At 63.7% G+C, this 111,269-nt stretch carries 109 protein-coding genes, 1 tRNA gene and 1 riboswitch (2 of these 111 cut by a window edge); of the genes, 56 read left to right on the top strand and 54 right to left on the bottom strand.

From position 1 onward, the window contains the following. The 6 genes from clpB to FJ943_RS06205 form a co-directional block, all read right to left on the bottom strand. Nucleotides 1-703 carry the start of an ATP-dependent chaperone ClpB gene (clpB, locus tag FJ943_RS06230; protein ID WP_140713109.1) on the bottom strand. 1,904 nt of this gene lie to the left of the window's left edge, so only the first 703 of its 2,607 coding nucleotides appear in the window; it begins with the start codon at nucleotides 701-703; the stop codon falls past the left edge of the window. Nucleotides 704-921: 218 nt separating this feature from the next. Continuing rightward, nucleotides 922-1,884, bottom strand: a complete 963-nt coding sequence (locus FJ943_RS06225) for a DUF4167 domain-containing protein (RefSeq protein ID WP_140720395.1) — start codon at nucleotides 1,882-1,884, stop codon at nucleotides 922-924. Nucleotides 1,885-2,188: 304 nt separating this feature from the next. Further along, nucleotides 2,189-3,067, bottom strand: a complete 879-nt coding sequence (prmC, locus tag FJ943_RS06220; protein ID WP_140720293.1) for a peptide chain release factor N(5)-glutamine methyltransferase — start codon at nucleotides 3,065-3,067, stop codon at nucleotides 2,189-2,191. Further along, entirely contained in the window at nucleotides 3,060-4,139 is a 1,080-nt protein-coding gene (gene prfA / locus FJ943_RS06215; protein ID WP_015315602.1) for a peptide chain release factor 1, read from the bottom strand. Before prfA ends, prmC begins: the two co-directional genes overlap by 8 nt. A 9-nt stretch (nucleotides 4,140-4,148) precedes the next feature. Further along, on the bottom strand, nucleotides 4,149-6,419 hold the full coding sequence (ptsP, locus tag FJ943_RS06210) for a phosphoenolpyruvate--protein phosphotransferase (protein ID WP_140720292.1): 2,271 nt from the start codon (nucleotides 6,417-6,419) through the stop codon (nucleotides 4,149-4,151). A gap of 81 nt (nucleotides 6,420-6,500) precedes the next feature. Next, a complete protein-coding gene (locus tag FJ943_RS06205) occupies nucleotides 6,501-7,754 on the bottom strand; it encodes an aspartate kinase (RefSeq protein ID WP_015315600.1) in 1,254 nt (417 codons plus the stop codon). A gap of 243 nt (nucleotides 7,755-7,997) precedes the next feature. On the opposite strand from FJ943_RS06205, the gene FJ943_RS06200 reads away from it, so the two are divergent. Both FJ943_RS06200 and ubiG read left to right on the top strand, forming a co-directional pair. After that, nucleotides 7,998-9,836 (top strand): CHASE3 domain-containing protein, encoded by a 1,839-nt coding sequence (locus tag FJ943_RS06200; protein WP_140720290.1) that lies wholly within the window; start codon nucleotides 7,998-8,000, stop codon nucleotides 9,834-9,836. Between the two features lie 203 nt (nucleotides 9,837-10,039). Continuing rightward, nucleotides 10,040-10,789 carry a bifunctional 2-polyprenyl-6-hydroxyphenol methylase/3-demethylubiquinol 3-O-methyltransferase UbiG gene (gene ubiG / locus FJ943_RS06195; protein WP_140720289.1) on the top strand — a complete coding sequence of 250 codons (750 nt, stop codon included), beginning with the start codon at nucleotides 10,040-10,042 and terminating at the stop codon, nucleotides 10,787-10,789. A gap of 75 nt (nucleotides 10,790-10,864) precedes the next feature. Here the strand turns inward: ubiG and FJ943_RS06190 are convergent, their stop codons facing one another. After that, entirely contained in the window at nucleotides 10,865-11,755 is an 891-nt protein-coding gene (locus tag FJ943_RS06190) for a DMT family transporter (protein ID WP_140720287.1), read from the bottom strand. A gap of 100 nt (nucleotides 11,756-11,855) precedes the next feature. On the opposite strand from FJ943_RS06190, the gene FJ943_RS06185 reads away from it, so the two are divergent. Then, nucleotides 11,856-12,341, top strand: coding sequence for a MarR family transcriptional regulator (locus FJ943_RS06185; RefSeq protein WP_015315596.1), 486 nt, complete (start codon nucleotides 11,856-11,858; stop codon nucleotides 12,339-12,341). Nucleotides 12,342-12,345: 4 nt separating this feature from the next. On the opposite strand, the gene FJ943_RS06180 is transcribed toward FJ943_RS06185, so the two are convergent. Genes FJ943_RS06180 through FJ943_RS06165 form a run of 4 tightly spaced genes read right to left on the bottom strand, consistent with a single transcriptional unit; the run spans nucleotide 12,346 to nucleotide 14,765 of the window. Beyond that, nucleotides 12,346-12,771, bottom strand: coding sequence for a DUF1178 family protein (locus tag FJ943_RS06180; protein WP_140720285.1), 426 nt, complete (start codon nucleotides 12,769-12,771; stop codon nucleotides 12,346-12,348). After that, nucleotides 12,768-13,646 (bottom strand): carbon-nitrogen hydrolase family protein, encoded by an 879-nt coding sequence (locus tag FJ943_RS06175; protein ID WP_140616865.1) that lies wholly within the window; start codon nucleotides 13,644-13,646, stop codon nucleotides 12,768-12,770. Before FJ943_RS06175 ends, FJ943_RS06180 begins: the two co-directional genes overlap by 4 nt. 11 nt (nucleotides 13,647-13,657) lie before the next feature. Further along, on the bottom strand, nucleotides 13,658-13,927 hold the full coding sequence (gene grxC, locus FJ943_RS06170; protein WP_127280365.1) for a glutaredoxin 3: 270 nt from the start codon (nucleotides 13,925-13,927) through the stop codon (nucleotides 13,658-13,660). Nucleotides 13,928-13,952: 25 nt separating this feature from the next. Beyond that, nucleotides 13,953-14,765, bottom strand: a complete 813-nt coding sequence (locus FJ943_RS06165) for a ComF family protein (RefSeq protein WP_140720283.1) — start codon at nucleotides 14,763-14,765, stop codon at nucleotides 13,953-13,955. A 65-nt stretch (nucleotides 14,766-14,830) separates the two neighbouring features. Here FJ943_RS06165 and FJ943_RS06160 point away from each other — a divergent pair, with 65 nt between their 5' ends. Next, the gene (locus tag FJ943_RS06160; protein ID WP_140720282.1) at nucleotides 14,831-15,703 is read left to right on the top strand and encodes a methyltransferase domain-containing protein; all 873 of its coding nucleotides are present in this window, start codon (nucleotides 14,831-14,833) and stop codon (nucleotides 15,701-15,703) included. Nucleotides 15,704-15,723: 20 nt separating this feature from the next. Here FJ943_RS06160 and FJ943_RS06155 read toward each other — a convergent pair whose 3' ends face one another. The 5 genes from FJ943_RS06155 to argJ all read right to left on the bottom strand — a co-directional run bounded on the left by FJ943_RS06155 (nucleotide 15,724) and on the right by argJ (nucleotide 18,903). Continuing rightward, nucleotides 15,724-15,903, bottom strand: a complete 180-nt coding sequence (locus tag FJ943_RS06155; RefSeq protein ID WP_140616863.1) for a Flp family type IVb pilin — start codon at nucleotides 15,901-15,903, stop codon at nucleotides 15,724-15,726. Between the two features lie 109 nt (nucleotides 15,904-16,012). Continuing rightward, nucleotides 16,013-16,327: a hypothetical protein gene (locus FJ943_RS06150; protein WP_140713093.1), complete on the bottom strand. Its 315-nt coding sequence runs from the start codon at nucleotides 16,325-16,327 to the stop codon at nucleotides 16,013-16,015. A gap of 121 nt (nucleotides 16,328-16,448) precedes the next feature. After that, the gene (mutT, locus tag FJ943_RS06145) at nucleotides 16,449-16,871 is read right to left on the bottom strand and encodes an 8-oxo-dGTP diphosphatase MutT (RefSeq protein WP_140713091.1); all 423 of its coding nucleotides are present in this window, start codon (nucleotides 16,869-16,871) and stop codon (nucleotides 16,449-16,451) included. A gap of 8 nt (nucleotides 16,872-16,879) precedes the next feature. Beyond that, nucleotides 16,880-17,632: a GNAT family N-acetyltransferase gene (locus FJ943_RS06140; protein WP_140616904.1), complete on the bottom strand. Its 753-nt coding sequence runs from the start codon at nucleotides 17,630-17,632 to the stop codon at nucleotides 16,880-16,882. 29 nt (nucleotides 17,633-17,661) lie between these two features. After that, nucleotides 17,662-18,903, bottom strand: coding sequence for a bifunctional glutamate N-acetyltransferase/amino-acid acetyltransferase ArgJ (gene argJ / locus FJ943_RS06135; protein ID WP_140720280.1), 1,242 nt, complete (start codon nucleotides 18,901-18,903; stop codon nucleotides 17,662-17,664). A gap of 222 nt (nucleotides 18,904-19,125) precedes the next feature. On the opposite strand from argJ, the gene FJ943_RS06130 reads away from it, so the two are divergent. Further along, nucleotides 19,126-19,725 (top strand): TetR/AcrR family transcriptional regulator, encoded by a 600-nt coding sequence (locus tag FJ943_RS06130; RefSeq protein WP_140720278.1) that lies wholly within the window; start codon nucleotides 19,126-19,128, stop codon nucleotides 19,723-19,725. Between the two features lie 61 nt (nucleotides 19,726-19,786). On the opposite strand, the gene FJ943_RS06125 is transcribed toward FJ943_RS06130, so the two are convergent. Beyond that, a complete protein-coding gene (locus FJ943_RS06125) occupies nucleotides 19,787-20,722 on the bottom strand; it encodes a peptidylprolyl isomerase (protein ID WP_140616859.1) in 936 nt (311 codons plus the stop codon). A gap of 261 nt (nucleotides 20,723-20,983) precedes the next feature. Here FJ943_RS06125 and secA point away from each other — a divergent pair, with 261 nt between their 5' ends. After that, entirely contained in the window at nucleotides 20,984-23,716 is a 2,733-nt protein-coding gene (secA, locus tag FJ943_RS06120; RefSeq protein ID WP_140720276.1) for a preprotein translocase subunit SecA, read from the top strand. A gap of 56 nt (nucleotides 23,717-23,772) precedes the next feature. On the opposite strand, the gene FJ943_RS06115 is transcribed toward secA, so the two are convergent. Then, on the bottom strand, nucleotides 23,773-26,358 hold the full coding sequence (locus tag FJ943_RS06115) for an AAA family ATPase (protein ID WP_140720275.1): 2,586 nt from the start codon (nucleotides 26,356-26,358) through the stop codon (nucleotides 23,773-23,775). Between the two features lie 213 nt (nucleotides 26,359-26,571). On the opposite strand from FJ943_RS06115, the gene FJ943_RS06110 reads away from it, so the two are divergent. The 5 genes from FJ943_RS06110 (at nucleotide 26,572) to FJ943_RS06085 (ending at nucleotide 30,872) form a co-directional block, all read left to right on the top strand. Continuing rightward, nucleotides 26,572-26,844: a DUF4242 domain-containing protein gene (locus FJ943_RS06110; protein WP_023770749.1), complete on the top strand. Its 273-nt coding sequence runs from the start codon at nucleotides 26,572-26,574 to the stop codon at nucleotides 26,842-26,844. 427 nt (nucleotides 26,845-27,271) lie between these two features. Further along, nucleotides 27,272-27,769: a hypothetical protein gene (locus FJ943_RS06100; protein ID WP_015315580.1), complete on the top strand. Its 498-nt coding sequence runs from the start codon at nucleotides 27,272-27,274 to the stop codon at nucleotides 27,767-27,769. 61 nt (nucleotides 27,770-27,830) lie between these two features. After that, entirely contained in the window at nucleotides 27,831-28,037 is a 207-nt protein-coding gene (locus FJ943_RS06095; protein ID WP_015315579.1) for a DUF1127 domain-containing protein, read from the top strand. 154 nt (nucleotides 28,038-28,191) lie between these two features. Then, a complete protein-coding gene (locus FJ943_RS06090) occupies nucleotides 28,192-29,592 on the top strand; it encodes a lipopolysaccharide biosynthesis protein (RefSeq protein ID WP_015315578.1) in 1,401 nt (466 codons plus the stop codon). After that, complete coding sequence (locus tag FJ943_RS06085) at nucleotides 29,592-30,872, top strand: GNAT family N-acetyltransferase (RefSeq protein WP_140616852.1); 1,281 nt, start codon at nucleotides 29,592-29,594, stop codon at nucleotides 30,870-30,872. The genes FJ943_RS06090 and FJ943_RS06085 overlap by 1 nt, the downstream gene beginning before the upstream one ends. A 200-nt stretch (nucleotides 30,873-31,072) precedes the next feature. On the opposite strand, the gene FJ943_RS06080 is transcribed toward FJ943_RS06085, so the two are convergent. Then, a complete protein-coding gene (locus FJ943_RS06080) occupies nucleotides 31,073-32,608 on the bottom strand; it encodes an FAD-dependent oxidoreductase (RefSeq protein ID WP_140720271.1) in 1,536 nt (511 codons plus the stop codon). A 47-nt stretch (nucleotides 32,609-32,655) separates the two neighbouring features. On the opposite strand from FJ943_RS06080, the gene FJ943_RS06075 reads away from it, so the two are divergent. Continuing rightward, complete coding sequence (locus FJ943_RS06075) at nucleotides 32,656-33,123, top strand: MarR family transcriptional regulator (RefSeq protein WP_015315575.1); 468 nt, start codon at nucleotides 32,656-32,658, stop codon at nucleotides 33,121-33,123. Nucleotides 33,124-33,335: 212 nt separating this feature from the next. After that, the gene (locus FJ943_RS06070) at nucleotides 33,336-33,572 is read left to right on the top strand and encodes a hypothetical protein (RefSeq protein WP_140720269.1); all 237 of its coding nucleotides are present in this window, start codon (nucleotides 33,336-33,338) and stop codon (nucleotides 33,570-33,572) included. Between the two features lie 21 nt (nucleotides 33,573-33,593). Here FJ943_RS06070 and FJ943_RS06065 read toward each other — a convergent pair. Then, nucleotides 33,594-33,678 (bottom strand) — tRNA-Leu (locus FJ943_RS06065). A gap of 178 nt (nucleotides 33,679-33,856) precedes the next feature. Between FJ943_RS06065 and FJ943_RS06060 the strand changes: the two genes are divergently transcribed. After that, nucleotides 33,857-34,441, top strand: coding sequence for a YqaA family protein (locus tag FJ943_RS06060; RefSeq protein WP_140720267.1), 585 nt, complete (start codon nucleotides 33,857-33,859; stop codon nucleotides 34,439-34,441). 84 nt (nucleotides 34,442-34,525) lie between these two features. Next, nucleotides 34,526-35,044 (top strand): disulfide bond formation protein B, encoded by a 519-nt coding sequence (locus FJ943_RS06055; protein ID WP_140720265.1) that lies wholly within the window; start codon nucleotides 34,526-34,528, stop codon nucleotides 35,042-35,044. Between the two features lie 156 nt (nucleotides 35,045-35,200). Here the strand turns inward: FJ943_RS06055 and FJ943_RS06050 are convergent, their stop codons facing one another. Together FJ943_RS06050 and FJ943_RS06045 are read right to left on the bottom strand one after the other, a co-directional pair. Beyond that, on the bottom strand, nucleotides 35,201-35,758 hold the full coding sequence (locus FJ943_RS06050; protein ID WP_006328497.1) for an HNH endonuclease: 558 nt from the start codon (nucleotides 35,756-35,758) through the stop codon (nucleotides 35,201-35,203). Nucleotides 35,759-35,886: 128 nt separating this feature from the next. Beyond that, nucleotides 35,887-36,528 (bottom strand): DNA-3-methyladenine glycosylase, encoded by a 642-nt coding sequence (locus tag FJ943_RS06045; protein ID WP_015315572.1) that lies wholly within the window; start codon nucleotides 36,526-36,528, stop codon nucleotides 35,887-35,889. Between the two features lie 75 nt (nucleotides 36,529-36,603). Between FJ943_RS06045 and gluQRS the strand changes: the two genes are divergently transcribed. Then, nucleotides 36,604-37,479 carry a tRNA glutamyl-Q(34) synthetase GluQRS gene (gene gluQRS, locus FJ943_RS06040; protein WP_015315571.1) on the top strand — a complete coding sequence of 292 codons (876 nt, stop codon included), beginning with the start codon at nucleotides 36,604-36,606 and terminating at the stop codon, nucleotides 37,477-37,479. 137 nt (nucleotides 37,480-37,616) lie between these two features. Next, the gene (locus tag FJ943_RS06035; RefSeq protein ID WP_015315570.1) at nucleotides 37,617-38,519 is read left to right on the top strand and encodes a DMT family transporter; all 903 of its coding nucleotides are present in this window, start codon (nucleotides 37,617-37,619) and stop codon (nucleotides 38,517-38,519) included. On the opposite strand, the gene FJ943_RS06030 is transcribed toward FJ943_RS06035, so the two are convergent. After that, a complete protein-coding gene (locus tag FJ943_RS06030) occupies nucleotides 38,489-39,340 on the bottom strand; it encodes a YihY/virulence factor BrkB family protein (RefSeq protein WP_015315569.1) in 852 nt (283 codons plus the stop codon). The genes FJ943_RS06035 and FJ943_RS06030 overlap by 31 nt on opposite strands. A 58-nt stretch (nucleotides 39,341-39,398) precedes the next feature. On the opposite strand from FJ943_RS06030, the gene FJ943_RS06025 reads away from it, so the two are divergent. The 7 genes from FJ943_RS06025 to FJ943_RS05995 all read left to right on the top strand — a co-directional run bounded on the left by FJ943_RS06025 (nucleotide 39,399) and on the right by FJ943_RS05995 (nucleotide 44,937). Next, nucleotides 39,399-40,265, top strand: coding sequence for an SDR family oxidoreductase (locus FJ943_RS06025; RefSeq protein ID WP_083882969.1), 867 nt, complete (start codon nucleotides 39,399-39,401; stop codon nucleotides 40,263-40,265). 25 nt (nucleotides 40,266-40,290) lie between these two features. Continuing rightward, on the top strand, nucleotides 40,291-40,482 hold the full coding sequence (locus FJ943_RS06020) for a twin transmembrane helix small protein (protein ID WP_015315567.1): 192 nt from the start codon (nucleotides 40,291-40,293) through the stop codon (nucleotides 40,480-40,482). Between the two features lie 18 nt (nucleotides 40,483-40,500). Beyond that, complete coding sequence (locus FJ943_RS06015; protein WP_140720263.1) at nucleotides 40,501-41,082, top strand: cob(I)yrinic acid a,c-diamide adenosyltransferase; 582 nt, start codon at nucleotides 40,501-40,503, stop codon at nucleotides 41,080-41,082. 32 nt (nucleotides 41,083-41,114) lie between these two features. Beyond that, the gene (locus FJ943_RS06010; protein WP_140720262.1) at nucleotides 41,115-41,915 is read left to right on the top strand and encodes a rhomboid family intramembrane serine protease; all 801 of its coding nucleotides are present in this window, start codon (nucleotides 41,115-41,117) and stop codon (nucleotides 41,913-41,915) included. 234 nt (nucleotides 41,916-42,149) lie between these two features. Beyond that, complete coding sequence (locus tag FJ943_RS06005) at nucleotides 42,150-42,899, top strand: electron transfer flavoprotein subunit beta/FixA family protein (RefSeq protein WP_140720260.1); 750 nt, start codon at nucleotides 42,150-42,152, stop codon at nucleotides 42,897-42,899. 20 nt (nucleotides 42,900-42,919) lie between these two features. Further along, nucleotides 42,920-43,849: an electron transfer flavoprotein subunit alpha/FixB family protein gene (locus tag FJ943_RS06000; RefSeq protein ID WP_140662810.1), complete on the top strand. Its 930-nt coding sequence runs from the start codon at nucleotides 42,920-42,922 to the stop codon at nucleotides 43,847-43,849. Nucleotides 43,850-44,058: 209 nt separating this feature from the next. Beyond that, on the top strand, nucleotides 44,059-44,937 hold the full coding sequence (locus FJ943_RS05995; protein ID WP_015315562.1) for a 3-hydroxybutyryl-CoA dehydrogenase: 879 nt from the start codon (nucleotides 44,059-44,061) through the stop codon (nucleotides 44,935-44,937). Between the two features lie 12 nt (nucleotides 44,938-44,949). Here FJ943_RS05995 and FJ943_RS05990 read toward each other — a convergent pair whose 3' ends face one another. The 3 genes from FJ943_RS05990 to FJ943_RS05980 all read right to left on the bottom strand — a co-directional run bounded on the left by FJ943_RS05990 (nucleotide 44,950) and on the right by FJ943_RS05980 (nucleotide 48,288). Beyond that, entirely contained in the window at nucleotides 44,950-46,932 is a 1,983-nt protein-coding gene (locus tag FJ943_RS05990) for a PAS domain S-box protein (protein ID WP_181174497.1), read from the bottom strand. 164 nt (nucleotides 46,933-47,096) lie between these two features. Then, nucleotides 47,097-47,735 (bottom strand): NrsF family protein, encoded by a 639-nt coding sequence (locus tag FJ943_RS05985; RefSeq protein ID WP_015315560.1) that lies wholly within the window; start codon nucleotides 47,733-47,735, stop codon nucleotides 47,097-47,099. A 1-nt stretch (nucleotide 47,736) separates the two neighbouring features. Then, on the bottom strand, nucleotides 47,737-48,288 hold the full coding sequence (locus tag FJ943_RS05980) for a sigma-70 family RNA polymerase sigma factor (protein ID WP_140720258.1): 552 nt from the start codon (nucleotides 48,286-48,288) through the stop codon (nucleotides 47,737-47,739). A 444-nt stretch (nucleotides 48,289-48,732) separates the two neighbouring features. On the opposite strand from FJ943_RS05980, the gene FJ943_RS05975 reads away from it, so the two are divergent. The 5 genes from FJ943_RS05975 (at nucleotide 48,733) to FJ943_RS05955 (ending at nucleotide 55,104) form a co-directional block, all read left to right on the top strand. After that, a complete protein-coding gene (locus FJ943_RS05975) occupies nucleotides 48,733-49,782 on the top strand; it encodes a hypothetical protein (protein ID WP_140720256.1) in 1,050 nt (349 codons plus the stop codon). Between the two features lie 9 nt (nucleotides 49,783-49,791). Further along, nucleotides 49,792-51,144 carry a hypothetical protein gene (locus FJ943_RS05970; protein ID WP_140720254.1) on the top strand — a complete coding sequence of 451 codons (1,353 nt, stop codon included), beginning with the start codon at nucleotides 49,792-49,794 and terminating at the stop codon, nucleotides 51,142-51,144. A 121-nt stretch (nucleotides 51,145-51,265) separates the two neighbouring features. Then, nucleotides 51,266-52,273: an iron ABC transporter substrate-binding protein gene (locus FJ943_RS05965; RefSeq protein ID WP_015315555.1), complete on the top strand. Its 1,008-nt coding sequence runs from the start codon at nucleotides 51,266-51,268 to the stop codon at nucleotides 52,271-52,273. Nucleotides 52,274-52,444: 171 nt separating this feature from the next. Then, nucleotides 52,445-54,025: an iron ABC transporter permease gene (locus FJ943_RS05960; protein ID WP_181174496.1), complete on the top strand. Its 1,581-nt coding sequence runs from the start codon at nucleotides 52,445-52,447 to the stop codon at nucleotides 54,023-54,025. Continuing rightward, complete coding sequence (locus FJ943_RS05955) at nucleotides 54,022-55,104, top strand: ABC transporter ATP-binding protein (protein ID WP_140720250.1); 1,083 nt, start codon at nucleotides 54,022-54,024, stop codon at nucleotides 55,102-55,104. The genes FJ943_RS05960 and FJ943_RS05955 overlap by 4 nt, the downstream gene beginning before the upstream one ends. A 43-nt stretch (nucleotides 55,105-55,147) precedes the next feature. On the opposite strand, the gene FJ943_RS05950 is transcribed toward FJ943_RS05955, so the two are convergent. From FJ943_RS05950 to FJ943_RS05930, 5 genes are all read right to left on the bottom strand, one after another. Then, the gene (locus tag FJ943_RS05950; RefSeq protein WP_140720248.1) at nucleotides 55,148-55,957 is read right to left on the bottom strand and encodes a phosphodiesterase; all 810 of its coding nucleotides are present in this window, start codon (nucleotides 55,955-55,957) and stop codon (nucleotides 55,148-55,150) included. A 32-nt stretch (nucleotides 55,958-55,989) separates the two neighbouring features. Then, complete coding sequence (locus FJ943_RS05945; protein ID WP_140720246.1) at nucleotides 55,990-57,090, bottom strand: sn-glycerol-3-phosphate import ATP-binding protein UgpC; 1,101 nt, start codon at nucleotides 57,088-57,090, stop codon at nucleotides 55,990-55,992. A gap of 14 nt (nucleotides 57,091-57,104) precedes the next feature. Continuing rightward, a complete protein-coding gene (locus tag FJ943_RS05940) occupies nucleotides 57,105-58,019 on the bottom strand; it encodes an ABC transporter permease subunit (protein WP_140712884.1) in 915 nt (304 codons plus the stop codon). A gap of 7 nt (nucleotides 58,020-58,026) precedes the next feature. After that, a complete protein-coding gene (locus FJ943_RS05935) occupies nucleotides 58,027-58,911 on the bottom strand; it encodes a sugar ABC transporter permease (protein WP_015315549.1) in 885 nt (294 codons plus the stop codon). Between the two features lie 155 nt (nucleotides 58,912-59,066). Continuing rightward, on the bottom strand, nucleotides 59,067-60,419 hold the full coding sequence (locus tag FJ943_RS05930; RefSeq protein ID WP_140720244.1) for an extracellular solute-binding protein: 1,353 nt from the start codon (nucleotides 60,417-60,419) through the stop codon (nucleotides 59,067-59,069). Between the two features lie 236 nt (nucleotides 60,420-60,655). Between FJ943_RS05930 and FJ943_RS05925 the strand changes: the two genes are divergently transcribed. Both FJ943_RS05925 and FJ943_RS05920 read left to right on the top strand, forming a co-directional pair. After that, nucleotides 60,656-61,690: an endonuclease/exonuclease/phosphatase family protein gene (locus FJ943_RS05925; protein ID WP_140720242.1), complete on the top strand. Its 1,035-nt coding sequence runs from the start codon at nucleotides 60,656-60,658 to the stop codon at nucleotides 61,688-61,690. Nucleotides 61,691-61,852: 162 nt separating this feature from the next. Beyond that, the gene (locus FJ943_RS05920; RefSeq protein ID WP_140720240.1) at nucleotides 61,853-64,306 is read left to right on the top strand and encodes an EAL domain-containing protein; all 2,454 of its coding nucleotides are present in this window, start codon (nucleotides 61,853-61,855) and stop codon (nucleotides 64,304-64,306) included. A gap of 65 nt (nucleotides 64,307-64,371) precedes the next feature. Here the strand turns inward: FJ943_RS05920 and FJ943_RS05915 are convergent, their stop codons facing one another. Next, entirely contained in the window at nucleotides 64,372-65,049 is a 678-nt protein-coding gene (locus tag FJ943_RS05915) for a TlpA disulfide reductase family protein (protein ID WP_140720238.1), read from the bottom strand. Between the two features lie 34 nt (nucleotides 65,050-65,083). On the opposite strand from FJ943_RS05915, the gene argH reads away from it, so the two are divergent. From argH to lysA, 3 genes are all read left to right on the top strand, one after another. Beyond that, a complete protein-coding gene (argH, locus tag FJ943_RS05910; protein WP_015315544.1) occupies nucleotides 65,084-66,484 on the top strand; it encodes an argininosuccinate lyase in 1,401 nt (466 codons plus the stop codon). A gap of 94 nt (nucleotides 66,485-66,578) precedes the next feature. Further along, nucleotides 66,579-66,785 carry a lipoprotein gene (locus FJ943_RS05905; RefSeq protein WP_015315543.1) on the top strand — a complete coding sequence of 69 codons (207 nt, stop codon included), beginning with the start codon at nucleotides 66,579-66,581 and terminating at the stop codon, nucleotides 66,783-66,785. A 69-nt stretch (nucleotides 66,786-66,854) separates the two neighbouring features. Beyond that, nucleotides 66,855-68,123, top strand: a complete 1,269-nt coding sequence (lysA, locus tag FJ943_RS05900; protein ID WP_140720236.1) for a diaminopimelate decarboxylase — start codon at nucleotides 66,855-66,857, stop codon at nucleotides 68,121-68,123. Between the two features lie 34 nt (nucleotides 68,124-68,157). On the opposite strand, the gene FJ943_RS05895 is transcribed toward lysA, so the two are convergent. Further along, nucleotides 68,158-68,460: a metalloregulator ArsR/SmtB family transcription factor gene (locus FJ943_RS05895; protein WP_015315541.1), complete on the bottom strand. Its 303-nt coding sequence runs from the start codon at nucleotides 68,458-68,460 to the stop codon at nucleotides 68,158-68,160. Between the two features lie 50 nt (nucleotides 68,461-68,510). On the opposite strand from FJ943_RS05895, the gene FJ943_RS05890 reads away from it, so the two are divergent. Beyond that, a complete protein-coding gene (locus tag FJ943_RS05890) occupies nucleotides 68,511-69,452 on the top strand; it encodes a threonine/serine dehydratase (protein WP_140720234.1) in 942 nt (313 codons plus the stop codon). Nucleotides 69,453-69,663: 211 nt separating this feature from the next. Next, nucleotides 69,664-72,261, top strand: coding sequence for a TIGR02302 family protein (locus FJ943_RS05885; RefSeq protein ID WP_140720232.1), 2,598 nt, complete (start codon nucleotides 69,664-69,666; stop codon nucleotides 72,259-72,261). 40 nt (nucleotides 72,262-72,301) lie between these two features. On the opposite strand, the gene FJ943_RS05880 is transcribed toward FJ943_RS05885, so the two are convergent. After that, complete coding sequence (locus tag FJ943_RS05880) at nucleotides 72,302-73,159, bottom strand: LysR substrate-binding domain-containing protein (RefSeq protein ID WP_015315538.1); 858 nt, start codon at nucleotides 73,157-73,159, stop codon at nucleotides 72,302-72,304. A gap of 219 nt (nucleotides 73,160-73,378) precedes the next feature. Here FJ943_RS05880 and FJ943_RS05875 point away from each other — a divergent pair, with 219 nt between their 5' ends. Continuing rightward, a complete protein-coding gene (locus FJ943_RS05875) occupies nucleotides 73,379-74,326 on the top strand; it encodes a DMT family transporter (protein ID WP_140720230.1) in 948 nt (315 codons plus the stop codon). Here FJ943_RS05875 and FJ943_RS05870 read toward each other — a convergent pair whose 3' ends face one another. The 3 genes from FJ943_RS05870 to FJ943_RS05860 form a co-directional block, all read right to left on the bottom strand. After that, nucleotides 74,327-74,698: a response regulator gene (locus FJ943_RS05870; protein WP_181166417.1), complete on the bottom strand. Its 372-nt coding sequence runs from the start codon at nucleotides 74,696-74,698 to the stop codon at nucleotides 74,327-74,329. 119 nt (nucleotides 74,699-74,817) lie between these two features. Further along, nucleotides 74,818-75,360: a hypoxanthine phosphoribosyltransferase gene (gene hpt / locus FJ943_RS05865; protein ID WP_015315535.1), complete on the bottom strand. Its 543-nt coding sequence runs from the start codon at nucleotides 75,358-75,360 to the stop codon at nucleotides 74,818-74,820. A gap of 175 nt (nucleotides 75,361-75,535) precedes the next feature. After that, a complete protein-coding gene (locus FJ943_RS05860; protein ID WP_140720228.1) occupies nucleotides 75,536-76,180 on the bottom strand; it encodes a hypothetical protein in 645 nt (214 codons plus the stop codon). A gap of 189 nt (nucleotides 76,181-76,369) precedes the next feature. Between FJ943_RS05860 and ftsE the strand changes: the two genes are divergently transcribed. The 3 genes from ftsE (at nucleotide 76,370) to FJ943_RS05845 (ending at nucleotide 78,844) form a co-directional block, all read left to right on the top strand. Beyond that, entirely contained in the window at nucleotides 76,370-77,029 is a 660-nt protein-coding gene (gene ftsE, locus FJ943_RS05855) for a cell division ATP-binding protein FtsE (protein WP_010911739.1), read from the top strand. Then, nucleotides 77,022-78,008, top strand: coding sequence for an ABC transporter permease (locus FJ943_RS05850; RefSeq protein WP_140720226.1), 987 nt, complete (start codon nucleotides 77,022-77,024; stop codon nucleotides 78,006-78,008). The genes ftsE and FJ943_RS05850 overlap by 8 nt, the downstream gene beginning before the upstream one ends. 110 nt (nucleotides 78,009-78,118) lie before the next feature. Then, nucleotides 78,119-78,844 carry a YdcF family protein gene (locus FJ943_RS05845; protein ID WP_140616823.1) on the top strand — a complete coding sequence of 242 codons (726 nt, stop codon included), beginning with the start codon at nucleotides 78,119-78,121 and terminating at the stop codon, nucleotides 78,842-78,844. Between the two features lie 6 nt (nucleotides 78,845-78,850). On the opposite strand, the gene FJ943_RS05840 is transcribed toward FJ943_RS05845, so the two are convergent. Genes FJ943_RS05840 through FJ943_RS05830 form a run of 3 tightly spaced genes read right to left on the bottom strand, consistent with a single transcriptional unit; the run spans nucleotide 78,851 to nucleotide 80,589 of the window. Then, nucleotides 78,851-79,483 (bottom strand): pyridoxamine 5'-phosphate oxidase family protein, encoded by a 633-nt coding sequence (locus FJ943_RS05840; protein WP_015315531.1) that lies wholly within the window; start codon nucleotides 79,481-79,483, stop codon nucleotides 78,851-78,853. Nucleotides 79,484-79,508: 25 nt separating this feature from the next. Continuing rightward, complete coding sequence (locus tag FJ943_RS05835) at nucleotides 79,509-79,979, bottom strand: DUF1348 family protein (RefSeq protein ID WP_015315530.1); 471 nt, start codon at nucleotides 79,977-79,979, stop codon at nucleotides 79,509-79,511. 58 nt (nucleotides 79,980-80,037) lie between these two features. Beyond that, nucleotides 80,038-80,589, bottom strand: coding sequence for a carboxymuconolactone decarboxylase family protein (locus tag FJ943_RS05830; protein WP_140720224.1), 552 nt, complete (start codon nucleotides 80,587-80,589; stop codon nucleotides 80,038-80,040). A gap of 103 nt (nucleotides 80,590-80,692) precedes the next feature. Between FJ943_RS05830 and FJ943_RS05825 the strand changes: the two genes are divergently transcribed. Both FJ943_RS05825 and FJ943_RS05820 read left to right on the top strand, forming a co-directional pair. Next, complete coding sequence (locus tag FJ943_RS05825; protein ID WP_140720222.1) at nucleotides 80,693-81,598, top strand: LysR family transcriptional regulator; 906 nt, start codon at nucleotides 80,693-80,695, stop codon at nucleotides 81,596-81,598. Nucleotides 81,599-81,675: 77 nt separating this feature from the next. Next, nucleotides 81,676-82,464, top strand: a complete 789-nt coding sequence (locus tag FJ943_RS05820; RefSeq protein WP_015315527.1) for a 1-acyl-sn-glycerol-3-phosphate acyltransferase — start codon at nucleotides 81,676-81,678, stop codon at nucleotides 82,462-82,464. Nucleotides 82,465-82,530: 66 nt separating this feature from the next. Here FJ943_RS05820 and FJ943_RS05815 read toward each other — a convergent pair whose 3' ends face one another. Further along, the gene (locus tag FJ943_RS05815; protein WP_015315526.1) at nucleotides 82,531-83,478 is read right to left on the bottom strand and encodes an aldo/keto reductase; all 948 of its coding nucleotides are present in this window, start codon (nucleotides 83,476-83,478) and stop codon (nucleotides 82,531-82,533) included. Nucleotides 83,479-83,601: 123 nt separating this feature from the next. Beyond that, nucleotides 83,602-84,123: a gamma-glutamylcyclotransferase gene (locus FJ943_RS05810; RefSeq protein WP_015315525.1), complete on the bottom strand. Its 522-nt coding sequence runs from the start codon at nucleotides 84,121-84,123 to the stop codon at nucleotides 83,602-83,604. Nucleotides 84,124-84,258: 135 nt separating this feature from the next. Between FJ943_RS05810 and FJ943_RS05805 the strand changes: the two genes are divergently transcribed. Together FJ943_RS05805 and FJ943_RS05800 are read left to right on the top strand one after the other, a co-directional pair. Continuing rightward, nucleotides 84,259-85,257 carry a DUF2125 domain-containing protein gene (locus FJ943_RS05805; RefSeq protein ID WP_140720220.1) on the top strand — a complete coding sequence of 333 codons (999 nt, stop codon included), beginning with the start codon at nucleotides 84,259-84,261 and terminating at the stop codon, nucleotides 85,255-85,257. A gap of 3 nt (nucleotides 85,258-85,260) precedes the next feature. Next, the gene (locus FJ943_RS05800) at nucleotides 85,261-86,193 is read left to right on the top strand and encodes a sugar kinase (protein ID WP_015315523.1); all 933 of its coding nucleotides are present in this window, start codon (nucleotides 85,261-85,263) and stop codon (nucleotides 86,191-86,193) included. Here the strand turns inward: FJ943_RS05800 and FJ943_RS05795 are convergent. Continuing rightward, nucleotides 86,190-87,125 carry a prephenate/arogenate dehydrogenase family protein gene (locus FJ943_RS05795; protein ID WP_181174495.1) on the bottom strand — a complete coding sequence of 312 codons (936 nt, stop codon included), beginning with the start codon at nucleotides 87,123-87,125 and terminating at the stop codon, nucleotides 86,190-86,192. The two genes, FJ943_RS05800 and FJ943_RS05795, sit on opposite strands and share 4 nt — an antisense overlap. Nucleotides 87,126-87,148: 23 nt before the next feature. Continuing rightward, entirely contained in the window at nucleotides 87,149-88,258 is a 1,110-nt protein-coding gene (hisC, locus tag FJ943_RS05790) for a histidinol-phosphate transaminase (RefSeq protein ID WP_140720219.1), read from the bottom strand. 138 nt (nucleotides 88,259-88,396) lie between these two features. Further along, nucleotides 88,397-88,474: riboswitch (SAM riboswitch) on the top strand. 117 nt (nucleotides 88,475-88,591) lie between these two features. Between hisC and FJ943_RS05785 the strand changes: the two genes are divergently transcribed. From FJ943_RS05785 to FJ943_RS05775, 3 genes are all read left to right on the top strand, one after another. Beyond that, entirely contained in the window at nucleotides 88,592-89,761 is a 1,170-nt protein-coding gene (locus FJ943_RS05785) for a homoserine O-acetyltransferase (RefSeq protein ID WP_015315520.1), read from the top strand. Between the two features lie 121 nt (nucleotides 89,762-89,882). Then, nucleotides 89,883-90,497, top strand: a complete 615-nt coding sequence (gene metW / locus FJ943_RS05780) for a methionine biosynthesis protein MetW (RefSeq protein ID WP_015315519.1) — start codon at nucleotides 89,883-89,885, stop codon at nucleotides 90,495-90,497. A gap of 283 nt (nucleotides 90,498-90,780) precedes the next feature. Then, nucleotides 90,781-91,716 (top strand): glycosyltransferase family A protein, encoded by a 936-nt coding sequence (locus tag FJ943_RS05775; RefSeq protein ID WP_140616813.1) that lies wholly within the window; start codon nucleotides 90,781-90,783, stop codon nucleotides 91,714-91,716. Between the two features lie 123 nt (nucleotides 91,717-91,839). Here FJ943_RS05775 and FJ943_RS05770 read toward each other — a convergent pair whose 3' ends face one another. Beyond that, the gene (locus tag FJ943_RS05770) at nucleotides 91,840-93,663 is read right to left on the bottom strand and encodes an ABC transporter ATP-binding protein/permease (RefSeq protein WP_140720217.1); all 1,824 of its coding nucleotides are present in this window, start codon (nucleotides 93,661-93,663) and stop codon (nucleotides 91,840-91,842) included. A 137-nt stretch (nucleotides 93,664-93,800) separates the two neighbouring features. Further along, entirely contained in the window at nucleotides 93,801-94,586 is a 786-nt protein-coding gene (locus tag FJ943_RS05765; protein ID WP_015315516.1) for a methyltransferase domain-containing protein, read from the bottom strand. Nucleotides 94,587-94,774: 188 nt separating this feature from the next. On the opposite strand from FJ943_RS05765, the gene gloB reads away from it, so the two are divergent. Next, entirely contained in the window at nucleotides 94,775-95,542 is a 768-nt protein-coding gene (gene gloB, locus FJ943_RS05760; protein ID WP_140720215.1) for a hydroxyacylglutathione hydrolase, read from the top strand. Between the two features lie 16 nt (nucleotides 95,543-95,558). After that, a complete protein-coding gene (locus FJ943_RS05755) occupies nucleotides 95,559-95,987 on the top strand; it encodes a cupin domain-containing protein (RefSeq protein WP_140720213.1) in 429 nt (142 codons plus the stop codon). On the opposite strand, the gene FJ943_RS05750 is transcribed toward FJ943_RS05755, so the two are convergent. Genes FJ943_RS05750 through FJ943_RS05740 form a run of 3 tightly spaced genes read right to left on the bottom strand, consistent with a single transcriptional unit; the run spans nucleotide 95,984 to nucleotide 98,419 of the window. Beyond that, complete coding sequence (locus FJ943_RS05750) at nucleotides 95,984-96,658, bottom strand: lysoplasmalogenase (protein WP_140720211.1); 675 nt, start codon at nucleotides 96,656-96,658, stop codon at nucleotides 95,984-95,986. The two genes, FJ943_RS05755 and FJ943_RS05750, sit on opposite strands and share 4 nt — an antisense overlap. After that, a complete protein-coding gene (locus FJ943_RS05745) occupies nucleotides 96,655-97,587 on the bottom strand; it encodes an EamA family transporter (RefSeq protein ID WP_140720209.1) in 933 nt (310 codons plus the stop codon). Before FJ943_RS05745 ends, FJ943_RS05750 begins: the two co-directional genes overlap by 4 nt. Nucleotides 97,588-97,630: 43 nt before the next feature. Continuing rightward, nucleotides 97,631-98,419, bottom strand: coding sequence for a DUF3108 domain-containing protein (locus FJ943_RS05740; RefSeq protein WP_140720208.1), 789 nt, complete (start codon nucleotides 98,417-98,419; stop codon nucleotides 97,631-97,633). Nucleotides 98,420-98,676: 257 nt separating this feature from the next. On the opposite strand from FJ943_RS05740, the gene rpmB reads away from it, so the two are divergent. The 3 genes from rpmB (at nucleotide 98,677) to FJ943_RS05725 (ending at nucleotide 100,488) form a co-directional block, all read left to right on the top strand. Further along, nucleotides 98,677-98,973, top strand: coding sequence for a 50S ribosomal protein L28 (gene rpmB, locus FJ943_RS05735; protein WP_010911765.1), 297 nt, complete (start codon nucleotides 98,677-98,679; stop codon nucleotides 98,971-98,973). Nucleotides 98,974-99,130: 157 nt separating this feature from the next. After that, a complete protein-coding gene (locus tag FJ943_RS05730; protein ID WP_140712837.1) occupies nucleotides 99,131-99,814 on the top strand; it encodes a queuosine precursor transporter in 684 nt (227 codons plus the stop codon). Between the two features lie 2 nt (nucleotides 99,815-99,816). After that, nucleotides 99,817-100,488 (top strand): spermidine synthase, encoded by a 672-nt coding sequence (locus FJ943_RS05725; RefSeq protein WP_140720206.1) that lies wholly within the window; start codon nucleotides 99,817-99,819, stop codon nucleotides 100,486-100,488. 147 nt (nucleotides 100,489-100,635) lie between these two features. On the opposite strand, the gene FJ943_RS05720 is transcribed toward FJ943_RS05725, so the two are convergent. From FJ943_RS05720 to FJ943_RS05705, 4 genes are all read right to left on the bottom strand, one after another. Then, complete coding sequence (locus FJ943_RS05720) at nucleotides 100,636-101,658, bottom strand: esterase-like activity of phytase family protein (RefSeq protein ID WP_140720204.1); 1,023 nt, start codon at nucleotides 101,656-101,658, stop codon at nucleotides 100,636-100,638. After that, a complete protein-coding gene (gene cobT, locus FJ943_RS05715; RefSeq protein ID WP_140616805.1) occupies nucleotides 101,655-103,553 on the bottom strand; it encodes a cobaltochelatase subunit CobT in 1,899 nt (632 codons plus the stop codon). The genes FJ943_RS05720 and cobT overlap by 4 nt, the downstream gene beginning before the upstream one ends. Before the next feature lie 11 nt (nucleotides 103,554-103,564). Continuing rightward, nucleotides 103,565-104,551, bottom strand: a complete 987-nt coding sequence (cobS, locus tag FJ943_RS05710) for a cobaltochelatase subunit CobS (protein WP_140616804.1) — start codon at nucleotides 104,549-104,551, stop codon at nucleotides 103,565-103,567. A 123-nt stretch (nucleotides 104,552-104,674) separates the two neighbouring features. Beyond that, on the bottom strand, nucleotides 104,675-105,304 hold the full coding sequence (locus FJ943_RS05705; protein WP_032922426.1) for a J domain-containing protein: 630 nt from the start codon (nucleotides 105,302-105,304) through the stop codon (nucleotides 104,675-104,677). A 179-nt stretch (nucleotides 105,305-105,483) separates the two neighbouring features. On the opposite strand from FJ943_RS05705, the gene FJ943_RS05700 reads away from it, so the two are divergent. After that, entirely contained in the window at nucleotides 105,484-105,786 is a 303-nt protein-coding gene (locus FJ943_RS05700) for a BolA family protein (RefSeq protein WP_140712832.1), read from the top strand. A gap of 40 nt (nucleotides 105,787-105,826) precedes the next feature. Here the strand turns inward: FJ943_RS05700 and FJ943_RS05695 are convergent, their stop codons facing one another. After that, on the bottom strand, nucleotides 105,827-107,380 hold the full coding sequence (locus FJ943_RS05695) for an acetolactate synthase large subunit (protein ID WP_140720202.1): 1,554 nt from the start codon (nucleotides 107,378-107,380) through the stop codon (nucleotides 105,827-105,829). A gap of 288 nt (nucleotides 107,381-107,668) precedes the next feature. Between FJ943_RS05695 and FJ943_RS05690 the strand changes: the two genes are divergently transcribed. The 3 genes in view from FJ943_RS05690 to FJ943_RS05680 are tightly spaced (at most 20 nt apart) and all read left to right on the top strand, a layout consistent with a single transcriptional unit that may run on beyond the window. After that, nucleotides 107,669-109,618 (top strand): PrkA family serine protein kinase, encoded by a 1,950-nt coding sequence (locus FJ943_RS05690; RefSeq protein ID WP_140720200.1) that lies wholly within the window; start codon nucleotides 107,669-107,671, stop codon nucleotides 109,616-109,618. Between the two features lie 20 nt (nucleotides 109,619-109,638). Further along, complete coding sequence (locus FJ943_RS05685; protein ID WP_015315501.1) at nucleotides 109,639-110,952, top strand: YeaH/YhbH family protein; 1,314 nt, start codon at nucleotides 109,639-109,641, stop codon at nucleotides 110,950-110,952. A 9-nt stretch (nucleotides 110,953-110,961) separates the two neighbouring features. Further along, on the top strand, nucleotides 110,962-111,269 hold the 5' end (the start) of the coding sequence (locus tag FJ943_RS05680; protein WP_140720198.1) for a SpoVR family protein. It continues 1,237 nt past the right edge of the window; only the first 308 of its 1,545 coding nucleotides appear in the window; its start codon is at nucleotides 110,962-110,964; its stop codon lies beyond the right edge, outside the window.

The following is a 111,269-nucleotide window of genomic DNA, read 5'->3' as shown; positions in this document are numbered from 1 at the left end:
CCTTAAGCGATTCCGGCACGTCGCCATTGACGATGCGCAGCGCCAGCCCTTCGGCGATCGCCGTCTTGCCGACGCCCGGCTCGCCGATCAGCACCGGGTTGTTCTTGGTGCGGCGCGACAGCACCTGGATGGTGCGTCGAATCTCGTCGTCGCGGCCAATCACGGGGTCGAGCTTGCCCGCGCGTGCGTCCGCGGTGAGGTCGCGTGCGTATTTCTTCAGCGCGTCATAGCCCTGTTCGGCACTCGCCGAATCGGCGGTACGGCCCTTGCGGACGTCGTTGATAACCTGGTTCAGCGCCTGCGCGGTGACACCGGCCTTGGCCAGGATCTCGGCGGTCTTGGCCGATTTCTCCATGGCAAGCGCCTGCAGCAGCCGCTCGACGGTGACAAAGCTGTCACCGGCCTTCTTGGCCAGTTCTTCGGCGGTCGAGAACACCTTGGCCAGCGGCTGCGCCAGATAAAGCTGGCCATTGCCGCCCTCCACCTTGGGCATCGCCTCGAGCGCCGTCTCGACGCCGAGCTTGACATCGCGGACATTACCGCCGGCGCGCTCGATCAACGACGCGGCCAAGCCTTCGTCATCGTCGACGAGGACTTTCAGAATGTGTTCGGGGGTGAATTGCTGGTGGTTGCGCGAGAGCGCCATGGTCTGCGCGGACTGGATAAAGCCGCGCACGCGCTCTGAGTATTTCTCAAGGTTCATATTTGTCTCCTTCCATCACCGGCCCGCTTTGCGGCACCGGATCAGATTGCGGTGACGGACCCGCCCATTCGAGCCGGATCCTGTTCAGGCCAGATATGGTGCATGGACCCTTGCCCCTCAAGATGTCGCAATATGGCAGGCGCATAATATTCCACGTCAGCCCAAACGAAAACGGCGGAGATTTCTCTCCGCCGCTCAGGGCCTTGAATGCCGTTCGCTCAGTTGTCGATGTCGGAAACCACGGGTTCGGCACCGCCGCTGTCGACCGGAGCCGCCGCTGTCTCGGCCGCATCCCCATTTTCGCTTCCGCTCTCGACCTGATTGGCATTGGTGCGCGGACGGCGCGGACGCCGTGGACGGCGGGCAGCACCGCTTTCGGCGGCCGCCTCATTGAGTTCGGCCTGGGCGGCCAGACCTGCCGGTGAAAAATTCTCGAACCGTGGAGCCGGCTCGGCCGCCGCGACCGTCTCGGGGGGCGGAGCGGCCTCTGCCTGGACTTCCGTCTGCCCCGGGGCCTCGTTGCGCTGTTGCTGTCCGCCCTGTTCGGGTGAAGCGTGGTCGCGCTGGCCGTAGCCGCCATTGGGGCGGCGATCGCGATGGCGCCCGCCACCGTTGTCGCGGCCGCCATTGTTGCGACCGTTATTGTCGCGCCCGCTGTTGTCGCGATTGTCGCGACCGTTTTCCCGGTTCAGCGCAACCTCCGCAGGCATGCCCTCGATCACCGGCTGCGGACCTGCGCCATGGTTGATTACGGGAAGCTGTGGATCGGAACCTGCATTGCCGCTGCTATTGCCCGCCCCACTGCCGGCATTGTCGAACTCGTCGCGATCGTCATCGCCGTCCTCGTCGAACTCGTCGCGTGCCTGCTGGACGTTCTGGATCGGCATCTGCGCCTGCGCGGCGGCAATGATGCGATTGTAGTGTTCAGCGTGCTGGAGGTAGTTCTCCGCCATCACCCTGTCGCCGGAGCTGTGCGAGTCACGGGCAAGCGTGGCGTATTTTTCGGCAATCTGCTGAGCCGATCCACGGATTTTCACGTCCGGGCCGTTGCTCTCGTAATTGCGCGTAAGCGGATTCGGCCCCTTGCGGTTGTTGTTATTGTTGTTGTTATTGTTATTGCCACCGCCGCCGCCATTGTTGTTGCGACCGCGCATGCGCCTGTTCTGCTGTTGTGGCCTCATTCGACTCTCTTCATCTTGAAATTTTGAAAAACTCTTCACGAACGGAGGCGCTCATGCAGCCAGCCGTTTCGTTTCTTCACCGGCGTTCGCCCGCATCGATTGCGTTGGCGCCACGTGTCATCCTGTTTCCGGTTACATCACTTGCCGGACGATTCCCGCACGAAGCTTGGGCGTCGTTTGCGCAAGAAGGCAGCTATTTCCAAGGAAAAACCGAATCGCTAAGAGCACTGCCTGCTTCGTCTCATCCGGTTAGGCGACCCTAGCCGCATTCCCCGGTATTGCCAAGCGCTTTTTTTGCACTGCGTCAAGACGTTGCTCGTTGAAAAACAAGAACCCTGTCGTTTCCGCCGAGATCGCTAAAAACCTCGCCAGCCGCGTAACCGGCTGCGCGAAATATATCGTTGACTTCGTTACTTTGCGTGTGGCCGATCTCGACCGCAATCCTGCCTTCGGCTTCCAGAAACCTTGCCGCCTCGGCGGCGATGATCCTGTAGGGGTTCAGCCCATCCACACCGCCATCAAGGGCAAGGCGCGGGTCGAAATCGCGGACTTCGTCCTGCAGATTTCCAATCTCTTGTGTTGGTATATAGGGAGGGTTTGCGGCAATTACATGGTACCGGCCGGAAACTTTTTTAAACCAGTCCGACTGAACCGCCGTGAACCGACCGCCGAGGCCGAATTGCCCGGCATTGCGGGCCGCCGTGGCCAGAGCGCCGGCGGAGATGTCGACACCGGTGGCGGTCGCGGCCGGCACGACGCTTAGCAGCGCCAGGGCGATCGCGCCCGTTCCGGTGCCGAGATCGAGGATGCGGCATGTGCCCTCCCGCGTGGCTATTGCCTTGACGAAGGGCAGCACCGCCTCGACCAGCGTTTCGGTGTCCGGTCGCGGCTCCAGCGTCTCCGGCGACAGCGACAAGCGCAAACCGTAGAACTCGCGATAGCCGAGGATGCGATGCACCGGCTCGCCACGGGCTCGCCGTCTCAAGGCGCCGTCGATCGCGGCGATGGCGTTCCCGTCGATCTTGCACTCCGGGTCGGCGATCGCCTGGGTGCGCGTCGTGCCGGAATAGTGCTCGACGATCAGCCTCGCATCGAGCGCGGGATCATCGATGCCGGCTGCGGCAAGCCGGGTCCGCGCTTCCCGCAGCAGCGACCCCAGCGCCGCGGGCGGATGGTCAGCCATCGATGCCGATATCGGCCAGCAGCTTCGACTGATGATCGGCGATCAGCGCGTCGACGATTTCGTCGAGTTCACCCATCATCACCCGGTCGAGTTTGTAGAGCGTCAGGTTGATGCGATGATCAGTGACCCGGCCCTGCGGAAAATTGTAGGTGCGGATACGCTCGGAGCGGTCGCCGGAACCGACCTGCGACTTGCGCGACTCGGAACGCTCCTCATCCGCCTTGCTGCGCTCCATGTCATAGAGCCGGGCGCGCAGGATCTGCATGGCCTTGGCCCGGTTCTGGTGCTGCGACTTCTCCGCCTGCACCACCATGATGCCGGTCGGCAGATGGGTGATGCGGACCGCGGAATCGGTGGTGTTGACGTGCTGGCCGCCGGAGCCGGAGGCACGCATCGTGTCGATGCGGATGTCCTCGGCCCTGATATCGATGTCGACCTCTTCGGCTTCCGGCAGCACGGCGACTGTGGCGGCTGACGTGTGGATGCGCCCGCTGGCCTCGGTGGCCGGCACGCGCTGGACGCGATGCACCCCGGATTCGAATTTCAGATGGGCGAACACACCTTTACCGGAGATCGTGGCGATGATTTCCTTGAAGCCGCCGGCATCGCCGTCGCTGGCCGATACCGTTTCGAACCGCCAGCCGCGTTCGGCGGCATAGCGCTCATACATGCGAAACAGATCGCCGGCGAAGAGTGCCGCCTCATCGCCGCCCGTGCCGGCGCGGATTTCGAGAATGGCGTTCTTGTCGTCGGCGGCATCCCTGGGCAGGAGCAGGATCTGGATGTCCTTCTGCAGCGTCTCGATGCGCTCCTCGACGCCGGGCAGATCTGCTTCGGCAAGCGCTCGCATCTCAGCGTCGGTGCCCTTGTCGGCGAGCATCGCTTCAAGGTCGGCCTGCTCGTGCTCGGCAGAGCGCAATTCCCTGACCTTGGCCACCATCTCCTGCAACTCGGCATATTCCGATGCCATCCTCACATAGGCATCCGGCGCCGGCCCGGCCGACATCTGCGCTTCGAGCATCTCGAAACGCTTGACGACTTGATCCATACGATCGCGGGGCAAATTGACCATGATGAGGTGCTACAACGGGATCGAGCGGTCGTCGGCGAAGGCCTGCAGCAATGCCCGCATCGGCAGCCCTTGCGCCGGCGCCATCAGATTGTCGTCGAAGAAAGCCTTCAGCTCCTCCAGCGGCAGCTCCGTCAGCATGGCCTTGACCGGACCGATCGAGGCCGGCGACATCGAGATCGAGCGAAAACCGAGGCCGATCAGCGCCATCGCCGAGATCGGCTTGCCGGCGAGTTCACCGCACAGGGTGACGGGCGTGTGATTGCGGGCGCCGGCGTCGGCGATCTGCTTGAGCACGCGCAGGAACGGCGCCGACAACGTATCGAAGCGGTTGGCCAGTTGCGTGTTGCCGCGGTCGACCGCCATGACGAACTGGAACAGGTCGTTCGATCCGACCGAGACGAAGTCGACCGCCTTCATCAGTTCGTCGAGCTGGAACAGAAGCGACGGCACTTCCAGCATGGCGCCCAGCTTGAGACTGGTCGGCAGATGATGCGCGAAGCGTGAGAGATGCCGCACCTCGCGGTCGATGATTTCGCGCGCCTGGGCGATTTCGCCGAGCTCGGTTACCATCGGCAGCATCAGCTTGAGCTCACGCCCGCCGCTGGCCTTGAGCAAGGCGCGGATCTGGGTGCGCAGCAAACCCGGCCGGTCTAGCGTCAGGCGGATCGCCCGCCAGCCGAGCGCCGGATTCTCTTCCTGGATCGCGCCCTTGAAATAAGGCAGCACCTTGTCGCCACCAATGTCGATGGTGCGGAAGGTGACCGGCTTGCCGCGCGCTGCCTCGAGCACGTCGCGGTAGAGTTTTTCCTGGGCTTCGGCGCGCGGAAAGGTCGACGCGACCATGAACTGCAGTTCCGTGCGGAACAGGCCAATGCCGGCGGCGCCCGCTTCGGCAAGTTGCGGCAGGTCGACGGCAAGCCCGGCATTCATCAGCAGGTCGACCTGGACCCCGTCCCGGGTCGTCGACGGCTTCTTGCGCAGTTCGCGGTAGACCTCCTGCCGTCGCGCCCGGAACCGCACCTTCTCGGCATAGGCGGCTTCAAGATCGGATTGCGGCCGCAGATGGATCGCGCCTTCCTCGCCGTCGACGATGATGGCATCGCCGTTTTCCGCCGTGGAAACGGCGCCCTTCATCTGTCCGGCGACGGGAATGCCCATGGCGCGCGCGACGATGACGACATGGCTGGTCGCCGCGCCATCCTCCAGCACCAGCCCGCGCAGCTTGTCGCGAGGATAGTCGAGCAGTTCGGCAGCGCCCATCGAGCGGGCGACGATGATGGCGTCCTTGGGCAGCGAGGCCGCGACATCCTCGGGTCCACGTCCCATCAGCTGGCGCAACAGCCGGTTGGCAAGATCGTCGAAATCGCTCATCCGCTCGCGCAGATAAGGATCGGTCATGTGCAGCATGCGGGCGCGCATGTCGCTCTGAACTTTTTCGACCGCCGCCTCGGCCGTCAGGCCGTTACGGATCGCCTCTTCCAGGCGGCGTACCCAGCCCCGGTCGTTGGCGAACATGCGGTAGGCTTCCAGCACCTGGCGATGCTCGCCCTCGAAGGCGACATCGCGGCGCTCCAGCATGTCGTCGATGGAAAGCCGCAGAGAACCAAGCGAGGCTTCGAGCCGCCGGACCTCTTCCTCGCTGTCCTCGTTGAACAAATTGGTGACGACGATACGCGGCTCGTGCAGCACGACGTGACCGAGCCCGACGCCATCGTTGAAGGACAGGCCGGTGAAGCTGACAGGCCGGCGCAGGTCGAGTTCGAGTCCTGGCCGGGTCAGCCGCGCCAGATCGCCGGTGGCGATCATCTCTGCGATGACCATGGCCGTGGTTTCCAGCGCCTCGACCTCGTCGTCGCGGTAGTGGCGCATGGTCTTGTTCTGGACGACCAGGACGCCCAGCGTGCGCCCTGCCCTGAGCACCGGCACGCCGAGGAAGGAATTGTAGATCTCCTCCCCGGTCTCCGGCAGGTAGGCGAAGGCCGGGTGTTCTTGCGCGTTGGACAGGTTGAGCGGCCTGGCACTCGCGGCAATGGTGCCGACCAGGCCTTGCCCTAGCCGCAGCTGCGCCAGGTGGACGGCGTTCGGGTTCAGACCTTCGGTGGCGTAGAGCTCCAGCACCGAATCGGCGCGCAGCACGTAGAGCGAGCAGACTTCCGCGACCATGTTGGAGGCGATGTCGCGCACAATCCGGTCGAGCCGCTCCTGCGGCTCCAGCGGCTCCTGCATGAGCTCGCGGAGCCGTTTCAGCAAAACGCGCGGGCCAACGGCCGTGTCACGCATCGCGGCTTCTTCTCCAATAGACTTCTTGCCGGGGCAGTTTCCGCCGCGCCCGGCAAGTGCGCAACAGCTGATTCAGTCCTGCTACTGCTTATCCAGACCGTAGACGGAATGCAAAGTGCGAACCGCAAGTTCCGTATAGGGACCGTCGATCAGTATCGAAATCTTGATCTCGGAGGTGGTGATGGCGCGGATGTTGATCGCCTTGTCGGCCAGCGCCTTGAAGGCGGTGGCGGCGACGCCGGCATGGCTCCGCATGCCGATGCCGATGACCGAAACCTTCGACATGCCAGCTTCCGACTGCACGACATCGTAGCCGATCTCGGCTTTCAGCCGGTCGAGCACGGCCAGCGCCTTGTCGACATCGCCCGACGGCACGGTGAAGGTCATGTCGGTCAGCTTGCCGTCCTCGGAAATGTTCTGGACGATCATGTCGACATTGATGTTGGCCTCGGCCAGCGGTCCGAAAATGCCGGCGGCAACGCCCGGCCGGTCGCCGACGCGGCGCAGCGAAATCTGGGCCTCGTCCTTGGCATAGGCAATTCCGGTGACGACCTGCTGTTCCACGATCTCTTCCTCGTCGCAAATAAGCGTTCCCGGAGGATTGAGCAAATCCCCCATTCCAGGCGCATCGGGATCGTCGAAGGACGACCGCACGAAGGTACGCACCCTGTGCACCATGGCAAGCTCGACCGAACGCACCTGCAGAACCTTGGCGCCGAGCGAGGCCATTTCAAGCATTTCCTCGAACGATATCTTGGCCAGCCGCCGCGCTTTGGGCTCGATGCGCGGGTCGGTGGTGTAGACCCCATCGACGTCGGTGTAGATGTCGCAGCGGTCGGCCTTGACCGCGGCGGCGATCGCCACGGCGCTGGTATCGGAGCCGCCACGTCCGAGTGTCGCGATGCGGTTGTCCGGCCCGATGCCCTGGAAACCGGCGATGACAGCCACCTGGCCTTCGCCGAAGCGCTTGACCAGGAAGGCGCCGTCGATGTCGAGGATGCGCGCCGCGCCATGCGCGTTGTCGGTCTTGATCGGAATCTGCCAGCCCTGCCAGGAGCGCGCATGCACGCCCATGTTCTGCAAGGTGATGGCGAGAAGGCCAGCCGTGACCTGTTCGCCGGAAGCGACGACCGCGTCATATTCGCGTGCATCGTGCATCGGTGAGGCCTCGCGGGTCCAGCCGACCAGCTCGTTGGTCTTGCCGGCCATCGCCGAAACTACCACAGCCACCTCGTGACCGGCGTCGACCTCGCGTTTGACGTGACGTGCCACGTTGCGGATGCGAGCGATGTCGGCGACGGAGGTCCCGCCGAATTTCATCACGATACGCGCCATGGAAGCGAAATGCCTTTGACTGGAGCCGGCCCGCGGCCGAAAATGGAAGAACAGCGCCCGGCTGCCGCCGGCCACTGAATGCGCGGCCTCCATAGCCAAATGAGGAAGGTTTCGCAAGGCTGACGGCGGATTGCATAACAGCACGACATATTGCCTTCCGGCCCGGCGCCGCTTACCAAATGCTGCCCGCGGGAAATTGCTTTTGGTTCGGCATAACAGATGATTGCTCGGCTTCGGCGCGCCATGCGATTGCAATCGCTCCCGCTTGTCGCGGGCTTTGCGGTGCTGGCACTGATCGTCGGCACCCGTGCGGTGCTCGTCGAGAGCCAAAGGGCCAATCGTGCCGCCGCACGTGAGACAATCGAGTACCAGGAGCAGCTTTCCGGGCTGCTTTCATTGGCGCAGGAGGCCCAGAGTGGTCAGCGCGGCTACCTGCTGACCGGTGAAAAATCGTATCTGGAGCCTTACCGGAAGGCCGTCGAGGCAATTCCGGGACAATTGGCGCGGGTCGACAGCGCGACCGCTCCCGACGATCAGATCGCCCAGCAGATCGGCCACATCAAGGACGCGCTTTCGCAACAGCAGGCCGACCTGGCCGAAACCATAGCTCTTTACGAGCGAGGCGATGCGGCAAAGGCCCTGCAACTGGTCCGCAGTGGCCAGGGCAAGGCCGCCATGGACGAGATGCGGGCCAGCATGGACATAATCCGACGCATCGGCGCCGCCGCGGTGGCCGCGCGCGACGAGCGTACCGACCGGGTCGAGGCCTGGCTGCGGATCGGCTCACTGGCCGCGTTGCTGGCGATTTTCCTGCTTGCCGCCTACACCATACGTCAATCCCGTCGCCGCTTCCACGAGGTGGTCGTCGCCCAGCAAGAGCTGATGCGCAAGAACATCGAACTCGGCAACGAGATCCAGACGCGTGAAAAGGCCGAATCCCAGATACGCCAGATGCAAAAGATGGAGGCTGTCGGACAGCTGACAGGCGGCATCGCCCACGACTTCAACAACATGCTGGCGGTGATCCTCAGCGCCATGAACCTTGCCCAGCGCAAGCTGAAGCGGGGCGAGCATGACATCGAAAAACTCGTCGAGGCCGCGACCGACGCGGCCAGCCGTGCCGCCAACCTGACCTCCCGCCTGCTTGCCTTCTCCCGCCTGCAGCCTCTGGCGCCGCAGGTTGTCGACATCAACGGGCTGTTGACCGGCATGTCCGATCTTCTGCGCCGCACCTTGGGTGAAGGCATCCGCATCGAGACAGTATTAGCGGGCGGCCTGTGGAAAACCCACGCCGATCCCAGCCAGATCGAGAACGCGATCCTCAATCTGGCCGTCAATTCCCGCGACGCCATGGACAATGAAGGCAAGCTGACCATTGAGACTGTCAACAGCCACCTCGACGACGGCTATGCATCGACGCACGCCGAAGTCACGCCTGGCCAATATGTGATGATCGCGGTAACCGACACCGGCGCGGGCATGTCGCCCGAGACCATCGCCAGGGCCTTCGAACCCTTCTTCACGACCAAGCCGGTCAACAAGGGCACGGGACTTGGGCTGAGCCAAGTGTTCGGCTTCGTCAAACAATCGGGCGGCCACGTCAAGATCTACTCCGAGCCCGGCGAAGGCACGACGATCAAGATCTACCTGCCCCGGTTTTTCGGAGCCGAGGAGCCGGCAGCGCCCGTCGGGCGCGATAAGAGCGCCGCCAAGGTCACCGAGACGATCCTCGTCGTCGAGGATGACCCCCGCGTGCGGGCCTCCACGACGGATGTCATGCGCGAACTCGGCTACATCGTCATCCATGCGGGAAGCGGACTGGAGGCCCTTCAGAAGCTCGCCGCGACACCAGGCATCGCCCTGCTTTTCACCGACATCGTCATGCCGGTGATGAACGGCCGCAAGCTCGCCGAGGAAGCGCTCGCGCGCCAGCCCGAGCTGAAAGTGGTCTTCACCACCGGCTTCACCAGGAATGCCGTGGTCCACAACGGCATGCTCGATCATGACGTGCACTTCCTGGCCAAGCCGTTCACCATCGAGCAGCTGGCGGCCAAGCTGCGTGATGTTCTGGACACGAAATAAGCCGGGCCTTTGATCGCCCAGCCGCTTTGTCAGCAGAGGAAAATGTTGCCTTGACATTCGATGCCTCACGCCCGACTTCCTAGCGCATGACCCCGAAATCGACTTCGATTTCGGAAAGGGATCATGCGCAGAATCAAAGTGCTACAGCGTCCTTTGCGCGTCCGAAGGACGCGCGGCGCTGTAGCGTCCGAGGAGACCAACCGATGCCTGAGCCCCGACGATCGACGATCGATGCCGGAGAGGTGGAACGCTTTTCCGCCCTTGCCGCCGAATGGTGGAACCCGAACGGCAAGTTTCGTCCGCTGCACAAATTCAATCCGGTCCGGCTTTCCTATATCCGCGACCAGATCGCGGCGCGCTTCGGCCGCGATCCACGGGCGGCGCGGCCGTTCGAGGGCCTGCGCATCCTCGACATCGGCTGCGGTGGTGGCCTTTTGTGCGAGCCGATGGCGCGGCTCGGTGCCGAGGTGGTCGGAGCGGACGCGTCCGAAACAAACATCGAAGTGGCGAAACTGCATGCCGCCGAGGGCAACGTCAGCGTCGACTATCGTGCCACGACGGCGGAAGATCTCGCCGACGCCGGCGAAAAATTCGATGTCATCCTCAACATGGAAGTGGTCGAACATGTCGCCGATATCGACCTGTTCGTCGCCAAATGCGGCGAGATGGTCAGACCCGGCGGCATCATGTTCGTGGCCACTATCAACCGCACGCTCAAGGCGCTCGGCCTCGCCATCATCGGCGCCGAATATGTGTTGCGCTGGCTGCCGCGCGGCACCCACCAATTCGGCAAGCTGGTGCGCCCGGAAGAGCTGGAAAAGGCGCTGCGCGGCGCCGGCCTGACCATCATCGACCGCACCGGCGTCACCTACAATCCGCTTGCCGACCGCTGGGCGCGGTCGAAGGACATGGACGTCAACTACATGGTGCTGGCGGAAAAGGAATCGGTCTGACAGCCAATCCTCGGCCAGCCTAGGCCGGAGCCCGGCGGTGACGCTGACGGCAGTGCGACGTGAGCCTCGAAGCGCTCAGGCTTTCTGGCTCTGCGCCTTGGTGGTGATGAACACGCCCGCGGTGATGATGACGGCGCCGACCCAGGTCAGCAGTTGATAGTGTTCACCAAGGAAGATCGTGCCGGCAAACAGCCCGACCGCTGCCGCGACATAGCCGATCTGGCTGAGATAGACCGGACCGCCAACCGCCTGCAGCCGGAAGAAGAAAGCAAACATCGCCGATGCCGAGGCCATCTGCGCCACGACGATGAGCGGCACGGCGCCAAGCTGGACGAAGGCCTTGCCTCCGAGCAAGGTCAGGATGCCGACGAGCAGCATCGCCGCGGACGCCAGATGGCTGCCGACCGCGAGTTCGATGGGACCGGTTCCTTCCGGCCAGTCGATGGTGCGGTAGATGTTGCCGGCGGCAAGGCTGACCGGGATCAGCAGCCCCGTCACCACCCAGAACAGATCGGCCGGCTGGCCAGCCTCGCCGCGCGTCACCGCCACCATGACGGCGCCGACGAAGCCGACGGCGATGCCTGATACGCCCAGCATGTTGGGGCGCCGGACGCCGAGCAGGATCGAAAACACCAATGTGATCACCGGCGACAGCGTGAACATGATGCCGGTGTAGCCGGCGCCCAGATGCGGAATGGCCGAAAACATCAGGAGATTGGGGACGGCATAGGACACTGCCGCGGTGACGAAGAAATAGCGCAGTTTGTGCGGGGTGAGCCGGATGCGCTGACCACGCGCCAGGAGCACGCCCAAAAGCACGCCGCCAGCGCCGAGCGAGATGACAAAGGCCCAGACCATGGCTGGCACGCCGGCCGCCGTGGCGAGCTTGCCGAAGGGCAGCGTCAGGCCCAGCAGGCCGCCGGTGACAACCAGCAGGCCGAGCGCCGAATCCCAGAGATATTTCATGATGGAACCCTATGGGTGGCACAGCCTCTTGGCCGGCGTTGAATATTGAGATAAGATAATGGAAAGATTCTTAACGTCAAGATACACTATGGTGAGATAGATGGACCGCGCTGGGAAAGCCATCGAGCAATGGCAGCGGGAACGGCCGGACCTGGATGTATCGCCGATGGCCGTGATCGGGCGTCTGAATGAGGTCTCCTCGCTGATAGCACGCGATCGCCTCGCCCCGCTGTTCGCCCGTTTCGGACTGCAGGCGGGAGAGTTCGATGTATTGGCGACGCTGCGCCGCTCCGGCTCGCCTTACGCGCTGACGCCGACCGCTCTCTATGAAGCGACGATGGTGACATCAGGCGCCATGACCAACCGGCTCGACCGGTTGGAAAAGGCCGGATTGATCCTGCGTGCACCGCACCCCAACGATCGGCGCGGCATCGTCGTGCGGCTGACCGAAAAGGGGCTCGCCTTGATCGACGAGGCCGTTGCAGCCCATGTGGCGAACGAGCATCAGATCCTATCCGGTCTGACACAGACCGAACGGGAAACGCTTTCGCACCTGCTGGAAAAATTGATCGGCAGCGTGAGCTGATCGCTCAGTTCCGGTCATCCGGAAACACCGGGATCGGCATGAACTCGACGCCATCCTCGGCCAGGCTCTTGGCCTCTTCCAGCGTCGCCTCGCCATAGATGCCGCGCGCATCGGCTTCGCCGAAATGGATCTTGCGCGCTTCCTCGGCGAACTTGTCGCCGACATAGTCGGCGTTTTCGCGCACCTTCTCGGCCATCGCCTTCAGCTGCGCCAGCGCCTGCTTCTGCGCCTCGCCCATGGCAAGCGCTATGGTTTCCTGCTTGCGGGCCGTGGAAACGGCCGGGGCCATCAGCGCCTTCTCGACCTTGTGCGAGCCGCAGCTGGGGCAATCGACAAAACCGCGCTTCTTCTGCGTGTCGAAATCGTCATTGCTGCGAAACCAACCCTCGAACTCATGCTCGTTTTCGCAGATCAGGGAAAAGCGGATCAAGATGCGGCGCCCCTGAGACGCGGCCCCTCGCCGGTATTGATGGTGAAATCCCGCGCATTCCTGAGATTGGGGATCTTCTTGCGCGCGGCAAGCGACTGCGCCGGGTCGATCTCCGCGACAATCACCGCTGGCTCGTCATGCGCGGCTTCGGCGATGATGCGGCCCCACGGATCGACGATCAGCGAATGCCCATAGGTCTCGCGGCCGTCCTCGTGCAGGCCGCCTTGCGCGGCGGCGACGACATAGGCGCCGTTCTCAATGGCGCGTGCCCTGAGCAGCACATGCCAATGCGCTTCGCCGGTCTGGCGGGTGAAGGCCGCGGGCACGGTCAGCACCTCGGCGCCGGCCATCGCTTCGGCACGGAACAATTGCGGAAAACGCAGGTCGTAGCAGACGGCAAAGCCTAGTTTCGCATCGTTGATCGGAATAACGACGGCTTCGGTCCCCGGCTCATAGGCGGCGGATTCGCGCCAGCTTTCGCCGTTATCGAGGTCGACGTCGAACATGTGGATCTTGTCGTAGGTGGCGAGCGTCGCGCCATCGGGTCCGAACAGGAGCGCGCGGTTGGCGAGCTTGCCGTCGGCGCGCAGTATGGCGGTCGAGCCAACGTGCAGGAAGATGCCAAGCTCACTGGCGAGCTTCCGCGCGGTTGCGACAACGATGTCCTTGTCCTGCGAGGTGAAGGAGGCGGCACGCGCTTCCTTGTCGCGGATCAGTGCACCGGTCATCTCCGGCGTCTGGATATAGGTCGCGCCCTGGCCCGCGGCCTCGCGCACCAGCCGCTCCATATCGGCCGCATTGCGCTCGGGGCTCTCGCCTGAACGCATCTGCACTGCCGCCGCCTTGAAAACACCCGCCGTCTTGAAAACACCCATTGTCATACCCCTCAAATCGACGAGCCGTTGGCGAGCAGTTTGTCCAGTCGGCCTTCTGCCTCCAGATCATGGAGGTCGTCGCAGCCACCGACATGTGTGTCACCTATGAAAATCTGCGGAAAGGTCGTGCGCCCGTGAGCTCGCGACATCATCTCCTGGCGCAGTTCCGGGGAGAAGGAAGCGTCGTGCTCGGTATAGGCGACGCCTTTGCGCTCCAGCAACCGCTTGGCCGCCGTGCAGTAGCCGCACATCATGCGCGTATAGATCGTGACATCGACCATGACGAATTCCGCTTCCGTTGCCGACTTATATAGTCACGGACTCGTCCGCCCGGAAGTCCCCCGGCAACACACGGGCAAAGGTCAGCACGTCGACGGCGGCCGCACCTCCCCTTTTCAGCGCCTTGGTGGCGGCACGCACGGTGGCGCCGGTGGTGTAGACATCGTCGATCAGAAGCACCCTGCGGCCGGCAATCTCGATCTCGGCCTCTGCCGGCACGCGAAAGGCGGCGCGTACGTTTTCCTCGCGCTCCTGCCGCTCCAGTCCGACCTGCTGGCGGGTGAGTTTCACGCGCCGCATGGCGGAGGGCGAGAAAGGCAGCCCGCTGAGCTCGCAAACCGCGCGCGCCAGTTCCGCCGATTGATTGAACCGCCGCCTGAAAAAACGGCGCCAATGCAGCGGCACCGGTATCACCACATCCGCGTCGGCGATGAGCTCGGCGCCCACACGAACCATCCAGCGCGCCATCCAGGGTGCGAGATCCGTGCGGTCCTGGTATTTCAGCCCTTGCACCATCTGGCGGGCAACGCCGGAGTAGACGACCGCGGCCCGTGCCCGTTCGAAGGGCGGCGGATCCGCGATCGCCTCCGCCGACAGAAAACCATCGCCCATGTGATGGGTGAACGGCGTGCCCATCACCGGACACCAGGGCCGCTCCAGCAGCCGCAGCTTCGGCCAGCAGCCGCCGCACAACACACCGGGCTGCGAGACCTGCCGGCGGCAGCCGGCGCAGACCGGCGGAAACAGGATGCGCGCCGGCCAGCCCAGAGCCGACCGGGCAGCAGACCCGGCTAGCTTACCGATCTCGACGGACTTGATCTTGGGCATCGGATCGGCCACGTGATTGGTTGCTCGGCACCACCATACCAACCATATCAGGGCGCCGACATACAAGGATCAATCCCTTGCAGCCTATAATGGACACCTCTCTGTGGCTGGCGCACAAGCGGCGCGCGCTCATCCATCCGGTTGACGGCGCCGACTTCCTCATGCGCCGTGCCGCCGAGGATCTCGCCGACCGGCTGGGCGCCGTCGAGCGAAAGTTCGCCAAGGCAGCGGTGCTGTTTTGCCAGACATCGGCCGCGGCCGATGTCCTTGCGCGGAGCGGCAAGGTGGCGGATCTCGCCCGTGTCGAGACGGCCGCGGCTTTCCTGAACGGTGCCGCCGGCCTGATTGCGCCGCCGGAGACCGTCCCGTTCGAGCCGCAAAGTCTTGATCTGGTGGTATCGCTTTTGTCGCTGCAGGCGATGAACGACATCCCGGGCATGTTGATCCAGATCCGTCGCGCGCTGCGGCCGGACGGACTTTTTCTCGGCGCTTTCGCAGGCGCCGGCACGCTTGCGGAACTGCGCGAAAGCCTGCTTGCCGCCGAGACAGAGCTCTACGGCGGCGTCAGCCCTCGCGTCATCCCCTTCACCGACGTACGCGATGCCGGTGCGTTGCTGCAGCGCGCCGGTTTCGCGCTGCCGGTCGCCGACGTCGAGACGGTGACGGTGCGCTATGCCAACCCGTTTGCCCTGATGGCGGATCTGCGTGCCATGGGCGAAACCAGCGCCCTGGCCGATCGCAGCCGGCGGCCGGGCACGCGCCAGCTGTTTGCCCGCGCCGCGGAAATCTACGCCGAACGCTTTTCCGACCCCGACGGTCGTATCAGGGCAAGCTTCTCGACGGTCTGGATGTCCGGCTGGGCGCCCGATGCATCGCAGCAAAAGCCGCTGAAACCCGGTTCAGCCAAGGTTTCGCTGAAGACTATACTGGAGGGACCTGATGGGCATTGACCTGTTCGCAGGCACCAGCCTCATTGCGCAAAGGCGTTGGCAAGCCTGCTGGAGTTGTCGCTGAACAGCCAGGTCAGCGAGTTGAAGACCTGGCCGATACCGCCGATGATCGTCAGCGACAGCACGGCGATAATCAGACCATATTCGACGACCGTGGCGCCGTTTTCGTCCTCCAGAAAACGCAGCAGCACTGTTTTCATGACCTCGATCCCCGTTGCGGAAACTTTACCGCGGACCTGTTAAGAAAGGTTAACGGCAAAGGCTTAACAGGCGGTGAAGTCGCCGACCGTCGGAAATGTCCTGGCCTTGTCAGCAGTCGCCACTGCTTTTGCCATCGGAACGGATAATGCAGACGCCTCCCGGATCGGCCTGCAGCACGCTGCGGCGTACCGTATAGGTGCTGCGATGGCTGATCGAACCGGTAGCCGTCATGTCCAGGCCGGGGAAACCGTCGCGGGCCGTTTGCGAACGCGCCTGGCTGTCGAGGAAAGGGGTCGCGATCAACGCCAGCGCCACGGCGGCCGATCCGAACAGCAGCGTGAGGCGCAGGACGCCCATGCCCGCATCAGCGACACGAAAGCTGCGCTCGGGCCGGATCGAATCCCAATCCCTGTCCAGGCTCATTCTATCGCTCCCCAGCGAAATGACGGCGGCCGCACGAAAAAACGGCCGTGCATCAATTTTTCATGATGAGATAAATCTTCCATTAACGCTGGCTGATATGGACGGTGGTCCAATCAAATCCTCAAAGGAGATCGATCAGGAAGGGGATCAATGGCGCATCGGCCGGCGGCATCGGATAGTCGCGCATCTGTTTGGGCCGCACCCATTTCAGCGTCTGCCCTTCCCTCGGCTGGGCGATGCCGCGGAAGCGGCGGCAGACAAAAAGCGGCATCAGCAAGTGGAAGTCGTCATAGGAATGGCTGGCGAAGGTCAACGGCGCCAGGCATGGGATATCGGTCTCGATACCGATCTCCTCCTGCAGTTCACGGATAAGGCATTGTTCCGGCGTCTCGCCGGCCTCGACCTTGCCGCCGGGAAACTCCCACAGGCCTGCGAGTTGCTTGCCTTGCGGCCGCTGCGCCAGCAGCACCCGACCATCGGCATCGACCAGCGCGCAAGCGGCGACCAGAAGCAGGCGCTTGCCGCTGGATTGCACATCATTCATGCCCGATTTCACCCATGAACAGCGGGCCGGCGGTAGTGGTAGCGATAGACTTCCTCGAAGCCGAGCGCGCGGTAGAGCGCCAGCGCCGGCGCGTTGCCAGCCTCGACCTGCAGCCAGGCTTCCCGTGCGCCGCGCAGCCTCGCCCATTTCAGCGCCGACAGGATCAGGTTGCGGCCGTGGCCCTTGTTGCGCGCCGCCTTGTCGGTAGCGACCTCGAACAGGCCGGCCAGATCGCCGTCATGCACGCAGATCAGCGTCGCCAGCGGCTCCGTCCCATCCTCGAGTGCGAACAGCCCGGCTTCAGGCTGGATAGCGCCGATGATCTCCGACAGGCCCGGCCGCAGCGACACGTCCGAGCCGCTGACCTTGAGCAATGCGCCGATGAAGCGGCTGATGTCCTTGAGCGGGATCTGGTCCATGGCGGCGTCGAGCTGCGCGTCGGCCAGCGGCAGCCGCATGACCAGCGATTCGTCGAACCGACTCCAGCCCTCCTTGTCGAGATGACTGGCAAGATCGGGACCCGACAATGGCGACATGCGGAACGTCAGCGGCCGGCCGTACGCGTCGAAACGGCGGCTCGCGCGGCCGATGCGGTCGGCGATGTGCTGGATGTCGCCGGGATCGAGCGGATTGACCGAGTTCAGCCGCTTGGCCGGATGACCGGCGGTCAGGCGCACCACCCAGGTGCCGTCATAGTGGACGGCGGCCGCGGGCCAGGCGCGAAAGCCGGCCGCCTCATAGCGGCGCACGGTCGCGAGCATGCTTGCGGGATGACGCGAAACCAAGGCGATCAGCTCCGGTAGTCGCCATTGATGGCGACATATTCCTTGGTGAGATCGCAGGTCCACACTGTCGCCTTGCCGCGGCCGATGCCGATATCGGCGCGGATGCGGATGTCGTCGCGCTTCATATAGGCCGAGGTCTTTTCTTCCGAATAGCTGGGGTCGCGCTCACCCTCATGCGCCAGCCTGTTGTCGCCGAACCAGATCGACAGCCGGTCGCGATCCGCGGGCTCGCCGGCCTTGCCGACGGCCATGACGACGCGGCCCCAATTGGCGTCCTCGCCGGCGACCGCCGTCTTGACCAGCGGCGAATTGGCGATCGACAGCGCGATGCGTTTGGCCGAGCGGGCCGACTTGGCCCCGGTGACGGTGACCTCGACCTGCTTGCGGGCGCCCTCGCCGTCGCGCACCACCTGCAACGCCAGCGACTTCAGCACCTTGCCGAGCGCCCGGCGGAACTGACCAAGGCGGGCGTCCCTGGGATCGGTGATCTCGGGCGCGCCGCGCCTTGCCGCCTTGCCGGTGGCAAACAACAGCAGCGTGTCGCTGGTCGAGGTATCGCTGTCGACGGTGACAGCATTGAACGTCTTGGCCGTCCCGCGCGACAACAGGTCCTGCAGGACAGGAGCCGCGATCGGCGCGTCGGTGGCGATGAAGGACAGCATCGTCGCCATGTCGGGCGCGATCATGCCGGCACCCTTGGAAATGCCATTGATGGTCACATCGGCGTCGCCGAGCTTGACCGTCGCCGTCGCCACTTTCGGATACGTATCCGTGGTCATGATGGCCTTTGCCGCCTCTGTCCACAGGTCCGGTTTGCCGTCGCTGACCAGCCCGGCGAGCAGATGGCTGAACTTGGTCGTGTCGAGCGGTTCGCCGATGACGCCGGTCGAGGCCAGGAAAACCTCGCCTGCCGTGCAGCCCGCGGCCTTCGCCGCCGCTTCGCCCGTCAGAGCGGTGGATTCGCGGCCCTTCTGCCCGGTGAAGGCGTTGGCGTTGCCGGAATTGACGACCAGCACCCGCGCCTTGCCCGAGCCAAGGTTCTGGCGGCAGAAATCAACCGGCGCCGAGGGACATTTCGACCTGGTGAACACGCCGGCGACCGCGGTGCCTGCATCGAATACCATGGCCAGCAGGTCGGTGCGGCCCTTGTACTTTATCCCTGCTTCGGCGGTGGCGATGCGCACCCCTTCGATTTCTGGCATTTTGGGGTATTTCTTCGGCGCAAGCGGGGAAATCGTCGTGGACATTCAGACCTCGGGCGGGAAAATCGCAAGGGAAGGCCGGTTTGCCCGATACGGCGAGCCGGTGCAAGCGCGTTTTCGTCGCTCCCGCGGAGGGCAAACCCGTTCAGGATCAAGCTTGCATTTCAAATCTGTTGGCGTCGCCGGGGTCCGTGGCGCTATGATCTTCCACATTGGGCAGGCGGGATCACTTATCATTACCAGCGAATTGAAACGAGGACGAAAGGCATGGCCGAGGAGGCGGATACGGCGCGCAGATCGATCGGTGCGCGGCGCAATCCCGACAGCGCGGACGCCATTCTGGAGGCGGCCGAGGCAGTGCTGGTCGAAGACGGCTATGCCGGCTTCTCGATCGAGGCCGTGGCGCGCCGCGCGCGCGCCGGCAAGCCGACCATCTATCGCTGGTGGCCAAGCAAGGCGGCATTGCTGCTCGAAGTCTATCAGCGCCAGAAACGCGTCGACATCCCAGACAGCGGAAGCTTGGAAGAAGACCTCGTCGGCTTCCTGAAAAACCTGTTCGCGCATTGGCGCGACACGCCTTCGGGCAGCGTGTACAGGTCGCTGATTGCCGAGGCGCAATCGGACGAGACCGCCGGCGCGGCGCTCGCCGGCTATGCCACGGGGCGCCGGACTCACAACAGCCAGATCGTGGACCGCGCCAAGGCAAGGGGTGAGATTGCCGACGATATCGATTCAGAGGTGGTCGCCGATCTGATCGGGTCCTTCGCCTGGAAGCATCTTTTGACCAACCGTCTCGACGTGGATGAAGCCACGATACGAACCGCTGTTGGCTATGTCACGCGAGGCATCGTCACGCCCAAGCGCTAAAGAACGGCAAAAAATAGGCGCGGCGAGCTATCACTCGCCGCGCCGTTCCTGATTGCGTGTGTTACTTGGCGCTTTCCAGCGTGTCGACGGCCTTCTTCAGATTGGCGTCGGGAATCTCGACCTTGGCGCCGGCGCGAAGCGACTTGACCAGCGCGAAATACTTGTCGCGGATGACCGCCTGCTTGGCCTGGTCCTTGACGTCGTCGAAGGCCGGCGGCTGCTTGGCGCGCTTGTCCTCGAGCTTTATGACATGCCAGCCGAACTGCGTCTGCACCGGCTCCTTGGTGTATTTGCCGACCTCGAGCGCGAAGGCCGCCTTGTCGAACTCCGGCACCATCTGGCCAGGTCCGAACCAGCCGAGATCGCCGCCATTGGACTTGCCCGAGGGATCGCTGGTGTGCTCGTTGGCGAGCTTCTGGAAATCGCCGCCGCCGTCGAGCTGCTTGATGATCGCCTCGGCCTCTTCCTTCGTCTTCACGAGGATGTGACGGGCATGCAGCTCGTTGACCGGCGGCGTGTTGGCGATTTCCTGGTCGTAGCGGGCGCGAACCTCGGCGTCGGTGACCTTGTCGACCACACCCTTCTCGACCATCTCGCCATGCAGCGCGCGCTGCTGCAGGAAAGCCATGCGGCGCTGGAAGTCAGGATCCTTGTCGAGACCGTCGGTGACCGCCTTGGCTGCCATGACGCGGATTTCGATGGCCGCCGAAAGTGCCGCGGCGCGGCGCTGCTCGGGCGGCAACTGCGCGAACTGCTGCGACAGCTCGCCTTCGGCAAGCACCAGATCCGCTTCGGTCAAGGGCTGGCCGTTGACGGTGGCGATCACCGTATTCGGGTCGACCGGCGCTGCGGCCGGGGCAGCCGCATCCGCCGGCGCGGCGGGGGCGGCCGGAGCGGGAGCGGTCTCCTGCGCCGTGACAGGCGACAAGCAAAGAGCCGACAGGCCGAGGGCCAGGCCAAGGCTGGCAAGCGACGCACGGCTGAACAACAAGGACATAAGGATGACTCCGGTCAGGGATTGTAGGGAGGGTGGCTTCCAGATCAGCCAGATTGTGGCGGAATTTGGCGCGACCGGCAGGGCCAGCGCGGCGTTGACATCAGTTGAGCCCCCTCTTATCTGTCCATCGACTTGGCGTCCAGAACCGTTTTCCGGGCGCTTTTTGTGTTTGCCCGTATTCAGGCGGTGCGTTCACGTGGATGTGATGGGGCCGGCCGGCGCCTGTCTCAAGATTGAGAATTCTATCGAAAGGACCATTGGATGGTCAGTCTCGGCGGTCTCGCCCGTAAGGTTTTCGGTTCCTCCAACGACCGTCGGGTCAAATCGACCCGCCCCCGTGTCGAGGCGATCAACGCCATGGAAAACGAGATGCGGGCGCTCTCCGATGCCGAGCTTGCCGGCCGCACGGAAAAATTTCGCCAGGATATCGCCAACGGCGCCAGCCTCGACGATCTGCTGATCCCAGCCTTCGCAACCGCCCGCGAGGCCGCGCGCCGCGTGCTTGGCATGCGCCCCTTCGACGTCCAGCTGATCGGCGGCATGGTGCTGCACAATGGCGGCATCGCCGAGATGCGCACCGGCGAGGGCAAGACCCTGGTCGCGACGCTGCCGGTCTATCTCAACGCGCTCGCCGGCAACGGCGTCCATGTCGTTACCGTCAACGACTACCTCGCCACCCGCGACTCCGAATGGATGGGCCGCGTCTACAAATTCCTCGGCCTCTCGGTCGGCGTTATCGTCCACGGCCTGTCGGACGAGGAGCGTCGCGTCGCCTACGCCTCCGATGTCACCTACGCCACCAACAACGAGCTCGGCTTCGACTATCTGCGCGACAACATGAAGTACGAGCGCGCCCAGATGGTGCAGCGCGGTCACAATTACGCGATCGTCGACGAGGTCGATTCCATTCTGGTCGACGAAGCGCGCACGCCGCTGATCATTTCCGGTCCGCTCGAGGACCGTTCGGAAATGTACAACACCATCGACACCTTCATCATCCAGCTGCAGCCGCAGGATTATGAGATCGACGAGAAGCAGAAGACCTCGATCTTCACCGAGGAAGGCACCGAGAAGCTGGAGAACATGCTGCGCGATGCCGACCTGCTCAAGGGCGAGTCGCTCTACGACGTCGAGAACGTCGCCATCGTCCACCACGTCAACAACGCGCTGAAGGCGCACCGGCTGTTCCAGCGCGACAAGGACTACATCGTGCGCAACGGCGAGATCGTCATCATCGACGAGTTCACCGGCCGCATGATGCCCGGCCGCCGCTATTCGGAAGGCCTGCACCAGGCGCTTGAAGCCAAGGAACACGTGGCGATCCAGCCGGAGAACCAGACGCTTGCTTCCGTCACCTTCCAGAACTACTTCCGCCTCTACAAGAAGCTTTCCGGCATGACCGGCACGGCGCTGACCGAAGCCGAGGAATTCGGCAACATCTACGGTCTCGAAGTCACCGAGATCCCGACCAACCTGCCGGTCATCCGCAAGGACGAGGACGACGAGGTCTACCGGACGGTCGAGGAGAAGTACAAGGCGATCGTCAGGGAGATCCGCGAAGCCAGCGCCAAGGGCCAGCCGACACTGGTCGGCACGACCTCGATCGAAAAGTCCGAGCAGTTGGCCGAGCGCCTGCGCAAGGAAGGCTTCACGGATTTCGAGGTTCTGAACGCCCGCCATCACGAGCGGGAAGCGGCAATTGTCGCCCAGGCGGGCAAGCCCGGCGCCATCACCATAGCCACCAACATGGCCGGCCGCGGCACCGACATCAAGCTCGGCGGCAATGCCGAGATGCGCATTGCCGAGGAGCTGGGCGACATGCCGGAAGGCCCCGAACGCGAAGCGCGCGAAAAGGAAATCAATGCCGACGTCGAGCGCCTGAAGGAAAAGGCGCTGGCCGCCGGCGGCCTCTACGTGCTCGCCACCGAGCGCCACGAGTCACGCCGTATCGACAATCAGCTCAGAGGCCGCTCTGGCCGCCAGGGCGACCCCGGCCGATCGAAATTCTTCCTGTCGCTGCAGGACGATCTGATGCGCATCTTCGGCTCCGAGCGCATGGACGGCATGCTGCAGAAGCTCGGTCTCAAGGAAGACGAGGCCATCATCCATCCCTGGATCAACAAGGCGCTGGAAAAGGCGCAGAAGAAGGTCGAGGCGCGCAACTTCGACATCCGCAAGAACCTGTTGAAATATGACGACGTCTCCAACGACCAGCGCAAGGTGGTGTTCGAGCAGCGCATCGAGCTGATGGACGGCGAGGGCCTTTCGGAGACCATCGGCGAGATGCGCGCGGGCGTCATCGACGAGATCGTCGCCAAGGCCATTCCCGAAAACGCCTATGCCGAACAGTGGGACGTCGCCGGCCTGAAGGCCGAGGTCGCCGAATTCCTCAATCTAGACCTGCCGATCGAGGATTGGGTGAAGGAAGAAGGCATCGCCGAGGACGACATCCGCGAGCGCATCTCTCAAGCCGCCGACGCCGCGGCACAAGAACGCGCAGACCGTTTCGGTCCCGAGGTGATGAACTATGTCGAGCGCTCCGTGGTGCTGCAGACGCTCGACCATCTGTGGCGCGAACACATCGTCAATCTCGACCATCTGCGTTCGGTCGTCGGCTTCCGCGGCTACGCCCAGCGCGATCCGCTGCAGGAATACAAGAGCGAGGCGTTCGAGCTGTTCCAGGCGATGCTCGGCAATCTGCGCCAGGCCGTCACCGCGCAGCTGATGCGCGTCGAACTGGTCCGCCAGGCCGCCGAAGCGCCGCCGCCTGAAGCGCCCGACATGTTCGGCACGCATATTGACGGCACCACCGGCGAGAATGATTTCGAAGGCGGCGAAACGGCCCTTCTGGTACGCCAGGAAAGCACCGCCATCGTCGCTCCCGAGGACCGCGACCCTAACAACCCCGCAACCTGGGGCAAGGTCGGCCGCAACGAAGCCTGCCCCTGCGGCTCCGGCAAGAAATACAAGCACTGCCACGGGACTTTCGCGTAAAGACCTGCAGGATCGGTGTTCCCCGGACTTCTGATCCGGGGGCGGCTCCCATATTGTCAGATCAGCCCGGAATCGCGCGCCGCGGCGGTTGCCTCGCCGCGCGAAACGGCGTCCAGCTTGCCCAGCACCGCTGAGACATGATGATCGACGGTCTTCGGTGAGATGGTTAGGTGCTCGGCGATTCTCTTGTTGGAGAAACCGCGCTCGATCAGGTGCAGAACCTCCATTTGGCGAAGCGTCAGGCCAGCGTGATTGGCGCGTGTGCTCTGCCGCGGTCCCCTGGCGATGTTATGGACGCCATTCTGCCGCATGACGGCGCGGACGTGCTGGGCCACCGGCCGGGCACCGAGCCCTTCGAATATGTCCAGGGCCAGGCGCAGCGCCGGCTCGTCGCCGTACAACAGGGCGAGCGCCCGTTCGAACGGAGCGCCCAGCCGGGCCCACAGCATCGCGGCACCACGCCAGTCGCCGGTGAGCAGCAGGCGATAGGGCTCCGCCATGCCGGTCGTGTCGCCAGGACTGCTTTCAGGTGACAAGAGCAGCCGCCAGACGGCCAACTCGGCGAACATCGCCCTCGTCGGCGACAGGCTTTCGGCCAGATCGATCAGGCGAAGTGCCTCTTCGGTGTCGCCTTGCCCGAGCCATGCCAGTTCGGCCATCGACGCCGTGTAGGGGACCAGCCGCTGCAGCTCCATTCCTTTGTCTAGGAACCGCTTCATTTCGTCCAGCAACGGCGCGGCCGGATCGCCTCGTCTTATGCGCAATTTCGCCAGCGCGACCAAGGATGGGTAACGCACCAGGGCCGTGGTCGCACTATCGTCGATGACGTCGTGAGCCATCGCGGCCGCATCGTCCCAAAGGCCGCGTCGCAAAAGCAATTGCGCCTGCACGCCCCGCATATAGTCGCGCCAGGTCGCGAGGTCATTCTCGACGCAATAGGCAATGCCCCGGTCGAGAAAGGATTGCGCCCGGACAAGGTCGAGCTGGTTCATTTCGGCGCAGGCGCAATTGGTGAAGCCGCGTGCGGCGTGCTCCTGGAAATTCTGCCCGAGCGCGATGTCAAGGCTGCGGGCGAGATGCAGACGGCCCTTGGCCAGGTCAAGCCACTGCTCGGCGGAGCCAAGATTGTTGAGCGCATGACAGACTATCTCCGGCTTGTTCAACCGTTCGGCCAAACCGACTGCCTTGCAGCCGAGCAGCAGCGTCTCGTCGAGCTTCTCGGCCAGCATCGCCAGCTGCGAGAGATTGGAATAGGCCATGGCAAGCTCCGGACTGGCCGGCGCCTGTTCCAGCAATTCCACCGCCTGTGCCCCGAACAGGTCCGCCTGTTCTCGGTCACCCACCAGATAGGCGAAGCGCGACAGGCATCTGAGGCTGTCGCCCTCCCTGAGCGTGTCGCCCAACGCCTGCTGCAACCGCCGCGCCTGGCCCTGCGCCTCGATGGCCATATCGATGCGGCCGATCAGATGGCATTCAAAGGCATAGCCTTCGTAAAGCCTCGCCCGGTCGCCCATAGGCAGGCTGTCGGCGTGCCGCAGGGCGACCTCGTAATAGCCGGCCGCATCGCGATGCGCGCCGACGCGGGAAGCCTCGCGCGCCGCAAGCGGGGCAAGCTCGCGCACCGCTTCCAAATTCTGGGCCTCCACCGCATGGTGGACAAGTCTTGCCGTAGCCACCTCGGCGTTTTCCTGCAGTGCGGAAAGCGCGCGCTGGTTGAATTCGCGCCGATGGCTTGGCGTCAGCGCCATCTCGACGGCGCGACGGGCGATCTCGTGGCGGAAGGCATAGCCATCGCCGAGATCGTCGAGCAGGCCGTTCGAGACACATTCCGCCAGTTGGCCTGCGCTGGCGACACCACAGAGGCCGCGCAGCGCCCAGACATCGGCGCGGCGTGGAAACACCGACACCGCGTCGAGCATAGAGCGCCCGCCCGGCGACAGGCGCTCGGCACGCGCCAGCACAGCGTCGCGGACGCTGGCCGGCGGGATCATCTCGCTTTCGGCAGCCAGCAACTCGGTGACGAAGAAGGCGTTGCCCGCGGTGGCGCGATAGATTGCGCTGCCGTCGCGGTTGGCGGCTTCGGCAAGCGACAACACCGCCGCTTCGCTAAGCAGCGGCACTTCGATACGCTGGACGTTGGCGGCCGGAATTTCACCGAGCACCCGACGCGCGCGCATCTGCCCTTCGCTGCGGTCGGTGCGTGCCGTGAACAGCACCAGCATATGCGTGTTGGCGATGCGTCGGCCCAGGAAACGGACGAAATCCAGGGTCGCGTCGTCGGCCCAGTGCATATCCTCGATGACCAGCAGGCCCGGCCGAGACCTCGCCTCGAAAACCTCGAGAGCGTCTGAAAACAGGGGCAGCCGCTGGCCTTGCCGGTCATCGATCGCCCGGGGCAGTGCCCACTGCGCATCCCGGGCCAGATCGTAGAGCGGTCCCAGCGGATCGGGGATCGACAGATCCTCGCAGGCGCTGCGGAATATGGAAACGTGCTGCCCAACACCGCTTACGAACGCCTCGACGAGTGCCGTCTTGCCGGCGCCGGCCTCGCCCAGCAATGCCGCCACGCGGCCGCGACCGCGCGCCGCCGCCGCGAGCAGTTCCTCCAACTGATCAAGTTGCGCCTGCCGCTCCAGAAGCATCGTTACTGGCCCATGAGTATCGTCGTCTGCCCCATCCCCCAGGATACCCACGCTTCGGTATCCGCAGTGTGGCTCCAAGATCGAACGTCGAAAACATAGGGAATCGTCCCGCGAAATATGGGGAAAGGCTCCGATGCGCGCTTTCGAAGGCCATGGTTTTTCTCCGACCGCGCTCATTTCGAGCGTGAATCAATCGTAAAAGGAAGCCATTCCATGCCTCGCTATCTGATCGAACGGACATTCCCCGACGGACTCAACCTGCCGATGAACGACATCGGCGCAACGGCGCTTGGCGGCATCATCATGCGCAATGCCGAGAAGGGGGTCACCTGGGTGCAGTCCTTCGTCTCGCCCGACAAGAGCAAGAGTTTCTGCATCTACGACGCCCCCTCGCCGGAGGCCATCCGCAGCACGGCGCAGAAGAATTCCCTGCCGGTGGACAAGATCACGGAGGTGAGGGTCCTGGACCCCTACTTTTATCGCTGATCCAATGGAGCAAGGATGGAGCCATGAGCGTGAAATTGTCCTGGGCAATGATAGCGGGCGGTTTTCCCTGTTGTTCCCTCCCGAAACGGCCGCCGGCATGGCGTTCGACCCTGCACCCCACCGGCGCGGTCTCGCATCGCGGATTGTCTCCGCGCTGCTATCGCCATTGCGAGGCCGGCGCGGGCGCCTGCCTCCGCAAGACGATTATTTGAGACGGGACGTCGGTCTGCCGGAGCACGAGATGCGGCGGGACTACTGGGAATATTGGTGGTGGCACCAATGAGACCGCGGTCCGGTTAGACGGGATGGACGAGGATCGAACCCGTCCCGTACTGCCAATCCCATGCCGCGGGCGTCTGCAGCCAGGCCTGGCCTTGCTGGCCGGCCTGGGCGCCTGCCGGATCATCAACAATCAATGGAGAACAAAATGAACGTCAATTTCTGGCGCCTTGCCGCGCTGTTCATCACGTCGATCGCCTCCACCGCCGCATCGGCGGGGAAGGACAATCCGCTTGCCGACGAGGTGCGGGCGGCCAACAGCCGCTTCGTGAACGTCGCGGCGGCCACCGCCGAGGGCTATGCGCCGATTCCTTGCGCCAGTGGCATCACTGGCGGCGCCATGGGCATTCATTACGTCAATGGCGCCTATCTGAAGGACGATGCGATCGACCTCGCCAAGCCGGAGGCCGTGATGTACGAGCCGATGTCCGATGGCACGCTGAAGCTGGTGGCCGTCGAATACATCACCGCGAAGGGTCCGGCCTCGCTCGGAGGCCAGTTGTTCAACTTCAACAGCGCTCCCAACCGCTATGGCCTCGGCCCTTTCTACGAACTTCATGTCTGGGCCTGGAAGCAAAACCCGACCGGCGCCTTCGCCGACATGAACCCGAACGTCTCGTGCGACGCCATGAAAAAGGCCGACTGACGGCACCCGGCCTGCCGGTCCAGTCCCGGCAGGCCTTTCGCGCGCATCGCGAGGAGAAATCATGCCCGAAATCGATGTCGTCCTGGCGAGGCCGCGCACCCGGCCTTCGCGCCTGATGGCCGTTACCGCTTGGCTTGCACACGGATGGCACCTGCGGCATGGCCGGCGTCGCTTGGAGGCCATGCCCGGTTTCATGCTGAAGGACATCGGTATCAGCCGTTGCGCGATCGACCATGTCGCAACGCGCGGAGAGGCGCGCCGCCGGTAGATCCGACTGGGCGACAAACGGCGCCGCGCCTGTGCGGCACCTTCACCGTTCGTCGACCCTCAGCCATTACGCACGCCCTCCCCACCCACGCTTTCTTAAGGTGTCTTCGCTACACCAAAGCCTGAAAAGAGGCGGAAAACGGAGAGAAATCGGGGTGCGCTTTTCCGCGGCCACGACTGCCGGGCGGTTCTTGCCGCAGCGTTTGGCGCTGCGCGTGGAGCCTTTGCTTGGCCGCCTCGACGCCGTGCTGTTCACCGCCGACGAACGCGGCGAGGCCGGCCGCATGTCGGTCATCGCCTTCTCCATCCGCATCGTCAGTGCCGTCATCGCCTTCATCAGCCAGGTGCTGATGGCGCGTTGGATGGGTTCCTTCGAATACGGCATCTTCGTGCTGGTCTGGGTGACGATGGTCATCGTCGGCAACCTCGCCTGCCTCGGCTTCCACACATCGGTCATCCGCTTCATCCCCGAATACCGCGAGCGCGGCCTGATGGATGAATTGCGCGGCATCGTCGTTGCGAGCCGCCTGTTCGTGCTGATCGCCTCGACGGTCATCGCCGGGCTCGGCGCCCTCGGCGTCTGGCTGGCCGCGCCCTGGATCGAAAACTACTACGTGATACCGTTCATCCTCGGCGTCATCTGCCTGCCGATGATCGCGCTGTCGGATTTGCTGCAAGGGCTGGCGCGCGCCAATTCATGGGCATTGTTCGCGCTGTCGCCGACCTACCTGATCCGGCCGGTGCTGATCCTGCTGTTCATGGCGCTGATGCTTTGGGCGGGCTACGCCGCCGACGCGCGGACGGCGATCTTCGCCTCGATCGCCGCTACCTACGCCACCACGCTGACCCAGCTCATCGGGGTCACCCAGCGCATGGAAAGGCAAATTCCGGCCGGCCCGATGAAAGTGCATTTCGCGCAATGGTTCGTCGTCTCGCTGCCGATCTTCCTGGTCGAGAGCTTCTTCTTCCTGCTCACCAACGCCGATGTGCTGATGGTCGGCGCCTATATGGATCCCAATGACGTCGCCGTCTATTTCGCCACGGTCAAGACGCTGGCGCTGGTGCATTTCGTCTATTTCGCGGTCAAGGCCGGCGTTGCCCAGCGCTACGCGCAGTTCACCCATGGCGAGCCGCAAAAGCTTGCCGCCTTCGCCCGCGAGACGGTATCGTGGACCTTCTGGCCCTCGCTGCTGATGGCTTTCCTGGTGCTGGCGCTGGGCGAACCGATGCTGGTGCTGTTCGGCCCCGAATTCACATCGGGCTATCCGCTTCTGTTCCTGCTCGTCTTCGGCGTCGTGGCGCGCGCCGCCGTTGGCCCCTGCGAAAGCCTGCTCACCATGAGCGGCAACCAGAATGTCTGCGCCGCCGTCTATGCCATGACACTGGCCTTCAACATCGGGCTCAACGTGGTGCTGATCCCGCTTTTCGGCCTTTGGGGCGCGGCCATGGCCACCGCCTTTGCCATGATCTTCGAGGCCGGCGCGCTGTCCTTCACGGTCTGGCGCAAGCTCGGCATCGTCATGGCGATCTTCGTGCCAGCCAAAGGAGCCGCCTGATGGCCGCCATCCCTCTGCTCGAGGAAACCAGCGGCGGTCCCGCCGGCGCCATGGTGTCCGGCCTTGCCGGGCTGGCGCGCGACGCCGATCCCGCCCATATCGAGATCCTCGCCAACAACCGGCCCGAGCGCAAGCTCGCCATCTACCCGGCGTCGGCCGGCTTCGACCTGGTCGAGGAACTGGACTATCTCTGCGCCCGCACGATCGAGCCGAACGTCTTCTTCAACCCGCGTTTCCTGGCGCCGGCCATGCCCCGGCTGGAAGATCGCGAGGTGCGCCTTGCCGTGATCCGCGACGGCGATGAGTACCGCAACCGGCTGCGGCTGCTGGTGCCGATCTCGGTGGAACGGCCGGTGGTGCCGCTCGGCGTGCCGGTCATGCGCACCTGGTCGAGCCCATTCGGCCCGCTCGGCACGCCGCTGATCGACCGCGACGATCCGGTCGGCGTGGTCGAGGACTTCTTCTCGATGCTGTCGCGCCCGCATCTCAAGCTGCCGAAAGTCCTGGTCCTGCCCGACATCAGGCTCGACGGTCCGGTGTCGAGCCTGGTCGCCACCGTGGCCGAGACGCGTGGCCTGGCGCTGGTCACCACGGGCCAGACTTCACGCCCCGTGCTGGAGAGCGAACTCGACGGCGACGATTATCTCAAGGCTTCGCTGCGCGCGCACCACTATCGCGAATTCCGCCGCCTGAAGCGGCGCCTCGGCGATCTCGGCAAGCTCGAACATGTCGTGGCACGCGGCCCCGAGGAAATCCGCCACGCCATCGAGCACTTCCTGACGCTGGAGGCGTCCGGCTGGAAAGGCCGCGAGCGCACCGCCATGGCGATCGACCGCTTCCGCGCCGCCTTCGCCCGCGAGGCGGTGCACCGGCTCGCCGAACAGGACATGTGCCGCATCCATTCGCTGACGCTCGACGGCCGCACCATCGCTTGCCTGATCGTCTTCGTCGAGGCTGGCGTCGCCTACACCTGGAAGACGGCCTATGACGAGACGCTGGCCGCCTATTCGCCGGGCACGCTGCTGATGATCGAGGTCACGAGGCAGCATCTCGACGATCCCAACATCATGATGACCGATTCCTGCGCCGTGCCCGACCACCCGGTGATGAGCCGGCTGTGGAGCGAGCGCAAGCCGGTCGGCACACTGGTGATCGGGTTGACTCGCGACGCCGACCGCCTCGCCCGCCAGGCCGCCTCGCAGCTGCATCTCTACCGCGAAACCCGCAACATGGCGCGCCTGCTGCGCAACCGGATGAAGAGTTTGCTCAGACGGCGCTAGACCTGCGCGGGGTGGGTGATGCAAAACCGTAGATTGGCGACAACCTGCCCGGTGGGTCGCGCTACTGGTAGGCCTTGCAATCCCATTCAGAAATGTCCTCTGGCATGGCGGGCCTAGGACAGTCGAACGGCCGACATGCGTTCCAGCGGCTGTCGTGTCCGGGGACGGCCTCCGCAGGCCGTCCTGATCTCGCAAGTCCGTCATGTTGGTGCAACGTCGACCCTCCCGTTTGACTGAGAGCAGGCGTTCTCGGAAGGAAGTACCTTCGCCAGATAGTCACCGACCAGGGTGGAACTCGCGGCATCGAAAGTGGCGCCAACATAGCCGTCCGGCCGGATGAGCAGGCAGCCGCCCTCGGCCAAGCTGAGCTGATTGGAGGGGTCGCGCAGTTCCGCGCCTTCGCCCACCGTGACCACTCGCAGGCCCGCGCGCGCAGCCACGATCGGCCAGTAGTCAGGGCTCGATAGAAGCAGAGTCCAGTGCATGCCGGTCATCACGTCGAACAGACGGCGGGGCTGTCCAGCGGCGCCAGTTAGGGTCGCATCCGGCATGCGCTCACCGGCCCGCGGGCCAATCGTCCGACCACCTCCGTCGTGAGAAAGTGATGAGTGGGGATAGCCGATGTCGAGCTGATGTGTGTCGCGGCCGCGCCGCATGCCGCCTTGTTCGCGCTGACGGTCGAGCAACTGGGTCGAAAGCCCCAGGACATCCGCCGCAACGGCGCGTCGCTCCTCCTCATAGGTGTCTAGCAGCGCTTCGGGGGCGCCAGCCAAGACTGCGGCCAATTTCCAACCGAGATTGTAGGCGTCCTGAACGCTGGTGTTGAGGCCCTGTCCGCCCGTTGGCGGATGGATATGCGCGGCGTCCCCGGTTAGCAAAACCCGTCCGACCCGGTAGCGGTCAGCCAGACGCGCGTTCATCGCGTAGGCGGATGCCCAGGCCACGGACTGAACATCGATGTCGCTACGGCCAGTCCGCTCGGCGATCATCCGCGTCAATCCATCCGCGGAAAGGTCAGGCTCGCCGTCCAGCGGGATCGGCGCCTGCACCTGGAACAGGTCCGTGCCGGCGAGCGGGCAGATCATGACGAGCCGCTCCATGTCGCCGTCATTGAACTGGTGCCAGGCAGCGCGGTCCAGTCCGCTCAGATGGGCATCCGCTACGATTGCGCGGACACCCAGCGTCTTGCCGGGAAAGTCAATGCCGAGCGCACTGCGGATCGAGCTGCGGCCACCGTCAGCACCAACCAGATAGCGCGTATGGACCCGCTCCTCGCCGCCGGGCGACTTGAGGCGGGCGCCGACGCCATCATCGTCCTGCTCGAAGTCGATCAATGCGGTGCCGAACTCGACACGATGGCCCAGCTCCGCGAGGCGCTCGCGCATCACGCCCTCTGTAAGGAACTGCGGGATCATGAGCGCGATGAAATAGGGGACGTCGGGCGAGGGTTCGGGCGCCTCGAAAATTGCCTTTTCGTCATAGCAGCCGTCGTTGCGATACTCCCTCATTGGCGGATAGACACCGCCGGCTGCCATGATGCGGTCGATTATGCCCAGATCCTCGAACACCTCCTGCGTGCGTGGCTGCAAGCCCTTGCCGCGCGAGCCGGCGAAGGGACGTTCCATCTGCTCAACGATGCGGAACAACACGCCTCGCCTCGCCAAGTCGATTGCCAGCGTCAGCCCGGCCGCTCCCGCGCCGCAGATCAGGACGTCAATTTCAGCTCGCTCTTCCATTTTAAGCTCCAATGTGTATAATGCACATATTAAAGGGAGCCAAGCTGGTGTCAATAAAGAAAGTGCATAACGCACATATTAAAGTGTTGTTGCCCGAGCTGCATCGCTCGCTGATTGACATCGTCACCATCATGAACCGACCCGAGCGGGACGTGGAATTGCTCACCAAGGCGGGCCTCACGCTCGAGCGCGCCCTCTTCCCGCTGCTCGTTCTTGTCGAGAGACTTGGCCCCATCGGCGTTGTCGATCTGGCTGGCCGCGTCGGTCGCGATTACACGACCGTCAGTCGACAGGTGTCACGACTGGAGGAGCTGGGACTGGTCACGCGGCGCTTGAGCGCCGCTGACAAGAGGGTTCGCGAGGCCGTTGTCACACCGCAGGGAAAAGCGGCGACAGACGCGCTGGATGCGGCGCGGGAGCAAATAGCCGTTGCCAAATTCGCCGACTGGGACCGCAAGGACTTCGACGATCTAGTCCGCTTGATGCGAATGCTCGTCGATACGATGAAGGATTAGACCATAACCCAACAGCAAGTGTCGCACGTTGCAAGGAACGACCTGCGCCCTCACTCAGTAATATGTGTCTTATACACGCGTTTGATGAAAAGTGCAGCAGGCGCGACATGTCTGCTTACGCTGCACTTTCTCGACAGAAGCGAGCGGCTGAAACCGGCGCGCGCCTTGTTGTCGCCCATCACAGCGTGCCGAACGGAACGGCGAAGCGCTGGTTGGCGCGTTCGTCCGCCTTCGCCGACCGCGCCGGCGTCGATCGGGGAAAGGCCGCGGCCTGGGCAGAAATGGCCGGCCGTTTGCCGCTGCTTCCCGGCGCCGAAGAGGATCTGGTTTGCGAGACCGGATTCTCGGATGTCGAGCTTCTTCCATGCCGCCTTCTCGTTCCGTGGCTAAGTGGCGGCGGCAAGCATGGCCTGAGCGCCTCCCGCGATAACTGCCCCCAAAATGGCTAAGCTTTGCTCTGATTTGAAGGATGGTGCCCCTAGCCGGGATCGAACCAGCACTCCTTGCGGAACTCGATTTTGAGTCGAGCGCGTCTACCAATTCCGCCATAGGGGCTCAGGCCGGGCGGCCTGGATGGGCGCGGACTATACGGTCGGAGGCCTGTTCGTCAACAGGCCAATTCCAAACCAGCCTCTGCCGCGACCAGACGGCACCTTTCCAATTTGTAAGACCGCAGCCATTGTGCAGCGCGAAAAACCTTTCTAGACAGACGGGCCGTTCCATAGGAGAGCCGATGCTTCGCGGACTGTACGACTGGACCCTGTCGCTGGCGGCGCGCAAATCCGCCGAATGGTGGCTGGCCTTCATCGCTTTCGTCGAGAGCTCGGTGTTCTTCATACCGGCAGACGTTCTGTTCCTGCCCATGGCGCTGGCGCGCCCCGAACGCGCCTATCGCTATGCGCTGACCGCCACCGTTGCGTCCGTGCTGGGCGGCATCGCCGGCTGGCTGATCGGCTACTATGCCTACGACACAATAGCACGGCCGATCCTGGAGCACTTCGGCGGCCTTGCCACGTTCGAGAAGTGGCAGTCTTCCGGCACCGGGCTAATGCTGGTGCTGCTCGTCACATCCGGCGTTGCGCACCTGCCGCCGATCAAGGTGGTCACTATTCTGGCCGGCGCGCTCCACATCAACCTTGTTGTCTTCATCGTCTCGGCCATCATCGCGCGCGGCGCCCGCTTCCTGCTGTTGGCGTGGCTTTTGCGCCGCTATGGCGAGCCGATCCGCGAATTCATCGAAAAGCGTCTGGGCCTGATCGTCGGCGCTGCCTCGGTCGCCCTGATTTTGCTCTATATCCTGATCAAATACGCCTTCTGAGGTTTGATGCTTAAACCGCGCAACGGTTTTGGCAGCGCGGCGAGCAGACCTTGCGGACGGCGAACACAACGGACGAAAGACGCCATGACAGCGACCATGAATGCCGATACCGGCCGCCAGCGGACACGCGCGGCCCTGTTTCTCGCCGTCGCGATGGCAGCGACCGTTGGCTCGGCGCTCGGCTTCCAGCATATTGGCGGCTACATCCCCTGCCACCTCTGCCTGGAACAGCGCACGCCGTATTACATCGGCGTGCCGTTGATGGTGCTGGCGGCGATAGCGTCGATGCTGCGCGCACCGGCATGGCTGACGCGGGGCCTGTTGGCCATTGGCGGCCTCTTGATGCTGTACGGGCTCTATCTCGGCGTCTATCACTCCGGCGTAGAATGGGCATGGTGGCAGGGCCCGGCCGATTGCACCGCGGGCGCCGGCCCGGTCGACACCGGCGGCAAGGGCGTCCTCGACGCGCTTGACAAATTCGTGCCGCCCTCCTGCGACAAGGCCGCCTTGCGCATTCTCGGCCTGTCGCTGGCCGGCTGGAACGCCATTGCCAGCCTTATCCTCGCCGCCGTCGCCTTCCGTGGCGCGCTGGCCCGCGATTGAGCTACAGAGCCGACGCGAGATCGTTCAAAGAATTCGGCAGGCTGAGTCGCATGGAGTGACTGTCGAGAACCGAAACGCAGCGGACATTTGGTCCGTGAACATCGGAAGCACAGACAATTGCTCCAGACGGCCAACCTCCCGAAATCTCGAACGAACTCAAGGCTCCAGTTCGACATCCCAGTAGAGATAATCCATCCAGCTTTCATGCAGATGGTTGGGCGGGAACAGGCGGCCGTTATTGTGCAGATCATGCACCGTCGGCTGAAACGGCTTCTGCAGCGGCCACATCTTGGCGTGAGCCGGCATCATGCCGCCCTTCCTCAGATTGCAGGGCGAACAGGCGGCGACGACATTCTCCCATGTCGTGGCGCCGCCACGGTGACGCGGGATGACATGGTCGAAGGTCAGGTCCTCGGGGGTACCGCAATACTGGCACTGGAAACGGTCGCGCAGGAAGACATTGAAGCGGGTGAAGGCCGGATGCCTGGAAGGCTTCACATAGGCCTTCAGGCTGACCACGCTCGGCAGCTTCATCGAGAAGGTCGGCGAGGATACGGCGTGCTCGTATTCGGCCACGATGTTCACCCTGTCGAGGAACACCGCCTTGATGGCGTCCTGCCAGGACCAGAGCGACAAGGGGTAATAGCTGAGCGGACGGTAATCCGCATTCAGCACCAGCGCTGGAAGCCCATCCGGAGATACGGCAACCGTCACCTTGTTGACCTCCTAGTTCTAGAACCGTTCGGCGTGGATACTGTAAGCCCGACATGACAGGGATGTGAAGCGGATTGTCGCTGGCACGAAGCGCCAAAAACACATGATTTTTAGGCTTTGTTGCGGATTCAGGCCGGCGGCGCGGCGTCCCGGCCCCTGGTTTCGCGATAATAGGACCAGAAAAGCCGCGATGCGACACCTCGCCACGGGCTCCATGATTCGGCCAGCGCGATCAGTGTTTTCTCCGCTGGACGCGGGTCGATGCCGAGGGCATGGCCGACAGCGCTCTGCAGGGCGACGTCGCGCGCCGGGAAAATGTCGGGATGCCCGGCGGCAAACAATAGATACACTTCCGCCGTCCAGGGACCGATTCCGGACACCGCCGTCATCCTGGCGATCGCCTCCACGGCATCGAGCGAACAGAGGTGATGCAGGTCGAGCCCATCGGCCACGGCCTGCGCAACCGCGATCAGGCCGCGCTGCTTGGGCCGCGACAGGCCGGCCTCGCGAAACATGTCCTCGCCGGCGGCAAGGATCGCCTGCGGCGTCAGCGGATCGACGAGTTTCGTCAGCCGGCCGAAGATCGCATCGGCGCTCGCCCGTGACACCTGCTGCGAGACGATGATCGAGGCCAGGCTCCTGAAGCCCGGCTCCGAAAGCCTGAGCGGCACCTCGCCGGCCATGCCGCGCACTTTTTCCAGGCGCGGGTCGATGAGGCAAAGCGCGTCCAGCCCCCGCTCAACGTCGTCCAGTGTCGCGATGCGCTGCATGGTATCCTTGTCCGAAGATGTGCAGCAAGGTAGCAACCGCCAAAACCACAGCACAACCCGATTGCCGCCTGAGACATGACGCTCCTGACATTCCGCTTCGCGCCCAGCCCCAACGGCGAACTGCATCTGGGCCACGCCTATTCGGCGCTGCTCAACCAGAAGCTCGCAAATATCAGCGGCGGCCGCTTGCTGCTGCGCATCGAGGACATCGACACCACGCGCTGCACGCCGGAGTTCGAGGCGGGCATGATCGCCGATCTGAAATGGCTGGGCCTCGACTGGGAAAAGCCCGTGCGCCGCCAGTCCGAGCATTTTGCAGAATATGGAACGGTGCTCGAGCGCCTGATCCGCGAGGAACTCGTCTATCCCGCCTTCATGAGCCGCGGCGAGATACGCGCCTTCATCGCCGACGGCGAAAAGCGCGGGCGCGACTGGCCGCGCGATCCCGACGGTGTGCCGCTCTATCCCCCGGCCGACAAGGCGCTTTCGATGAAGGAACGCAAGCGGCGGATTGCCGAGAATGCGCCCTTCGCCTGGCGGCTGGACGTCGGCGCCGCCATGGCGCGTGCCGGCAGGGACCTGGCATGGGCCGAATTCAGCGACGGGACGCTGTCCACGACGCGCTCCGTCGAGGCGCGTCCCCAGGATTGGGGCGACGTTATCGTGGCGCGCCGCGACATCCCGACCAGCTACCACCTCGCCGTAGTCATCGACGATGCCCTGCAAGGCGTCAGCCATGTCGTGCGCGGACAGGACCTGTTTTCCGCGACCGGGGTGCAACGCCTGCTGCAGGAGATTCTGGGATTGCAGCCACCCGCCTATTTCCATCATCGGCTGATCCTCGGGCCGGATGGGCGAAAACTGTCGAAGAGCTTCAGGGATACGGGCCTTGCCGCCTTGCGCGACGCAGGCGCCTCGCCGGAGGAAGTCAGAAGGATGATTGGGCTCTGACAGGAGAAACGCTCTCCGGACACGCCACCCGTTCAACCTCCTTGACGCATGGATCAATCGTTTCGTTTTGCGCGCGGGGTTGAACAGGACTAGAGCATCCTCACGGTCAATTCTCACCAGCGCGGCGATCCCGGAAAATGTCCAGCATCAAGCGGTTCATCCCCGCCACCTTCGTTGTCCTGTGGGCGACCGGCTTCATCGGCGCGCGTTACGCCATGCCATGGGCGGAGCCGTTCACCTTCCTCGCCGCGCGTTTCGTGCTCGCCGCCATCCTGCTGGCCGTGCTGATGCTGGTGCTGGGCTCGAAACGAGCCACCCGCGAGGAGGCTCTGCATGCCACCGGCGCCGGCGTGCTGATGCATGGCATCTATCTCGGCGCCGTCTTCTGGGCCATCCATCGAGGCATGCCGGCCGGCTTTTCGGCCCTGATCGTCGGCCTGCAGCCGCTGATCACCGCGGTGCTTGCCGGCAAGGTTCTGGGCGAGGCCATCCTGCCGCGCCACTGGCTTGGCCTCGCTATCGGGCTGGTCGGCATCGTCATCGTGCTGTGGCCGAAACTCGGGGCGCTCGGTGGCGGCGTGACGGCGGCGACGCTGGCCGCCTCGCTGGTCTCGGTGCTCGGCATGAGCGCCGGCACGATCTGGCAAAAGCGTTTTGCGTCCGGAGGCGACCTCGTGGCGGCCACCATGTGGCAATATGTCGGCGGCGCTTCGCTGATGATCCTGGCTTCGCTTGCTTTCGAAACCCAAACCGTCGTCATCAATGGCGAATTGGTCTTCGCCATGGCCTGGCTGCTGCTGGTGCTGTCGCTCGGCGCCATCTTTCTCCTGATGGTGATGATCCGCGACGGCGAGATGTCGAAAGTGGCCTCGTTGTTCTACCTGGTGCCGGCGGTGACGGCCGTCATCGCCTGGGCCTTGTTCAACGAGCAGCTCAACGCGCTGCAGATCGTCGGCATGGCCATCACCACTTTCGGCGTGGGCCTGGCAACCGCCCGAACAGGCAAACTTCAGCCGACCCGGGCACGCGCCTCTAGATAACGGCTGATCGCGGCGTTGAGCTCGCCGCCGAGGATGAAGATCGCCGAGACGATGTAGAGGAAGACCACCGCGATCATGATCGAGGCGAGACCGGCATAGGTCGTCACATAGGACGAGAAATGGTCGAGATAGGTGGCGAACATGGTCGAGCCGATAAGCCATGCGGCCAGTGTGAAGATGATGCCGGGAATCAGCGAGACGAAACGGCGCTTGCCGGCCGGCAGCCAGTAATGGACGGCAAACAGTCCGCCGATGATGACGGTTGAGGCGATGACGTACCGCCACAGCGTGATCGTGCCCGTATAGGGTTTGATCCATTCGAAATGGGCTTCCGCCAGCCGCGCCAGCAACGGCGCGAACACCAGCAGCACGCTTATCGCCAGGAACCCGGCGGTAGCGATCAGCACGAAGAAGATGCTTTGCACCCGGCGATAGATGATGCCGCGCGTTTCCGTGACCCGATAGGCGCGGTTGAGCGAGGTGCGCAGCGCCTCGATGCCGTTGGAAGCAAAGTAGGCGGCAAGCAGCACGCCATAAGTCAACAGATCACTGCGCCTGACGGTCAGCACGTTCAGCACCTCGTGCGCGATCGGCTTGGCAATCTGGTCCGGCCAGGTGTCGAAGACCAGGTGCACGGCTGTGTCGGCAAAGGCCTGGGCACCAAGGAAGCTGCCCAGCGTCGTGGCGAAGATCAGGAATGGAAACAGCGCCATCAGCGAGGTGATCGCCAGATGGCTGGCCATCGCCCAGCCGTCATCGGTGTTGAAGTGGCCGAGCGCGTCGTAGAGCACGCGGCGCAGGGCGACAATGTTCCGCAGCAAGGACGCGCGCTCCCCTCGATTGTCTCGACGCCGCGAATATGGGAAATGAATGCGGCAAATGGCAACCCTTCGTCAAACCCCGAATTCTCCAGCCGCAGAGTTGCGCACCATCATCGTCACCGGTGCGTCTTCCGGCATAGGCGCCTATTGCACCCGTGCATTGAAGGCTGAGGGCTGGCGGGTGTTCGCGACGGCCCGCAAGCCGGAGGACATCGCCGCCCTCGAAGCCGACGGCATCGAGGCTTTTTACCTCGATTATAGCGAACCGGACTCCATAGCCGCCCTGGCGGCGGCGGTGCTCGATCGCACCGGCGGCAGGCTCGACGCGCTGTTCAACAACGGTGCCTACGCGCAGGCAGGCGCCGTCGAGGATCTGCCCGTTGCGGCGCTCAGGGAGCAGTTCGAGGCCAATTTCTTCGGCTGGCACGACCTGACCCGCCGCCTGGTTCCGGTGATGCGACGCCAGGGCCACGGCCGCCTCGTCCATTGCTCGTCGATCCTCGGTCTCGTGCCTGTGCGCTTCCGCGGCGCCTATTCGGCCTCCAAGCATGCCTTGGAGGCCCTGATGCTGTGCCAGCGCCAGGAACTGGCCGGCAGCGGCATCCATGTCTCGCTGATCGAGCCGGGGCCGGTGAAATCGAAGATCGCCAGCAATGGCCTGCCCTGGTTCCTCAGGAATATCGACCATGAGAATTCCGCGCATCGCGCCGACTATGCCGCGCAACTGGAGCGCATGCGCGCCGGCGGCAGCCAATCGGCGCGGAAGCCCGGGCCTGAAGTGGTCCACAAGGTGCTTCGCCATGCACTTCTGTCGCGGCGCCCACGCCCGCACTATGTGGTAACAATGTCGGCCAGGATCGGCGCCATGCTCAAACGCATCCTGCCGGCCTCGATGCTCCACCGCCTGCTCGCCAAGCGCGCCTGAACAAGCAAAGAACTGGAAACGCAAAATGGCCACTGCCTTCAACATCCTTGCCATTCTGGTCATGGCCGCCGTCGTGGTCGTACTGATCAGAGGGCTCATCAACATGATGCGCGGCGGCTCCGGTGTGACCTCCAACAAGCTGATGCAGGCCCGCGTCCTGCTGCAGGCCGTGGCGCTGGCACTGATCCTGCTGGCCGTGTATTTCACCCGCAAGTGAGGCTTTTCGGGAGGCGATGTGGTCAAGCTCAACAAGATCTACACCCGCACCGGCGATAATGGCACTACGGGCCTCGGCACTGGTGAGCGGCGGCTGAAATCCGATCTCAGGGTGGACGCCTACGGCACGGTCGACGAAGCCAATGCCTGCATCGGCATAGCTCGCGTGCATACCGAACAGAGCTACCAGGCGATCGACGCCATGCTCTCGCGCATCCAGAACGATCTCTTCGACCTCGGCGCCGACCTCGCCGTGCCTGATGACGGCAAGCCGCTTGGCTACGAGCCGTTGCGCATCGTTGCCGCGCAGACCGACCGTGTCGAGCACGACATCGACGTCCTCAACAAGAAGCTCCAGCCGCTGAAATCCTTCGTGCTGAACGGCGGCACGCCGGCAGCGGCGGCGCTTCATCTCGCCCGCACGGTGGCACGGCGCGCCGAGCGGCTGATGGTCGCCCTGGCTCAGGACCCGGCCGAACACGTCAACCGCGACGGGCTGAAATACATCAACCGCGTCTCGGATTTCCTGTTTGTCGCCGCCCGGGCGGTCAATGACAACGGAAATGCCGACGTGCTATGGGTTCCCGGCAAGAACCGCTGAACGGACCAGAGGCGGGAGGGGGCCGGCGACCGATGTTCATCCCGCTTTACGACACCAACAGGCTGCGCCACATCAGGCTGCAATATGTGACGATCGGGCTGATTGTCGCCAACGCCGTGGTCTATTGCGCCACGGCGCTCGGCGGCGAGAACTTCACCAATGCCGCCGTGCTTGGCCTCGGCTTCATCCCCTCCGTCGTTCACGACACGGCCGAACTCGACCCCCGCTTTGTCATCATCCCCGAGAGCCTGAGCTATCTCACCTATTCCTTCCTGCATGCCGATATTTTCCATCTCGGCGGCAACATGCTGTTCCTTTGGGTGTTCGGCGACAATGTCGAGGACGCGCTCGGTCACATTCGTTACCTGATCTTCTATCTGCTGTGCGCCATCGCCGGCGCCGCCTTCCAAGGGCTGGTCGCCTGGGATTCGCAGGCGCCGCTGATCGGCGCGTCGGGTGCCATCGCCGGCGTGGTCGTCGCCTACCTGATCCTCTATCCCAGGGTGAAGGTGTGGGTGCTTGCCTTTGCCCGCATCCCTTTGCGCATTCCAGCCTTTATCCCGCTCATCCTGTGGGTGCTGTTCCAGATCGTGATGTTCGCGGCCGGCGGCGAGGATCAGATATCCTGGGCCTGCCACATCGGCGGCATCATTGCCGGCGCGGTTCTGGTGCTGGTCCTGCGCAGCCGCGGCGTGCCGCTGTTTGCACCCGCCGACGAGGATGCCGTGGTACCGACCCCTGAACAGCCGCCGGTGGTCGGCGAACCAGCGGCGCCCCAAACGGCCGCCACCACGACGCGCTGGGGACGTGGAAATCCTTCTGGCCCAAACTGAACCGATTTGAGCGGCTTTCAGCGTATTGACGGCAGGGGTTGCCACAATTACGGAAACGTCTCCGCCGCGGCCCAAGGCGTTTAAGGAGCAGCCCAGGGCGGGCAAAGACCAGAATTTCCATCCGGCCAGAATTCCATCTGGCCGGAATTCAGTCGGGAATGTCGGCTTTCGACAACTCAGAAGGGGCGCAGGCTGCTATAGCGCGCCCAACTAGCGTGAAGAGGTGACAGGCAAATGAAGATCCTTGTGCCCGTGAAGCGGGTTGTGGACGCGAACGTCAAGGTGCGCGTGAAGGCTGACGGTTCGGCGGTGGAGCTGGCCAACGTCAAGATGGCGATGAACCCGTTCGACGAGATCGCGGTCGAGGAAGCGATCCGGATCAAGGAAGCCGGCAAGGCCGAAGAGATCATCGTCGTGTCGATCGGCCCGCAGCAGGCGCAGGAAACCTTGCGCACCGCGCTCGCCATGGGCGCCGACCGTGCCATCCTGGTCAAGACCGACGAGCAGACCGAGCCGCTCGGTGTTGCCAAGGTGCTGAAGGGCGTCGTCGAGGCGGAACAGCCCGGCCTTGTCATTCTCGGCAAGCAGGCGATCGACGACGATTCCAACCAGACCGGCCAGATGCTGGCTGCCCTGCTTGGCTGGGCGCAGGGCACTTTCGCCTCCAAGGTCGTGCTCGAGGGCGATCATGCCAAGGTGACGCGCGAAGTCGACGGCGGCCTGCAGACGGTGGAGTTGAAGATGCCGGTGATCGTCACCGCCGACCTTCGCCTCAACCAGCCGCGCTATGCCTCCCTGCCCAATATCATGAAGGCCAAGAAGAAGCCGCTCGACGAGAAGAGCCCGGCGGATTATGGCGCCGACGTCAAGCCACGCCTCAAGGTCATCAAGACCGAGGAGCCGAGCGGCCGAAAGGCGGGTGTCAAGGTCAAGAGCGTCGCCGAACTGGTCGACAAGCTCAAGAACGAAGCCGGCGTGCTCTGAGATCGGAAGGAACAGACAACATGGCAATTCTCCTCATCGCTGAACACGACAACGCTACCCTTTCCGACCAGACCGCCAAGGCGCTTTCGGCCGCCCTGCAGATCGGCTCGGACGTTCATGTGCTGGTGGCCGGCAAAGGCGCCAAGGCTGCCGCCGACGCAGCCGCGAAACTGAAGGGCGTGAGCAAGGTGCTGCTCGCCGAAGCCGACGAACTCGCCGAGCGCCTGGCCGAGCCGACGGCGGCACTGGTCGTCTCGCTGGCTGGCGCCTACGACACGGTCATCGCGCCGGCGACGTCGGCCGGCAAGAACATCGCGCCGCGCGTGGCGGCCCTGCTCGATGTCGCGCAGGTCTCCGAGATCATCGAGGTGGTCTCGCCCGATACCTTCAAGCGGCCGATCTATGCCGGCAACGCCATCCAGACGGTGCAGTCGAGCGACGCCAAGAAGGTCATCACCGTGCGCACCGCCTCCTTCCAGGCCGCGCCCGACGGTGGCTCGGCTTCGGTCGAGACGGTCAATGCGGCAGCCAATCCCGGCCTGTCCACCTTCGTCGAGAACAAGCTGTCGGAGACCGACCGTCCGGAGTTGACCTCGGCCAAGATCATCATCTCGGGCGGCCGCGCGCTCGGTTCCTCGGAGAAATTCCAGGAGGTCATCCTGCCGGTCGCCGACAAGCTCGGTGCCGCCGTCGGCGCCTCCCGCGCCGCCGTCGATGCCGGGTACGCGCCGAACGACTGGCAGGTCGGCCAGACCGGCAAGGTCGTCGCCCCCGATCTCTACATCGCGGTCGGCATCTCCGGCGCCATCCAGCACCTTGCCGGCATGAAGGATTCCAAGGTCATCGTCGCCATCAACAAGGACGAGGAAGCGCCGATCTTCCAGGTTGCCGATTACGGCCTCGTCGGCGACCTCTTCGTCATCCTGCCGGAGTTGCAGAAGGCGCTTTGACGCTTCCGCGCAACCGTATTAAATTGCGAAGGGTGGGGTAGACGAAGTCGCCCCACCCTTTTAGTTTGCACCGCACAATAAGCAGGCCACAAAGGCTGAAAGCAATTCCAGCAGCAGTGCGCAGGGGTTTTTGCGCCGGGAATTGCGGGAAAACAAAGAGATGGGGCGGTTCGCGATCCAGCGAAAAACGCTCCGGACGGGATCGGGTAATGAGCAAGATCGAGACGATCGGCATCATTGGTGCGGGCCAGATGGGCGGCGGCATCGCCCACGTCTCCGCGCTTTCGGGCTATAAGGTGCTGATCTACGATATATCGCCCGACCGCATCGAGAAGGGCATTGCCACAATCAGCGGCAACATGGCCCGTCAGGTGGGGTCCGGCAAGCTCGACGAGAAGCTGCGCAATCAGGCCATGGCACGCATCGCGTCGGCACCGACGATGGCCGATCTCGCCGGCGCCGATCTGGTGATCGAAGCGGCGACCGAGGACGAAACCGTCAAGCGCAAGATCTATGCGCAGCTCTGTCCGCAGCTCAATCCCGAAGCGATCCTGGCGACCAACACCTCGTCGATTTCGATCACACGGCTAGCTGCCCAGACCGACCGGCCGGAGCGGTTCATCGGCATACATTTCATGAACCCGGTACCGCTGATGAAGCTGGTCGAACTGGTGCGCGGCATCGCCACCGAGGACCAGACCTTCGAGGCGGCCAAGACCTATGTGAAGCAGCTCGACAAGACGATCACCGTCTCGGAAGATTTCCCGGCCTTCATCGTAAACCGCATCCTTCTGCCGATGATCAACGAAGCGATCTACACGCTCTATGAGGGCGTCGGCTCGGTCGATGCCATCGACACCGCCATGCGGCTCGGCGCCAACCATCCGATGGGACCGCTGCAGCTTGCCGATTTCATCGGCCTGGATACCTGCCTGTCGATCATGCAGGTGCTGCATGACGGCCTGTCGGATTCGAAGTACCGGCCTTGCCCGCTGCTGGTCAAATATGTCGAGGCCGGCTGGCTCGGCCGCAAGACCGGGCGCGGCTTCTACGATTATCGCGGCGAGCATCCCGTTCCGACGCGCTGACGTGATTGCCGCTCACGAGGCCGCGGCGAGTGGCTTGGGCGGTTCTGACCTGTCGTCGTCGCTGACCTTGCCGTCCGGCGCCACCGAAACGCATCCCCGGCCGGCGGCCTTGGCTGCATAGCAAGCGGCGTCGGCCCTTGCGATGATCTCGTCGACTTCGCCGCAATTGGCGCAGATCGCCGTCAACCCGATGCTGGCACCGATCCCGTGCGGCCGGCCATCCCAGGTGAAGTTCAGGCCCGCTATCGCATCGATGATGGAACGCGCCGCGATCCTCGCGCCGGTGATGGAAGCCGATTTCAGGATCACGGCGAATTCGTCGCCACCCAGGCGCGCGACGATGTCTTCAGGACCAAGCACGCCGCGCACGGCATCAGCGACCCGCTTCAGCAGGGCGTCTCCGGCAGCGTGACCTCCCGTGTCGTTGACCAGCTTGAAATGGTCGAGATCGATGAACATAAACTGATGGCGGCCCCCTGTCGTCGTGCCGTCCTTGCGCGCCTGATCGACCATCCCCTCCATGGCGCGGATGAAGCTCGAGCGGTTGGCAAGGCCGGTCAGTGCATCATGCGCGGCGGCATGGGCAAGCTGTCGCTGCAGGGCACGCGCATCGGTGAAGTCCTGGAAGACGATCACCAGACCGCAGAATTCGTTGCGTTCGTTGAGGATCGGCGACACGACCTGGCGGATGCTGCAGCGTGTGTCGTCGCGGCGGATGAGGACCGCGCGGCTGTTCTGGTCGGAGCGCGCCTCTTCGCCTGTCACCGGCCGCGTCATCCCGATCCTGTGACCCGTCTCCTCGTCGACTGCCCAGTAGACATGGCTCAGCGTCTTGCCCAGCGCATCGTCACTGGAAACGCCGGTCAACTTTTCGGCCACCGGGTTCATGAAAGTGACGCGGTTCGCGGCATCGGTGCAGATGACGGCATCGCCGATCGATTGCAGCGTCACCCTCAGCCGCTCCTTCTCGTCGGCCAGCATCGCCGCCGAGACGATGAGCCGTTCTTCGGCCTGCTTTCGCCGGGTAATGTCCATCAAGCTGCCGATCGCTCTGACCAGGTGTCCGTCCGCATCGCGCTCGATGGCCTTGCCGCGGTCGAGGATCCAGATCCAGCGGCCGTCCTTGTGGCGCATGCGGAACTCGGCTTCGAAAAATTCCGTCTCGCCGGCGAGATGGGCGCGATCGGCCTCCGCGACCGTGGCGCGATCGTCTGGATGGATCATCGTCAGCCAGCGATCGGGGTCACCATCGAGCTCGCCATCCCCATAGCCCAGCATCTTGACCCAGGTAGAGGAATAGGTGGTGCCCCCCTTGCGCATGTCGAAATCCCAGACACCTTGACCGGCGCCGGCCAGCGCGAAGTTCCAGCGCGTTTCGGCCTCTGTGATGCGCGCCTCGGCCTGTTTGCGCGCGTCGATGTCCTCGATCTGCGAGACGAGATAGAGCGGCCGCCCGCTTTTCTCGTCGCGAATTACCGAGCCGGCAAGATGAGCCCAGACCGGTGTGCCGTCCTTCTTGAGATAACGCTTCTCGAAGTGGAAGGCATCGACGGTGCCCGCCTTCAGGCCGGCCATCGTTTCGCTTCCGATCTGCACATCGTCGGGATGCGTGAGCTGGAAGAAGGTCAGCGCCTCGATCTCATCGCGGCTGTAGCCAAGCATGGCGGCAAAGGCCGGGTTGGTCTGGAGAATACGCCCGTCGAGACCGACGATAGCGATGCCGATCGCCGAGTCCTCCATGGCCCGGCGGAACCGCTGCTCGCTGTCCGTGATCTGCCGTCGATCCTCCGAGATTCGACCGATGAACAGATAGGCCGCGAAAAGCGCGCAGACCGTCACCGCGACCGATATTTGGAGGCAAAGTCTGAGTGCTTGCGCGCCAAGGTCCAGCCCTGACAGCACAAGCGAGGCGGCCACTACGGCCAGACCGGTCACAAGCAGCGCCAGAGCTGCATGCTTGTGCCGTCCCGGCCCGATGATACCTCGCAATGTCACGATTCGTGCCACCCCCGTGGGCAATCGCTTTTTCCCGTTAAAATCCTGAAGGATCGATTTTAAGGAAAGGTTGCGCCCAGGGCATAGGCGACATGGAAAACCGGCAAACAATTGCCGGCATGATTAAGGATCGGTATTCACGGGGTGTAGGCGTGGGTATCCTGCTACCAGCGCACGAAAAACCGCCCGCCGAGCGCGCCAAGCAGAGCGAGAGCCGCGATGGCGATCGTGTACCAGGTGGCAACGAAAAGCGGCGAATCGTCGAAGCAGTGCGCCGCGTAGAAAGTCGCCGCCAGCCCGCCGGCAAGCAGCCCCGCGACCGCGCCGGCAAGCACCGGCCGTGTCGGCGCGCCATAGCGCAGCATCCACAGGAAGATGGCCAGCGGGCCGATGCCGATCAGCGGGATGAAGCCCATGCAGATCATCATGTTCGAGCCGATCATGCGTGTGCTCCACAGGGCCTGCGGCACCATGAAGAGCTCCAGCACCACGGCCACCGCGACCAGCAGAGGCGCCGCGATCATCGCCGCCATTGCCCGGCCTGTCGCCGCACCCGGCGTCGACAGGGCACGGATCAGGGCAAAGGCGCTGATGGCGAGCACGATGGTGAAAACGAATTTGGACAGGAAACGCACCGTGTGCGCGGCCACCATGAAATCGGGGCGCGGCCCGATCGTCATCATGAAGACAGCGGCCGCGACCAAGGCGGCCGCGCCAGCCGCCAGCCACCAGGCCGAGCGCAATGGCATCGCCTTGCTGCGGGCATCGGCGTCGAGCGCCTTGATGAGATCGTCGGTCTTCATGTCATTTCCGCCCGAACCGCCCCTGCCCGAATCGCCTGGCTATGGCGGTAAGTCCCCGGTGCAGCGACACCCGCACCGCCGTCTCGCTGATGCCGAACTTAGCCGCCGTCTCGCCGATCGAGCGGCCCTCCACGGATACGGCTGAAACCACCGAACGCTGTGCCGGCGGCAGCCCGTCGAGCGCCCGGTTGATGTCCCGCTCGCTGACGGTTTCCGTTTCGGGCTCGGCGAACGTCTCGGCGATGTCGTCGACATCGATCTCGATGCGTCGTCCGCGCCGCCGGAACGCGTCGATCAGCTTGAAACGGGCAATCGCATAGACCCAGGGCAGCACCGGCGCGTCCTGGCGCCAGGTGTGCCGTTTCACATGAATGGCCAGCAAGGTTTCCTGCACGACATCCTCGGGATCGACCCCGCCCTGCACGATCTTGCGCCTGACGAAACCGCGCACCAGCGCGGCAATCCGGTGCAGAAAGTCGGCATAGGCCTTTCCATCCCCCGCGATCGCGGCCCGCATCAGCCGGGAAAGCTCGGCCTCGTCCTTGCCGCTCACAAGAGTTCACTCCCCGATCTTCGCGCCTCGGCACTGATTTGTTACGTGGCCGGCGAAATAATGTCCAAGCCAAACTACGGGCAAATCACGAAAGTTTGCGGGATGGCCCGCTAAATTCCCGGACGGGTTCTCTGGTTCCCAGCTCATGCGGGAGGAGCGGCGCGGGACCAACCTTTGATTGACGTAAGGTAAACCCTTCTGTAGCGTCGAAGGAATCGGAGGGCGGCCGAAATGGATTTCATTGAACGAATTTTTGGATTTTCTCCCGACAATGGCTCGGGAACTTTCGAGAGCAGCCTTGTCATTGCGGCCATAGTCCTTGTCGCCGCCGTCTACTTCTACAGAAGACAGGGATCACTGAAGAAATAGCCTCTGGACAACCGGCGGAGACAGGTCCGCCAGGAAAACATTACCGTTGCGTCCTCTCAGCGTGGGAAACACGACATGGCAGGATCTCTGGTCAACCACATCAGAACCGCGGCCTTGCTGTTGTTCGCCGCCGAATTCTGGAAGCGTCTGGCCGCCGGGCTGAAGGTGCTGTTTGCCACGATATGCAGGCTGCTGTGCCGGCTGGCCAAGGGCCAGCGGCTGCCCAGCCCGGCGCAGAACGATTGCTGCATCCAGCTGCCGCCCGACATCTACAAGCGCGCCGATCCTCTTCTCTATGCCCAGTACTATCTGATGGCGCAGGGGCTCGCGGTCACCTGGGACAACCCCGACATCGACATTTTCGACGGCACCCTGCCGGTCAGCGGCGCGCTTCAGCCAGCACATGCATATCGCGTTCGCGTGCGTGTCTGGAACGGGTCCTATGACGCCCCAGCGGTGGGCGTCGGGGTGGCACTGTCCTACCTGTCATTCGGCGCCCAGACCATTTCCCGTCCGATCGCCAACGTCGCCATAAATCTCGGAGCCAAGGGCACGATCGATTGCCCTGCCTATGCCGAGTTCAGTTGGACCACGCCCGCCACCGGCGGCCACTACTGCCTTCAAGCACAGCTTTCCTGGGGCGATGACGCCAACCCCAGCAACAACCTTGGCCAGAAGAACGTCAACATTGCCGAGATGCGCTCACCGGCGAAGTTCGTCTTCAGCGTGCGCAACGAGGCCTCGGTCGTCCGGCGTTTCCAGATCGAGGCGGACTGCTACGCTCTGCCGAAGCTGCGGCCATGTATCCCGCCACGCGGCCAGGGTCGAGACGAGCGCACGGACACCCCACAGCCGCGGCTCGCCGAAAGCAAGGCGCGCTGGGCCGAGGCCCTCGAGGAACAGGCGTATGGCCGGTTTCCCGTGCCGGACGACTGGTCGGTCAGGATCGTCCCAAGAACGCTTTTGCTGCAGCCCCGCCAGCTGACCGAGATCGCTGTCGAAATCGAACCGAAGGACACCGCGTTCCGCGGCTCAAAGACCTTCAACGTCCACGTCTTCACGATCGGCGAGAGTGGATCGCGCACCATGACCGGCGGCGTGACGCTCACCGCCACGAAAGGCTGAGGCGCTCCGATGGCTTACAAGCACTATACGAGCTGCTTTCTCTATCCGGTCGGTGGCAAGCCCTACAACGAGGACGATCGGCTGGCTTTCCTCGCCGGCCAGGCGCTGCAGATCATCGTGATCACCGGGTTGGCGGCCGCCTTCGGCCTGCTGCTGGGGCCGGTCGGTGCGGCACTTGCCGCGGCAATCGCATTTCTGGCGTCCGCCACCGCGACGATCGACAAGGCCGCCGGGGAATGGCTCAACCACCGCCTGGTCTGCCTCGACAAGGACAATCCGAAATGCGCCATCGGCATCGTCTCCTACAATCCGTTCCGCAGCGATCTCGGCGCCTTCGACAACGACCAGTATTTCGACGTCATACTGATGCCGCATCCGACGACCGAAATCCTCAACGCCGAGACCAACGAGGCGGCCTTGGCGGCGGCCAATCGCTACAATGCCGACGGCACCGTCGCGGCGGAATTCGCCGCCAGCGTCGCGGCCCATCCGGCCAACGATATTCTCAATGACGGCTTTCAGGGTCATGAGCTGCTGCTGCCACGCGACGACCTGAAGACGGATCTGGGCTACGCACCGGCCGACGATCATGCCCGCTGGAGCCTGCACTGCGAGGCCGAGGGCGACTTCTGGATCAAGATGCGCCAATGGGCGCCGGCCATCGTCATCCTGCTGACGGCGGCCCTGGTCGTCACGGTGGCCGCGGCGGCCGCCGGCGCCAGTGCCGGAGCGGCTGTCGGCTGCGCCATAGGATCGTTCTTCCTGGGTGCGCTGGGCTGCGCCATCGGCTCGTTCCTGGGAGGATTGCTCGGAGCGGCCATTGGCGGCGCCATCGGCGGAGCGGCATCCTATTTCGGCGGGGTCAAGCCGGTCCTGCAGGGATTGTTCAACTGGAACCCCGGCAATGTCGAGGACGCCAATGTCGGCGACAAGGCGCTCGGCCCCATCAGGATGGGCGATCATGTCGCCGTCCTCGGCGAACATGTCTATGACGGCTACCACAAGGGCTGGCACGAGTTTCATCCGCTGATGGCGGTGGTCAAATTCGATGCGGCCGCCAGTGGCGACGCGAAACACTATCTGCAGTGGGATCCGGACTTTGCCGACACGGGCACGGTTCCGCCCAAGCCGCCGGGCGAGACCACCGACCTGACCGCGCAGGATATCCGTGACGGGCTTGGCAGCGCGGCGTTCCGGACGCGCTGCGACAATCTGCGCAGGACCTGGTGCGCCATGCTGAACGAAGCGTTCGATCCCGAGACCAAACGAACACAGCAGGGGCTGGACCAGCGGTGGACCATTCATCCGATGGTCGATGGCTGCATCCCGCAGGAGCAGCCACCAGCCCCGCATATTGGGTGATGCCATCGGCGTCCGACACGCGAAACCGTGATGATGCCCGTCGTCTTTCAATCTTGACTAGTGCATTCATGAATTGGTACTCGGACGCACCCCAGTGCGGGACAACCCGAGGAGTACCCTTATGAAATCCCCCCTTCTTGCCCTTGCCAGCGTAGCCGCGCTTGCAATCAGCCTCGCCGCTGGTCCGGCGACGGCCGAAGATGCCGGCATCGTCGTCTATAACGCCCAGCATGAAAGCCTGGCGAAGGAATGGGCGGAAGGGTTCACCAAGGAAACGGGGATAAAGGTCACCTTGCGCAACGGCGGTGACAGCGACTTCTCCAACCAGATCGTCGCCGAAGGTGCTGCCTCGCCCGCCGACGTGTTCCTGACGGAAAATTCGCCGGCCATGGTGCTGGTCGAGAATGCCGGCCTGTTCGCGCCGGTCGACGCCGATACGCTGGCTCAAGTCCCGCAAGACTATCAGGCCACCAGCGGCAAATGGGTGGGCGTGGCCGCGCGCAGCACCGTGTTTGCCTATAACACCACCAAGCTCAAGGCAGACCAGCTGCCCAAGTCGATGCTCGATCTCGCCGACCCGAGCTGGAAGGGCCGCTGGGCGGCTTCGCCTTCCGGCGCCGATTTCCAGGCCATCGTGAGCGCTTTGCTGCAGCTCAAGGGCGAGCCCGCCACGGCCGACTGGCTGAAGGCGATGAAGGAGAACTTCACCGCCTACAAGGGCAACAGCACCGTGATGAAGGCGGTCAATGCCGGTGAGATCGAAGGTGGCGTGATCTACCACTACTACTACTTTGGCGATCAGGCCAAGACCGGCGAAAACTCCAAGAACGTCGCGCTGCACTATTTCAAGAACCAGGATCCGGGCGCTTTCGTATCGGTTTCCGGCGGCGGCGTGCTGGCCTCGAGCAAGCATCCGAAGGAAGCCCAGGCCTTCCTGAAATGGGTGACCGGCAAGAACGGCCAGGACGTGCTGAAGAACGGAACCTCCTTCGAATACGCGGTCGGCAAGGGCGCGCAGTCCAATCCGAAGCTGGTGCCACTGGCCGACCTGCAGGCGCCGAAGGTCGATGCCACGACGCTGAACTCCAGGAAGGTCACCGACCTGATGACGGCAGCCGGCTTGCTTTAGTTGCCGTTCTTCCTAATAAGGACGTCAGATCGTGCTCCCGCGGGAATTCACCTTTCGCGGGAGCGTTTTGTTTCGAGATGCATTCGTCCATGACGACACGCTTCGTTCCTGACCGCGACCGTGGTCCCATGATTGCCGCTGCCGCGTCGCAACGGTATGGCGCCTGAACTGATGCAGTCCGCGGTCGATCTCGCGCGTCCCGGCCTGCCGCCCAAGATGCGTCGACGGGCGCAGCGGCGGGCGGCGCCTTGGCTTGTCGCCGCCGCCATATTTGTCTCCCTGCTGGCGCTGCTGCCGCTCGCTTTCATCATCTGGATCGCGGTGCAGACCGGCTGGGAGACGGTCTCGGCACTGGTCTTTCGGCCGCGTGTCGGCGAACTGCTGGTCAACACCGGCCTGCTCGTCCTGCTGGCGGTGCCGATCGCCATCACCTTGTCGGTGACGCTGGCCTGGCTGACGGAACGCAGCGACCTGCCCGGTGCCCGGCTCTGGTCCTGGCTCTGCGTGGCGCCGCTCGCCATCCCCGCTTTCGTGCACTCCTATGCCTGGATCACCCTGGTGCCCGGGCTGCACGGCCTGTGGGCTGGCGTGCTGGTGTCCGTCATCGCCTATTTCCCTTTCCTCTATCTGCCGGTGTCGGCGGCCCTGCGCCGTCTCGATCCCGCTCTCGAGGACGCGGCCGCGGCACTTGGCCATGGACCCTGGCGCGTGTTCTGGCGCGTCGTGCTGCCGCAGCTCAGGCTCGCAATATGCGGCGGCTCGCTGCTGGTCGGCCTGCATCTGCTGGCCGAATATGGTCTCTATGTCTTCATCCGCTTCGACACCTTCACGACCGCGATCGTCGATCAGTTCCAGTCGACCTTCAACGGCCCGGCCGCCAACATGCTGGCCGGCGTGCTGGTGACCTGCTGCTTCGTGCTGCTCGGCCTCGAAGTGCTGGTCCGCGGCGAGGAACGTTATGCCCGTGTCGGCTCGGGTGCCGCGCGATACCAGCAACGAATGAACCTCGGCCGCGCCACCCTGCCCAGCTTGCTGCTGCTCGCCGTCACCACATTGCTGGCGCTTGGCGTTCCGTTCATGACCATCGGGCGCTGGCTCGCCGCCGGCGGCGCCGATGTCTGGCGCTTCGACGAGATCGGCCTGGCACTCGGCCAGACGCTGTTCCTGTCCCTCGCTGGCGCCCTGCTTGCCACTGTCGCGGCCATGCCGATGGCCTGGATCTCTATCCGCGCGCCGGGTCCATTGCAGCGCTTGCTCGAGGGATGCAATTACATCGTCGGCTCGCTGCCGGGCGTCGTCATCGCGCTGGCACTGGTCACCATCACCGTGCGCATCGCACTGCCGCTCTACCAGACCTTGTTCACTATCCTGGTCGCCTATGCACTGATGTTCCTGCCGCGCGCGCTGGTCAGCCTGCGTGCATCGATCGCGCAAGCGCCGGTCGAGCTCGAACGCGCCGCGTCCAGCCTCGGCCGGCGGCCGCTCAATGCGCTGTGGTCGACGACGATCCGCCTGTCGGCGCCCGGTGGGGCGGCCGGCATGGCCCTGGTGGCGCTCGGCATCATGAATGAACTGACCGCGACCCAGATGCTGGCGCCGAACGGCACCCGCACACTGGCCATGGCGTTCTGGTCCTACAGCAGCGAGATCGATTACGCCTCGGCGGCTCCTTACGCCTTCATCATGGTGGCGATGTCGCTGCCCCTGACCTGGCTGCTCTACGTCCAGTCGAAGCGGATGGCAGGACGATGAGCTTTCTCGAACTCGGTAATCTGCACAAGCACTACGGCCCGGTCGCCGCACTGGCCGGCGTCAACCTGAACGTCGCCAGCGGCAGCCGCACGGCGATCGTGGGACCTTCCGGCTGCGGCAAGACGACCTTGCTGCGGCTGATCGCCGGCTTCGAGGCGCCTGACCAAGGCCGCATCGTACTCGACGGCCAGGAGCTGGCCAATGGCGGCGCCGCTGTCCCGGCGCATCGCCGCGGCATCGGCGTGGTGGCGCAGGACGGCGCCCTGTTCCCGCACTTGACCATCTCGGACAACATCGGCTTCGGCATGGCACGGGACGACGACAAGCGCGCCGAGCGCATCGTCGAACTTGCCTACATCGTGGGACTCGACAAGGCGATCCTTAAACGCCGCCCGCACGAGCTCTCCGGCGGCCAGCAGCAGCGCGTGGCGCTAGCCCGGGCCATGGCGATGAAGCCGCGGCTGATGCTGCTCGACGAGCCGTTCTCGGCACTCGACACCGGCCTGCGCGCCTCGATGCGCAAGGCGGTGGCCGAACTTCTGGAGGCGGCCGGCATCACCACCATCCTGGTGACGCACGATCAGGCCGAGGCACTCTCCTTCGCCAGCCAGGTGGCGGTAATGCGCGATGGGAAATTTTCCCAGGTCGGCACGCCGCGCGAGCTCTATCTCAAGCCAAAGGACAGGATGATCGCCGAGTTCCTCGGCGACGCCATCATCCTGCCGGCGAGCATTTCGGGCGGCTTCGCCAGTTCGCCGCTGGGCCGCATCGCCGTCGACGCGCCGGACAGCCGTGATGTCGCCCGCATCATGCTGCGGCCGGAGCAGATCGGCCTGAAACGCACCTCGCGCGAGGGCATGTCGGGCACATCGGACATGCCGTTCGGCGAGGTAACGGAATCGGAGTTCGCCGGCCCGACATGCACGATCGCGGTGCGGCTCCTGAACAATTCCGATCCGCCCGACGCCGCGGCCATCGGCGGCACGCCGCTGATCCTGCGCAAATCCGGCATGGACGCGCCGGCGGTCGGCGAGATCGTGCGGCTGACCGTATCGGGCAAGGCGCACGTCTTCGTTTGAGCCCGACGATTTTAAGCCGCTGAACCCAAGCGAAGTGGCAAGCTCACGCCATGATGCGTTCGCCGGTTTCGGCTGAATAGATCGGCCATTGCTCGATAAAATCGCAACCGTGCACCACCACGCACGCGTTGGCGCTGTCGATGAGGATGACGGCGTAGGACGGCGGCGCTTGTTCGACGATCTCGCTCGATCGCTCGAGGGCGAGCTCGAAGCGGGCATGCAGGCCGCGCTGCGCCGAGAACGGGATGCCGGCAACGGTGCCGGCAATGTCTCGATGGACATGGCCGAAGAAGATATGGCGGACGTTGCCATGGCCCCGCAACAAGTCGAGCAACCGCTCGGGCTGTTGAAGCGCCAGCGGATCGAGTTGAGGCAGGCCGAGCGCGACCGGCGGATGATGCAGGAACACGTAAGCGGGCCGGCCGCCCGACCGTTCCAGCCGGGCTTCGAGCCAGGCAAGCCGCCTCTCGCACAGTTCGCCCTCGATGCGCCCTTCCGCCAGGCAGTCAAGAAACAACAGCACTTCGTTGCCGGTATCGTGGACCGACTGCACGAAGCCGTTTTCGTCGACCGGAACGTCGGGAAACGCGGCGATGAGATTTGCCCGCCGGTCATGGTTGCCCGGCAGCAGCCTGTACGGCACCGACAGCGTGGTCAGGGCAGCGCGCAGATCGGCATAGCTCCGCGGCGCACCGGTCTCCGTCAGGTCGCCGGTGAAGACGCAAAGCGCGGCGTCGGCGTGATGCGCATTGATGTGCGCGATGCACTGATCCAGCCGCTGGTGCAGGTCGGCCCCAAAGCGGCGCTCACCTTGCTGACCAAGATGCACGTCGGTGACCTGGATGATTTTCATGTACGTCTCTTTGGCGGCGCGCGTGCTGGAAATCAAAGCGCTGGCTCTGGCACCGAAGCCTTGAAGACATCGAGACGGGTCCCTGTCTCCGACGAGAAGAAGTGCATGTCGTCAGGCGAGATCTTCAGGCCGACGGTGCTGCCGGGCTCGGGGTGAACGGGCTCCGAGGTCATCACCGAGAACGGCGCGCCGTCGAGGTCGACATAGATCACCCGCCCCGCGCCCAATTCCTCGACCAAGTCGACAGTGGCATCGAGCGCGCCGGCCGTGCCTGGTCCCACCAGCCGGACCGCTTCCGGCCGGATGCCCATCGCCACTTTCGTGCCGACCGGCAGGCCGGCGCGAGCCATCGCCAGGCGCCGGCTGCCGCCGAGCAGCGACAATCCGTCGAGTTCGGCGGTGCCTTCGAGGATGTTCATGGCAGGCGCGCCGACGAAGGTGGCGACGAAGCGGCTGGCCGGGCGGGTGTAGATTTCACCTGGCGTGCCGACCTGTTCGACCCGTCCCCCATTCATCACCACCAGCCGGTCGGCCAATGTCATGGCTTCGACCTGGTCGTGGGTGACGAAGACGGAGGTGGCATTCAGCCGGCGATGCAGCTTGCGGATCTCCGAACGCATCTGCACGCGCAGCTTGGCGTCGAGATTGGACAGAGGCTCGTCGAACAGGAACACCTTCGGCTCGCGGATCATGGCGCGGCCCATGGCGACGCGTTGCCTCTGGCCACCCGAAAGCGCCATCGGCTTGCGGTCGAGCAGTTGCTCGAGTTCCAGTGTGCGGGCCACCGCCTGGATGCGCTGGTTGCGCTCGGCCGAGGGAACACCGGCGACTTTCAGCGAATAGCCGATGTTCTGGGCCACGCTCATATGCGGATAAAGCGCGTAATTCTGGAACACCATGGCGCAGCCGCGCTCGCGCGGCTCGAGTTTGTTGACCACCGTGCCGTCGATGGCGATCGTGCCGTCGGAAATTTCTTCCAGCCCCGCGATCATCCTGAGCAGCGTGGACTTGCCGCAGCCGGACGGCCCGAGAATGACGACGAATTCGCCCGAGGCAAAGTCGAGATCCACGCCGTGCACGACCTGCGTCTTGGCATAGTTCTTCTTGACGCCGCGTATTGCGATGGAGGCCATTTTTTGTCTCCTTGTTACTTCTCGGTGGCGATCAGGCCGCGCACGAACCAGCGCTGCATCAGCACCACGACGATCATCGGCGGCAGCATAATGATGAGAGTACCGGCCATGGCGATATGCCACTCCGGAGTGCCGCCGACATTGGGGATGAGCTGCTTGAGCTCGGTCACCGCCATCGCATGCGACTGGTCGGTGGTGATGAGCAGCGGCCATAGATACTGGTTCCATGCCCACAGGAACATGATGGTCCCGAGCGCCGCCATGTTGTTGCGCGACAGCGGCAACAGGATATCGATGAAGAAGCGCAGTGGCCCGGCGCCATCCATGCGTGCGGCTTCCGTCAATTCGTCCGGCACGGTCAGGAAGAATTGGCGATAAAGGAACGTCCCGGTCGCCGTGGCGACCAGCGGCAGAATTAGGCCGGGATAGGAGTTGAGCAGCCCAACGCTGAGCTGGACCTGCACGCCCGAAACCGTTTCGATCAGCCAGCTCAGGCCGGTCACGTCCAGGATAGCCTGATACGGCTCGAGCACGTTGGCGACCACTGCGTAGGTCGGCACGATGCGCACTTCAAGCGGCAGCATCAGAGTGATGAAGATCAGCCAGAAGATCAGCGTGCGGCCAGGAAATCGGAAATAGACGATCGCGAAGGCCGTCAACGCCGAGACGATCACTTTGCCTGCGGCAACGCCGGTCGCAACGATGAAGCTGTTCAGCAGCTTGGGACCAAGGTCGGCTGTCACCCAGGCGGTCTTGATGTTGATCCAGAAATCGCTACCCGGCAGCAGCGACATCGGCACGTCGTTGACATCCCTGAGATTATGCGAGGCTGCGATTGCCACGATGGCGAACGGCGCCACACAGAAAACGAAGCCGACGAACAAGATCAGGTGCGTGAAAAAATTGAGGAACGGGGTGCGCTCGACCATATCAGTCTCACCTGTAATGGACGCGCCGCTCGATGAAGCGGAACTGGAAAATGGTCAGCACGATGATGAGCAGCATCAGGATGATGCTCTGCGCGGCGGCACCGGAGTAATCGAGGCCTTTGAAGCCGTCGGAGTAGATCTTGTAGACCATCAGATTGGTGGCATTCGCCGGCCCACCGGACGTCATGATGTCGACGATGCCGAAGGAATCCTGGAAGCTTTCCGTGATGTTGATGACAAGCAGGAAGAAGATGGTCGGGGTGATCAGCGGAAACTGGATGTCCCAGAAGCGCCTCATGACACCAGAGCCGTCCATCGCGGCGGCTTCGATCAGGGAACGCGGGATCGCCTGGAACGCGGCGAGGAAGAAGATGAAGTTGTAGCCGACATACTTCCAGGAAAAGGCGATGATGATCGAAGCCATGGCGTCGGCGCCGTCCAGGCCGGGATCCCAGAAGCCGGGCCAGACCTGGTTGACGACGGCCATGAAGCCGGCTTCCGGCGCCAGGATGAAGCGGAATGCCAGCGCCAGGGCGGGCGCGGCGATGCCATAGGGCCAGATCAGCACCACGCGATACAGCCATGAGCCGGCTAGCTGGCGGTCGGTGAGCGCGGCGAGCACGAGCGCGACGAACATCGCAAGCCCGGTGCTGATGCCGGCAAAGACAAGGCTGGCGGTGATCGAGTTCCAGTAATCGGCGTTGGCCAGGATCGAGCGGAAATTGTCGAGACCGACCCAGATGTTGCCGCCGCCCCAGGGCTGCTGCAGCGTCAGCGACCAGTATACGGCCTGGCCGGCAGGCCAGTAGAAGAAGGTGAAGATCAGCAGGAGCTGCGGCACCGCGAAAAGAATGCCGATTGTCCAACTGCCGAAAGTGACGCGTTTTTCCATCGGTCCGCCGTTGCCGCAGGGTGGTCAGCTTAAAGCAAGCGAGAGATTAATAACGAAATGCCCGCCCGTCGACCCAGGCATGATCCCGAAAACTGGAAACCGGTCTTCGGGATCATGCTCAAATGGGTCGGCGGGCGGTCTGGGAAATCCCTGGATCAGGGCAGGGTCTTGCCTGGATATGTCTGCTGGAAGCGGTCGAGGATGGCGTCGCCGTTCTTGACCAGCGTGTCGAGACCTTCCTGCACGGTGAGCTTGTTGGCGAAGATCGCCTGCATCTGGGTGCCGAACTCGGCGCGGATCTGGGTGAAATTGCCCAGGCGGATGCCGCGGGTGATTTCGGTCGGCTCGGAGGCGGTCAGGCTGGCGATCGCGACTTCGCGGCCCTTGTAAGGCGCCTTGTCGTAAAAGCCCTGGCCCTTCATGTAGTCGAAGCCCGACTTGGTCACCGGGATGTAACCGGTGTTGGTCGACCAGAACAGGGCGGTCTTCGGATCATGGATGAAGTTGAGGAACGCGGCCGCGCCCTTGTATTCAGCATCCGACTTGCCCGAGAGAACCCACAGCGATGCGCCGCCGACGAGCGAGTTCTTGCGCTCCGTGCCGGCATAGACGGGCAGTTCGGCGACGTCCCAGTTCATGCCTTCCTTCTGCGTACGGCCAACCGTGCCGTGATCGCCGACCGAGGTCAGGATGACCTGGCAGGTGCCGGTGGCAAAGGCCTGGACCATATCCTGGCCGAGATCCTTCGACTTGATCTTGATCAGGCCGGCATCATACCACTTCTTGAGGTCGGTGACGTACTGCACGAACTTGGTCTTGTTGACTTCGAGGCGGGCGTCGAGGCCGTCATAGCCATTGTTCTTGGTAGCGATCGGCTGGTTGTGAATGGCGGAGAACTGCTCCATCAGCTGCCAGCTTTCATTGGCCGAGATGTTGATCGCCATCGGGCATTCATAGCCGGCGTCCTTCATTGCCTTGAGGTCGGCGCCGACGTCTTCCCAGGTCTTCGGCGCTTCGGTCTTGCCGATCTTGGCGAAGGCGTCCTTGTTCCAGTACATCAACGCCGTAGACGAGTTGAACGGGAAGGACAGCATCTCGCCTTTCGAGGTGGCGTAATAGCGGGCGATGCCTGGGAAATAATCGGCGTAGTCGATCTTGTAGCCGTTTTCTTCCATGAGCTTGTCGGCGGGCTTGTAGGCACCCGACAGCATCATGGTGGCGGTGCCGACGTCATAGACCTGAACGACGGTGGGCTGCTTGCCGGCGCGGAAGGCGGCAATGGTGTTCTGCAAGGTGGCGTCGTAATTGCCCTGGCTGGTGCAGACGACTTCATAGTCCTTCTGCGAGGCGTTGAAGTTCTTGCACAGCGTGTCCACGACCCGGGCGAGATCGCCCGAAAGACCGAACCAGAAATCGAATTTTACCGGTTCCGCGAAGGCAGGCATCGCCAGCGCGGAGCTGAGCACGCCAGCGGCAAGGGCAGCAAAGCCCCGCTTGATGATCGTCATGATTTCTTCCCTCTTGAATGACTGTTGACAAGGGTCTTGCGCAAGTCCTTGCCCGCTCTCTTAGAGAAGGTATGTGACAGTTCTGTTGTGGCTTCCCGGGCCTGTGCACAGCTGGTCTTTCCTCCCCTCCGGCGGCTACAGCGGCATGAAAACGTCACACCGGCGCCTTAGGTAGCTAGGGCGACTTCCAAGGACGTAAAGGCCGTCATTGTTATCCGGCTAAAAGGGATGATGAAATGCTGGTGAAGCAGCTGGCGCACGTGCCCATCACCGACAGGCAGGCGATGCGCGAAGGCCCCCGCGACAGCGCCACCCATTTGCGGCATGCAGCCGCCATTCCGGCTCTTGGCCAGATCGAAATCGGCGGCAAGGCGTCGCGCGCGAACGTCGGCGAGGCCTTGAAGGTGGTGGCCTGGAACGTCGAGCGGCTCCGTCATGTCGATGCCATTGCACGAACGCTTGCCGGGCTGGCCCCCGAAATCGTGCTGTTGTCCGAGGTGGACAAGGGCATGGCACGCTCCGGCAACGGCCATCCGCTCAGCGTGCTTGCCGACCGGCTCGGCCATGCCTTCGCCTATGGTGTCGAGTTCGTCGAACTCGCTGGCGGCAACGAGGCCGAGCGCATGGCAACCGGTGAAGCCGCCAACGCGGAAGGCTTTCACGGCAATGCCGTGACCAGTGGCATGCCGCTGCTGCGACCCTTCCTGGTGCGCCTGGACGCCGCCGGCGGCTGGTTTCGGCCGGAGCGCGGCCAACCGCGCATCGGCGGACGCATGGCGATCGGCGGCCAGGCGCGCATCGGCGACCGCAGGATGACGGTCGTCTCGGTGCACCTTGAAAACCGAACCGATCCGGCTGGCAGGGCCGCTCAGACACGCAAACTCCTCGATGCAATCGACAACTATGATGCGCAAGCGCCGGTACTGCTCGGCGGCGATTTCAACACGCTGACGGCAAGCCACGAGGAGCGCCATGACGACCCACGGGCGTGGATGGCTCGGGTCATGGCCGAACCGGACCGGCTGATCCATGCCGAGCGTCACGAGCCGCTGTTCGCGGCCCTTGCCGAGCGCGGCTATGATTGGCAGGCCGCCAACAATTTGGACCTGCCCACCCAGCGTCGGCCCGCCGGCACCCCGGTTGGCCGAATCGACTGGTTCTTCACGCGCGGCCTCGCGGCCAGCGCGCCGGCGGTTCTTCCGGCGGTGTTGCCGGATGGCAGCCCAAGCTCGGATCATGACGCCCTGACAGTGACCGTCCGCCTGAAATAACCGTCGTCTTCAATCGATGCGGCTGACCTGGCCTGTGCTCTTGCGGTCAGCTTGCGCCGCAAAAGCACGCTATGGTTGCAGGCGGCTTTATCGATCCTTCAACAGCCAAGCATTAATCAGTCATATTTCTTTCTTTATTTCCTGCGGGCCAGGGGGAATAAGATGCTGACGGTCTATAACTGCATCGTGAACCAGCACGATCTGAGGCTGGTTGCACTGGCAGCGCTGATTTGTGGAATTTCCTGTTTTTCAGCCGTCAATCTTCTTCATCACATAGGTCGCTCGACGGATCGAAATCGGCTTGCCTGGCTGACGATCGCCTCCACCTCGACCGGTTTCGGCATCTGGGCAACGCACTTCATCGCCATGCTTGCCTTCACGCCGGGAATCCCCAACGCCTATGATCCCGGACTTTCAGTACTCTCGCTCGCTGGCGCGGTGGCGGTTACGGCGGCCGGCATGTGGGTCGCCACCTTGCGCGACGAGCTTGACTACCATCTGGTCGGCGGCGCCGTTCTGGGCGGCGGTATTGCCGCCATGCACTACATCGGCATGGCGGCATTCGAGGTCGAGGGCCGGATCGAATGGAACCTGCTCCTCGTCGCCGTCTCCTTGCTGGCCGGCGTGACGCTCGCGGCGCTGGCTTTGCGCGTCGTCCTGCGCGGCTCGTCGCTGCCTGCGACGCTTGCCGGTGCGGTCTTGCTGACGCTGGCAATCTGCGGCCTGCACTTCATCGCCATGGCTGCCGTCTCGATCTTCCCGGATTCCTCGATCGCCATATCCCAACACACCGTCGCACCGACCTCGCAGGCCTTCGCCGCCGCTGCGGCCACTCTGGTGATCCTGGTGCTTTCGGCCACCGCGCTGTGGATCGACCTTCGCTTCCGCCGCCAAAAGCTTGAGGTCGACCGCATGCACGGCTTAGCCAACGCCGCGGTGGAAGGCCTGATCGTCTGCGATGGCAATCGCATCGTCAGTGTCAACGACAGCATGGCCAGGCTGACCGGCATGGTCGCCACGACACTGAACGGAAGGGAACTTGGCGACCTCTTCGATGAGCGCACCGCATCCGACCTGATCAACTTCCAGGGACAGCCGTGGGAGGCGGAACTAAGCAATCGCGACGGGATGAGAATTCCCGTCGAACTGATCGCCAGAAGCATCGACTATTGCGGCAAGCCTCACAATGTCGTCGCCGTCCGCGACATTCGCGAACGCAAGAAGGCGGAACAGGAAATCCTTCGCCTCGCTCATTTCGATCCGCTGACGGGGCTCGCCAACCGCCGTAGCTTTTCCAGCCGGCTTGATACCGAAATCGCCGCCACGAGCCGAGACGCAAAAGCCGGCAAGGGCGCGAGGGGCGGGCATCTTGCGCTTCTGCTGCTCGACCTCGACCGGTTCAAGGAGGTGAACGATCTTTATGGGCATGGCGCCGGCGACGCGATGCTTCAGAAGGTGGCGAACTGTGTCTCCGGCGTTCTTCGCCACGGACAGATGCTGGCGCGCCTGGGCGGCGACGAATTCGCCATCATCGCCCCCAACCTGCCCGACCCGCAGGCGGCGAGCCGGATCGCCGACGCGGTGCTCGCCGCGATGCGCGAGGAGAACCGGCTCTCGGCGGGTGGCGGGCTGGTATCGGGGAGCATCGGCATCGCGCTCTATCCGCTGGACGCGGAAGACCAGGCCAGCCTCATCAGCCATGCGGATACCGCGCTCTATCGCGCCAAGACCGAAGGCAGGGACACCTATCGCTATTTCGAGGCGTCGATGGGCGCCGAGGCTCGCGACAAGCGCGTCATGGAGCACGAACTGCGCCAGGCAGTAGCGCGCGACGAATTCTATCTCGTCTACCAGCCGCAGAAAGAGATCAGCAGCGGCAAAATGGTCGGCTTCGAAGCCTTGATCCGTTGGCGGCATCCCGAACGCGGCGATGTTCCCCCGTCCATATTCATTCCGCTGGCGGAGGACAGCGGCGCCATAGGCCAGATCGGAGATTGGGTGCTGACCGCAGCGTGCCAGGAGGCCGCCAGTTGGGAAAATCCACTGACGGTGGCCGTCAACGTCTCCGCGGTGCAGTTGCACAATCCGAACTTCAGCCGAAAGGTGCACGAGACCTTGCTCAAGTCCGGTCTCGCGGCAGCCAGGCTGGAACTCGAAATCACCGAGACGGCGCTGGTGAAGGACATGCCGCGCGCGCTGGCGAGTTTGCGACAGGTCAAGGCGCTTGGCGTGCGCGTGGCCATGGATGATTTCGGAACCGGCTATTCCTCCCTCTCCAACCTTCGCGCCTTTCCTTTCGACAAGATCAAGATCGACGGTTCCTTCATCAAGTCCGTCGACACCAACGGCCAGGTTGCGGCGATCGTGCGCGCCGTGCTCGGGCTGGGGCGCGGCCTGGGTCTGCCGGTGCTGGCGGAGGGCGTCGAGACGCTCGGCGAGTTGAAGTTCCTCGACGCCGAGGCCTGCGAGATCGGCCAGGGCTATTATCTCGGCAAGCCGGCGCCGATCGAGGCGTTCGGAGACCTGACCGGCCAAGGCAAGCGTGTTCGGGCGCGAGGCGCCGACCGCCAGGATGGCAGCCTCGTATTGCTCAAGCCGAGCGTATGCTCGGCCTAGAGCTCTTTGTTTTTACGCAATTCCGGACGGAGAACCGTTACACACTTTCCTGGAGGTGCTCTGGCTCACGACCCGAGCGCCGTCTCGACCAGCCGCTTTGCATCGGGGCCCGCCCATTCGGCTGGACCGTTCATGTGGGCGATCAGGCAGCCTTCGCCGTCGATCAGCATGGTGACGGGCAGGCCGAGCGCCAGACCGCGCGTCTTGAGGTCGTTGAACAGTGTCATCGTCGAATCGCGGTAGTAGCCGAGCGTGTGCACACCGGTATCGGCGAGAAACTTCTTCGGTTTCACGTCGTCGCCGGCATCGACGTTGACGGCGACGACCTGAAAGGCGTCGCTGCCTTTCTCCTTTTGCAGCGCATCGAGCGCCGGCATTTCGGCACGGCAGGGCGCGCACCATGTAGCCCAGAGATTGAGCAGCACCGTCTTGCCGGCATGATCGGCGATCGTCATCGGCTTGCCGTCCGGACCGTGGAAGGCGAGGCTCCTCATCGACTGCGGCGGATCGGCCGGCAAAAGTGCCGCGACCTCGCCGGTGGCCGCGGCCGCGACCTTCTTGGCGCGATCGCTCTTGGCGGCGCAGGCGACATCGTCCTTGTCGCCGGCGGCTGCTTGGGGCGCGGCGCTGTTGCCAGACCGGCTCTCGCTGACATATACCGCGACCGCGCCGGCCAGCGCTCCCGCCACCAGGGCGGCGAGGATCAGGCGCCGGGCCGGGAAAAATCTGTTTCCGTCTGCCATATTCTCAAACTGCTCCGAAGCACGGGTTATAGCCATGAGCGACAAGAAGACCAGCAACCAGATGTGGGGCGGACGATTTGCCTCGGGTCCGGCCGCGATCATGGAAGCGATCAACGCGTCGATCTCGTTCGACCGCAAACTCTACGCGCAGGACATAAGAGGCTCGATCGCTCATAGCGAGATGCTGGCGCAAACGGGCATTATTTCGGCGGCCGATCAAGAAAAAATCGCTCACGGTCTGAACACGATCCTGAAAGAGATCGAGGGCGGCAGCTTCGAGTTTTCGACGCGGCTGGAAGACATCCACATGAACATAGAGGCCCGCCTTGCCGATCTCATCGGTCCGGCGGCCGGCCGGCTGCACACCGCCCGTTCGCGCAACGACCAGGTGGCCGTCGATCTGAGGCTCTGGGTCAAGGACGAATGCTTTCGTGTCGCCGAGGCGTTGAAAGGCTTGATCATGGCCCTCCTGGCGCGAGCCGAGGAACATGCGGCGACCGTCATGCCGGGTTTCACCCACATGCAGGCGGCGCAGCCGGTCACTTTCGGCCATCATTGCATGGCCTATGTCGAGATGTTTTCGCGCGACCTGTCACGCGTGCGCGACGCCATCGAACGGATGGACGAGAGCCCGCTCGGTGCCGCCGCCCTTGCCGGCACCAGCTTCCCGATCGACCGTCACCAGACCGCGAGCGCGCTCGGCTTTCGCGAGCCGATGCGCAATTCGCTGGACAGCGTCTCAGACCGCGATTTCGCGCTGGAATTCCTTGCCATGGCGGCGATCTGCGCCACTCACCTGTCGCGGCTGGCCGAGGAGATCATCATCTGGTCGACGCCGCAATTCGGCTTCATCAGGCTGTCGGATAGCTTCTCCACCGGCTCCTCGATCATGCCGCAGAAGAAGAACCCCGACGCGGCCGAACTGGTTCGCGGCAAGACAGGCCGCGTCAACGGCCATCTGGTCGGCCTGCTGACGGTGATGAAGGGCATGCCTTTGACCTACGGCAAGGACATGCAGGAAGACAAGGAATCGGTGTTCGACGCGGCCGAGACGCTCGACCTGATGCTGGCCGCGATGACCGGCATGGTTGCGGACATGACGGTCAATGCCGCCGCGATGAAGAAGGCCGCCGGCTCCGGCCACGCCACCGCCACCGACCTCGCCGACTGGCTGGTGCGTACTTTGGGCCTGCCGTTCCGCGAGGCCCATCATGTCACCGGCCGCGCGGTGGCGCTGGCCGAACACAGGAAGGTCAGCCTGGAAAAGCTTTCGCTGGAGGATCTGCAGTCGATCAACCCAGGCATCACTTCCGACATATTCTCGGTGCTGGCGGTGCAGAACTCGGTCAAGAGCCGCACCAGCTTCGGCGGCACCGCACCGTCGGAAGTGAGAAAGCAGATCCGCTATTGGAAAAAGCGTCTCGCCAAGGCGTAATGCCGGATATCGCGATCAGCAATATCCGGGGTGCAATGCACCGAGAACTCGGCTAAAAGCAGCGGCGGACAGAGAGTTTCGGACGGATGGATCGATGACCGGAAGCAGGATTTTGGTGACGCTGACGCTGCTTGCGGCGCTTGCCTCCGTGACCGCCTGCGGCCGCAAGGCGGGCCTGGACACGCCCTATGAGGCGGCTGTCCAGGCACGCAAGGATGCCGAGAAGGCCCACCAGCCCGTGCCGCCGGAACCGGAAAAACCGGTCGTGGACAAGAAGTTCATTCTCGACCCGCTGATCTAGCTCCGATGAAGGCGGGATTGGTCTTTCCAAACCCGATCGCATCGTGCCTCAACTTCCGGAACCACTCTCGTGAACCATTTCGACTACCGCGATGGCGTGCTGCATGCCGAGGACGTGGCGATCCCTGATATCGCCGCACAGGTCGGCACGCCGTTCTATTGCTATTCGACGGCGACCCTGACTAGGCACTACCGTGTCTTCGTCCAGGCCTTTGCCGGGCTCGATACGCTGGTCTGCTACGCCATGAAGGCCAATTCCAACCAGGCGGTGCTGCGGACCTTGGCCAAGCTCGGCGCCGGCGCCGACGTCGTCTCGGAAGGCGAATTGCGCCGGGCTCTCGCCGCAGGAGTCCCGGCCGGCAAGATCCTGTTCTCGGGCGTCGGCAAGACCGCCCGCGAAATGGACTTTGCGCTCCAAGCCGGCATTCTCTGCTTCAACGTCGAATCCGAGCCGGAACTCGAGCTGTTGTCGGCACGTGCCGTGGCGCTCGGCAAGGTGGCGCCGATCTCGCTGCGCATCAATCCCGATGTCGACGCCAAGACCCACAAGAAAATCTCAACCGGCAAGGCTGAAAACAAGTTCGGCATTCCCTGGCAGCGGGCGCGCCAGGTCTATGCCCGCGCGGCAACGCTTCCGGGCATTAAGGTCACCGGCATCGATACCCATATCGGCAGCCAGATCACCGAGTTGCAGCCCTTCGACGACGCCTTCGCCCTGCTGGTCGACCTTGTCGGAGCGCTGCGCGGCGACGGCCATGCCATCGAGCATGTCGATCTCGGCGGCGGTCTCGGCATCCCCTACCGCGTCGACAACAACCCGCCCCCCTTGCCCGACGCCTACGCCCAGATCGTCCGCAAGCATGTCACCAAATTGGGTCTCAAGGTGATGTTCGAGCCGGGCCGGCTGATCGTTGGCAATGCCGGCATCCTGGTCTCGGAAGTGATTTTCGTGAAGGAAGGCGACGCCAAGAATTTCCTCGTTGTCGACGCTGCCATGAATGACCTGATCCGGCCGACGCTCTACGATGCCTTCCACGAGATCAGGCCGGTCGTGCAGCCGCCGGCCGACGCGCCGCGCATGATGGTCGACGTGGTCGGCCAAGTCTGCGAGACCGGCGATTATCTCGGCCTCGACCGCGACCTGCCCTGGCTGATGGCGGGCGATCTCGTCGCCGTTTCCACCGCCGGCGCCTATGGCGCGGTCCAGGCCGGCACCTACAACACTCGCCTGCTGGTGCCGGAGGTGCTGGTCGACGGCGACCGTTTCCATGTCGTGCGTCCGCGCCTGACCTATGACGAGCTGATCGGGCTGGATTCGGTGCCGGACTGGCTTGCGTAAGCCGCCCTGCCGCGACGCTATAACCGGTTCTGCGCTATAACCGGTTCTGGATGAGTGCCCTTGCGTCGGCGATCCTGTCCTCGTCGCGGCGGTAGAAGGTCCATTGCCTGATGCGCTTGGTTCTGAGCAGGCCGGCCTGGACGAGCACGCGCATATGCTCGGAAAGCGTCGCCTGAGTGATGCCGAGCTTCTCGGCGATCAGCAGCGCGCAGACGCCGTCCTCGACCAGATCGCCATCCGCCTGTGCCCGGAAATGCGCACGTGGATTCTTGAGCCAGTCGAGAATCTGCAGCCTGCGCTCGTTGGCGATCGCCTTGAAGACATCAACCTCTTGCATTTAGCCATTTTGCCAAGTTACTAATTGCTGTCAATCCCAAGGAGATTTTGATGTCGCAGGGCAACGTCGTCACACGCGAACGCATCGCCGCGATGGAACCGCGCATCCGCTCCTATATCAGGCACACACCGGTTCTGCGCGTCGACATGGCCGACTTCGATCGGGGGCCATTGGCGATCGACCTCAAGCTCGAATGCCTGCAGCATTCCGGCTCGTTCAAAGCCCGCGGCGCCTTCACCAACCTCCTGGAGCGGCCGGTTCCCGAGGCCGGCGTCGTCGCCGCATCGGGCGGCAATCATGGCGCTGCCGTCGCCTACGCCGCCATGCGGCTTGGCCACAGAGCAACCATCTTCGTTCCCGAAGTGAGCCCGCAGGCCAAGCTGGACCGCATCCGGGCCTATGGCGCCGACCTCGTTGTCGGCGGCGCCCGCTATGCCGAAGCGCTGGCCGCCAGCGAACGGTTCGCCGAGGAAACCGGCGCCTTGCAGATCCACGCCTTCAACCAGGAGGAGACGCTGGTCGGCCAAGGCACTCTCGGGCTCGAAATCGAACGCGATCTGCCTGAGATCGACACGCTGCTGGTCGCCGTCGGTGGTGGCGGCCTGATCGGCGGCATCGCCGCCTGGTATGCCGGCCGCATCCGCATCGTCGCCGTAGAGCCCGAGGGTGCGCCGACGCTTCATCGCGCCTTCGAGGCCGGCCATCCGGTGGACGCGCCGGCGGAAGGCATCGCCGCCGATTCGCTGGCGCCGAAGCGGGTCGGCGAGATGATGTTCCCGATCGCCGAAGCCTTCGTCGAACGCTCCATCCTGGTCAGCGACGACGACATCATCGCCGCCCAGAAGGCGCTCTGGAACCGCGTGCGCATCATCTCGGAGCCGGGTGGTGCCGCCGCCTTTGCCGCGATCCTGTCCGGCCGCTACGCGCCGACACCGGGCGAACGGGTCGCCGTGCTGGTCTGTGGGGCCAACGCAAACCCCGCCAATTTCTGATTGCAACCATTTCGGCAGGCTTCACGTTTTCTCAAACTGCCTCGCCTTTGCCGTGTTTACTGGTATTCTTCGAGTCGTGAGGCTTGGGCTATCCCGTCCGCCTCGCCGCATGATCCCGAAAAATAGAATCCAAGTTTCGGAACAGATCATGCCCAAAGAGATAGAGCCCATTGCGGTCCTTCAGGACGGAACAGGGCTCCAGGAAGGGCCGATGACCGAACGACCCACCTTCAGCAGCAATCGCGGCCTGGCCGGACGCCTGGCCTTGAGCCGGCTGGCGACGCGGGTCTCGATGGCGATCGAGCGTGGCTGGCCGCTGCTGCTTCCGCTCATTATCGTCGTCGGCCTGTTTCTCAGCGTCTCCTGGTTCGGTATTTTTCCCCGGCTGCCGGACGTGGTGCGCATCGGCCTTATCGCCATGTTTTGCCTGGCAGGTCTGGCGGCGCTTTATCCGCTGCGCTTTTTCCGCATACCTGGCGCGGCCGAGATCGATCGCCGCATCGAAGCCGCCAACAGACTGCTGCACAGCCCGGTGCAGGTGCAGAGCGACCGGCCCAGCGGCCAGGAAAGCAGTTTCTCGCAGGCGCTCTGGCGCGAGCACCAGAAGCGAATGGCTGGAAAGCTCGACAATCTCGGCGCCGATCTGCCGCGCACGCGCGTGCCGGAGCGCGACCCGTGGGGATTGCGCGCCGTGGCGGCGCTCCTGCTGGTCACTGCCTTTGCCTTCTCCTTCGGGCCGACCGGCGGCCGGCTGACAGATGGGTTCAGCGCACATGGCACGCTCGACGCCGTACCGCCGCGCATCGACGCATGGGTGACGCCGCCGGCCTATACCGGCAAGCCGCCGATCTTCCTGACTGCCGACGCCAACCAGGCGACCCCGACTTTTCATGTCCCCGAGGGAAGCGACGTCTCCCTGCGCGTTACCGGAGGCTCGGGCGAGGAAACGCTTGCCTATGCCGACAAGGACGGCAATGCGCGCGCCATCGACCCCGCAAGCCCGCAAGCCGCCGCCAAGCCGGCAGCAAGCCCGGCGGTGTCGTCCGCCTCGCCTTCGAAGGTGCGCCAGTTCGCCAGCAAGCTGACCGGCGACGGGACGCTGACGCTGAAATCGGGGGAGGATCAGCTTGGCCGCTGGGCTTTCGCCGTCATCCCGGACAAGCCGCCGCAGATCCGCTTCGTCGGCGAGCCCAAGCGCGCCGCCAACGGCGCCTTCGAGCTCAACTATCAGATCGATGACGATTACGGCGCCGCCACCGCCAAGGCGGTCTTCGCGCTGGCCGACCCGCAGCCGCCGGGTGCGCATCCGCTCTATGGTCCGCCCGAAATGCCGCTGACACTGCCGCGCCGCGGCGGCAAGTTGAATGCCGCCAAGACCACGAAAGACCTGACCGAGCATGTCTGGGCCGGCAGCAGCATCAAGCTGACGCTGGTCGCCACCGACGACGCCGGCCACACCGCCTCAAGCGAAACCAAGACGCTCGCGATGCCCGAGCGGCCGTTCACCAACCCGCTGGCACGCGCGGTGATCGAACAGCGCCGCCTGCTTGCGCTCGACGCCAATGCCAAGCCGCGCGTGCTCGACCTGATGGAGGCCATCACGCTGCGGCCTGAAGACACGTTCGATACCATGTCCCACTACCTCGCCATCATGAGCGCAATGAGCCGGCTGAAGCTGGCGGTGAACGACGATCAATTGCGCAGCGAGGTTGCCTACCTCTGGGAGATCGCGCTTGGTATCGAGGAGGGCAACCTCTCGGCGGCCGAAAAGCGGCTGCGCCAGGCCCAGCAGGCACTGCAGGACGCCATCAAGAATGGCGCCAGCGATGCCGAGATCGAGAAGGCGATGAAGGAACTGCGCGAGGCGATGAACCAGTTCCTGCAGGAGTTCGCCGAACGCGCCAAGCAGAACCCGAACGCGCCGCAGATGCAGCAGAACGGCCAGGAGCTGCGCCAGAGCGACATCGACCGCATGATGGACCAGATCGAAAATCTGGCGAAGTCCGGCGATCGCGACAAGGCCCAGCAATTGCTGTCTCAGTTGCAGGACATGATGAACAACCTCCAGGCCGGCCGCCAGCAGCAGGGGGGCGAGCAGGACAGCCAGATGCGTCAGCAGATGGACAAGCTTGGCGAGATCCTGCGGCGGCAGCAGGAGATGATGAACGACACCTTCCGCATGGATCAGATGCAGCGCGGCGAGCGCCAGCGCGGCCGCAACCGCGACGAGCAGCTTGGCCAGAACGATGAGCAAGGTCAATCTGGCGAAAACGGCAAGCCCGGCGAGAATGGCGAGCCAAAGCCTATGACGCCGCAGGAATTCGCCGATGCGCTGAAGCAGCTGCAGGAGGGCCAGGGCCAGCTGAAGAGCGATCTGGAGCAGCTGAAGAAAGGCCTCGAGGGCATGGGCATGGAGCCCAATGAAGGATTTGGCGAGGCCGGCAAGTCCATGGGCAGCGCCGAGCAGGCGCTTGGCGAGGGCCAGGGCGACGAGGCCGTCGGCCACCAGGGCCGGGCGCTCGAGGCGCTGCGCAAGGGCGCCAAGGACATGATGAAACAGATGCAGGCCATGCAGGGCGACCAGGGCGGCAGCCAGCAAGGCGGCCGCCAGCAGGATGCCGACCGCGACCCGCTCGGCCGGCCGCGCGCCAGCCAGGGTCCCGATTTTGGCGATTCGGTGAAAGTGCCCGACGAGATCGACGTTCAGCGCGCGCGCCAGATTCTGGAAGCGATCCGCAAGCGGCTCGGCAATGCGCTCAGCCCCGACATCGAGCGCAGCTATCTGGAACGGCTGCTGGAGCTGAAATAGGAAACGGCGAGAGCGACCAGCTTCATTTCCATGGAGCCGTCTACCTGTTGACGAACGCCTCGCGGATTGCCTCCTGCATGCCGTCGATTGCTTCGCCTGACGCATTCGGGTTGCGATGCATCACCACATTGGAGGAATCGATGTCGCCGAACCCGTCCGCGGACGTCAGCTCTCGGCAGTCCGCCGGAATGTTGCTGCGTGAGATCGGCGCGATCGCCAACCCCGAGGTGACGGCAAGCTTCAGGCCGCCATTGGTATCGCTTGTATAGGCGACGCGATAGGCAAGGCCACGCTGCTCCAGCGATTTGATGGCGAAGTCCTTACACCAGCCGGCGCGGTTGTAGAGCGCGATCGGCACCGGGCGCTCCTCATGCATGTGATGCAGGTTCGACGTCACCCAGACCGTCGGATCATGCATCAGCACTTCGCCGCCGGAAGGATCTTGCCATTCGAACACCACGCATAAATCCAGCTCGCCGGCGGCGAGCGCCGCGATCTGCGCCTCCGAATGCGCGTAGCGCACGGTGACCTCGACCTTGGTGTGGCGCTTCGAAAATGCGCCGAGCGCGCGCGACAGGATGGCATGGCCATATTCCTCCGGAATGCCTATGCGCACCGGCCCACCGAGCGGCGCCGCCGCCATCGACGCCGCCGTTTCATCGAGCAGCGAAACGATACGGCGGGCATTGACGATGAGTTCGCCGCCACGCCGCGTCAGCGCGACGCCGCGTGAACCTCGCTCGAACAGGCTGTCGCCGACCAGCTCTTCGAGCTTCTTCATCTGCATCGACACGGCCGATTGCGTGCGGCCGGCCTGCTCGGCGGCCCTCGTGAAATTGCCGGCCTCGGCTATGGCGACAAAGGTACGCAGGAGATCACTGTCGAGGGTTGGCCGCATGGCATCCATCATAAGCAGATTTGATCGCTGGCATCATTCCAATTCGTTTGCAACATGTCAAATGCCGAACGATAATCGCCTCACCCATTGGATATGCAGTCGCGAAATCGGCTGCGGACCAATCGAGAGTCCTCACTCGTGCCCGCTACCCGAAAACGGTGGCGGGTTCTTTTTGATCTGGTGAGCGTCGCCGGATCGGATGCGCGGGAGCCTGAACGGATGCAGAATAGGATGGTGCGTGGCATCCTGAGCCTGTGCCTGGGCGTGCTGGTCTTCTCGCTGCAGGATCCGCTCGTCAAAGCCGTGTCGAGCGGCTACCCGGTGACCGAGGTGATGGCGATCCGCTCGATCGTAGCCTTGCCGATCCTGATCGTTCTGGTTCACGCCGATGTCGGGCTGCGGGCAATCCTGTCGAAACGGTTCGGCCTGCTGACGATACGCGCCTTCATCCAGTTCACCTCCTACACGGTCTATTACCTGGCCATCGCCGCCCTCCCGCTGGCCGACGCCGTGGCGCTTTATTTCATGGCGCCGCTCTGCATCATGGCGATGGCCGGCCCCTATCTCGGCGAGCGCGTTTCCTGGCGGACGCTGTCGACCGTGCTGATCGGCATGCTTGGCGTTCTGGTGATGCTGCGCCCCGGCGCCGGACTGTTCGACTGGGCGGCCTTGCTGTCGCTGGGCTCGGCCGTGCTCTACGCCTTCTCGCAGCTGATGGCTCGCAAGATCAGCGATACCGAATCGTCCACTGTCATGGCCTTCTACCAGAACGGCGCCTATCTTACCGGCGCGGCCGTCGTCGCCGGCACGTTTCACATTGCGGGCATAACCCACGCCGTCCACCCGAGCCTCGAATTCCTGGTGCGACCATGGATCTGGCCGACGCTGCCGGATTTTCTCAAGATGGCCGCCTGCGGTTTCGTCGCCTCGGCCGGCATGATCCTGCTCTCGCAAGGCTACCGGCTGGCGCCGGCCAACCGCGTCGCCACCTTCGAATATACCGGCATCCTGTGGTCGCCGCTGTGGGGCTTCCTGTTCTTCGCCGAGGTGCCCAGGTCAGCGACGGTGATCGGCGCCGCGCTCATCATCGGCGCCGGCCTGCTGGCGCTCAACACCGAGCGCCGCGCCAGCCCGGCACCGGCTCTTGTGGCCAGGGATCCAGCCTGATCAGGCGAAGCAGATCAGCGCCCGTTCGACCCGAGAGCGGATCTCGGCCAGCGTGAAGGGTTTTTGCACGACATCGAGGATGATGCCGTTCAATTCCTCGGCGCGCTCGCGCTGGTCGGCATAGCCGGTCATCAGCATGATCTTCATCGCGGGAAAAAGCGCGGCTGCCGCAACCGCCATCTCGATGCCGTCCATCTCCGGCATGCGTATGTCGGAGACGACGAGATCGTACCCGCCTTTTGCGGCGCGGATCAGCGAAAGCCCCTGCGCGCCATCGGCGGCGATATCGATTGCGTGCCCGGCGCGTTCGAGCGCGCGGGCTGCGAGGGTGCGGACGGACTCATCGTCCTCGACGATCAAAAGCTTTGCCATGGCCGGCATATTTGGTGGCGAAACGTTGACTTTTCCTGAAAACCCAGGCGCTCGCCCAGACTAATTTTCCTGACACCGTTAAGGCCTTTTTCAGGATTCACCGGTGCGAGGCACTCGCCTTACACATCGCCTTTCACCACACCCACGAACGGCAATTCACGGAAAGCATGCGCCACATCCATGCCATAGCCGACGACGAAATAATCGGGGCAGTCGAAGCCGACATAATCGGCATTGAGCGCGGTCTGGCGGCGCATGCGCTTGTCGAGCAGCACGGCGATGGAACAGCTTTTCGCGCCACGCGACAGCATCAGGTCGCGCGTGAAGCTCAGCGTCTTGCCCGATTCCAGAATGTCGTCGATCAACAGCACGTCACGGCCTGCAACCTCGTTGTCGATGTCGCGCAGCACCCTCACCTCGCCGCTGGTTGTGCCGGCGCCATAACTGGAGATGAAGATGAACTCGACTTCCGGCGACAGGCCGACATCATGCATGGCGCGGATCAGGTCGGCGGCGAAGATGAACGAGCCTTTCAGCACCGAAATCACCAGGAGATCGTGATAATCGTGCCCGGCGATCTCCTTGGCGAGTTCGAGATTGCGCCGCGCGATCGCCGATGCCGAAAACAGGACTTCGATGTCCTTGCCGCGCACGTTTGGCATTTCTCGCCCCCTCCAGTTTTTTTCCGAAACGCCTTCACACCGAGCGTGTGTTGAGAGTCAGGTCAGACCGAGCCGAAAGCAGTGGTTTCCGAGAACCGGAGCGGAGCGTACGTGAGCACCGGAAGCGCAGGGAACCACCGTTTGCAGGCCGGCTTCACCTGAATATCGACACACGCTATTCGGCGAAGGTGACCAAAACGGTCCTTACCCCGTTCTTAGGCACGTCGAGCCGGCTGGCAAAGCCGAATCTTTCGCCCGATGCCAGCGAATGGCCAGATGTCCCCAGCGTACAGCGGGTTGTCCGGCCGTCAATGCCCGTCACCCGGATTTCGAGTGGCGGCATTGTCGCGGGCCTCGTCCCGTCATTGGCGGCCTCGCCGTCGACGAACAGCACCGGATTGGCGCCGGAGGCATCGATGCGTGACGTCACGCCTGAAATGGTCAGCGCCGACGCTTGCGCGCCGGGCAGGAACGGTGCCTGGCGCACCAGCGCATGGCCGCCCGAGACCCAGAAGGCGGCAAGGGCGGCGCCGATGCCGGCGATCCAGAAGATCGGACCGCCGCGCGAGGCCGGCGGCCGTTCCGCTGGCATTTCCGGCTTGCGCAGCATGTCCATGCCTTCGATGGCCGGGGGGACAATCGCACGCGGCAGCGGCGTCACATTTCCGACTGGTGGGGCCGGCCGCGGCAACACCATATAATCCGCATCGATGATATCAGCCGCCGGGGCGCGCAAGATCCGGTCCGCTGCGGCAATTGCCGCGGGATCGGTCATGATTTCGCCGGAAACCGGGCGCGCGGTTCGTTCGTCAGCCATCATGGCCCCAGTATTGCGCGTGTTCGCTTTTCGTTTCTTTTGCGTAAACACAAATGGTTAACGCTTCCCCACCGGAGCCCTCTTGAAGAGCCTAAACGAGCCAGGAATTAACCGCCGGTTAACCATGCCGGCCGATGGTCTTTTCACAAAACAGGCCGGTTCGCCGCGGCCAGGAAATTCAGGTCGTCGAAATTGATTCGCTTCGAAAATGTCGGCCTCCGCTATGGCATGGGTCCGGAAATCCTCCGCGACATCTCCCTGCACATACCGGAGCGCTCCTTCCAGTTCCTGAGCGGGCCTTCGGGTGCCGGCAAGACGACATTGCTGCGCCTTTTGTTCATGTCGCTGAAACCGACGCGTGGACTGATCACCATCTTCGGCAAGGACCGCTCGCGCATCTCGCGCACCGAACTGCCGCATCTGCGCCGCCGCATCGGCGTGGTGTTCCAGGACTTTCGCCTGCTCGACCACATGACCACCTATGAGAATGTCGCGCTGCCGCTGCGCGTGCGCGGGCGCGAGGAAGCGAGCTACCGCACCGACGTCACCGAGTTGTTGAAATGGGTGGGGCTGGGCGAGCGCATGCATGTGCTGCCGCCGGTCCTGTCCGGAGGCGAGAAGCAGCGCGCCGCGATCGCGCGCGCCCTGATCGAGCAGCCGGAGATCCTGCTCGCCGACGAGCCGACCGGCAATGTCGATCCGCCGCTGGCGCGGCGGCTGCTGCGGCTGTTCATCGAGCTCAACCGGCTTGGCACCGCCGTTGTGATCGCCACGCATGACCTTGGCCTGATGGAGCAGGTCGACGCGCGCCGCATGATCCTGGCCGGCGGAAGGCTTGATATCTATGACTGAGCTGTCGGCCGACCATTTCGAGGAGCAGGATGCCGAGGCGGTGGAGGCGAGGCCGCGCGCGCAACGCAAGATGGCGCCGATCGTGCCGGCGCAAAACATTGCCGGCCGCGCGCTGGTGCTGGTCATCGCCATCATGACTTTCCTGTCCTGCCTGACCTTCGGCGCGGTGACCCTGGTGCGCGACACAGCCTCGGTTTGGGAAAACCAGATCTCGCGCGAGGCGACGATCCAGATCAAGCCGGCCGACGGCCTCGACATGGAGGCGGCGCTTACCCAGGCGTCACGGATCGCCGGTGAATTCCCTGGCGTGAAGTCGACCCGGATCATCGACCGCGAAGCGACCGCAAGGCTGCTGGAGCCCTGGCTGGGTTCGGGCCTCAACATCGACGACCTGCCCGTGCCGCGCCTGATCATCGTCACCATCGACGAGAGCAGCCCGCCTGACTTCGCCGCCATGCGCGCCGCGATCACGCCGAAACTGCCGAGTGCATCGCTCGACGACCACCGCACCTGGGTCGACCGGCTGGTGGCCATGGCCCGCACCACGGTGACCATAGGCGTTGCCGTTCTGGCCCTGATGCTGTCGGCGACGGTGCTGACCGTCGTGTTCGCGACCCGTGGGGCAATGGACGGCAACGGCCACATCATCGAGGTGCTGCATTTCGTCGGCGCCGAAGCGCGCTTCATCGCACGCGAATTCCGCCGGCATTTCCTGGTCACCGGCATGAAGGGCGCGGCCGCCGGCGGAGCGGCGGCGGTGCTCGTCTTCATCGTGTTCTCCTGGTGGTCGTCACGCAACATGGCAACGCCGCAGGCCGATCAGGCGACTGCTTTGTTCGGCAACTTCGCCATCGGCTCGGCGGGTTACGCAGGCGTCGTCCTGATGGTGCTGGTGATTGGCGCGCTGACGGCGGCAACCTCGCACGTCACCGTCGTTGCCTATCTCAGCGACATCGACGTTCGCCAACCCGATGCATGAAAGGACCTCGTCTTGGCTTGAATGGAAACAGGGCGGATCACGGATAGAGAATTCGCGTAACGCAAAGTGCGTCTTTTACCTATCAAAGGCCGCATTTGAGGATTAACTATATGACCATGGACGTGCGGGATTCGACCGGGACGGCTGGACAGTTGCCAGTGGTGGTTGACCGTTGGCGCGGCCGTGGCAGGGTTAGCCATCTAAGGACCGCCCTGCGCTTCTCCGCTCTCTCCCTACTTGTGCTTGCAACAGTGTTCGCTGGCGGCTTTGGCTGGTTCGCCAGCAAGGTTAGTCATCTGACCACGCCCGCCAACCCTGCCAAGGCCGACGCCATCATTGTGCTGACCGGCGGCCAGTCGCGCCTCGACGCCGCGATGGAGCTGCTCGCATCCGGCAAGGGCGAGCGGCTCTTGATCAGCGGCGTGCACCCCTCGGCCAGCCGGCGCCAGCTTCAGGCGGCCACCGGCGGCGACAAGAAACTGTTTTCCTGCTGTGTCGACATCGATCGCGCCGCGCTCGACACGATCGGCAATGCCGAGGAAAGCGCCAAATGGGTGGAAAACCATGCCTATGGCACGGTGATCCTGGTCACCAACAATTATCACATGCCGCGCAGCCTTTTGGAGATGGGCCGGCTGCTGCATGGCGCCAAGCTCGAACCCTACCCGGTGGTCAATTCCAACCTGGATAATGGCAGTTGGCTGACCAAGCCGCGCGCGGTGCGCGTGCTGTTCACCGAATACACCAAGTACCTGCTGGCGCTGGCTCGCGGGTTTATCCCGGTGAAGCCGACGCCTGAGGGAATCGCCCTGGCCGAGACCGCCGCCGGCGGCTGAGCCGCGTCATTGCTTGGCGACAGCCCCTGAAACGCCCTTGAGGCGCGCGATCTCTTGTTCAAGGTCTTGGATGCGCCGGTCGCGCTCGCCAAGCGCGGCTGCCACATCAGCCGCCTCGAAGCGCTGCGGTATATGTTGCGGGCAATTGGCATCCCATGCCGAGACGGTGAACAGGATGATCTGCTCGGGACGCGCCTTGTAGTCCGGCGGCATCAGCCTCGTCGTCAACTCGGCATCGTCCTCGACAACGCGCGCCGTACCCCAGATCTTGATGCGCTGGCGCATCATGTAGTCGATCAGGAACAGGAAGGCCCTCGGATTGTCGGCCAGATTGCCCTGCGTGATGAATTGTCTGTTGCCGGAAAAATCCGCGAAGCCGATTGTCTTCTCGTCGAGCACCTTGAGAAAGCCGGCAGGGCCGCCGCGGTGCTGGATGTAGGGCTGGCCATCGCCATTGGCCGTCGACAGGAAGATGCTGGTCTGCATTTCGATGAATGCGGCGAGGTCCGGTGTGATCGCCGACTGCCAGCCGCCGCGCTCCTCGACGCGGGCGTAGGACTGGCGCGAGCCCTTGCGCGCCTGGATCGCCTTGACCGTCGGCGTGAAGGCGACATCGCTGGTAAAAGCGTGTGCGTTCATCGAAACCTCCTTTGCCTGAATGCTTCTAAAGACCGAGCTCCGACAGCGTCGGATGGTCGTCCGGCCGCCGGCCGAGCGGCCAGTGATATTTGCGCTCGGCCTCGGCGATCGGCAGGTCGTTGATGCTGGCGATGCGCAGCCGCATCAGCCCGTGGTCGTCGAATTCCCAGTTCTCGTTACCGTAGCTGCGGAACCATGAGCCGCTGTCGTCGCGCCATTCATAGGCGAAGCGCACGGCGATGCGGTTGCCGTGGAAGGCCCAGACCTCCTTGATCAGCCGGTAGTCGAGTTCGCGGCTCCATTTGCGCGTCAGGAACGCCTGGATGGCATCGCGGCCTTGCAGGAACTCGGCGCGGTTGCGCCAACGGCTGTCCGCCGTATAGGCGAGCGCCACCCGCGCCGGATCGCGCGAGTTCCAGGCATCCTCGGCCATGCGCGCTTTCTGGGCTGACGTCTCGGCGGTGAAGGGCGGAAGCGGCGGGCGGCTCTCAGACATGGGATTTCCTCTGCGGCATGAGGTGGGGACCGGCGGGCATCGCCGCTCCTATCCGGATTCAGGCAGCATTGCGGGCGGAAACAACCGGAAAATCGATCTCGGTCTGGGCAACCTCATTGATATAGTTGGTCCAGACGTTCAGGGCGACATGCTGGACAATCTCGATGATCTCTCCGTCGTCATAGCCCGCGAGCCTGACAGCGGCGATATCCTCCTGGGCGACATGTCCGCGGCTTTGCGCAACCCGGGCGGCAAAACCCACCGCCGCGGCTGCCTTGGGGTCCATCGAGCCGCCATGGCGATTGGCCATCATCTCGGCATCGTCGAGGCTTGCGAGCGTCTTGCCGAGATAGGTGTGCGCGCACAGGCAGTAGTTGCAGCCATTGATCTCGGCGATCGCCAGCGCGATGCGCTCGCGCGTCGGCGCCGGAAGCCGGCCCCTGGCCAGCGCGCCCATCATGCCGAGATAGCCTTCCAGCGCCGCCGGACTGTTGGCGACCATCCGAAACAGGTTCGGCACGACACCAAGCTGTTTTTCCACCACTTGCAGCATGGGCTGCGCGGCGGCGGGAGCGGCAGCGATGGACGAAGGCGTAGCGATGCGGAGCATAGAGATTTCCTGGTTGAGGTGTGCCCCCGTTATATGCAGCCTTCCATGTTGCGGATGTAGATGCCATATTTGCAACCAACCCTTCCATTTTCTGGAAGAAATGATGGATCGTCTCGAAGCCATGTCCCTTTTCGTCGCGGCGGCGGAGGGCGGCAGCCTTTCCGCCGCCGCGCGCCATTCGGACGTTCCGTTGGCAACAGTCAGCCGCAAGGTCTCCGAACTGGAGCGGTACCTGAAGACACGCCTGTTGAACCGCTCGACGCGGCGGCTGACACTGACCGACGCCGGCCATGCCTATCTCACTGCCTGCCGCCGCATCCTCGACGAGGTCGGCGACGCCGAACGCACCGCCGGCGGCGAATACAGCGCCCCGACAGGGGAATTGATCGTCACCGCGCCGATCGTCTTCGGCCGCCTTCACGTGCTACCGGTCGTCACCGACTTCCTCGCCGCCTATCCCCTGGTGGATATCCGCCTGACGCTCGGCGACAGGATAAGCCAGTTGGCCGAGGATCATATCGACCTCGCCGTCCGTATCGGCAGGCTGCCGGATTCGCGCATGGTCGCCATCAGGGTCGGTTCGATCGGTCATGTTGTCTGCGCGAGCCCTGCCTATCTGGCCGGACGCGGCATTCCAGAAACTCCAGGAGATCTCGAGGCGCACAGCTGCATTACCTTCGAGGGCCTTGGCTCGCTCGCCACCTGGACCTTCACCGTGGACAAGGCTGATTTTGTCGTGCCGGTCCGATCAAGGCTCCGGGTCAACACCGCCGAGGCGGCGATTGATGCGGCGATCGCCGGTGTCGGAGTGACACGGGTGCTTTCCTACCAGATTGTCGCCGCCGCACGCTCGGGAACACTGCGCCCCGTGCTCAGGGATTTCGAACCCGAGCCTTGGCCGGTAAACCTGGTGCATGCGGGCCAGGGCCGGCTGCCGGTGAAACTGCGCGCCTTCCTCGACTTCGCCGCCCCCCGCCTGAGGGAACGCCTGGCGCAGGCGACCTGGTAGGACGGGCAGTATCGCACCGTTTCCTTTTTCTCCGCGCTTGGTGTAACCAACGCACACTTCCTCACCGGACCTCCCCCATGCTCTATGTCAGATCGCTGGCGTTCAATTTCGTCTTCTACGTCAATCTGATCGTCCAGATGATCCTCTGGACCCCGTACTATTTCCTGTCGCCCCGCCACCGCGCCTGGTTCGTGCCGAAATTCTGGTCGCGCACCTCGATGTGGCTCTATGACAAGATCGCCGGCACCAAAAACGACATCACCGGGCAGGAAAACCTGCCCGAGGGTTCCTTCATCCTGGCGCCCAAGCACCAGTCTTTCTGGGACGCCATCGCCTTCTTCCCCTTCCTCCAGGACCCGCTCTACATCCTCAAGCGCGAGCTGACCTGGATCCCCTTTTTCGGCTGGTACATCTTGAAGATGCGGATGATCCCGGTGCATCGCGGCAGCCGTTCCAAGGCCTTGAAGGCGGTGGTTGCGGCGACCAAGGAAGAAATGGCGCGCAACCCGCGCCAGCTGATCATCTATCCCGAGGGCACGCGCCGGGCGCCGGGCGACGAGCCGGCCTATAAATACGGCATCGTCGAAATCTATTCGCAGCTTGGCGTTCCGGTCGTGCCGGTCGCCCATGTCGCTGGCCTCTATTGGCCGCGCCGCAAGTTCCTGCGCTATCCCGGCACCGTCAAGGCGCGCTTCCTGCCGCCTATACCGCCTGGCCTAGGCAAGGACGAGTTCATGGCGCGGCTGATCGGTGAGACCGAAGCTGCCTGCGACCAGCTTCTCCTCGAGGCATCTCGCGCATCCAACCCGCCGGCCCTGCCGCCAACGGCGGTGAAACGGCTTCGGGAGCTCGGCGCGAAGGCCTGAAGCCTCCTGACCACGGGCCGTCAGCCGTACACCGCCAGCACCGTGGTCAGCACCAGCGTCGCAGCCTCAGGCGCCGGCCTTGTCGAGTTCGGCCATATCGTCCGCGGACAGCTTCAGCGACGCCGCGCGGATCAGGCTGTCCATCTGCTCAGGCTTGGTCGCACTGGCGATCGGCGCGGTGACGCCGGGCCGCGCGATAACCCAAGCAAGCGCCACTTCCGCCTGTTTGGCCGAATGCCTGGCCGACACCGCGTCCAGCGCCGCCAGGATGCGCATGCCACGCGCATTGAGGTAGTCTTTCACCCCGCCGCCGCGCTCGCTTTGGCCGAGATCGGCCTCGCTGCGGTACTTGCCGCTGAGAAAGCCCTTGGCCAGGCTGAAATAGGTGATGACGCCGATATCCTCCGCCACGCAGAGATCGCGCAGCGGGCCATCGAAGGAGGAGCGGTCATAGAGATTGTATTCCGGCTGCAGCACCTCGTAGCGCGGCAGGCCGCGCAGGCTTGCCACGTCAAGTGCCGCGCGCAACTGGCCGGCGTCGAGGTTGGAACAGCCGGCATAGCGGATCTTGCCCTTGGCGAGCAGTTTCTCATAGGCGCCGAGGGTTTCCTCATAGGGCGTGGTCGGATCCGGCCAGTGCGACAGGTAAAGGTCGATGAATTCGGTCTGCAGCCGCTTCAGCGATGCATCGACAGCCTTTTCGATATAGGCGGCCGACAGGTCCTTGTGGCCCTGCCCCATGTCTGAGCCGACCTTGGTGACCACCACGACCTTGTCGCGATTGCCACGATCCTTCATCCATTTGCCGATGATGGTTTCCGATTCACCGCCCTTGTTGCCGGGAACCCAGCGCGAATAGGCGTCGGCCGTGTCGATGGCATTGAGGCCGGCTCCGACAAAGCGATCGAGCAGATCGAAAGAAGTCTTCTCGTCGGCGGTCCAGCCGAAGACATTGCCACCCAGAACCAGCGGCGCGATGGAAAGGTCGGTGCGACCGAGACGGCGTTTCTGCAAGACGGATCTCCGTGGTGATTGGGACCGGGCGGATGCCGCCCGCTGGCTGGGTTCGGAGCCTAACCTAGGTCTTGCCGCATCGAGGTCAAAGGCCTGGCCACCCTTTTCCGCGGAGCCAGCGCTTCACAAAGTCGCTATCCGGTGCGCCACATCCTCCAGCCAGTGGTCGCGAATCTCGAGCGCTTCCAGATGCTTCAGCGTGCTCAGCACATAATCCTCGTTGTCACCGGATCGGCCGACCGCGCCGCGCACCACGGCCGCCGCCTCCGCCGCGTCCAGCGCGCCCGCATATTGCTCATGCTTGCGGTCGACGACGTAGGCCACGGCTTCCACCGTGCCACCGCCGTCGAGGCGAACCTTGAGCGTCCGCTCGAGATAGACGCTGGTGACGAGTTCGCGCTCGCGCAGATAGGCAATGACCTCGTCGCGCAATTCGCCAGGGACGCGGTACGCAAGGCCGACGCAGGAGCCGCCATGGTCGAGGCCAAGCACCAGTCCGGGCCGCTGGCGCGTGCCGCGATGCACGAAGGAATAGACGCAGAGCGAGCGGCGATAGCCATGCAGGCGGGCGCGTCGTGTCTCGACATGAGCGAAACCCGGCCGCCAGATCAGCGAACCGTAGCCGAACACCCAAAAATCGCCCATATCACCGCGCCTGATTGCAAAAAGAATGGCAGCACCGCACCGGTAACCGGTGTTTTTTCCATCCGTCTCTGTCTACCTAGTGTTCGGACCCTGAGAATCCGTCCACACCATCCATGCGTTAATGAGAGCCAAAGCATGACGTCAAGTGACGAACGCCAACCGGGTAACCGTCGCCGTCTGTGGTGGCTTGCCGCGTTCATCCTCGTGCTGTTCGCCATTTACAGCGCCGGCTGGTTCTATCTGGCCAACAGGGTCCGGTCCGAGGCCGACAAGGCGGTTGCCACGCTCAACAAGAGCGGCATCGAGGCCGGTTGCGCCAACCTCCAGGTCGGTGGCTATCCACTGAGCTTTGCCGTCTCTTGCGACAACCTCGCCTACGAGGACGACGCCAAGAGCATTGCTGCCTCGGCCGGCTCCTTCAACGCCGTCGCCCAGATCGTCCAGCCCTTGTCGCCTGTTGCCAATCTACGCGGTCCACTCCGGACCTCCGTCCCCGGCATGATGCCGCTCTGGATCGACTGGGACAATCTGCAGGCCAACGTCAAATTGTGGTACCCGCTGCCCCGGCGTGTAGCGCTGCAGGCCGAGGGCCTGTCGGGCCAGACCGACCCGGCCGACGACACCGATCCGGTGGAACTGTTCAGTGCCGGCAAGGCGTCAGGCCAATTGCAGCCCAACAACGGCGATCTCGACTATGTCGGCAGCTTTGGCGATCTCGAGATCGATGCCGACGCGATCGGCGGGCGGATGTTGCCGGCGCTCGATGCCAGCGGCGACGTGACACTGAAGAACGGCGTGGCGCTGATCGGCACGCAGGTGAAAAGCCTGCGCGGCCAGCGGATCGAAATCCGCAACCTCGATCTGTCGTCCGGCACGGCGCGCGTCACCGTTTCCGGGCCGCTGTCAGTCGATGCCGAGGGTCTCGTCGACGCCGACCTGATGATCAGGATCAAGGATCCCAAGGCGGTGGCATCTATTCTTGCCGGCGCCATACCCGAGCAGAAGAATGCGATCGAGCAGGGTTTTGGCGCCCTGGCGCTGCTTGGCAGCGAACCGTCCATGCCGCTGAAAGTGGTCAAGGGCAAGGCTTCCCTCGGCTTCATTCCGCTGGGCAAGATCAAACCGGTCAACTAACGGATGGCGGGGCCGGCAAAGCTGCTGAGCGTCGGCGCACTGACGCTTGACACCATTCTTCGTGTCGAATCACTGCCCACGCATCAGGGAAAATTCATCGCCTCGGACGGCATCCAGATCGCCTCGGGCATGGCGACGAGCGCGGCCTGCGCCGCGCATCGCCTGGGTGCCGAGGTGTCGCTATGGGCTAGCGCCGGCGACGATCCGGTCGGCGATCTGCTGATTGCCGGGATAGAGGCCGAGGGCGTCGATTGCAGCCATGTACGCCGCGTCAGCGGCGCCCGCTCGGCACTGGCCTCGATCCTGGTCGATGCGCATGGCGAGCGGATCATCGTGCCTTTCTACGACGCGCGCGCGCAGGCCGATCCCGAGGTTTTGCCGTTCACCGACATAACGGCATTCGACGCCGTACTGGCCGACGTGCGCTGGCCGGGCGCCGCGGCGCTTGCCCTTAAGGCGGCGCGCGCCGCCGGCCGCCCAGCCATACTCGATGCCGATACCGCGCCCCTGGCGGTACTGGAGCGACTATTGCCGCTCGCCTCGCACATCGTCGCCTCGGAGCCGGCGGTCCGCATCATATGCGGCCACGCGCTGGATCTGGAGACCGCCTGCACCGATTTGGCGTCCCGCACCGATGCGTTCGTCGCGGTCACCGGCGGCGCGGCGGGTACCTGGTGGTTCGACCGAAGCGCCGGATCATCCCGCCATGTCGAGGCACCGAGGGTCAAGGCGGTCGACACGCTGGCCGCCGGCGATGTCTTTCATGGCGCCTTTGCCGTCGGGCTGGCGGAAGCCATGGCGGTCGAGCACGCACTGCGCTTTGCCAGCGCGGCCGCCGCGCTCAAGTGCCTGCGCTTCGGCGGCCGGCTGGGCGCGCCGGATCGGGCGGAGACGCTCGCCATGATGGCAACCGCCTGGCCGGTTGAAATCACCTAGCTCTTTGCCGGATGCTCGACCGCCTGGCGGCCAAAATCGGGCGCGTCGATATCCTGGCCCGCCTCGATGATCGAGCGGCGCACGGCGCGGGTGCGGGTGAACAGGTCGAAGAGCTTGTCGCCGTCGCGCCAGCGGATGGCGCGCTGCAGGAACGCCAGGTCTTCCGAGAACCGCGCCAACATTTCCAGGATGGCATCCTTGTTGTGCAGGCACACGTCCCGCCACATGGTCGGATCGGAGGCAGCCAGACGCGTGAAATCGCGAAAACCGGAGGCGGAATATTTGATCACTTCCGTCTTGGTCACCGATTCCAGATCGTCGGCGGTGCCGACGATGTTGTAGGCGATGATGTGCGGCAGATGCGAGACGATGGCCAGCGTCATGTCGTGATGCTGCGGGTCCATCGTGTCGATGTTGGCGCCGCAGCGGCGCCAGAATTCCGACAGCCGTTCCAGCGCTTCCGGATCGGTGCCCGGCACCGGCGTGAAGATGCACCAGCGGTTGTCGAACAGGTCGGCAAACCCGGCATCCGGGCCGGATTTTTCGGTGCCCGCCAGCGGATGGCCAGGAATGAAATGGACGCCTTCAGGCACATGCGGCTGCATCTGCGCGATGACCGAGGCCTTGGTCGAGCCGACATCGGTGAGGATCGCCCCCTTTTTCAGCGCCGGCGCGATTTCCTCCGCTACAGCGCCGGATGAGCCAACCGGCACCGAGACAACGACCAGATCGGCATCACGCACCGCGTCCCCGGCATCGATGGTGTAGGAATCGCCAAGGCCCAGTTCCTCGGCTCGCTTGAGCGTTGCCGCACTGCGCGTCGAGATGGCGACATGGCGAGCCAAGCCCTCGCGTCGGATGACGCGGGCCAGAGACGAGCCGATCAGGCCGATACCGACCAGCGCGATCTTTTCGAACATCGGTGATGCCATGGTGTTCCAGCTCTTTAGACGTTCTAGCTTTTCAGGAATGTCGTGAGCGCGGCGACAACGCCGCGATTGGCCTCTTCAGTGCCGACGGTCATGCGAAGCGCGTTGGGAAAGCCGTAACCTGAAACGCGCCGCAGAATATAGCCGCGCGCGCTCAGATAATCGTCAGCCGCCGCCGCGGAATGCTTCTGATCGTCGGGAAAATGAATGAGCAGGAAATTGCCAACGCTCGGCGTCACGCGCAGCCCGAGCCCGGTCATTTCGCCGCTCAGCCAGGTGAGCCAGGTCTCGTTATGCGCCACGCTGCGCTCGACATGGGCACGGTCGCGGATCGCGGCGATGCCGGCCTCGATCGCAGTCGCATTGACGTTGAAGGGGCCGCGTACACGATTGATGGCGTCGACGATATGCAGGGGACCATACATCCAGCCGATGCGCGCGCCGCCGAGCCCGATCTTGGAGAAGGTGCGGGTCATCACCACGTTCTCGGCGCTGCCGGCCAGCTCGATGCCGGCTTCGTAGTCGTTGCGGCGGACATATTCGGCGTAGGCCGCGTCGAGCACCAGGAGCACGTTTCCCGGCAGTCCGGCATGAAGGCGGCGCACCTCCTGGAACGGCACATAGGTGCCGGTCGGGTTGTTGGGATTGGCCAGGAACACGATTTTCGTGCGCGGCGTGACGGCCGCCAGCATCGCGTCGATGTCGGCGCGCTCGTCGGTCTCCTTGACCACGACCGGGGTGGCGCCTGCCGACTGGATGTAGATCTTGTAGACCATGAAGGCGTGTTCGGTGAACATAGCCTCGTCGCCGGGCGCGAGATAGGTCTGCGCCAACAGGCCGAGGATTTCGTCCGACCCGTTGGAGCAGATGATGTTTTGCGGGTTGAGGCCATGCACCTCGGCGATTGCCTCGCGCAACCGCCTGGCGCTGCCGTCGGGATAGATGTCGAGTTTGCCGGCGACCTCGCGCGCGGCCTCGATCGCCTTCGGCGAAGGCCCAAGCGGATTCTCGTTCGACGACAGCTTGTAGACCTTGGCGACGCCGGCGGGCGCCGAGCTTTTGCCGGGCACATAGGCCTCTATGTCCATGATGCCCGCGCGCGGAGTTGGACGTGCCTGATCCGGTGTCTGGTTCATATCTTGCAAAATCCGTCGAAAACCCCTCCATCCGGAGGCCGCTGCGGAGATACAAGCCATGGCACGCAATGTCGAGAGGTGGCAGTGGTGCCAGCCGCCGCCATTGACGGCGAGGCAGGCGGGTTCTAGAAAGACGATTGACAGTTCCGTGGTGATTTGGCCGGTCGGCTTGCAGCCACGTTAAACAATTCGCTAAAGGGCCGTTTGCGTGACGTAACCGGCTTTGCGAAGGCAATGCCGGTTTTTTGTTGTCCGCGACCGGCCGGACGGACGCATCGGCGGCGGGGATCGGCAACGATTTCCACGACCGCACGGTGCAGCAAGAGAGACGTGATGGCTGCTCTGCGTGCAGGAAAGACCAACAACGAGGCCGACCAACCGTCGAGCCCGGTGTTGCGTTTCGGACCCGACAAGCCGCTCAAGCTCGACGCCGGCACGCTGCTGTCGCCGTTCCAGATCGCCTACCAGACCTATGGCACGCTGAACGATGCCCGCTCCAATGCCATCCTCGTCTGCCACGCGCTGACCGGCGACCAGCATGTCGCCAGCACAAATCCGGTAACCGGCAAGCCCGGTTGGTGGGAAGTGCTGATCGGACCGGGCAGGATCATCGATACCAGCCGTTTCTTCGTCATCTGCTCCAATGTCATCGGCGGCTGCCTGGGTTCCACCGGTCCGGCCTCGACCAACCCGGCCACCGGTAAACCCTATGGCCTCGACCTGCCGGTCATCACCATCCGCGACATGGTGCGCGCGCAGCAGATGCTGATCGACCATTTCGGCATCGAGAAACTGTTCTGCGTGCTCGGCGGCTCGATGGGCGGCATGCAGGTTCTGGAATGGGCGTCGAGCTATCCCGAGCGCGTGTTCTCGGCGCTGCCGATCGCCACCGGGGCGCGCCATTCGTCACAGAACATCGCCTTCCACGAAGTCGGGCGGCAGGCTGTGATGGCCGATCCGGACTGGCATGGCGGCAAATATTTCGAACACGGCAAGCGCCCGGAGAAAGGGCTGGCGGTGGCGCGCATGGCCGCCCACATCACCTATCTGTCGGAAGCCGCCCTGCACCGCAAATTCGGCCGCAATTTGCAGGACCGCGAAGCGCTGACCTTCGGCTTCGATGCCGACTTCCAGATCGAGAGCTATCTGCGCCACCAGGGCATGACCTTCGTCGACCGCTTCGATGCCAACTCCTATCTCTACATGACGCGGTCGATGGATTATTTCGACCTCGCCGCCGACCATGGCGGCCGGCTGGCCGACGCCTTCGCCGGCACGAAAACCCGCTTTTGCCTGGTGTCCTTCACATCGGACTGGCTGTTCCCGACCGAAGAGAGCCGCTCCATCGTCCACGCACTCAACGCCGCCGGCGCCTCGGTATCCTTCGTCGAGATCGAGACCGATCGCGGCCACGACGCCTTCCTGCTCGACGAGCCGGAACTGTTTGCCGCCATCAACGGCTTCATCGGCTCGGCCGCGCGCGCCAGGGGGCTCAGCGCATGACCCCGAAAAGTTGCAGACGTTTCGGATCAAGCTCATGCGCCAAACAGGACGGCGAAGCCATGACCCCGAAAAGTTGCAGACGTTTCGGACCAAGGCCATGCGCCGTCCACGAGGCGAAGCCATGAGCGTCAACGGCAGCCAACGCGTCGACCTCGAGGTCGTCGCCAACCTCATCCCGCCGCAATCGCGTGTGCTCGACGTCGGCTCGGGCGACGGCTCATTGCTCGAATTGCTGCAGGACACCAAGCAGGTCGACGGTCGCGGACTCGAGCTGTCGCAGCGTGGCGTCAACGAATGCGTGGCGCGCGGTCTCAGTGTCATCCAGGGCGACGCCGACACCGATCTCGAATTCTATCCCGACAAGGGCTTTGACTTCGTTGTCCTGTCCCAGACCCTGCAGGCCACCCGCAACCCGAAGCTGGTGCTCGACGAGCTGCTCAGGATCGGCAACCGGGCAATCGTGTCTTTCCCCAATTTCGGTCACTGGCGGGTGCGCCTGTCGCTGTTCGTCAAGGGCCGCATGCCTGTGACCAGCGACCTGCCCTATTCCTGGTACGACACGCCCAACATCCACTTCTGCACGATCCGAGACTTCGTCAATTTGTGCGAAGAGCTTGGCGCGACAGTGGAGAAGGCGACCGCGCTCGACGCCAACGGCCAGAAGATCGGCCTGTCGATGCCATGGTGGTTCTGGAATTTCTTTGGCCAACAAGCAGTGTTCCTGCTGAAGCGATAATGAAATGGGCGTCGCCCGCAGGCGCGACTGCCAATCCTTGAGGGTGGCCGCGCGTCTTTCAGCGGGTGCGAAAGTGTTGCAGTTGAAGCGCCATGAGCTGGAATTCATCATGCCTGGTCGGTCGAACGACGGCACGACGGGGTGACATGGCAGGTTGTTTTTTGTAGCGTCGCACCGAATCCGATCAGGCCCATCCAGGGGGAAGTCCGATCCATTTAGCCATCCCGATGATCAAAGGACCTGGCGCGAAGGGTGTTTACGCGCTGGAGGCGGCCGACGTGATATGATCGGGAAGACCGAACAGGCGCCCCTCGTCACGGTGATCACGCCGACTCACAACCGGCGCGAAACGGTGCTCCGCGCCGTCGAAAGCGTGCTTTCCCAGAGCATGCCGCGATTTGAACATATCGTCGTCGACGATGGTTCGACGGACGGGACCGAGGCGGCGCTCGCCCGCATCCATGACCCCCGGCTGATCTATGTCGGCGCGAAGTGGCGCGGCGCCAATGCCGCCAGGAATGCCGGCATCGAGCTAGCCCGGGCGCCCGTGGTGACTTTTCTTGATTCGGACGATCTCTTCCTGCCGCACCGGCTCGAACGGACGCTGGCATGGTTCGACGACAATCCAGCGCTCGAAGTCCTGCTCTCCTCATATGTCTCGGTGAAGGGTGGCCGCGGCACCGCCTGCGTCAACCGCGGCGCTTTCCTGAACCCGCCAATGCTGGAGCGGGCGGTGGTCGCGCAGACGGCCTTCATAGCCGGATCGGCGATAACAGCCAGGCGCGAGGCTTTGCTGGCCATCGGCGGCTATGACAGCGACATTCCCCGGATGCAGGACCGCGAGCTTCTGCTGCGCTTCGCACAGCGCTTCGGCGCGCAATTATCGGAAGATATCGACTGGACGAAGCACAATTCGCAGAATTCGATTTCAGGCCGCAGGGACGGCTATGTCGAAGCCTACGCGATCCTGATGAGTAAGCATCCGCACATCGCTCGCTCCTACCCCCATGTCCCTCCCTTTATGATCACGCGGCAGATCATCGCCGATATTCTCCGGGGGCGAATACCACAGGCATTTGCGGGATACATGGCCAACCGCTCGTCTGACGCGCTTGGTTATTCATTGCCGGAACTGATCAACGGTTATCTCCACGGCCGCCGCTGGCGGCGCGACCTCTACGACGAAGTTCGTGGCAAGTTTGGAATTCCACCGGCCTGACCGGCGACAGCTCAGCGATCGAGCACGGCGCGTTGCAGGGCGCATTCCTTCTCGTCCCGCAGCGAGATGCCGACCGCCAGGGCCTTGGCGGCCAGGCAACGGGCCGCAACGGGGGAAAAACTGCTACTTCCTGTGGTGGAGGCTTGCCGCGGCTGGCGGCGGCTCGATGGCACCCGCCCTGACGTGGGCAGGTTTCAGCGCGGGCGCGTCGGAATCCTTAACGATCGTCAGGGAACGCGGGAAGAACTGATTGTTGTGCTGGCCGCGCCCGATGTTGATGATCGCGGCGCCGGGCAGGCGCTTCTCCAGCAGCGACAGCACGCGCCGCAGCGAGGGTCCGTCGAACGCATCCATGGCTTCGTCGATGATCACCCATTTTGGCTGTCGCAAGGCGAGCCTGGCCACGCCCAGCAATCGCTGTTCGTCATCGCCCAACTCATGGTCCCAGCGTCCGACGCGGTCGAGCGACGACGACAGCCGTCCAAGACCGACCTCGGCAAGCACCGCTGAAATGTCGGCGTCGTTCGCCGGCGCACGCCCGTTCGGGTGATTGAGGACCTCGCGCAGCGTGCCGGCCGGCAAATAGGGCACACGCGGCACGAAGATGATGGTTTCCCCCGCCGGCAGGCCGATCCGCCCGCTGCCCCACGGCCACAGCCCGGCAATGGCGCGGAAGAACAGCGTCTTGCCGGCGCCCGGTTCACCGGTGATCATGACGCGCTCGCCGGCATGGATTTCGACATGCTGGTCGGCGAGCTTGGTGCATCCGTCCGGCGATGCCACCTGAAGCTTCTCGAACGTCAGGTTGCCATTGGCGTTGTCGGCGAATTCGATGCGCTTCTCCTTGTCGTGCAGCACATCGGTTTCATCGAGCGCGATGCGGAAGTCGGCGACACGCATCAGCGTGGCGCGCCAGTCGGCAATGCTGCCGATGTTGTTGATGAACCAACGCAGGGAGGAGTGGACCTGGTTGAAGGCCCCGACCGCCATCATCAGCCCGCCAAAGCTGATATCCCCCGAGAAATAGACCGGCGAGGCGACCAGGATCGGCGCCACGACCGTGATCCAGCCATAGGTATCGGTTACCCAGGACAGATTGATCTGGGCGGTGTAGATGCGCCGCATGGCGCCCAGCACCGTGCCGAGGTCGAGTTGCAGCCGTCGCTTGGCGTCATCCTCCCCACGGTACAGCGCGATGGCATCGACATTCTCGTTGACGCGCACCATCGAGGAGCGCAGCTCCGCTTCGCGCGTATAGCGGTCGCTGTTGAGGCTGATGAGCGGCCGCCCGACCAGCCAGCTCAGCCACGAGGCGGTACCGGCATAGAGGAACGCGGCCCAAACCATGTAGCCCGGTATCGCCAGCGACCAGCCGTTGACGTGGAAGACGAAGCCCGAAGACAGTTCCCACAGCACACCGACAAAGGACACGAGCAGGATGAACGACTGCAGCAGGCCGACACCAAGATCGGTCGACAGGTCCGAGAGATGCGCGGCATCCTGTTGCATGCGCTGGTCGGGATTGACGCCGATGGCGCCGGCATTGGCCAGCCGGAAGGCGCGCGCCGGCCGCATCCATTGGTCGATCAGGTCCAGCGTCAGCGCCTCGCGCAACTTCAGCCGGATCATCTGGTTGAGCCAGGTCTGGCCGATATTGAGCACCAGCAGTCCGCCGGCGATCATGGCAAAGACCATCAGCTGATGCAGGAAGGCCGCCATGTCGCGGCGCGCGAGGGCATCGTAGAAGGGCTGGTTCCAGCGGTTGAGCAAGACCTGGCCGATCGACGTCGCGATAATGACGCCCATGATGCCGAGCGACGTCCACAGCAACCACTTGCGAACCGGCGATCCGATCAGCGCCCGCTTGATCGTCGCCACCTGATCGCGCAGGCTGCTGGCGACGGCGACCGGCTGAATGGTGGCCTGATTGTCCAATTGATCAGCCATGGCCGAGGTCCTTGCGTTCAGTAGCGAAGCTGAAACCGGATGAAGGGAGCCGACGGCGGCAGCCCCTCAACCACTCCGCGAGCCCAGCACGACAGATAGGTCGGAAAGACGCGGCGCGATGCAAGTTTCCATCGCGATCACGAAGGTGTCACTTGCCGGGGCGATGCCACACCCCTTGCCTCGGCCCGCCGGCCGAGCCGTGTCGCGCCATGCGGCGACAGCACCGGCACGAAGACGCGGCGGGACGCACGCTGGGCCACCGGCACGCCTTGATAGAGCCGTTTCTGCGCTTCGACGACAATGACGCCGGAAAAGATCGGCCACAGCCTCCGGCCGGCGCGCTCCAGCACATTGTGGAAGCGCATCATGAAACGCCGCCGCGATGGCGGGAAGAACAGCGCATCCGACCAGGCGGCGGGCGTGAAATTCGCCTCACGCAGCAATTCGGTGAGCTGCCCGCGTGAGAAGGGCCGCCCATTGCCGAACGGCGTATGTTCGAAGCGCGCCCAGACACCGCGCCGGTTTGGCACGACGATGACGACGCGCCCGGCCGGCGACAGCACCCGCCAGATCTCGTTCAGCGTTTCACGCGGGTTTTCGACGTGTTCGAGCGAATGGACGAGCAGCATGCGGTCGATGCAGGAATCGACCAGCGGCAGTTCCTCGTCGAACACCAGGGCCGTCGCCGTTGGCCCGGCCGCCGGCCAGACCACGGCGCCCTGGGTCGCTGGCATGAAGGCGAAGACCCGCTCGGCGTCGGTGCCGAAGCGTTCCAGCCAGGGCAAGGTATAGCCCAGGCCGACCAGCCGCTCATTGGGCACCGCGGCCCATATCGACGACAGCGCCATGGTGATCGAGCGCTCGGCGAACCGGCCGAGCGTTGTCGAATAGAAGGAACGAAGGTCGACGATGTCGGAATGCATGTCAGGGATGTAGCCGTGATGTCAGCCGGATTCAACAAAAGGCCAAAGCGGCCGGCACGGCGGATGTCAATTTGACATCCCACGATAACATTCGCTTTGCTCCCATCCGGGATGACATTCGCTTTCTCATCCGGGATGACATTCACGCAGCGGCGCCCTATGTCTGCGGCGGCAAATGGAGAAATGCGATGCCGGTCGAAATCGAACAGTTCATGTGCCGCACCGACAATTTCGGCGTGCTGGTGCATGACCCCGAAAGCGGCCAGACCGCGATTATCGACGCGCCCGAGGAAGCGCCGATCCTGGCCGCGATCAAGCGCACCGGCTGGACGCCGACGATGATCCTGACGACGCATCATCATATGGATCACGTCGAGGCCAATCTGGCGCTCAAGGAGCGCTTCAAGCTGCGCATCGTCGGCCCGGAGGCGGAAAAGGCCAAGATCCCCGGCATCGATGAAACCGTCGAAGAAGGCTCCGTCCTGCATCTCGGCCATGAGCGCATCGAAGTGATCGCCACGCCCGGGCATACCGCTGGCCATGTCTCCTACCATCTGCCGTTATCGAAAGTGGCGTTCACCGCGGATACGCTGTTTGCGCTGGGTTGTGGGCGGCTGTTCGAATGCAAGCCGCCGGTGATGTACGAATCGCTGAAGAAGCTCGCGGCTCTTCCCGCCGAGACGACAATCTATTGCGGCCACGAATACACGCTCGCCAATGCCCGTTTTGCACTGAGCGTCGACCCCACCAATTCGGCGTTGAAGGAGCGCGCTGCGCGGATCGAGGCGCTGCGGGTCGACAACAAGCCGACGCTGCCGACGACGATCGGCGAGGAACTGTCGACCAATCCCTTCCTGCGCTGGCACGATCCGGCAATCCGCAAGCATCTTGGCATGGAAAAGGCTGGGGATGCCGAGGTCTTCGCCGAGATCCGCAAGCGCAAGGACAATTTCTGATGCCAGCTTTCTGCCGATGACCAGTTCCGCGGAAATCATAGCAACACTCGCCCTGAACCCGCATCCGGAAGGCGGCTGGTACGCGGAAACCTTTCGCGACGAAGCCGGCGGTGCGCGCGGCCATTCGACCGCCATCTATTTCCTGCTGGAACAGCATCAGGTTTCGGCCTGGCATCGGGTCAGGGACGCCGCCGAGCTTTGGCACTTTTATGCCGGCGCGCCTCTGGCGCTGTCGATGTGGGAAGAAAGCGGCGCCATTATCGAGCAGGTGCTCGGCATCGAGCTCGCGGCGGGTGAACGGCCGCAGATCGCCGTGCCGGCGGGCTGGTGGCAATCGGCGCGCACACTGGGCGAATGGACGCTGGTCGGCTGCACGGTGGCGCCGGGTTTTGATTTCGCCGCCTTCGAACTGGCCGAGCCGGGCTGGCAGCCGAAGCCGATTTAGCCCAGCAGGAATCCCAGCGTGATCGCCAGTTGGGCGGCATAGTACAGAACCCACACGGTGAAACGCATCCAGGCGCGATGCGGCGAGACGGCCGACACTAAGAATTTCTCCATGGCGAGCAGCCCGTCCGATGCCATGAACAGCACGGCGCCACCGATCACCCAGACATTGCTTGTCGTTAGCGCCGACATGCCCATCGTCAGGATCGTCACGACATAGACGGCAATCGGTACACGCAAGCCGGGACCAACGCGGCGCCAAAGCGCCGCCAGCATGACGATCGCGAACACCGCCATGGCCAGCGCGATCGCACCGCGCCTGGGCTCGGCGCCAAGCAACTCCAATCCGGCACCGCTGCGCAGCAACAACGCGACATAGACGATGTGGGCGACGAGAAAACTGGCCAGCCCACCCAGAAAGGCTTTTTCGCCGTCGCGTGACAAGAAGGCATCGCCAATGGCGCTCAGCGCAAGGGCGGCGACCAGCAGCAGCGGCCCGCCTTGTATTGCGGCAAGTACGGCGAGCATCGCGACGGCAAGTGTCTTTGCCGCCGAGCGGGCCAGCGTCGGCGGCGTGCCAAGCGTGAAGCCATAGATCACCGCCGCCACCAGCGAAAAGATCAGCGTCGCATTGGCGTTGCCGTCGATGCCCCCGGCAAACGGCATCGTCATACCCTGGCTCCGCCTTCGGATGCCCTGGCTCCGCCTTCGGATGTCCCGGCTCCGCTCTCCGTGGCCGGCTTCCGCAGGAACAGCGATTTTGCCGCTAGCGCCGCGCCGCCGGTGATGAGCACACAGGCGGCCAGAATGCGCAGCGACGGTTCGGCGACGCCGGCCGCGATCAGCACCAGCGTCGACAGCAGCGGCGCCGCGTAGCTCGCGGCACCCAGCACCTGGATGTTGCCGCGCTTGACACCGATGTCCCAGGCATAAAAGGCCGCGCCCACCGGCATCAGGCCGAGCCCGAGCACGGCCAGCCACTGGCCGGCGCCGTCAGGCAGAACCGTTTGTTCCAGCGCCAGGTGGCAAACGAGCGACAGCACGGCGGTTGCCGCGCAGAACCAGATGACGATGCTGGTCGGCACCGACGGGAAACGTCGAGACAGCAAGGAATAGGACGACCATAGCAGGGCGCAGACGGCGGCCATGGCGTAACCGAAGGCGTAGCGCGCATCGAAAGCCAGGCCGCCGCCCTTGGTGACGATCAGCACGGTGCCGGCAAGGCCGAGCAGCGCGCCGACGACATGGTTCCAGGCCAGCTTCTCGCCCGGCATCAGCGCCGAGCCCAGCACGATCAGCAGCGGCCAGAGATACGCAATCAGGCTCGCCTCGACCGCCGGCGCGTTGCGCAGCGCGGTGAAGTAGAAGAAATGGTAGCCGAACAGGCCGGCAATGCCGATCACCCAGACCTGAGGAGGGGTCTTTTGGCTCCTGTCGGTGGCCGGCATGAACAGTCGCGCGACAAACCCTACGCCTGTGCCGATCGAGAAAGTGATCGCCGACAACAGGAATGGCGGCACCTTGCCGGACGCATCCGTCAGCAACGCCAGCAATGCCCACATGGCGACCGCCGAAAAGCCGATCAGTGTTGCGCGCCCCATTTTGTCTCCAGTGGCGCGCCCGTTCTGTCTCCGGTGGCGTGCCTTATTGTACCGCTTCGAACCGTCTGGCGCTGATGGTCAAGGTGCCGATCTGCGTTCCGACCGTGGCGTGGATCGGCGCATATACGCCGGTTTGGCCGAGCGGTGCAAACGTCACCATCATGCGGCTTTTGTTCTTGAGATAATTGAGCGCCTTGCGGCCCTTGCGATAGCCCGCCACCGGCTCGAACCCCATCTGGCAGGTGACGGTATCGCCCTTGTAGCCCGGCACCGAGATCGTTCCTTTCGAGGCGTAGGTCAGCGTCAGGTCGGCGCGCATCTCACCATCGTAGAACTTGACCTTGCGGCCACAGACCTGGTCGAGGCTGTCGGCATGGATGACGGTCGCCGCCATCGGATCGAGCACCGATGCCAGGTCGCCGGCGCCGAGCGGCACCCAGGCCTTGGGATCGCGCTTGCCCGGAGCGGGGATCACCCGCGTCGAGGTCACGTTGCCATTGCTAAAGCGAATGTCGATCGAAGACGCCTTCTTGCCGGAAGTGTAGTCGGCCCGAAACGCCTGCGGCACCATTTTCTGGCCCGAAATCGTGCCTTTTGACGAGATCGTGCCCCGCGTGTCGTCGAACAGCTTGGCCAGACCCGCCGCCGAGACACTGCCTTCGATCGCGTAGGCACCGTTCTCATAATGGCTGGAAAAGGTCGATCTGGCGATCGAGAGACCAAGGAACGACACCGTGTATTCGCCCTTGAACGACTGCGGCGAGGCCGCGGACGCAGCGGTCGGCAAGGCGATGACAAGCGCGGCAACAAGCGCGTGAGACGAACGAAGCATGGCGGGATCGGATCCTTGGTTTCGGCCGGAGGCGGGCGACTCCGGTCTGGCGTGTCCCTATGAGACCGCTTATACGGTGAAATCCGGCCTTAATATGAAAAGCCGGGCGCTTCCGTGCGGAAGCCGGAGCTTGACGCCCGGGTGAAATGCAACTATGGAACGCCAACTTTTCCATAAGGCCGCCTGACCAGAACCGCGCGCCACCCGGCGCGGGTACAAAGGTTTGGCAGGCCCCGAGAGAACTGAAGGTTAGAACCATGTCCCGCACCTGCGAACTCACTGCCAAGGCAGTCCAGACCGGCAACAATGTGAGCCACGCCAACAACAAGACCAAGCGTCGCTTCCTGCCGAACCTCGTCAATGTGACGCTCATTTCGGAAGCGCTGAACCAGAATGTACGCCTGCGCATCTCGGCCAACGCGCTGCGTTCGGTCGAACATCGCGGCGGCCTCGATGCCTTCCTGGCCAAGGCCGACGTCAAGGAACTGTCGCAGCGCGCGCGTCTCTTGAAGAAGCAGATCGCCAAGAAGCTTGCCGAGCAGGTCGCTGCGTAACATCCAGATAAAGGCGGGGGACGACCGCCTGGCCAACCTCCTTGCTGGCCGCTGAGCATCGGATAGATCCGCAAGGTTCGACACTCCGATGCTCAATTACGAAGCGAGCGCTGCCTCGGCATGATGCTCCGCTGGTTCCATTACCCAGGATAAAAAAATGTCTTCTTTTTCGCGGTACCTGCCTTTCGTGGCTGCCATGGCGCTTGTCGTCGTGGCATCGAACATCCTCGTGCAGTTTCCCATGCAGGGAAACGTCGGCGGCCTGTCGCTCGCCGACGTTTTGACCTGGGGCGCTTTCACCTATCCCTTCTCTTTCCTGGTCACGGACCTCGCCAACCGCCGTTACGGGCCTGCCGTGGCGCGCCGGATCGTCTTTGTCGGCTTCATGACGGCGGTGGTCTGCTCGATCCTCGTCCCGCCCTTCCTGTTCCGCCATGGCCTGATCGAATTCGAGACATCAGCCGACCGGCTGGTGCGCATCGCGGCGGCTTCCGGAGCGGCGTTCCTGTCCGCGCAATTGCTCGATGTGACCGTGTTCAACCGTTTGCGCCGGCAGAGCTGGTGGCGGGCGCCGATCGTCGGCACGCTGGTCGGATCGGTGTTCGACACCCTCGTGTTCTTCGGCGTCGCCTTTTCAGCCGCCTTTGCCTTCGTCGGCCCAAGCGACGGGTTTGCGCTGGAGAGCGCCCCATTGATGGGCGTGTTTCATGTCGACGCCATGCGCTGGGTGTCCTGGGCGCTCGGCGACCTCAGCGTGAAACTGATCATCGCTGTCGTGGCTCTGATCCCTTACCGGCTGCTCGCCGCCCGCTGGAGCCAGCCGGCCGCCGCCGCGGCCTAGCCGTGATTCCCTGGATCCAGCTGGACTCCGCGAAAACGCCTGATGGCCAGCAGGAACTGCGGCTGAAACAGCGCGGTTCTGAATTCTCGATCATGCTCGGTACCAACGAGCTGATGAACAGCCGGCTGAGCGGCTCCGAGGACGCGCTGGCAAAACTGTCCTGCCAGCGGATTGCGGGTCATCGTCGGCCGAGAATCCTGATCGGCGGGCTCGGCATGGGTTTTACGCTGCGCGCTGCCCTCGCCGAATTGGGCGACAATGCCGAGATCGTCGTCGCGGAGCTGGTGCCGGCCGTCGTCGCCTGGGCGCGCGGCCCGATGGCCGAGATTTTTGCCGGCTCGCTCGATGATCCCCGCGTCACCATCCACGAAACCGATGTCGGTCAGTTCGTACGGTCCGCACCCATTGCCTGGGACGCGATCCTGCTCGACGTCGACAATGGCCCCGAAGGCATCGTCCACAAGGGCAATGACGCGCTCTACAGCGTGGCTGGCCTCGCCGCCGCACGCACCGCCCTAAGACCGGGCGGAGTCCTGGCCGTATGGTCGCAAGGGCCGGATGCCAGCTTCACGCGGCGGTTGAAACAGGCAGGTTTCGCTGTCGAGGAAGTCAACACGCGCGCCAACGGCAAGCGCGGCGCGCGCCATGTCATCTGGATCGCCACCAACAGCTAGCGGTCCAGACCAGAGCCGTCAGCAGCAGTGTTTGGACCTGTCTGGACTCGTGGAGCTCCGCGCAACCCCTGGCTTGTCAGGGCAGGATTCTCGGAAATGGCCGACGCATAAAAAAATCGCCAATGAGCGTCGCGAAGGGGCTGCCCCTCAATCCTGGTGCAGAATGAATTCCAGATAGAGATTGCGCTGCAGGATCGAGTGGTTGTCGTCGGAGATCAGCGACACCATCAACGCGCCGTCATCCCGGCTCCAGACATCGAGCCCTTCCATATTGTCGATCTGGTAGCCCATGTCGGCTTGCAGCAGCACCGGCCCGTCGGCGACGGCGCCCTTCTCGACGCTCTCTCCATAAATGCGCCGCAGCCGCATCTTGAGGCCGCCCGCCATGGTGAAACTGCGCTCCAGCAGCAAGAGGTCGCCATCCGGCAGGAAGGCGCCGTCGGTGATGTCGAAATCGTCGTTGCGCTTGACGGTGAAGACGCCCCTATACGGGCCTTCGATAATGGCGGCGTAGATGTTGCCTGATTTGTCGAGGCTCTTCTCCGAGACCACGATCAGGCCGCCTTCATGCTGGCCATTGGCATTTGAATGGGTGACTGTCTCGAAGCCGCGGTTCTGCCGCAACTCCCACGCCGGCACCAGGAAATCCAGCTGCCTGAATGGCGCCTTCATGTTGTCCGGGTCGATCCTGAACTGGGAGACGCGGTGGTTGCGCTCGAAACCGACGGTGGCAATGCCGTCCTTGACCGCGAGGCCTTCGGCGTCGACTTCCCATTTTTCGTCGATCGGCTGCCCGCCCTGGTCGGCCATCTGCTGCATGCGAAAATTCTGGATGCCCACGGGGCGCCTGTCGGCATCGCGGGCCACAGTGCCGAAGAACCAGTAACCGGTATCGGCAACACCGATGAAATCGCTGCCGGCTTTCAGAAACCGAAAGGCCGACAACGCGCCGAAATCGCGCGATGGCGAGGTCATTTCCAGCCCACCGACGAATTCGAGCGGACCGAATTGCTTGTCGGCGCGGCCAATGTGGAATTCGGTGATCGGGCGTGCCGAGACGGCGACAGGTTCAACTGGAGCCGAGCCGGCCGAACCTGCCGGAGCCACACCGGCGAGCAGGACGATGGCGGCGAAAAGCGTTTGCCTAAACCCGCCTCGCGAAAAGATCATCCGGCGCGCCGCATGCCGCCGCGACGCGTATCCTTCGCGCTTTCCTCGGCAAACAGCGAAGCCAGTTGCTCGGTCATGGCGCCGGCCAGTTCCTCGGCATCGACGATGGTGACGGCGCGCCTGTAGTAGCGCGTGACGTCATGGCCTATGCCGATGGCCAGCAGCTCGACCGGTGAGCGCGTCTCGATCAATTCGATGACGGCGCGCAGATGCCGCTCGAGATAATTGCCCGGATTGACCGACAGCGTGGAATCGTCGACCGGCGCGCCGTCCGAGATCATCATCAGGATCTTGCGCTGTTCGGGCCGGGCAATCAGCCGGTTGTGGGCCCACAGCAGCGCCTCGCCGTCGATATTCTCCTTGAGCAGGCCTTCACGCATCATCAGGCCAAGGTTGCGGCGTGCCCGCCGCCATGGATGATCGGCGGATTTGTAGATGATATGACGCAGATCGTTGAGGCGGCCGGGGTTCGGCGGCTTGCCGTCCTTCAGCCACTTCTCGCGCGCTTGTCCGCCCTTCCAGGCCCGCGTGGTGAAGCCGAGGATCTCGACCGAGACGCCGCAGCGCTCCAGCGTGCGCGCCAGAATGTCGGCACAGGTGGCGGCGACCGTGATCGGCCGGCCACGCATCGAGCCGGAATTGTCGAGCACCAGCGTCACCACCGTGTCGCGGAACTTGGTGTCGCGCTCCTGCTTGAACGACAACGGCTGCATCGGATCGATGACGACGCGCACCAGCCGCGCCGGGTCGAGATAGCCCTCTTCCAGGTCGAAATCCCAGGACCGGTTCTGCTGCGCCATCAGCCGGCGCTGCAGCCGGTTGGCGAGCCGTCCGACCACGCCCGACAGATTGGCAAGTTGCTTGTCGAGGAAAGCGCGCAGCCGGTCGAGTTCTTCCTCTTCGCAGAGCTCCTCCGCGCCGACCGTCTCGTCGAAAGCTGACGTGTAAACCTTGTAGTCGATTTCCTTCGGCAGATTGGTAAAGGGATTGTCGTTGCGCCTAGCCTCGCCGGGCGTCTCGGCATCGGCATCGTCATCATCGGACAGATCGTCGGCGGTGGCATCGGAGGCTTCGGTCTCGGCCGCCTGCTCGTCGTCGGCCGATGCCTCGGCGTCCTCGGACTGGGACTGCTCGGAGCCGGAATCGTCTTCGCCGCCCTCCTCGCTCTGTTCCTCGCCTTGCGGCTGGTTGTCGTCATTGTCCTCGGAGTCTTCGGTCTCCTGGTCGTCGCCGAGTTCCTCGGCCATTTCCATGGAGGCAAGCATCTCGCGCACGACGCGGGCGAAGGCCTGCTGGTCCTCGAGCTTTTCCGACAGGCCGTCGAGGTCGGCTTTGGCCTTCTCCTCGACCCAGGGCCGCCAGAGTTCGACCAACCGCTCGCCGCTCTTCGGCACCGGCCGGCCAGTCAGCTTTTCGCGCACCATCAGCGCCAGCGCCTCCTCGATGGGCGCGTCGGCCTTGTCCTTGACGTCGACGAGGTTGGCCTTGGTGTATTTGTCCTCCAGCATCGAGCCGATATTATCGGCCACGCCCTGCATGGCGCGGCTGCCGATCGCCTCGACGCGGGCCTGTTCGACCGCGTCGTAGATGGCACGGGCGGCCTTGCCTTCCGGCGCCAGTCTGCTGTGGATGCGCACATCATGGCAGGCGCGCTTCAACGCCATGGAATCGCCGAGCCCGCGGGTAATCGCGATGTCGGACTTCGATGCCTTCTTGGGCAATTCGGGCAGCCGCGCACGGCTGCCCGCCAGCGCCGGCCTGTCCTTGGCGAAGCCGACTTCCATTTCCTTGTCGCCGGCAATGGCGCGCATGCAGACGGTGACGGCGCGCTTGAAGCTGTCGGCTTCAGACCCCGTCTTGGACTTGTTGCGCGTATTGTCGCCCGGACCCGCCATCGAGGCTCTGCTTAGCCCAGCACCACATTGGCCGCGCTCTCGGGCAGATCCTGGCCGAAGGCGCGCTGGTAGAACTCGGCAACCACCGAACGCTCCAGCTCATCGCACTTGTTGAGGAAGGTCAGCCGGAACGCCATGCCGACATCGCCGAAGATCTCGGCATTCTCGGCCCAGGTGATGACGGTACGCGGGCTCATCACCGTCGACAGGTCGCCATTGATGAAGGCCGAGCGCGTCATGTCGGCGACGCGCACCATCTTGTTGACGATGTCCTTGCCCTTGGTGTCGCGATAATGCTTGGCCTTGGCAAGCACGATGTTCACTTCATTGTCGTGCGGCAGATAGTTCAACGTGGTAACGATCGACCAGCGGTCCATCTGCGCCTGGTTGATCTGCTGGGTGCCGTGATAAAGGCCGGTGGTGTCGCCCAGACCAACCGTATTTGCGGTCGAAAACAGCCGGAACGCCGGATGCGGGCGGATGACCCGGCTCTGGTCGAGCAGCGTCAGGCGGCCGGACGATTCCAGCACGCGCTGGATGACGAACATCACGTCCGGACGGCCGGCGTCATACTCGTCGAAGCAAAGCGCGACATTGTGCTGGTAGGCCCAGGGCAGGATGCCGTCGCGAAATTCGGTGATCTGTAGGCCGTCCTTGACCACGATCGCGTCCTTGCCGACGAGATCGATACGGCTGACATGGCTGTCGAGATTGACACGCACGCAAGGCCAGTTGAGGCGGGCGGCGACCTGTTCGATATGGGTCGACTTGCCGGTGCCGTGATAGCCCGACACCATGACGCGGCGGTTGTAGGCAAAGCCGGCGAGGATCGCCAAGGTCGTCGCCTTGTCGAACAGATAGTCGGGATCGACATCGGGCACATGCTCGCTGGTGACCGAGTACGCTGGCACCACCATCTTGGACTCGAAGCCGAATTTCTCCTTCACCGACACCGTCGCGTCGGGCAGGTTGGCGATGTCGCGATCGACCTTGTTCATATCTCTCAACGTCTCCACGGGCGAAACGTCGCGTTTCGCCGGCAATCCATTTTGTTCGGGGGCGGTCTTAGAGCCTTTTCCAACCTTATGAAAGTTGGAAAACGACACGAACCATAGGGTCGCTCAGCACAGGCCCGCCTGTTTGAGCACGCGATAGGCCTGAAGCACATCGCGGAACCGGTCTTCCGAACCTCTGTCGCCGCCATTCGCATCCGGATGGTGACGCTTCACCAGTTCCTTATAGCGCGCCTTGATGTCCTTGCCAGTCGCCTTTGTATCAAGGCCAAGCGTTTCCAGCGCCTTGGCCTCAAGCGGCTTGGCCTTGCGCTCGCGCGCCTCGCGCGGATCCTTCGGTCCCTTGAACAGGTCGAATGGGTCGCGCATGCGGTTGTAATAGCCTGCGCGGCCGGAGCGCATCTGCGCCATGTCGGGCGAGGAACGCGTCGAGGCGCCGTTGACGCCCATTTTCCAGGTCGGCCGGTGGCCGGTCATCGCTTCCTTCTGGAAGCGCGCCACCTCGGTGTCCGGCACGCCGGAGAAGTAGTTGAAGCCCTTGTTGTACTCACGCACATGGTCGAAGCAGAAGCGGAAATACTCGCCCTCCTTCATGCGCCCGACCGGCGCGCGATGCGTCCCAGCCTCCTTGCAGCCATCCCACTGGCAGATCGGCGCGTGCGCCTTCACCTCCGCGTCCTTGTCGGGGCGGACGCGAATCTTCTCGAAATATTTGGGATACGGCTTCATCTCACCCATTTATGGGGCGTTCGCAGATGCGAAACAAGAATTGACATTTTCGCGATGATCGCCCTAACCGCTGAATCGCGGCTTAAAGCAGGCGGATGACCGATTTTGTTGCGCGCCAACGGACCGGCGAAACCTATTTCGGGTTTTCACGGCGGCGCGCCAACCATATGTGGTGAAGGGAGAAGACGATGTCCATACAGGCGACCATGGAAGACAAGCTCAACAAGGCATTTTCGCCCGAGCGGCTGGTCATCCTCAACGAAAGCCATCTCCACGCCGGCCATCATCATGTGGAATCCGGTCACCACGCTGAGTTCGATGGTACCGGCGAGACACATTTCCGTGTCCGCATCGTCTCGGCGAATTTCGTTGGCATGAGCCGCGTTGATCGCCACCGCGCCGTCAACGAACTGCTGGCCGACGAGTTGAAGGCGGGCGTTCACGCGCTGGCTATCGAGCCCGCGGCGCCCGGCGAACAGACCCGCTGGTAAGCCAAGTCTTCGAGCTGGCCCGTAGCGCGTCTCGCGCTGCTCAGATTATCGCTTCGATCAGGAATGGCCCGCGCCGCGACAAGGCGGCATCGAGCAGCGCGTCGAACCGCTCGCAGGTGTCGGCACGCGCCGCCTCCACACCCATGCCTTTGGCCAGCGAAACCCAGTCCAGCGCCGGATGGTCGAGGTCGAGCATGCGCCTGGCATTTTCGCCGATCGCGTTCACCCCGACATTGCGCATCTCGCCATGGAGGATCGCATAGGTGCGGTTGGAAAAGACGATCGTCACCACGTCGAGCCTTTCCCGCGCCTGCGTCCACAGGCCCTGCACCGTGTACATGCCGCTGCCGTCGGCCTCCAGATTGATCACCTTGCGGCCGGGACAGGCGATCGCCGCGCCTGTCGCCAGCGGAATGCCGCCGCCGATCGACCCGCCCGTGCCCATCATGTAGTCGTGCGGCGCGGCAAAGGCCGACAGCGCGAAGAAACGTCGCGCCGAGGTGACGGCCTCGTCGCAGACGATCGCGTCGCCCGGCAGCTTTTTGGCCACCGAGAGTGCAATGGCATCTTCCGTCAAGCTGCCGGTTGGCGTTGCTTCCTCGGGAAAGGCGCTTGCAACCAACGCCGGCTGCGATTGCCTGACGCCCAGTTCGTCGCCAAGCGCCTCCAGTGCCGCATGCAGATCCTGACCATGGGCGGCGAGCGTCAGCACCTGGCAATCGTCACGAACAAGCCTTCCCGGTTTTCCCGGATAGGCGAAGAAGGCGACCGGCTCCTTGCCGCCGACCAGCACAAGGACATCGATATCCCTGAGCGCTGCCGTCGCCGCGTCGACCGGATAGGGAATGCGCGTCGGCGCGACACGCCCGCGCCCGCGCTGCATACGCGCGATCAAAACCTCGCTGAACAGCCTGACATCGCAGGCCGCTGAAATCTGGCCGGCGATCTCGAGGGCATCGGCCCGCGCCGCCCGTCCCCGGACGATCATGCCGGCGCGCCCGGGAGCGGCACGGATCGCGGTAGCCACCGCTCGCACGGCGTCGATGCCGACGGCTGGCGGCGATGCGAGTTCCACCTTGCCGGGCGAAACCGCGTCGGCGTCGCCCCAGGCCGCGTCCGCCGGCAGGATCAGCGTGGTGACACCCGGCGGTGTCAGCGAGGCGCGAAAGGCCGCCTCCGTGGCCGGTTGGACATCGGCAGGTCCTCCGATGCGGCGCACCCACTTCGACATCGGCGCCGCCAGCCCCTCGATATCGCTGGTGAGCGGCGCGTCGAGCGGCAGATGGTAGGAGGCATGGTCGCCGACGATATTGATCATCGGGCTGAAGGCGCGCCTTGCATTGTGCATGTTGGCCAGCCCATTGGCGAGGCCCGGGCCGGTGTGCAGCAGCGTCGCGGCGGGACGATCGGTCATGCGCGCATAGCCGTCGGCCGCACCCGTCACCACCCCCTCGAACAGGCCGAGCACGCAGCGCATCGCCGGCTTGCGGTCGAGGGCCGCGACGAAATGCATTTCGGATGTGCCGGGATTGGCGAAGCAGACATTCACGTCATTGGCCAACAGCACGTCGCACAGAACATCGGCGCCATTCATGCGAATTTTCTCCCATTCACGAAGAGCAATTGCACCCGCGGATATCGGCACGGCAATATCCCGCCGCCGTTTTTGGCATGATCCAGCCACGGAATGGGCGAGCGACGGTCGGCAGGATCAGGCGACCGTCGATTTCAGGAACGCTGGCGCGGCGGCGTTCGGCGCATTGCCATCTCCGCCGAAATCGCGGTTGATGGACGGCCATTCGGGCCGGAGCGACGGAACAAACAATGCCTTCCCGCAGTTGAATATGCGAGCCCCATCAGAATGGCTCCGAAGGCAACGATCATGCGTGAGAACCAATCCGACGTCTTCCATCTCTTTTCGGAAATCTATGCGAACGCCGCCCAGGAAGAGATAAGTCTCCAGCAATATCTGCTCGCCTGCCGCGAGGACAAATCGATGTATGCCTCGGCGCCGGAACGAATGGTCGAGGCGATCGGCGAGCCAAACCTGGTCGACACCAGCAAGGACGAGCGGCTAGGCCGTATTTTCTCGAACCGGACCGTCAAGATATATCCCTCCTTCTCCGACTTTTACGGGATGGAGGATACGATCGAGCGCATCGCCGGCTATTTCCGCTATGCCTCCCAGGGCCTCGAGGAACGCAAGCAGATCCTCTACCTCCTGGGTCCGGTCGGCGGCGGCAAATCCTCCTTGGCCGAACGGTTGAAGAAATTGATGGAGGAGCGCCCGATCTACACGCTCAAGGTCGGCAACCAGATCAGTCCGGTTTTCGAATCGCCGCTTGGCCTGTTCCATCCCGATCGCATGAGCGATCTCCTGGAGGACAAATACGGGATAGCCCGGCGCCGCCTGAACGGACTTATCTCACCATGGGCGGCCAAGCGCCTCGACGAACTGTCCGGCGACATTTCCAAATTCAGCGTCGTCAAACTGATGCCGTCGCGGCTGCGCCAGATCGCCATCGCCAAGACCGAGCCTGGCGACGAGAACAACCAGGACGTCTCGGCCCTGGTTGGCAAGGTCGACATCAGGCAATTGGAAAATTTCAGCCAGTCCGACCCTGACGCCTATTCCTACAGCGGCGGGCTGAACCGAACGACGCAAGGCCTGCTCGAATTCGTCGAGATGTTCAAGGCGCCCATCAAGGTGCTGCATCCATTGCTGACGGCGACCCAGGAAGGCAGTTACAACGGCACCGAGAATTTTGGCGCCTTTCCCTACCAGGGCATCATCGTTGCCCATTCCAACGAATCCGAGTGGCAACAGTTCAAGAACAACAAGAACAATGAGGCGTTTCTCGATCGCATCCTCGTGGTCAAGGTGCCGTATTGCCTGCGCATCACCGAAGAGAGGCAGATCTACGAGAAGCTGCTGCGCGAGAGTGAATTGGCCGCCAGCCCTTGCGCGCCCGAGGTGTTGGACATCCTCAGCCGGTTCAGCGTCTCGACACGCCTTGCCGAGCACGACAATTCGCCGCTGCACACCAAAATGCGCGCCTATGACGGCGAGAACCTCAAGGAAGTCGACCCGAGGGCGAAGTCAGTCCAGGAATATCGCGACGCCGCCGGCGTCGACGAAGGCATGACCGGCGTCAGCACGCGCTTCGCCTTCAAGATCCTGTCGCAGACGTTCAACTACGATACCAACGAGGTCGCGGCGGACCCCGTGCATCTTATGTACATCCTGGAAGAAGCGATCAAACGGGAGCAGTTTCCGAAGGAGACGGAAGCCGCCTATCTCGAATTCATCAAGTCGGAACTGGCCGCCCGTTACGCCGAGTTCATCGGCCACGAGATCCAGAAGGCCTATCTGGAATCCTATAGCGAATATGGCCAGAACCTGTTCGACCGCTACATCGCCTATGCCGATGCCTGGATCGAGGACCAGGACTACAAGGACCCCGACACCGGCCAGATCCTCAACCGCGAGGTGTTGGACAACGAACTGTCGCAGGTCGAAAAGCCGGCAGGCATCGCCAATCCGAAGGACTTCCGCAACGAAGTGGTGAAGTTCACGCTGCGTGCCCGGGCACGCAACCATGGCCGCAACCCTTCATGGACGAGCTACGAGAAGCTGCGCGAGGTCATCGAAAAGCGCATGTTCGGCCAGGTCGAGGATCTCCTGCCGGTGATCAGCTTCGGCTCCAAGCAGGATAGCGTCACCGAAAAGCGGCACAATGAATTCGTCCAGCGGATGGTGGAGCGCGGCTATACGGAACGGCAGGTGCGCCGGCTGGTCGATTGGTACATGCGGGTGAACAAGGCGGGCTGAGAGCAAGTCCGAATGGTTGCATGCCGATCTTTATCGACCGCCGCTTGAATCCGAAGGACAAAAGCCTTGGCAACCGCCAGCGCTTTCTCAGGCGTGCCCGCGAGGAGCTCAAGCGCAGCATTCGCGACCAGATCCGCGCTGGGCGGATCGCCGACGTGGACGCGGAGCACGTCGTGCCGATGCCCGAAAGAGGCACTGGCGAGCCGACCTTCAACGACGCCAGGGACACCGGCCGGCGCCGGCACATCCTGCCGGGCAACAGGCAATTCTCCCAAGGCGACCTGATCCCCAAGCCCGGCCAGGGCGGAGGCATGGGCGGTTCGTCACCGGGAAAAACCGCGTCCGAGGACGACTTCCGTTTCGTGCTTTCGCGCGAGGAGGTGCTGGATCTCTTCTTCGAGGATCTCGAACTGCCCGACCTGGTCAAGCTCAACCTCAAGGAGATCCTTGCCTTCAAGCCGCGCCGGGCGGGTTTCGCCGCCACCGGTTCGCCAACCAACATCAATGTCGGCCGCACGATGCGCAACAGCCACGGCCGCCGCATTGCGCTCAGGCGCCCCAAGCAAGCGGCGGTCGACGCGATCATGCAGGAACTCGCCTTGCTGGAGGCCGCACCGCCTGATGCTCAAACGCGCGAGCGCGTCGTGGCGCTCAAAGAAGAGATCGAGCGGCTGGAGCGCCGGCGCCGGCGGATTGCCTTCGTCGACCCGGTCGACATCCGGTTCAACCGCTTCGACCAGCGCCCGGTGCCGAATGCGAAAGCGGTCATGTTCTGCCTGATGGATGTGTCGGGCTCGATGGGCGAGCGCGAGAAGGACCTGGCCAAGCGCTTCTTCGTGCTGCTGCACCTGTTCCTGAAGCGACGCTATGAACGCACCGAAATCGTCTTCATCCGCCACACGCACGAGGCGCAGGAGGTGGATGAGGAAACCTTCTTCTACTGCACGCAAAGCGGTGGCACCGTCGTTTCCACCGCGCTCGAGGAGATGCATCGCGTCATCGAGCAGCGTTACCCCGCGAGCGAGTGGAACATCTACGCCGCCCAGGCCTCGGACGGCGACAATTTCGCCACCGATTCCGAGCGCTGCATCGCCCTGCTGAACGGCAAGCTCATGCGCCTGTGCCAGTATTTCGCCTATGTCGAGATCATCGACGAACGCGAGAGTCACATCTTCGGCGCGACTGAAAACGGGACGTCGCTCTGGCGAGCCTACAGCGCCATCGAATCGAACTGGCCGAACTTCCAGATGAGCCGCATAGCCACGGCCGCCGATATCTATCCTGTCTTTCGTCAGCTCTTCGCCAAACAGCCCGCGCTCAGGAAGAGCGCCTGAGGGGAAACCATGGCCAGGACAGCCAGCAAACCGGGTTTGCTCTTTTCCGGATCCGACTGGGACTTCCAGAAATTGTCGCACGCCTACGACGCGATCGCGGCAATCGCCATCGAGGAACTCAAGCTGGACACCTATCCGGTGCAGATGGAAATCATTTCCTCGCAACAGATGCTCGACGCCTATTCATCGGTCGGCATGCCGCTGATGTACCGTCATTGGTCGTTCGGCAAGCATTTCCTGTACCAGGATTTTCTCTATCGCAAGGGTGGACGGGGCCTGGCTTACGAACTGGTCATCAACTCCAATCCCTGCATCGT

The sequence above is a fragment of the Mesorhizobium sp. B2-3-10 genome, assembly GCF_006442275.1.
Classification (GTDB): Bacteria; Pseudomonadota; Alphaproteobacteria; order Rhizobiales; family Rhizobiaceae; genus Mesorhizobium; species Mesorhizobium australicum.
The sequence above is the reverse complement of the archived record's forward strand: the minus strand, read 5'-3'. Positions and strand labels throughout refer to the sequence as shown.

Excerpts from the sequence above, each read along its gene's own strand:
- metW (WP_015315519.1), top strand. The coding sequence starts at position 89,883 with ATGAGCGTCAACGGCAGCCAACGCGTCGACCTCGAGGTCGTCGCCAAC.
- ptsP (WP_140720292.1), bottom strand. The coding sequence starts at position 6,419 with ATGCGTGACACGGCCGTTGGCCCGCGCGTTTTGCTGAAACGGCTCCGC.
- FJ943_RS05795 (WP_181174495.1), bottom strand. The coding sequence starts at position 87,125 with ATGGCATCACCGATGTTCGAAAAGATCGCGCTGGTCGGTATCGGCCTG.
- FJ943_RS06205 (WP_015315600.1), bottom strand. The coding sequence starts at position 7,754 with ATGGCGCGTATCGTGATGAAATTCGGCGGGACCTCCGTCGCCGACATC.
- FJ943_RS06035 (WP_015315570.1), top strand. The coding sequence starts at position 37,617 with ATGTCCAGCATCAAGCGGTTCATCCCCGCCACCTTCGTTGTCCTGTGG.
- FJ943_RS05690 (WP_140720200.1), top strand. The coding sequence starts at position 107,669 with ATGCGTGAGAACCAATCCGACGTCTTCCATCTCTTTTCGGAAATCTAT.
- FJ943_RS05880 (WP_015315538.1), bottom strand. The coding sequence starts at position 73,159 with ATGCGGCCAACCCTCGACAGTGATCTCCTGCGTACCTTTGTCGCCATA.
- FJ943_RS05785 (WP_015315520.1), top strand. The coding sequence starts at position 88,592 with ATGGCTGCTCTGCGTGCAGGAAAGACCAACAACGAGGCCGACCAACCG.
- FJ943_RS05805 (WP_140720220.1), top strand. The coding sequence starts at position 84,259 with ATGACGTCAAGTGACGAACGCCAACCGGGTAACCGTCGCCGTCTGTGG.
- FJ943_RS05755 (WP_140720213.1), top strand. The coding sequence starts at position 95,559 with ATGACCAGTTCCGCGGAAATCATAGCAACACTCGCCCTGAACCCGCAT.
- FJ943_RS05720 (WP_140720204.1), bottom strand. The coding sequence starts at position 101,658 with ATGATCTTTTCGCGAGGCGGGTTTAGGCAAACGCTTTTCGCCGCCATC.
- FJ943_RS06025 (WP_083882969.1), top strand. The coding sequence starts at position 39,399 with ATGGCAACCCTTCGTCAAACCCCGAATTCTCCAGCCGCAGAGTTGCGC.
- secA (WP_140720276.1), top strand. The coding sequence starts at position 20,984 with ATGGTCAGTCTCGGCGGTCTCGCCCGTAAGGTTTTCGGTTCCTCCAAC.
- FJ943_RS05705 (WP_032922426.1), bottom strand. The coding sequence starts at position 105,304 with ATGGGTGAGATGAAGCCGTATCCCAAATATTTCGAGAAGATTCGCGTC.
- argJ (WP_140720280.1), bottom strand. The coding sequence starts at position 18,903 with ATGTCCACGACGATTTCCCCGCTTGCGCCGAAGAAATACCCCAAAATG.
- FJ943_RS05890 (WP_140720234.1), top strand. The coding sequence starts at position 68,511 with ATGTCGCAGGGCAACGTCGTCACACGCGAACGCATCGCCGCGATGGAA.
- FJ943_RS05845 (WP_140616823.1), top strand. The coding sequence starts at position 78,119 with ATGACCATGGACGTGCGGGATTCGACCGGGACGGCTGGACAGTTGCCA.
- FJ943_RS05765 (WP_015315516.1), bottom strand. The coding sequence starts at position 94,586 with ATGCATTCCGACATCGTCGACCTTCGTTCCTTCTATTCGACAACGCTC.
- FJ943_RS05840 (WP_015315531.1), bottom strand. The coding sequence starts at position 79,483 with ATGAACGCACACGCTTTTACCAGCGATGTCGCCTTCACGCCGACGGTC.
- FJ943_RS05700 (WP_140712832.1), top strand. The coding sequence starts at position 105,484 with ATGTCCATACAGGCGACCATGGAAGACAAGCTCAACAAGGCATTTTCG.
- FJ943_RS05985 (WP_015315560.1), bottom strand. The coding sequence starts at position 47,735 with ATGAAGACCGACGATCTCATCAAGGCGCTCGACGCCGATGCCCGCAGC.
- FJ943_RS05750 (WP_140720211.1), bottom strand. The coding sequence starts at position 96,658 with ATGACGATGCCGTTTGCCGGGGGCATCGACGGCAACGCCAATGCGACG.
- FJ943_RS05940 (WP_140712884.1), bottom strand. The coding sequence starts at position 58,019 with ATGGTCGAGCGCACCCCGTTCCTCAATTTTTTCACGCACCTGATCTTG.
- FJ943_RS05945 (WP_140720246.1), bottom strand. The coding sequence starts at position 57,090 with ATGGCCTCCATCGCAATACGCGGCGTCAAGAAGAACTATGCCAAGACG.
- argH (WP_015315544.1), top strand. The coding sequence starts at position 65,084 with ATGAGCGACAAGAAGACCAGCAACCAGATGTGGGGCGGACGATTTGCC.
- FJ943_RS05875 (WP_140720230.1), top strand. The coding sequence starts at position 73,379 with ATGCAGAATAGGATGGTGCGTGGCATCCTGAGCCTGTGCCTGGGCGTG.
- FJ943_RS06055 (WP_140720265.1), top strand. The coding sequence starts at position 34,526 with ATGACAGCGACCATGAATGCCGATACCGGCCGCCAGCGGACACGCGCG.
- FJ943_RS06190 (WP_140720287.1), bottom strand. The coding sequence starts at position 11,755 with ATGAAATATCTCTGGGATTCGGCGCTCGGCCTGCTGGTTGTCACCGGC.
- FJ943_RS05695 (WP_140720202.1), bottom strand. The coding sequence starts at position 107,380 with ATGAATGGCGCCGATGTTCTGTGCGACGTGCTGTTGGCCAATGACGTG.
- FJ943_RS06130 (WP_140720278.1), top strand. The coding sequence starts at position 19,126 with ATGGCCGAGGAGGCGGATACGGCGCGCAGATCGATCGGTGCGCGGCGC.
- FJ943_RS05740 (WP_140720208.1), bottom strand. The coding sequence starts at position 98,419 with ATGCTTCGTTCGTCTCACGCGCTTGTTGCCGCGCTTGTCATCGCCTTG.
- grxC (WP_127280365.1), bottom strand. The coding sequence starts at position 13,927 with ATGGTCGATGTCACGATCTATACGCGCATGATGTGCGGCTACTGCACG.
- FJ943_RS06000 (WP_140662810.1), top strand. The coding sequence starts at position 42,920 with ATGGCAATTCTCCTCATCGCTGAACACGACAACGCTACCCTTTCCGAC.
- FJ943_RS05770 (WP_140720217.1), bottom strand. The coding sequence starts at position 93,663 with ATGGCTGATCAATTGGACAATCAGGCCACCATTCAGCCGGTCGCCGTC.
- FJ943_RS06020 (WP_015315567.1), top strand. The coding sequence starts at position 40,291 with ATGGCCACTGCCTTCAACATCCTTGCCATTCTGGTCATGGCCGCCGTC.
- ubiG (WP_140720289.1), top strand. The coding sequence starts at position 10,040 with ATGCCTGAGCCCCGACGATCGACGATCGATGCCGGAGAGGTGGAACGC.
- FJ943_RS05970 (WP_140720254.1), top strand. The coding sequence starts at position 49,792 with ATGGCTTACAAGCACTATACGAGCTGCTTTCTCTATCCGGTCGGTGGC.
- FJ943_RS05835 (WP_015315530.1), bottom strand. The coding sequence starts at position 79,979 with ATGTCTGAGAGCCGCCCGCCGCTTCCGCCCTTCACCGCCGAGACGTCA.
- cobS (WP_140616804.1), bottom strand. The coding sequence starts at position 104,551 with ATGAACAAGGTCGATCGCGACATCGCCAACCTGCCCGACGCGACGGTG.
- FJ943_RS05920 (WP_140720240.1), top strand. The coding sequence starts at position 61,853 with ATGCTGACGGTCTATAACTGCATCGTGAACCAGCACGATCTGAGGCTG.
- FJ943_RS05830 (WP_140720224.1), bottom strand. The coding sequence starts at position 80,589 with ATGCTCCGCATCGCTACGCCTTCGTCCATCGCTGCCGCTCCCGCCGCC.
- cobT (WP_140616805.1), bottom strand. The coding sequence starts at position 103,553 with ATGGCGGGTCCGGGCGACAATACGCGCAACAAGTCCAAGACGGGGTCT.
- FJ943_RS06010 (WP_140720262.1), top strand. The coding sequence starts at position 41,115 with ATGTTCATCCCGCTTTACGACACCAACAGGCTGCGCCACATCAGGCTG.
- FJ943_RS05925 (WP_140720242.1), top strand. The coding sequence starts at position 60,656 with ATGCTGGTGAAGCAGCTGGCGCACGTGCCCATCACCGACAGGCAGGCG.
- FJ943_RS06140 (WP_140616904.1), bottom strand. The coding sequence starts at position 17,632 with ATGCTCGCGACCGTGCGCCGCTATGAGGCGGCCGGCTTTCGCGCCTGG.
- FJ943_RS06150 (WP_140713093.1), bottom strand. The coding sequence starts at position 16,327 with ATGAGCCTGGACAGGGATTGGGATTCGATCCGGCCCGAGCGCAGCTTT.
- FJ943_RS05745 (WP_140720209.1), bottom strand. The coding sequence starts at position 97,587 with ATGGGGCGCGCAACACTGATCGGCTTTTCGGCGGTCGCCATGTGGGCA.
- FJ943_RS06100 (WP_015315580.1), top strand. The coding sequence starts at position 27,272 with ATGAACGTCAATTTCTGGCGCCTTGCCGCGCTGTTCATCACGTCGATC.
- FJ943_RS06175 (WP_140616865.1), bottom strand. The coding sequence starts at position 13,646 with ATGGGTGTTTTCAAGACGGCGGGTGTTTTCAAGGCGGCGGCAGTGCAG.
- FJ943_RS05905 (WP_015315543.1), top strand. The coding sequence starts at position 66,579 with ATGACCGGAAGCAGGATTTTGGTGACGCTGACGCTGCTTGCGGCGCTT.
- FJ943_RS05995 (WP_015315562.1), top strand. The coding sequence starts at position 44,059 with ATGAGCAAGATCGAGACGATCGGCATCATTGGTGCGGGCCAGATGGGC.
- gloB (WP_140720215.1), top strand. The coding sequence starts at position 94,775 with ATGCCGGTCGAAATCGAACAGTTCATGTGCCGCACCGACAATTTCGGC.
- FJ943_RS05820 (WP_015315527.1), top strand. The coding sequence starts at position 81,676 with ATGCTCTATGTCAGATCGCTGGCGTTCAATTTCGTCTTCTACGTCAAT.
- FJ943_RS06060 (WP_140720267.1), top strand. The coding sequence starts at position 33,857 with ATGCTTCGCGGACTGTACGACTGGACCCTGTCGCTGGCGGCGCGCAAA.
- gluQRS (WP_015315571.1), top strand. The coding sequence starts at position 36,604 with ATGACGCTCCTGACATTCCGCTTCGCGCCCAGCCCCAACGGCGAACTG.
- FJ943_RS06200 (WP_140720290.1), top strand. The coding sequence starts at position 7,998 with ATGCGATTGCAATCGCTCCCGCTTGTCGCGGGCTTTGCGGTGCTGGCA.
- FJ943_RS05915 (WP_140720238.1), bottom strand. The coding sequence starts at position 65,049 with ATGGCAGACGGAAACAGATTTTTCCCGGCCCGGCGCCTGATCCTCGCC.
- FJ943_RS06115 (WP_140720275.1), bottom strand. The coding sequence starts at position 26,358 with ATGCTTCTGGAGCGGCAGGCGCAACTTGATCAGTTGGAGGAACTGCTC.
- FJ943_RS05950 (WP_140720248.1), bottom strand. The coding sequence starts at position 55,957 with ATGAAAATCATCCAGGTCACCGACGTGCATCTTGGTCAGCAAGGTGAG.
- FJ943_RS05825 (WP_140720222.1), top strand. The coding sequence starts at position 80,693 with ATGGATCGTCTCGAAGCCATGTCCCTTTTCGTCGCGGCGGCGGAGGGC.
- FJ943_RS05975 (WP_140720256.1), top strand. The coding sequence starts at position 48,733 with ATGGCAGGATCTCTGGTCAACCACATCAGAACCGCGGCCTTGCTGTTG.
- FJ943_RS06095 (WP_015315579.1), top strand. The coding sequence starts at position 27,831 with ATGCCCGAAATCGATGTCGTCCTGGCGAGGCCGCGCACCCGGCCTTCG.
- prfA (WP_015315602.1), bottom strand. The coding sequence starts at position 4,139 with ATGGTCAATTTGCCCCGCGATCGTATGGATCAAGTCGTCAAGCGTTTC.
- FJ943_RS05965 (WP_015315555.1), top strand. The coding sequence starts at position 51,266 with ATGAAATCCCCCCTTCTTGCCCTTGCCAGCGTAGCCGCGCTTGCAATC.
- FJ943_RS06085 (WP_140616852.1), top strand. The coding sequence starts at position 29,592 with ATGGCCGCCATCCCTCTGCTCGAGGAAACCAGCGGCGGTCCCGCCGGC.
- FJ943_RS05775 (WP_140616813.1), top strand. The coding sequence starts at position 90,781 with ATGATCGGGAAGACCGAACAGGCGCCCCTCGTCACGGTGATCACGCCG.
- FJ943_RS05800 (WP_015315523.1), top strand. The coding sequence starts at position 85,261 with ATGGCGGGGCCGGCAAAGCTGCTGAGCGTCGGCGCACTGACGCTTGAC.
- FJ943_RS05850 (WP_140720226.1), top strand. The coding sequence starts at position 77,022 with ATGACTGAGCTGTCGGCCGACCATTTCGAGGAGCAGGATGCCGAGGCG.
- FJ943_RS05960 (WP_181174496.1), top strand. The coding sequence starts at position 52,445 with ATGCAGTCCGCGGTCGATCTCGCGCGTCCCGGCCTGCCGCCCAAGATG.
- hpt (WP_015315535.1), bottom strand. The coding sequence starts at position 75,360 with ATGCCAAACGTGCGCGGCAAGGACATCGAAGTCCTGTTTTCGGCATCG.
- FJ943_RS05955 (WP_140720250.1), top strand. The coding sequence starts at position 54,022 with ATGAGCTTTCTCGAACTCGGTAATCTGCACAAGCACTACGGCCCGGTC.
- FJ943_RS05935 (WP_015315549.1), bottom strand. The coding sequence starts at position 58,911 with ATGGAAAAACGCGTCACTTTCGGCAGTTGGACAATCGGCATTCTTTTC.
- FJ943_RS05870 (WP_181166417.1), bottom strand. The coding sequence starts at position 74,698 with ATGGCAAAGCTTTTGATCGTCGAGGACGATGAGTCCGTCCGCACCCTC.
- FJ943_RS06155 (WP_140616863.1), bottom strand. The coding sequence starts at position 15,903 with ATGAAAACAGTGCTGCTGCGTTTTCTGGAGGACGAAAACGGCGCCACG.
- FJ943_RS05685 (WP_015315501.1), top strand. The coding sequence starts at position 109,639 with ATGCCGATCTTTATCGACCGCCGCTTGAATCCGAAGGACAAAAGCCTT.
- FJ943_RS05730 (WP_140712837.1), top strand. The coding sequence starts at position 99,131 with ATGTCTTCTTTTTCGCGGTACCTGCCTTTCGTGGCTGCCATGGCGCTT.
- FJ943_RS05930 (WP_140720244.1), bottom strand. The coding sequence starts at position 60,419 with ATGACGATCATCAAGCGGGGCTTTGCTGCCCTTGCCGCTGGCGTGCTC.
- mutT (WP_140713091.1), bottom strand. The coding sequence starts at position 16,871 with ATGAATGATGTGCAATCCAGCGGCAAGCGCCTGCTTCTGGTCGCCGCT.
- FJ943_RS05895 (WP_015315541.1), bottom strand. The coding sequence starts at position 68,460 with ATGCAAGAGGTTGATGTCTTCAAGGCGATCGCCAACGAGCGCAGGCTG.
- FJ943_RS05810 (WP_015315525.1), bottom strand. The coding sequence starts at position 84,123 with ATGGGCGATTTTTGGGTGTTCGGCTACGGTTCGCTGATCTGGCGGCCG.
- FJ943_RS06110 (WP_023770749.1), top strand. The coding sequence starts at position 26,572 with ATGCCTCGCTATCTGATCGAACGGACATTCCCCGACGGACTCAACCTG.
- FJ943_RS05860 (WP_140720228.1), bottom strand. The coding sequence starts at position 76,180 with ATGATGGCTGACGAACGAACCGCGCGCCCGGTTTCCGGCGAAATCATG.
- FJ943_RS06125 (WP_140616859.1), bottom strand. The coding sequence starts at position 20,722 with ATGTCCTTGTTGTTCAGCCGTGCGTCGCTTGCCAGCCTTGGCCTGGCC.
- rpmB (WP_010911765.1), top strand. The coding sequence starts at position 98,677 with ATGTCCCGCACCTGCGAACTCACTGCCAAGGCAGTCCAGACCGGCAAC.
- hisC (WP_140720219.1), bottom strand. The coding sequence starts at position 88,258 with ATGAACCAGACACCGGATCAGGCACGTCCAACTCCGCGCGCGGGCATC.
- FJ943_RS06185 (WP_015315596.1), top strand. The coding sequence starts at position 11,856 with ATGGACCGCGCTGGGAAAGCCATCGAGCAATGGCAGCGGGAACGGCCG.
- prmC (WP_140720293.1), bottom strand. The coding sequence starts at position 3,067 with ATGGCTGACCATCCGCCCGCGGCGCTGGGGTCGCTGCTGCGGGAAGCG.
- FJ943_RS06225 (WP_140720395.1), bottom strand. The coding sequence starts at position 1,884 with ATGAGGCCACAACAGCAGAACAGGCGCATGCGCGGTCGCAACAACAAT.
- FJ943_RS06005 (WP_140720260.1), top strand. The coding sequence starts at position 42,150 with ATGAAGATCCTTGTGCCCGTGAAGCGGGTTGTGGACGCGAACGTCAAG.
- FJ943_RS06045 (WP_015315572.1), bottom strand. The coding sequence starts at position 36,528 with ATGCAGCGCATCGCGACACTGGACGACGTTGAGCGGGGGCTGGACGCG.
- FJ943_RS06080 (WP_140720271.1), bottom strand. The coding sequence starts at position 32,608 with ATGGAAGAGCGAGCTGAAATTGACGTCCTGATCTGCGGCGCGGGAGCG.
- FJ943_RS05885 (WP_140720232.1), top strand. The coding sequence starts at position 69,664 with ATGACCGAACGACCCACCTTCAGCAGCAATCGCGGCCTGGCCGGACGC.